This window comes from Streptomyces sp. NPDC014907, assembly GCF_055562975.1.
This window is the reverse complement of sequence record NZ_JBVHEG010000009.1, coordinates 57,672-168,964: the sequence shown is the minus strand read 5'-3', so window position 1 is coordinate 168,964 and position 111,293 is coordinate 57,672. Positions and strand designations below refer to the sequence as shown.

Annotated in this window: 100 protein-coding genes and 4 pseudogenes (2 of these 104 cut by a window edge); 53 read left to right on the top strand and 51 right to left on the bottom strand. The window is 74.3% G+C overall.

The genetic code is table 11. The features are described from left to right. From ACZ3IL_RS22790 to ACZ3IL_RS22770, 5 genes are all read left to right on the top strand, one after another. Positions 1–798, top strand: partial view of an urease subunit alpha gene (locus ACZ3IL_RS22790; protein WP_467392759.1) — the end only. The gene continues 924 nt to the left of window position 1, outside the view; only the last 798 of its 1,722 coding nucleotides appear in the window; the start codon falls outside the window, past its left edge; it ends in the stop codon at positions 796–798. Next, positions 798–1,475, top strand: a complete 678-nt coding sequence (locus ACZ3IL_RS22785; RefSeq protein ID WP_467392757.1) for an urease accessory protein UreF — start codon at positions 798–800, stop codon at positions 1,473–1,475. Before ACZ3IL_RS22790 ends, ACZ3IL_RS22785 begins: the two co-directional genes overlap by 1 nt. 81 nt (positions 1,476–1,556) lie before the next feature. Continuing rightward, complete coding sequence (ureG, locus tag ACZ3IL_RS22780) at positions 1,557–2,240, top strand: urease accessory protein UreG (RefSeq protein WP_467392755.1); 684 nt, start codon at positions 1,557–1,559, stop codon at positions 2,238–2,240. Beyond that, positions 2,237–2,980 carry an urease accessory protein UreD gene (locus tag ACZ3IL_RS22775; protein ID WP_467392914.1) on the top strand — a complete coding sequence of 248 codons (744 nt, stop codon included), beginning with the start codon at positions 2,237–2,239 and terminating at the stop codon, positions 2,978–2,980. The genes ureG and ACZ3IL_RS22775 overlap by 4 nt, the downstream gene beginning before the upstream one ends. Before the next feature lie 168 nt (positions 2,981–3,148). Then, positions 3,149–4,735, top strand: a complete 1,587-nt coding sequence (locus ACZ3IL_RS22770) for an alpha/beta hydrolase (RefSeq protein ID WP_467392753.1) — start codon at positions 3,149–3,151, stop codon at positions 4,733–4,735. Between the two features lie 258 nt (positions 4,736–4,993). Here the strand turns inward: ACZ3IL_RS22770 and ACZ3IL_RS22765 are convergent, their stop codons facing one another. Beyond that, positions 4,994–5,710, bottom strand: coding sequence for a lysophospholipid acyltransferase family protein (locus tag ACZ3IL_RS22765; RefSeq protein WP_467392752.1), 717 nt, complete (start codon positions 5,708–5,710; stop codon positions 4,994–4,996). 112 nt (positions 5,711–5,822) lie between these two features. On the opposite strand from ACZ3IL_RS22765, the gene ACZ3IL_RS22760 reads away from it, so the two are divergent. Further along, positions 5,823–6,800 (top strand): DUF3048 domain-containing protein, encoded by a 978-nt coding sequence (locus ACZ3IL_RS22760; protein WP_467392751.1) that lies wholly within the window; start codon positions 5,823–5,825, stop codon positions 6,798–6,800. Between the two features lie 85 nt (positions 6,801–6,885). On the opposite strand, the gene ACZ3IL_RS22755 is transcribed toward ACZ3IL_RS22760, so the two are convergent. The 5 genes from ACZ3IL_RS22755 to ACZ3IL_RS22735 all read right to left on the bottom strand — a co-directional run bounded on the left by ACZ3IL_RS22755 (position 6,886) and on the right by ACZ3IL_RS22735 (position 11,485). After that, positions 6,886–7,098, bottom strand: coding sequence for a hypothetical protein (locus tag ACZ3IL_RS22755; protein WP_467392749.1), 213 nt, complete (start codon positions 7,096–7,098; stop codon positions 6,886–6,888). A gap of 176 nt (positions 7,099–7,274) precedes the next feature. After that, positions 7,275–8,222: a cytochrome c oxidase assembly protein gene (locus tag ACZ3IL_RS22750; protein WP_467392747.1), complete on the bottom strand. Its 948-nt coding sequence runs from the start codon at positions 8,220–8,222 to the stop codon at positions 7,275–7,277. Between the two features lie 102 nt (positions 8,223–8,324). Beyond that, the gene (locus ACZ3IL_RS22745) at positions 8,325–9,350 is read right to left on the bottom strand and encodes a 6-phosphofructokinase (protein WP_467392745.1); all 1,026 of its coding nucleotides are present in this window, start codon (positions 9,348–9,350) and stop codon (positions 8,325–8,327) included. A gap of 139 nt (positions 9,351–9,489) precedes the next feature. Next, on the bottom strand, positions 9,490–10,218 hold the full coding sequence (locus ACZ3IL_RS22740) for a type 1 glutamine amidotransferase (RefSeq protein ID WP_467392743.1): 729 nt from the start codon (positions 10,216–10,218) through the stop codon (positions 9,490–9,492). A gap of 19 nt (positions 10,219–10,237) precedes the next feature. Then, positions 10,238–11,485 carry a MurT ligase domain-containing protein gene (locus tag ACZ3IL_RS22735; protein ID WP_467392741.1) on the bottom strand — a complete coding sequence of 416 codons (1,248 nt, stop codon included), beginning with the start codon at positions 11,483–11,485 and terminating at the stop codon, positions 10,238–10,240. A gap of 126 nt (positions 11,486–11,611) precedes the next feature. Between ACZ3IL_RS22735 and def the strand changes: the two genes are divergently transcribed. Next, on the top strand, positions 11,612–12,172 hold the full coding sequence (gene def, locus ACZ3IL_RS22730) for a peptide deformylase (protein ID WP_467392739.1): 561 nt from the start codon (positions 11,612–11,614) through the stop codon (positions 12,170–12,172). A gap of 144 nt (positions 12,173–12,316) precedes the next feature. Here def and ACZ3IL_RS22725 read toward each other — a convergent pair whose 3' ends face one another. Continuing rightward, positions 12,317–12,964 (bottom strand): TetR/AcrR family transcriptional regulator, encoded by a 648-nt coding sequence (locus ACZ3IL_RS22725; RefSeq protein ID WP_467392737.1) that lies wholly within the window; start codon positions 12,962–12,964, stop codon positions 12,317–12,319. Positions 12,965–13,166: 202 nt separating this feature from the next. Here ACZ3IL_RS22725 and ACZ3IL_RS22720 point away from each other — a divergent pair, with 202 nt between their 5' ends. Further along, positions 13,167–14,381 carry an acyl-CoA dehydrogenase family protein gene (locus tag ACZ3IL_RS22720; RefSeq protein ID WP_467392735.1) on the top strand — a complete coding sequence of 405 codons (1,215 nt, stop codon included), beginning with the start codon at positions 13,167–13,169 and terminating at the stop codon, positions 14,379–14,381. 133 nt (positions 14,382–14,514) lie between these two features. Here the strand turns inward: ACZ3IL_RS22720 and ACZ3IL_RS22715 are convergent, their stop codons facing one another. The 4 genes from ACZ3IL_RS22715 to ACZ3IL_RS22700 form a co-directional block, all read right to left on the bottom strand. Further along, complete coding sequence (locus ACZ3IL_RS22715; protein WP_467392733.1) at positions 14,515–15,726, bottom strand: PucR-like N-terminal domain-containing protein; 1,212 nt, start codon at positions 15,724–15,726, stop codon at positions 14,515–14,517. A gap of 214 nt (positions 15,727–15,940) precedes the next feature. Continuing rightward, a complete protein-coding gene (locus tag ACZ3IL_RS22710; protein WP_467392731.1) occupies positions 15,941–16,885 on the bottom strand; it encodes a hypothetical protein in 945 nt (314 codons plus the stop codon). A gap of 59 nt (positions 16,886–16,944) precedes the next feature. Then, positions 16,945–18,567, bottom strand: coding sequence for a DUF6801 domain-containing protein (locus ACZ3IL_RS22705; protein WP_467392729.1), 1,623 nt, complete (start codon positions 18,565–18,567; stop codon positions 16,945–16,947). 253 nt (positions 18,568–18,820) lie between these two features. Then, complete coding sequence (locus tag ACZ3IL_RS22700) at positions 18,821–19,456, bottom strand: hypothetical protein (protein ID WP_467392727.1); 636 nt, start codon at positions 19,454–19,456, stop codon at positions 18,821–18,823. Between the two features lie 730 nt (positions 19,457–20,186). Between ACZ3IL_RS22700 and ACZ3IL_RS22695 the strand changes: the two genes are divergently transcribed. From ACZ3IL_RS22695 to ACZ3IL_RS22635, 13 genes are read left to right on the top strand one after another with little or no spacing between them, the layout of a single operon-like run. Then, entirely contained in the window at positions 20,187–21,200 is a 1,014-nt protein-coding gene (locus tag ACZ3IL_RS22695; protein WP_467392725.1) for an ABC transporter ATP-binding protein, read from the top strand. Next, complete coding sequence (locus ACZ3IL_RS22690) at positions 21,197–21,961, top strand: MlaE family ABC transporter permease (protein ID WP_467392723.1); 765 nt, start codon at positions 21,197–21,199, stop codon at positions 21,959–21,961. Before ACZ3IL_RS22695 ends, ACZ3IL_RS22690 begins: the two co-directional genes overlap by 4 nt. A gap of 5 nt (positions 21,962–21,966) precedes the next feature. Next, complete coding sequence (locus ACZ3IL_RS22685; protein ID WP_467392721.1) at positions 21,967–22,773, top strand: MlaE family ABC transporter permease; 807 nt, start codon at positions 21,967–21,969, stop codon at positions 22,771–22,773. A 1-nt stretch (position 22,774) separates the two neighbouring features. After that, positions 22,775–24,031, top strand: coding sequence for an MCE family protein (locus ACZ3IL_RS22680; RefSeq protein ID WP_467392719.1), 1,257 nt, complete (start codon positions 22,775–22,777; stop codon positions 24,029–24,031). Further along, positions 24,028–25,083: an MCE family protein gene (locus ACZ3IL_RS22675; RefSeq protein WP_467392717.1), complete on the top strand. Its 1,056-nt coding sequence runs from the start codon at positions 24,028–24,030 to the stop codon at positions 25,081–25,083. The genes ACZ3IL_RS22680 and ACZ3IL_RS22675 overlap by 4 nt, the downstream gene beginning before the upstream one ends. Next, a complete protein-coding gene (locus ACZ3IL_RS22670) occupies positions 25,080–26,126 on the top strand; it encodes an MCE family protein (protein WP_467392715.1) in 1,047 nt (348 codons plus the stop codon). The genes ACZ3IL_RS22675 and ACZ3IL_RS22670 overlap by 4 nt, the downstream gene beginning before the upstream one ends. Beyond that, positions 26,126–27,154: an MCE family protein gene (locus ACZ3IL_RS22665; protein WP_467392713.1), complete on the top strand. Its 1,029-nt coding sequence runs from the start codon at positions 26,126–26,128 to the stop codon at positions 27,152–27,154. The genes ACZ3IL_RS22670 and ACZ3IL_RS22665 overlap by 1 nt, the downstream gene beginning before the upstream one ends. Further along, a complete protein-coding gene (locus ACZ3IL_RS22660) occupies positions 27,151–28,422 on the top strand; it encodes an MCE family protein (protein WP_467392711.1) in 1,272 nt (423 codons plus the stop codon). Before ACZ3IL_RS22665 ends, ACZ3IL_RS22660 begins: the two co-directional genes overlap by 4 nt. Then, positions 28,419–29,699 (top strand): MCE family protein, encoded by a 1,281-nt coding sequence (locus tag ACZ3IL_RS22655; RefSeq protein WP_467392710.1) that lies wholly within the window; start codon positions 28,419–28,421, stop codon positions 29,697–29,699. Before ACZ3IL_RS22660 ends, ACZ3IL_RS22655 begins: the two co-directional genes overlap by 4 nt. Beyond that, complete coding sequence (locus ACZ3IL_RS22650; RefSeq protein ID WP_467392708.1) at positions 29,696–30,211, top strand: hypothetical protein; 516 nt, start codon at positions 29,696–29,698, stop codon at positions 30,209–30,211. Before ACZ3IL_RS22655 ends, ACZ3IL_RS22650 begins: the two co-directional genes overlap by 4 nt. Next, complete coding sequence (locus tag ACZ3IL_RS22645; RefSeq protein ID WP_467392706.1) at positions 30,208–31,035, top strand: hypothetical protein; 828 nt, start codon at positions 30,208–30,210, stop codon at positions 31,033–31,035. Before ACZ3IL_RS22650 ends, ACZ3IL_RS22645 begins: the two co-directional genes overlap by 4 nt. 26 nt (positions 31,036–31,061) lie before the next feature. Beyond that, positions 31,062–31,604 (top strand): hypothetical protein, encoded by a 543-nt coding sequence (locus ACZ3IL_RS22640; RefSeq protein ID WP_467392704.1) that lies wholly within the window; start codon positions 31,062–31,064, stop codon positions 31,602–31,604. 46 nt (positions 31,605–31,650) lie between these two features. Beyond that, positions 31,651–32,502 carry a hypothetical protein gene (locus tag ACZ3IL_RS22635; RefSeq protein WP_467392702.1) on the top strand — a complete coding sequence of 284 codons (852 nt, stop codon included), beginning with the start codon at positions 31,651–31,653 and terminating at the stop codon, positions 32,500–32,502. Between the two features lie 176 nt (positions 32,503–32,678). Here the strand turns inward: ACZ3IL_RS22635 and ACZ3IL_RS22630 are convergent, their stop codons facing one another. Together ACZ3IL_RS22630 and ACZ3IL_RS22625 are read right to left on the bottom strand one after the other, a co-directional pair. Further along, positions 32,679–33,449 carry a putative protein N(5)-glutamine methyltransferase gene (locus ACZ3IL_RS22630; RefSeq protein WP_467392700.1) on the bottom strand — a complete coding sequence of 257 codons (771 nt, stop codon included), beginning with the start codon at positions 33,447–33,449 and terminating at the stop codon, positions 32,679–32,681. Further along, positions 33,442–33,924, bottom strand: a complete 483-nt coding sequence (locus tag ACZ3IL_RS22625; protein WP_467392698.1) for a glutathione peroxidase — start codon at positions 33,922–33,924, stop codon at positions 33,442–33,444. Before ACZ3IL_RS22625 ends, ACZ3IL_RS22630 begins: the two co-directional genes overlap by 8 nt. Positions 33,925–33,959: 35 nt before the next feature. On the opposite strand from ACZ3IL_RS22625, the pseudogene ACZ3IL_RS22620 reads away from it, so the two are divergent. Then, a pseudogene (locus tag ACZ3IL_RS22620) lies at positions 33,960–34,236 on the top strand (DUF6011 domain-containing protein). A gap of 104 nt (positions 34,237–34,340) precedes the next feature. On the opposite strand, the gene ACZ3IL_RS22615 reads toward ACZ3IL_RS22620, so the two are convergent. Beyond that, positions 34,341–35,204: an acyl-CoA thioesterase gene (locus tag ACZ3IL_RS22615; protein WP_467392696.1), complete on the bottom strand. Its 864-nt coding sequence runs from the start codon at positions 35,202–35,204 to the stop codon at positions 34,341–34,343. Positions 35,205–35,216: 12 nt separating this feature from the next. Continuing rightward, the gene (locus ACZ3IL_RS22610; protein ID WP_467392694.1) at positions 35,217–37,730 is read right to left on the bottom strand and encodes a DEAD/DEAH box helicase; all 2,514 of its coding nucleotides are present in this window, start codon (positions 37,728–37,730) and stop codon (positions 35,217–35,219) included. Between the two features lie 133 nt (positions 37,731–37,863). Between ACZ3IL_RS22610 and ACZ3IL_RS22605 the strand changes: the two genes are divergently transcribed. The 3 genes from ACZ3IL_RS22605 to ACZ3IL_RS22595 all read left to right on the top strand — a co-directional run bounded on the left by ACZ3IL_RS22605 (position 37,864) and on the right by ACZ3IL_RS22595 (position 42,047). Further along, positions 37,864–38,655: a metal-dependent hydrolase gene (locus tag ACZ3IL_RS22605; protein ID WP_467392692.1), complete on the top strand. Its 792-nt coding sequence runs from the start codon at positions 37,864–37,866 to the stop codon at positions 38,653–38,655. A gap of 1,014 nt (positions 38,656–39,669) precedes the next feature. Next, a complete protein-coding gene (locus ACZ3IL_RS22600) occupies positions 39,670–40,167 on the top strand; it encodes a hypothetical protein (RefSeq protein WP_467392689.1) in 498 nt (165 codons plus the stop codon). 263 nt (positions 40,168–40,430) lie between these two features. Beyond that, positions 40,431–42,047, top strand: coding sequence for a peptide-N4-asparagine amidase (locus tag ACZ3IL_RS22595; protein WP_467392687.1), 1,617 nt, complete (start codon positions 40,431–40,433; stop codon positions 42,045–42,047). A gap of 49 nt (positions 42,048–42,096) precedes the next feature. On the opposite strand, the gene ACZ3IL_RS22590 is transcribed toward ACZ3IL_RS22595, so the two are convergent. The 3 genes from ACZ3IL_RS22590 to ACZ3IL_RS22580 all read right to left on the bottom strand — a co-directional run bounded on the left by ACZ3IL_RS22590 (position 42,097) and on the right by ACZ3IL_RS22580 (position 47,290). Next, positions 42,097–43,497, bottom strand: a complete 1,401-nt coding sequence (locus ACZ3IL_RS22590; protein ID WP_467392685.1) for a Gfo/Idh/MocA family protein — start codon at positions 43,495–43,497, stop codon at positions 42,097–42,099. A 237-nt stretch (positions 43,498–43,734) separates the two neighbouring features. Next, positions 43,735–46,659, bottom strand: coding sequence for an FAD-binding and (Fe-S)-binding domain-containing protein (locus ACZ3IL_RS22585; protein WP_467392683.1), 2,925 nt, complete (start codon positions 46,657–46,659; stop codon positions 43,735–43,737). A 37-nt stretch (positions 46,660–46,696) separates the two neighbouring features. Then, positions 46,697–47,290 (bottom strand): MarR family winged helix-turn-helix transcriptional regulator, encoded by a 594-nt coding sequence (locus ACZ3IL_RS22580; protein ID WP_467392681.1) that lies wholly within the window; start codon positions 47,288–47,290, stop codon positions 46,697–46,699. Between the two features lie 88 nt (positions 47,291–47,378). On the opposite strand from ACZ3IL_RS22580, the gene ACZ3IL_RS22575 reads away from it, so the two are divergent. Further along, complete coding sequence (locus ACZ3IL_RS22575; RefSeq protein ID WP_467392679.1) at positions 47,379–49,229, top strand: ABC transporter ATP-binding protein; 1,851 nt, start codon at positions 47,379–47,381, stop codon at positions 49,227–49,229. Positions 49,230–49,308: 79 nt separating this feature from the next. Next, the gene (gene mltG / locus ACZ3IL_RS22570; RefSeq protein ID WP_467392677.1) at positions 49,309–50,190 is read left to right on the top strand and encodes an endolytic transglycosylase MltG; all 882 of its coding nucleotides are present in this window, start codon (positions 49,309–49,311) and stop codon (positions 50,188–50,190) included. Between the two features lie 142 nt (positions 50,191–50,332). Here the strand turns inward: mltG and ACZ3IL_RS22565 are convergent, their stop codons facing one another. Then, a complete protein-coding gene (locus tag ACZ3IL_RS22565; protein WP_467392675.1) occupies positions 50,333–51,460 on the bottom strand; it encodes an NAD(P)-binding domain-containing protein in 1,128 nt (375 codons plus the stop codon). A gap of 128 nt (positions 51,461–51,588) precedes the next feature. On the opposite strand from ACZ3IL_RS22565, the gene ACZ3IL_RS22560 reads away from it, so the two are divergent. Then, positions 51,589–53,616, top strand: coding sequence for a prolyl oligopeptidase family serine peptidase (locus tag ACZ3IL_RS22560; protein WP_467392673.1), 2,028 nt, complete (start codon positions 51,589–51,591; stop codon positions 53,614–53,616). Position 53,617: 1 nt separating this feature from the next. Here ACZ3IL_RS22560 and ACZ3IL_RS22555 read toward each other — a convergent pair whose 3' ends face one another. Continuing rightward, entirely contained in the window at positions 53,618–54,601 is a 984-nt protein-coding gene (locus ACZ3IL_RS22555; protein ID WP_467392671.1) for a LuxR family transcriptional regulator, read from the bottom strand. 171 nt (positions 54,602–54,772) lie between these two features. On the opposite strand from ACZ3IL_RS22555, the gene ACZ3IL_RS22550 reads away from it, so the two are divergent. Further along, the gene (locus ACZ3IL_RS22550; protein ID WP_467392669.1) at positions 54,773–56,185 is read left to right on the top strand and encodes an aminopeptidase P family protein; all 1,413 of its coding nucleotides are present in this window, start codon (positions 54,773–54,775) and stop codon (positions 56,183–56,185) included. Between the two features lie 213 nt (positions 56,186–56,398). Beyond that, a complete protein-coding gene (locus tag ACZ3IL_RS22545) occupies positions 56,399–56,800 on the top strand; it encodes a nuclear transport factor 2 family protein (RefSeq protein ID WP_467392667.1) in 402 nt (133 codons plus the stop codon). A gap of 229 nt (positions 56,801–57,029) precedes the next feature. On the opposite strand, the gene ACZ3IL_RS22540 is transcribed toward ACZ3IL_RS22545, so the two are convergent. Continuing rightward, the gene (locus ACZ3IL_RS22540) at positions 57,030–58,775 is read right to left on the bottom strand and encodes a serine/threonine-protein kinase (protein WP_467392912.1); all 1,746 of its coding nucleotides are present in this window, start codon (positions 58,773–58,775) and stop codon (positions 57,030–57,032) included. A 369-nt stretch (positions 58,776–59,144) separates the two neighbouring features. On the opposite strand from ACZ3IL_RS22540, the gene ACZ3IL_RS22535 reads away from it, so the two are divergent. Continuing rightward, positions 59,145–61,205 carry a SpoIIE family protein phosphatase gene (locus tag ACZ3IL_RS22535; protein WP_467392665.1) on the top strand — a complete coding sequence of 687 codons (2,061 nt, stop codon included), beginning with the start codon at positions 59,145–59,147 and terminating at the stop codon, positions 61,203–61,205. Between the two features lie 224 nt (positions 61,206–61,429). Here the strand turns inward: ACZ3IL_RS22535 and ACZ3IL_RS22530 are convergent, their stop codons facing one another. From ACZ3IL_RS22530 to ACZ3IL_RS22520, 3 genes are all read right to left on the bottom strand, one after another. Further along, the gene (locus ACZ3IL_RS22530) at positions 61,430–61,825 is read right to left on the bottom strand and encodes a TOBE domain-containing protein (protein ID WP_467392663.1); all 396 of its coding nucleotides are present in this window, start codon (positions 61,823–61,825) and stop codon (positions 61,430–61,432) included. 80 nt (positions 61,826–61,905) lie between these two features. Next, a complete protein-coding gene (locus ACZ3IL_RS22525; protein ID WP_467392661.1) occupies positions 61,906–62,385 on the bottom strand; it encodes an Lrp/AsnC family transcriptional regulator in 480 nt (159 codons plus the stop codon). Between the two features lie 109 nt (positions 62,386–62,494). Then, positions 62,495–62,872 carry a DoxX family protein gene (locus tag ACZ3IL_RS22520; RefSeq protein WP_467392659.1) on the bottom strand — a complete coding sequence of 126 codons (378 nt, stop codon included), beginning with the start codon at positions 62,870–62,872 and terminating at the stop codon, positions 62,495–62,497. 447 nt (positions 62,873–63,319) lie between these two features. On the opposite strand from ACZ3IL_RS22520, the gene ACZ3IL_RS22515 reads away from it, so the two are divergent. Together ACZ3IL_RS22515 and ACZ3IL_RS22510 are read left to right on the top strand one after the other, a co-directional pair. Further along, positions 63,320–64,819: an FUSC family protein gene (locus ACZ3IL_RS22515; protein WP_467392910.1), complete on the top strand. Its 1,500-nt coding sequence runs from the start codon at positions 63,320–63,322 to the stop codon at positions 64,817–64,819. Between the two features lie 110 nt (positions 64,820–64,929). Next, positions 64,930–66,012, top strand: coding sequence for a lactonase family protein (locus ACZ3IL_RS22510; RefSeq protein WP_467392657.1), 1,083 nt, complete (start codon positions 64,930–64,932; stop codon positions 66,010–66,012). Positions 66,013–66,112: 100 nt separating this feature from the next. Here ACZ3IL_RS22510 and ACZ3IL_RS22505 read toward each other — a convergent pair whose 3' ends face one another. Both ACZ3IL_RS22505 and ACZ3IL_RS22500 read right to left on the bottom strand, forming a co-directional pair. Beyond that, positions 66,113–67,036, bottom strand: coding sequence for a sirohydrochlorin chelatase (locus ACZ3IL_RS22505; protein ID WP_467392655.1), 924 nt, complete (start codon positions 67,034–67,036; stop codon positions 66,113–66,115). Between the two features lie 142 nt (positions 67,037–67,178). Continuing rightward, complete coding sequence (locus tag ACZ3IL_RS22500) at positions 67,179–68,195, bottom strand: N-acetylglucosamine kinase (RefSeq protein WP_467392908.1); 1,017 nt, start codon at positions 68,193–68,195, stop codon at positions 67,179–67,181. 174 nt (positions 68,196–68,369) lie between these two features. Between ACZ3IL_RS22500 and ACZ3IL_RS22495 the strand changes: the two genes are divergently transcribed. After that, positions 68,370–69,047 carry a uracil-DNA glycosylase gene (locus ACZ3IL_RS22495; RefSeq protein ID WP_467392653.1) on the top strand — a complete coding sequence of 226 codons (678 nt, stop codon included), beginning with the start codon at positions 68,370–68,372 and terminating at the stop codon, positions 69,045–69,047. A 21-nt stretch (positions 69,048–69,068) separates the two neighbouring features. On the opposite strand, the gene ACZ3IL_RS22490 is transcribed toward ACZ3IL_RS22495, so the two are convergent. Together ACZ3IL_RS22490 and ACZ3IL_RS22485 are read right to left on the bottom strand one after the other, a co-directional pair. Next, on the bottom strand, positions 69,069–70,154 hold the full coding sequence (locus ACZ3IL_RS22490; protein WP_467392651.1) for a WD40/YVTN/BNR-like repeat-containing protein: 1,086 nt from the start codon (positions 70,152–70,154) through the stop codon (positions 69,069–69,071). 112 nt (positions 70,155–70,266) lie between these two features. Next, positions 70,267–71,349 carry an NADH:flavin oxidoreductase/NADH oxidase gene (locus ACZ3IL_RS22485; protein WP_467392649.1) on the bottom strand — a complete coding sequence of 361 codons (1,083 nt, stop codon included), beginning with the start codon at positions 71,347–71,349 and terminating at the stop codon, positions 70,267–70,269. A gap of 120 nt (positions 71,350–71,469) precedes the next feature. Here ACZ3IL_RS22485 and ACZ3IL_RS22480 point away from each other — a divergent pair, with 120 nt between their 5' ends. After that, positions 71,470–71,826, top strand: coding sequence for an ArsR/SmtB family transcription factor (locus tag ACZ3IL_RS22480; protein ID WP_467392647.1), 357 nt, complete (start codon positions 71,470–71,472; stop codon positions 71,824–71,826). Between the two features lie 97 nt (positions 71,827–71,923). Here the strand turns inward: ACZ3IL_RS22480 and ACZ3IL_RS22475 are convergent, their stop codons facing one another. Then, positions 71,924–72,574 (bottom strand): DUF305 domain-containing protein, encoded by a 651-nt coding sequence (locus ACZ3IL_RS22475; RefSeq protein WP_467392645.1) that lies wholly within the window; start codon positions 72,572–72,574, stop codon positions 71,924–71,926. Positions 72,575–72,759: 185 nt separating this feature from the next. Between ACZ3IL_RS22475 and ACZ3IL_RS22470 the strand changes: the two genes are divergently transcribed. Then, complete coding sequence (locus tag ACZ3IL_RS22470; RefSeq protein ID WP_467392906.1) at positions 72,760–74,277, top strand: LVIVD repeat-containing protein; 1,518 nt, start codon at positions 72,760–72,762, stop codon at positions 74,275–74,277. A 126-nt stretch (positions 74,278–74,403) separates the two neighbouring features. Here the strand turns inward: ACZ3IL_RS22470 and ACZ3IL_RS22465 are convergent. From ACZ3IL_RS22465 to ACZ3IL_RS22450, 4 genes and pseudogenes are all read right to left on the bottom strand, one after another. Further along, a pseudogene (locus tag ACZ3IL_RS22465) lies at positions 74,404–75,045 on the bottom strand (TetR/AcrR family transcriptional regulator); the annotation flags it as partial. A gap of 129 nt (positions 75,046–75,174) precedes the next feature. Beyond that, positions 75,175–75,867, bottom strand: a complete 693-nt coding sequence (locus ACZ3IL_RS22460) for a phosphatase PAP2 family protein (RefSeq protein WP_467392643.1) — start codon at positions 75,865–75,867, stop codon at positions 75,175–75,177. 279 nt (positions 75,868–76,146) lie between these two features. Continuing rightward, the gene (locus tag ACZ3IL_RS22455) at positions 76,147–77,082 is read right to left on the bottom strand and encodes a M56 family metallopeptidase (protein WP_467392641.1); all 936 of its coding nucleotides are present in this window, start codon (positions 77,080–77,082) and stop codon (positions 76,147–76,149) included. A gap of 118 nt (positions 77,083–77,200) precedes the next feature. Further along, a complete protein-coding gene (locus ACZ3IL_RS22450) occupies positions 77,201–77,764 on the bottom strand; it encodes a DUF5134 domain-containing protein (RefSeq protein WP_467392639.1) in 564 nt (187 codons plus the stop codon). Between the two features lie 179 nt (positions 77,765–77,943). On the opposite strand from ACZ3IL_RS22450, the gene ACZ3IL_RS22445 reads away from it, so the two are divergent. From ACZ3IL_RS22445 to ACZ3IL_RS22425, 5 genes are all read left to right on the top strand, one after another. Beyond that, the gene (locus tag ACZ3IL_RS22445) at positions 77,944–78,495 is read left to right on the top strand and encodes a GNAT family N-acetyltransferase (RefSeq protein ID WP_467392637.1); all 552 of its coding nucleotides are present in this window, start codon (positions 77,944–77,946) and stop codon (positions 78,493–78,495) included. 165 nt (positions 78,496–78,660) lie between these two features. After that, a complete protein-coding gene (locus tag ACZ3IL_RS22440) occupies positions 78,661–80,067 on the top strand; it encodes a DUF6421 family protein (RefSeq protein WP_467392635.1) in 1,407 nt (468 codons plus the stop codon). A 53-nt stretch (positions 80,068–80,120) separates the two neighbouring features. Next, the gene (locus ACZ3IL_RS22435) at positions 80,121–80,882 is read left to right on the top strand and encodes an SDR family NAD(P)-dependent oxidoreductase (RefSeq protein WP_467392633.1); all 762 of its coding nucleotides are present in this window, start codon (positions 80,121–80,123) and stop codon (positions 80,880–80,882) included. Next, positions 80,879–81,958 (top strand): threonine aldolase family protein, encoded by a 1,080-nt coding sequence (locus ACZ3IL_RS22430; RefSeq protein ID WP_467392904.1) that lies wholly within the window; start codon positions 80,879–80,881, stop codon positions 81,956–81,958. Before ACZ3IL_RS22435 ends, ACZ3IL_RS22430 begins: the two co-directional genes overlap by 4 nt. A gap of 74 nt (positions 81,959–82,032) precedes the next feature. Next, a complete protein-coding gene (locus tag ACZ3IL_RS22425) occupies positions 82,033–82,650 on the top strand; it encodes a transglutaminase-like domain-containing protein (protein ID WP_467392631.1) in 618 nt (205 codons plus the stop codon). Here ACZ3IL_RS22425 and ACZ3IL_RS22420 read toward each other — a convergent pair. Beyond that, positions 82,637–83,356, bottom strand: a complete 720-nt coding sequence (locus ACZ3IL_RS22420) for a lysophospholipid acyltransferase family protein (RefSeq protein ID WP_467392629.1) — start codon at positions 83,354–83,356, stop codon at positions 82,637–82,639. The two genes, ACZ3IL_RS22425 and ACZ3IL_RS22420, sit on opposite strands and share 14 nt — an antisense overlap. Before the next feature lie 247 nt (positions 83,357–83,603). Between ACZ3IL_RS22420 and ACZ3IL_RS22415 the strand changes: the two genes are divergently transcribed. The 5 genes from ACZ3IL_RS22415 (at position 83,604) to ACZ3IL_RS22395 (ending at position 88,126) form a co-directional block, all read left to right on the top strand. Further along, the gene (locus ACZ3IL_RS22415; protein ID WP_467392627.1) at positions 83,604–83,915 is read left to right on the top strand and encodes a TlpA family protein disulfide reductase; all 312 of its coding nucleotides are present in this window, start codon (positions 83,604–83,606) and stop codon (positions 83,913–83,915) included. Positions 83,916–84,112: 197 nt separating this feature from the next. Next, positions 84,113–84,637 (top strand): flavin reductase family protein, encoded by a 525-nt coding sequence (locus ACZ3IL_RS22410; protein ID WP_467392626.1) that lies wholly within the window; start codon positions 84,113–84,115, stop codon positions 84,635–84,637. Positions 84,638–84,837: 200 nt separating this feature from the next. After that, complete coding sequence (locus ACZ3IL_RS22405; protein ID WP_388692002.1) at positions 84,838–85,623, top strand: electron transfer flavoprotein subunit beta/FixA family protein; 786 nt, start codon at positions 84,838–84,840, stop codon at positions 85,621–85,623. A 99-nt stretch (positions 85,624–85,722) separates the two neighbouring features. Continuing rightward, entirely contained in the window at positions 85,723–86,685 is a 963-nt protein-coding gene (locus ACZ3IL_RS22400; RefSeq protein ID WP_467392622.1) for an electron transfer flavoprotein subunit alpha/FixB family protein, read from the top strand. Between the two features lie 151 nt (positions 86,686–86,836). Beyond that, the gene (locus tag ACZ3IL_RS22395) at positions 86,837–88,126 is read left to right on the top strand and encodes a DUF6986 family protein (protein WP_467392620.1); all 1,290 of its coding nucleotides are present in this window, start codon (positions 86,837–86,839) and stop codon (positions 88,124–88,126) included. A 142-nt stretch (positions 88,127–88,268) separates the two neighbouring features. On the opposite strand, the gene ACZ3IL_RS22390 is transcribed toward ACZ3IL_RS22395, so the two are convergent. Beyond that, a complete protein-coding gene (locus ACZ3IL_RS22390) occupies positions 88,269–89,303 on the bottom strand; it encodes a LacI family DNA-binding transcriptional regulator (RefSeq protein ID WP_467392618.1) in 1,035 nt (344 codons plus the stop codon). Between the two features lie 299 nt (positions 89,304–89,602). Continuing rightward, positions 89,603–89,890 carry a hypothetical protein gene (locus ACZ3IL_RS22385; protein ID WP_467392922.1) on the bottom strand — a complete coding sequence of 96 codons (288 nt, stop codon included), beginning with the start codon at positions 89,888–89,890 and terminating at the stop codon, positions 89,603–89,605. Positions 89,891–90,037: 147 nt separating this feature from the next. On the opposite strand from ACZ3IL_RS22385, the gene ACZ3IL_RS22380 reads away from it, so the two are divergent. Then, positions 90,038–91,072, top strand: a complete 1,035-nt coding sequence (locus ACZ3IL_RS22380; protein ID WP_467392616.1) for an NUDIX hydrolase — start codon at positions 90,038–90,040, stop codon at positions 91,070–91,072. 84 nt (positions 91,073–91,156) lie between these two features. On the opposite strand, the pseudogene ACZ3IL_RS22375 reads toward ACZ3IL_RS22380, so the two are convergent. The 3 genes and pseudogenes from ACZ3IL_RS22375 to ACZ3IL_RS22365 all read right to left on the bottom strand — a co-directional run bounded on the left by ACZ3IL_RS22375 (position 91,157) and on the right by ACZ3IL_RS22365 (position 93,888). Beyond that, a pseudogene (locus tag ACZ3IL_RS22375) lies at positions 91,157–91,647 on the bottom strand (MarR family winged helix-turn-helix transcriptional regulator). Between the two features lie 114 nt (positions 91,648–91,761). Beyond that, positions 91,762–92,376: pseudogene (locus tag ACZ3IL_RS22370) on the bottom strand (MBL fold metallo-hydrolase); the annotation flags it as partial. A 147-nt stretch (positions 92,377–92,523) separates the two neighbouring features. Then, positions 92,524–93,888, bottom strand: coding sequence for a M20/M25/M40 family metallo-hydrolase (locus ACZ3IL_RS22365; RefSeq protein ID WP_467392614.1), 1,365 nt, complete (start codon positions 93,886–93,888; stop codon positions 92,524–92,526). A gap of 434 nt (positions 93,889–94,322) precedes the next feature. On the opposite strand from ACZ3IL_RS22365, the gene ACZ3IL_RS22360 reads away from it, so the two are divergent. Further along, entirely contained in the window at positions 94,323–95,624 is a 1,302-nt protein-coding gene (locus tag ACZ3IL_RS22360) for a geranylgeranyl reductase family protein (RefSeq protein WP_467392902.1), read from the top strand. A gap of 220 nt (positions 95,625–95,844) precedes the next feature. Here ACZ3IL_RS22360 and ACZ3IL_RS22355 read toward each other — a convergent pair whose 3' ends face one another. Then, entirely contained in the window at positions 95,845–96,414 is a 570-nt protein-coding gene (locus tag ACZ3IL_RS22355) for a nitroreductase family deazaflavin-dependent oxidoreductase (RefSeq protein WP_467392612.1), read from the bottom strand. A gap of 162 nt (positions 96,415–96,576) precedes the next feature. Here ACZ3IL_RS22355 and ACZ3IL_RS22350 point away from each other — a divergent pair, with 162 nt between their 5' ends. Next, on the top strand, positions 96,577–97,272 hold the full coding sequence (locus ACZ3IL_RS22350; protein ID WP_467392610.1) for a TetR/AcrR family transcriptional regulator: 696 nt from the start codon (positions 96,577–96,579) through the stop codon (positions 97,270–97,272). Positions 97,273–97,415: 143 nt separating this feature from the next. Here ACZ3IL_RS22350 and ACZ3IL_RS22345 read toward each other — a convergent pair whose 3' ends face one another. From ACZ3IL_RS22345 to ACZ3IL_RS22320, 6 genes are all read right to left on the bottom strand, one after another. Beyond that, entirely contained in the window at positions 97,416–98,555 is a 1,140-nt protein-coding gene (locus ACZ3IL_RS22345) for a sensor histidine kinase (RefSeq protein WP_467392900.1), read from the bottom strand. Positions 98,556–98,583: 28 nt separating this feature from the next. Continuing rightward, entirely contained in the window at positions 98,584–99,351 is a 768-nt protein-coding gene (locus tag ACZ3IL_RS22340; protein WP_467392608.1) for a response regulator transcription factor, read from the bottom strand. A 104-nt stretch (positions 99,352–99,455) separates the two neighbouring features. After that, complete coding sequence (locus ACZ3IL_RS22335; protein ID WP_467392606.1) at positions 99,456–100,157, bottom strand: VanZ family protein; 702 nt, start codon at positions 100,155–100,157, stop codon at positions 99,456–99,458. 145 nt (positions 100,158–100,302) lie between these two features. Further along, complete coding sequence (locus ACZ3IL_RS22330; protein ID WP_467392604.1) at positions 100,303–101,058, bottom strand: maleylpyruvate isomerase family mycothiol-dependent enzyme; 756 nt, start codon at positions 101,056–101,058, stop codon at positions 100,303–100,305. Between the two features lie 88 nt (positions 101,059–101,146). After that, positions 101,147–102,364: an MFS transporter gene (locus ACZ3IL_RS22325; protein WP_467392602.1), complete on the bottom strand. Its 1,218-nt coding sequence runs from the start codon at positions 102,362–102,364 to the stop codon at positions 101,147–101,149. A 235-nt stretch (positions 102,365–102,599) separates the two neighbouring features. Then, positions 102,600–103,673 carry an alpha/beta hydrolase family protein gene (locus tag ACZ3IL_RS22320; RefSeq protein WP_467392600.1) on the bottom strand — a complete coding sequence of 358 codons (1,074 nt, stop codon included), beginning with the start codon at positions 103,671–103,673 and terminating at the stop codon, positions 102,600–102,602. Positions 103,674–103,757: 84 nt separating this feature from the next. Between ACZ3IL_RS22320 and ACZ3IL_RS22315 the strand changes: the two genes are divergently transcribed. The 3 genes from ACZ3IL_RS22315 to ACZ3IL_RS22305 all read left to right on the top strand — a co-directional run bounded on the left by ACZ3IL_RS22315 (position 103,758) and on the right by ACZ3IL_RS22305 (position 107,252). Continuing rightward, positions 103,758–104,714 carry an ArsR/SmtB family transcription factor gene (locus tag ACZ3IL_RS22315; protein WP_467392598.1) on the top strand — a complete coding sequence of 319 codons (957 nt, stop codon included), beginning with the start codon at positions 103,758–103,760 and terminating at the stop codon, positions 104,712–104,714. Positions 104,715–104,987: 273 nt separating this feature from the next. After that, complete coding sequence (locus tag ACZ3IL_RS22310) at positions 104,988–106,211, top strand: ROK family protein (protein ID WP_467392596.1); 1,224 nt, start codon at positions 104,988–104,990, stop codon at positions 106,209–106,211. A 267-nt stretch (positions 106,212–106,478) separates the two neighbouring features. Continuing rightward, positions 106,479–107,252 carry an SAM-dependent methyltransferase gene (locus tag ACZ3IL_RS22305; protein ID WP_467392594.1) on the top strand — a complete coding sequence of 258 codons (774 nt, stop codon included), beginning with the start codon at positions 106,479–106,481 and terminating at the stop codon, positions 107,250–107,252. Between the two features lie 30 nt (positions 107,253–107,282). Here the strand turns inward: ACZ3IL_RS22305 and ACZ3IL_RS22300 are convergent, their stop codons facing one another. Both ACZ3IL_RS22300 and ACZ3IL_RS22295 read right to left on the bottom strand, forming a co-directional pair. Further along, positions 107,283–107,915: an ATP-binding protein gene (locus tag ACZ3IL_RS22300; protein ID WP_467392592.1), complete on the bottom strand. Its 633-nt coding sequence runs from the start codon at positions 107,913–107,915 to the stop codon at positions 107,283–107,285. A gap of 195 nt (positions 107,916–108,110) precedes the next feature. Then, on the bottom strand, positions 108,111–108,422 hold the full coding sequence (locus tag ACZ3IL_RS22295) for a hypothetical protein (protein WP_467392590.1): 312 nt from the start codon (positions 108,420–108,422) through the stop codon (positions 108,111–108,113). Between the two features lie 186 nt (positions 108,423–108,608). Between ACZ3IL_RS22295 and cds1 the strand changes: the two genes are divergently transcribed. Further along, complete coding sequence (gene cds1 / locus ACZ3IL_RS22290) at positions 108,609–109,772, top strand: L-cysteine desulfhydrase Cds1 (protein WP_467392588.1); 1,164 nt, start codon at positions 108,609–108,611, stop codon at positions 109,770–109,772. Here cds1 and ACZ3IL_RS22285 read toward each other — a convergent pair. The 3 genes from ACZ3IL_RS22285 to ACZ3IL_RS22275 form a co-directional block, all read right to left on the bottom strand. Then, positions 109,732–110,232: an SRPBCC family protein gene (locus ACZ3IL_RS22285; protein ID WP_467392586.1), complete on the bottom strand. Its 501-nt coding sequence runs from the start codon at positions 110,230–110,232 to the stop codon at positions 109,732–109,734. The two genes, cds1 and ACZ3IL_RS22285, sit on opposite strands and share 41 nt — an antisense overlap. Positions 110,233–110,325: 93 nt before the next feature. Then, positions 110,326–110,763 carry an SRPBCC family protein gene (locus tag ACZ3IL_RS22280; protein WP_467392584.1) on the bottom strand — a complete coding sequence of 146 codons (438 nt, stop codon included), beginning with the start codon at positions 110,761–110,763 and terminating at the stop codon, positions 110,326–110,328. Continuing rightward, a protein-coding gene (locus ACZ3IL_RS22275; protein WP_467392582.1) for a DeoR/GlpR family DNA-binding transcription regulator crosses the window boundary here: on the bottom strand, positions 110,760–111,293 show its 3' portion. It continues 291 nt past the right edge of the window; only the last 534 of its 825 coding nucleotides appear in the window; the start codon falls outside the window, past its right edge; it ends in the stop codon at positions 110,760–110,762. Before ACZ3IL_RS22275 ends, ACZ3IL_RS22280 begins: the two co-directional genes overlap by 4 nt.

Sequence of the window (111,293 nt, the reverse complement as noted above, 5' to 3'; positions counted from 1 at the left end):
CGGCCGCACACCGTCAACACCATCGAGGAACACCTCGACATGCTGATGGTCTGCCACCACCTCAACCCGGCCGTCCCCGAGGACCTCGCCTTCGCGGAGTCCCGCATCCGGCCCTCCACCATCGCCGCCGAGGACGTCCTGCACGACCTCGGCGCCATCTCGATCATCTCCTCCGACTCCCAGGCCATGGGCCGGATCGGGGAGGTGATCATGCGGACCTGGCAGACCGCCCACGTCATGAAGAAACGGCGCGGCGCCCTCCCCGGCGACGGACGCGCCGACAACCACCGGGCCCGCCGCTACGTCGCCAAGTACACGATCAACCCGGCCGTCGCCCAGGGCATGGACCACCTCGTCGGCTCCGTCGAACCGGGGAAGCTCGCCGACCTGGTGCTCTGGGAGCCCGCCTTCTTCGGCGTCAAGCCGCTCACCGTCATCAAGGGCGGCCAGATCGCGTACGCGCAGATGGGCGACGCCAACGCCTCCATCCCCACCCCCCAGCCGGTCCTGCCCCGCCCGATGTTCGGCGCGCTCGGCAGGGCCGCCGCGGCCGGTTCGGTCAACTTCGTCGCCCGGGCGGCGATCGAGGACGACCTGCCCCGGCGGCTCGGCCTGCACAAGGAGTTCACCGCCATCGGGAACACCCGGCGGATCACCAAGGCCGACATGCGGGAGAACGACGCGCTGCCCCGGGTCGAGGTCGATGCCGACACCTTCTCGGTGACCATCGACGGCGAACCGGTCGAACCGGCCCCCGCCGCCGAACTGCCCATGGCCCAGCGTTACTTCCTCTTCTGATGACGACGCGACCGGCGGCCCGCGCCGCGCTCCTCGTGCTCGCCGACGGGCGGTTCCCCGCCGGCGGACACGCCCACTCCGGCGGCGCGGAGGCGGCCGTCCGGGCCGGCCGGATCAAGGACGCCGACGACCTGGAGGCCTTCTGCCGGGGACGCCTGCACACCACGGGCCTCACCTCCGCGGGCCTCGCCGCCGGAGCCGCGTACGGGCTCGACCCGTACGCGCTCGACGAGGCCGCCGACGCCCGCACGCCCTCGCCCGCCCTGCGCGCCGCCGCCCGCAGGCTCGGCCGCCAGATGATGCGGGCCGCCCGCGCCGCCTGGCCGGACCCCGGACTCGACGCGCTGGCCGCCGCCTTCCCGCGCGGCGCCCACCAGCCCGTCGTCCTCGGCGCCGCCGCCCGGGCCGCCGGACTCGGCCCCGTGGACGCGGCGCACTGCGTCGCGTACGAGACGGTCGGCGGTCCCGCGACCGCCGTCGTGCGCCTCCTCGGCCTCGACCCCTACCGGGCCACCGCCGTCCTCGCCCGCCTCGCGCCCGAGACCGACCGGGTGGCCGAACGGGCGGCGGCGGCCGCCCGGGAGGGAGTGGACGCCCTGCCGGCCGCCTCCGCGCCCCTGCTCGACCTCACCGCCGAACAGCACGCCGCCTGGCCGGTCCGCCTCTTCGCGTCCTGAGTGCTCCGGCGCCCCGACCGCCCCGCCCCGTGAAACCCGACGTCCCCACCACCCGCCCGACGACCACCCCGGAGCCGCCCCGTGCACCTCGACCACGACCACGCCCCCACCCCTCACGGTGCCGTCTCCGCCGACGCGCGCCGCCCCGACGGCACGCGCCGCGCCCTGCGCGTGGGGCTCGGCGGCCCGGTCGGCTCCGGCAAGACCGCGACCGTCGCCGCCCTCTGCCGGGAACTGCGCGACACGTTCTCCCTCGCGGTCGTCACCAACGACATCTACACCCGTGAGGACGCCGAGTTCCTGCTCCGCGAGGCCGTCCTGCCGCCCGAGCGCATCCGTGCGGTGGAGACCGGCGCCTGCCCGCACACCGCCATCCGGGACGACATCTCCGCCAACCTCGAAGCGGTCGAGGAGCTGGAGGAGGCCGTGGGGCCGCTCGACCTGATCCTCGTGGAGTCCGGCGGCGACAACCTCACCGCCACCTTCTCCAGGGGGCTGGTGGACGTCCAGGTCTTCGTCATCGACGTCGCCGGCGGCGACGACATCCCGCGCAAGGGCGGACCGGGCGTCACCACCGCCGACCTCCTCGTCGTCAACAAGACCGACCTCGCCCCGTACGTCGGCTCCGACCTGGAACGGATGGCCCGCGACGCCGAGGAGCAACGCGGCGACCTGCCCGTCCTCCTCACCTCGCTGCGCTCCGAGGAGGGCGTCGGACCCGTCGCCGACTGGGTCCGGGCACAGCTCGGGGCATGGGCCGCGTGAGCCTGCGCGCCACCGCCCGGATCGCGGCCGACGCCGCCGGCGGACTGCCGCTCCTGGTGAGCGACGGCCCCCTCGCCCTGCGCCGCACCAGGGCGGTGGGTCCGTACACCCGGGTCACCGTCGTCGGGGCGATGAGCGCCCCGCTCGGCGGCGACCGCCTCGCCGTCGAGACCGAGGTGCGGGCCGGGGCGCGGCTCCTCGTCGACTCGGCCGCCGCCACCCTCGCCCTGCCGGGCCGGGGCGCCGACCCCGCCACGTACGACGTCCGGATCGACGTCGCCGACGACGGGGTGCTCCGCTGGCTGCCCGAACAGGTGGTCTCCGCCGCCGGCTCGCACCTGCGGACGCGCACCACCGCCGAACTCGCCCCCACGGCGCGGCTGGTCCTGCGCGAGGAACAGGTCCTCGGACGGCACGGCGAGCCGCCCGGCACCCTCGTCACCCGTCTCACCGTCCGCCGCGCCGGCCGACCCCTGCTCGACCAGGAGCTGGCCTTCGGGCCCGGCGCCCCCGGCGGCTGGGACGGCGGAGCGGTCCTCGGGGGCCACCGGGCCACCGGGCAACTCCTGGTCGTGGATCCGGCGTTCGAGGAGAAGCCGGTGGAGACGCGGCTGCTGGGGGAGCACGCCGTGATCGCCCCGCTCGCCGGCCCGGCCGCTCTGGTCACCGCGGTGGCCCCGGACGCCCTCGCGCTGCGCCGCCTCCTCGACACCGCCCTGGCCGCACTCGCCCCGTTCTGACCGGCTTGGTGGAGGTCACCGCTCAGCGGTACGGCGTTCACCGGTTATGGGTTAGGCAAAGAAACACGCGTTCGCCCTTTCACCCCGGTCGCGGAGGACGGAAGGATCACCCGGACAGCAACAACCGGCGCCACCACGGGGGACGGCGCCCATTCTGGGGGAGGACACGTGAGACGTACGGCAGTGCTCGGCTCGGCCGGCACCCTGATAACCGGCGCGCTCGTCGCGGGCGCGCTCGCGGCTCCGGTGGCGAACGCCGACAGCGACCGGCGGCACCACCGGCCGGACGCCGAGTCGATCGGCGTCGCCGTCGCCGCCGCCAGGGCCGCGCGAGCGGGCGTCGACTGGCAGGACTGCCCGGCCGACTGGGGCCTGGAGAAGCCGATCCAGTGCGGCTGGGTCACCGTTCCCGTCGACTACGCGAAGCCCGACGGCAAGAAGATCAAGCTCGCCGTCGACCGGATCGGGGCCACCGGAACCCCCGGCGAGCGCCAGGGCGCCCTGCTCTACAACCCGGGCGGCCCCGGCGGCTCCGGCCTGCGCTTCCCGCGCCGGGTCACCACCGCCAACGCGATCTGGGCGAACGCCGCCAAGGCCTACGACTTCGTGGGCTTCGACCCGCGCGGCGTGGGCCACTCGGCCCCCATCTCCTGCGTCGACCCGACCGAGTTCGTCAAGGGCCCCAAGGCCGACCCGGTCCCCGACAGCGAGGCCGACAAGCTCGCCCAGCGCAAGCTGGCCGCCGAGTACGCCAAGGGCTGCGCCGAGAAGAGCGGCGACATGCTGCCCTTCATGACCACCCCCAACACCGCCCGCGACCTCGACGTCATCCGCGCCGCCCTCGGCGAGAAGAAGCTCAACTTCGTCGGCGTCTCCTACGGCACCTACCTCGGCGCGGTGTACGGGACCCTCTTCCCCACCCACGTCCGCCGCATGGTCCTCGACAGCGTCGTCAATCCGTCCAGGGACAAGATCTGGTACGAGGTCAACCTCGACCAGGACGTGGCCTTCGAGGGCCGCCTGAAGGACTGGATGACCTGGGTCGCCCGCAACGACTCCGCCTACCACCTCGGCGACACCTACGCCGAGGTCCGCGAACAGTGGGACATCCTGCGCGCCGCCGCCAAGAAGAACCCCCTCGGCGGCAAGGTCGGACCGGCCGAGCTGATCGGCTTCTTCCAGAACGCCCCCTACTACGACTCCATGTGGGCGCCGGTCGCGGAGGCCTGGAGCGCGTACGCCGCCGGCGACCCGCAGCCGCTGATCGACGCGGCCGCCGCCGACCTCACCGACACGGCCGGCAACATCGCCTCGGAGAACGGCAACGCCGTCTACACCGCGGTCGAGTGCGCCGACGCCCCCTGGCCGACCAGCTGGCGCACGTGGGACCGGGACAACACCCGGCTCCACCAGAAGTACCCGTTCATGACCTGGGCCAACGCCTGGATGAACCTGCCCTGCGCCACCTGGTCCGCGCCGCGTCAGCGCCCGGTCGAGGTGAGGACCGGCAAGGGCCTGCCGCCGGTGCTCATCGCCCAGTCCGAGCGCGACGCCGCCACCCCGTACGCCGGCGCCGTCGAGCTGCACAAGCGCTTCAAGGGCTCGCGCCTGATCACGGAGAAGGACGCCGGCTCGCACGGCATCACCAACCTGGTCAACCCCTGCCTCAACACCAAGGTCGAGGCGTACCTGCTGACCGGGAAGCTGGACGCCCGGGACCAGACCTGCGCCCCGCACGCCACCCCGCGGCCGTAACCGCACGCGCGCGCCGGTGAGGGGGCGGGCCGTCCGGCGGCCCGTCCCCTCACTCCGGCGTCACCCCCGGGACGCGAGCCACGCGTCCTCCGCCGCGTGGCCGGACCGGTCCGTCCCGTACGCGGCGAGGGCCGGGAACGCCTCCCGCCGTACGCGAGGACGCGCACCGGCCGTCCGTCGAGCGCCCGCTTCACGAACCACAGCTCGCGCGGACCGGTAGAGCGCGGCCCGTGGATCGCGCCGTGCGCGGACCAGCCCTCAGCGTTCCCCGTCCGGGAGCTTTCCCGGGCCCGCGTCCTCCGCCTCCGCCGCCTTCACCACCGCCGCGTACTCGTCCACGTACTCCTGCCCCGACAGCCGCAGGATCTCGTACATGATCTCGTCCGTGACCGCCCGGACCACCGCCCTCTCGTCCTCCTGCCCGGCGAACCGCGAGAAGTCCAGCGGCGCCCCGAACCGGATGGTGACCCGGCGGATCCGTGGCACGACCCGCCCCGGCGGCTGGATCTCGAAGGTTCCCACCATGGCGCAGGGCACCACCGGCACCCCGGCCCGCAGCGCCATCACCGCCACGCCCACCTTGCCCTTGTAGAGCCGCCCGTCGTGCGAACGGGTCCCCTCGGGGTAGATGCCGAGCAGTTCGCCCCGGTCGAGCACGCACAAGCCCTCGCGGATCGCCGCCCGCCCGGCCTCCTTGCCCGACCGGTCCACCGGGATCTGGCCGGCGGCCCGGAAGAAGGCGGCCGTGAGCCGGCCCTTGAGGCCCGGCCCCGTGAAGTACTCCTGTTTCGCGAGGAAGGTGATCCGCCGCTCCAGGACGGCGGGCATCAGGAAGTGGTCCGAGAAGGACAGGTGGTTGCCCGCGACGATCGCCGCCCCCTCCGCCGGGACGTGCTCGAGGCCTTCGATCCGAGGCCGGAACAGCAGCCTGAGCAGCGGCCCCAGCAGTACGTACTTCATCAGGTGGTAGAACACGCGCGACCCCGTTCGTCCGTCCGACTGCCCGGTTGTCCAACCGTTCGTCTTCCCGTTCCGCCCGTTGTATCCGCACACGGGCCCGTGGTCCACTGGTGGGGGAGGGCCGACCATGACGAAGAAGTACGCGACCGGGCGCCCCGGCCGGATCGTCGCCGCCCTCCTCTGCGCGCTGACGACGGCCGGGCTCTACGGCTGCTCCGGCGCGGTCGCGCCGGACCGGCCCCCCGGCGCCACCGACCGCTCGCCCCTCACCGGGCTCCCGGCCCGGCCCGCCCCGGTCCTCGCCGTCAAGATCGACAACGTGGCGGCGGCCCGCCCCCACACCGGTCTCGGCGCGGCCGACCTCGTCTACGTCGAACAGGTCGAGGGCGGGGCCACCCGGCTCCTGGCCGTCTACTCCTCCCGGCTCCCCGCGCGCGTCGGCCCCGTCCGCAGCGCCCGCGAGTCCGACATCGCCCTGCTCGGCGCCTTCGGCCGGCCGGCCCTCGCCTACTCCGGGGCGCAGTCCGCCCTGAACCCCCTGCTCGCGGCCGCGCCGCTGGACCGCGTCACGGAGGGCACCGCGCCCGGAGCCTTCTCGCGCTCCCCGGACCGGGCCGCCCCGCACAACCTCTACCTGCGCCCCGCCCGCGCCCTCGCGGCCGCCCCGGACGCCGGGAACGCCAAGGACATCGGCTTCCGCTTCGGCCCCGCCCCGTCCGGCGGCACCCCGACCACCACCTCGGCCGTCCGTTATCCCGCGGCCCGCTACGCCTTCACCTGGTCCGCCGCCGACCGCGCCTGGCGGGTCGCCATGGACGGCCGGGAGGCCCGCGCCACCGACACCGGCCCGCTCGCCCCGGCGACGGTCGTCGTCCAGCACGTCACCGTCCGCCCCTCCGCCTTCCACGACCGGAACGGCGCGGCCTCCCCCTACACCGAGACCGTCGGGAGCGGCACCGCGCTCGTCCTGCGCGACGGGCGCGCCCACGACGCCCGCTGGTCCCGTCCCTCCACCGCGTCGGGCACGTCCTTCACCACCCCGGACGGGGCGCCCCTGGCCTTCGCCCCGGGACAGGTCTGGATCGTCCTGGCCCCGCGCGCGTAGCCCGGGAGGCGTCGCGCACGGTGCGGACCGGCCCGGAGCCGTCCCGGTGGCCCCGCGCGCGGCCCCGGAGGGGAGCGGCGGCGGATCAGGACATGGGGTCCGGCCGTCCCGGCGGCCGGCGCTCCCGGCCGGCCGGGGCCGCCGCGCCCTCCGACGCGGCCACCCCGGCCGTCACCACGCACAGCACCACCACGCCGAACCAGAGCCAGCCGCTGCTGCCGAGCGCCACCGTGTACGCCGTCGTCAGCACCAGCGCGGCGCAGGTGAGCGCCGTCATCGTCCTCACGGGACCGGACATCGGTCCGCCCTCCTCCCGACCGGGGCCGCGGAAGCCGTCCCGACCATCGTCACCCGGCGGGGGGCACGCGCGCTACTCCCCGGACGCTCCGGCGCGCGCCGGGAGACCGGGCACCACACGCGGAACGGGCCCGGCGCCGCACCCGGCACCGGACCCGTTCCGCGGACCGCGAGAGGTCAGCGCCGCGCCCGGAGCGACGCCAGGTACGCGTTGTACGCCTCCAGCTCCTTGTCCCCGTTCCGGTCGGCGGCCCGGTCCTTGCGGACCGCCTGCCGCTGCTCGGAGTGGTACCACTGGTAGACCAGCGCGATCAGGACGAGCACGGAGGGGATCTCGCTGAACGCCCAGGCGATGCCGCCCGCCGCGTTCTGGTCGGTGAGCACGTCGATCCCCAGCGAGGCGGGCGGGTTCTCGTACGCCTCGACCATCGGCTCGGTGGCCATCATCAGCGCGATGCCGAAGAAGGCGTGGAACGGCATGCCCGCGAACAGCTCCAGCATCCGCATCACGTACCCCGGCCGGTGCGGACCCGGGTCCACGCCCATGATCGGCCAGAAGAACACCACGCCGACCATCAGGAAGTGCACCATCATCCCGATGTGACCGGGCTTCGACCCCATCAGGAAGTCGAAGAGCGGGGTGAAGTACAGGGCGTACAGGCTCGCGATGAACATCGGGATCGTGAAGCCGGGGTGCGTGATCACCCTCATGTACCGGCTGTGCAGCAGCTTCAGGAGCAGTTCGCGCGGCCCGGTCGAACCGCGCCCCGCCACCGGAAGCGCCCGCAGCGCCAGCGTCACCGGCGCGCCGAGCAGCAGCAGGATCGGCGACAGCATGGAGATCACCATGTGCTGCACCATGTGCACGCTGAACATGACCATGCCGTAGTCGTTGAGCCGGGTGCACGTCACCAGCGCGACGGTCAGCACGCCGACCGCGAAGAACACCGTCCGGCTCACCGGCCACGCGTCCCCGCGCCGCCGCAGCCGCGCCACGCCCCACCCGTACAGGCCGAGCGCCGCCAGGGAGCCGATCAGGAAGAAGAGGTCGGGAGAGAACTCCAGCCCCCGCCCCAGCGTGAACGGCGGCAGGTCCGTGGTCGTGCCGTGCCCGCTGTGATCCATCCGTACGCTCCCGGGGCCCGATTCGTGCTTGTTGTCCGCACCAGACTAGAACCGCCCCCGGCCGCGATCACGACCGGGGGCGGGTGTCACGCGCGGAAGCCGTCAGAGCACGCACTCCGCCTCGGCGTAGCGGTCGGCCGGAACCGTCTTGAGGCTCTCCACGGCCTTGGCCAGCGGGACCATCGTGATGTCCGTGCCGCGCAGCGCGGTCAGCATGCCGAACTCGCCCCGGTGCGCCGCCTCCACCGCGTGCCAGCCGAAGCGGGTGGCCAGGACGCGGTCGTACGCGGTCGGGGTGCCGCCGCGCTGGACGTGGCCGAGGATCACCGGACGGGCCTCCTTGCCGAGCCGGCGCTCCAGCTCCACGGAGAGCTGGTTGGCGACGCCGGTGAAGCGCTCGTGGCCGTAGATGTCGGTTCCGGCGGTCCTGAACTCCATCGAGCCCTCGCGCGGCTTCGCGCCCTCCGCGACCACCACGATCGCGAAGCGCTTGCCCTCCGCGAAGCGGGCGCCGACCCGGGCGGTCAGCTCGTCCATGTCGAAGGGCCGCTCCGGGACGACGACCGCGTGCGCGCCGGCCGCCATGCCGGAGTGCAGCGCTATCCAGCCGGTGTGACGGCCCATGACCTCGACCACCAGGACCCGCTGGTGGGACTCGGCGGTGGTCTTCAGCCGGTCCAGGGCCTCGGTCGCCACGGTGACGGCCGTGTCGAAGCCGAAGGTGACGTCGGTCGAGGCGATGTCGTTGTCGATGGTCTTCGGGACGCCGACGATGGGGAGGCCCGCCTTCGAGAGGAGGTTCGCCGCCTTCAGCGTGCCCTCGCCGCCGATCGGGATGACGGCGTCCAGGCCCAGGTCCGCGAGGTGGCCCCGGGCCCGCTCGACCCCGTCGACCAGGTGCGCGGGCTGGACCCGGGAGGAGCCGAGGACGGTGCCGCCGCGGGCGAGTATGCCGCCCACCGCGTCGAGGTCCAGCTTGCGGTAGTCGCACTCCAGAAGGCCCCTCCACCCGTCGTGGAAGCCGATGACCTCGTCGCCGTGGTCCACCACGGCGCGGTGCACGACGGAGCGGATGACAGCGTTCAGACCGGGGCAGTCTCCGCCGGAGGTGAGCACGCCAATGCGCATAGCCCAAAAACCTTTGCAACGTGGGCCGACTCCCGGACCACGTCGTCCGGCTGGATTCCCGCCACCCTATCGTCGCCGGGTGGCGGGACCGAACCGGACGTCCGCACAGTGGACAGCGGACGCGGGGAGCGCGACGGGATCAGGCGGGCTGCGTGGCCGTCGCGATGCGCTCGGCGCGCAGCGCCTCGTACCAGCGGTCGTCGGTCGGCGGCAGCGCGTTCACGTCGAGCGCCAGCTTCAGGAGCAGGTCCGCGATCTGCGGGTTGCGCGCCATGACGGGGCCGTGCATGTACGTGCCGAAGACCGTCTCGTTGTACGCGCCCTCGGTGCCGTCGCCGGTCCCGTTGCCCTTGCCCATGACGGTCCGGGCGAACGGCCGGGCCGTCGGGCCGAGGTGGGTGATGCCCTGGTGGTTCTCGAACCCGGTGAGCTGGGGCAGGCCCAGACGCGGGTCGATGTCCGCGAGGACGTCACCGACGCACCGTTCCCCCTCGCCGCGGGTCGAGATCACGTCGATCAGGCCGAGACCGGCCTCACGCTCGCCGAGGTCGTTGACGAACTCGTGACCCAGGATCTGGTACCCGGCGCAGACCGAGAAGATGATCGCGCCGTTGGAGGCGGCCCGGCTCAGGCCGCCGTCCCGCCGGAGGCGTTCGGCCGCGAGCCGCTGCGGACGGTCCTCGCCGCCGCCGATCAGGTAGATGTCGCCCGAGGTCGGCACCGGCTGGTCGCTGCGGACGTCGACGCGCTCGACGCTGAGACCGCGCTGGAGGGCGCGGCGCTCGACGACGAGGACGTTGCCCTGGTCGCCGTAGGTGCTGAGCAGGTCCGGGTAGACCCAGACCAGGCGCAGGCTGCTGTCAGTCATGCTGCATGTCCTCTACGGGTCAGTTGCCGACGCGGCGGCGGACGTCCTGGAAGGCGGTGTAGTTGGCGATCAGCTCGATCTGGCCGGGCGGGGCCATCGTGACGGCCTCGTCCAGCGTCTCGCAGACGCGGAAGTCCACGTTCGCGACCTCCAGGCGGACCGCCAGGTCGAGCCGGCGGTCGCCGATCACCATGATCGGGTGGCCGGCGAGCCGGCCGTAGTCCACGTCCCACAGCCAGGAGGTGTCCGTGCCGTCGGCGCCGCGCGCGTTGACGGAGAGGATCACCGGCGCGGGCGGGCCGTCGATGAGGGAGAACGTCTCCAGCCAGCCGGCCGGGTTCTTCGCGAGCAGCAGGCGCAGCTCGCGGCCCTGGAAGGAGACCACGTCGTAGCGGCCGGCCACGGCCTGCACCTGGTACATGCGCTCCAGGGCCACCTGCGGCGGCACTCCGAAGACGGCGGCGACGGCGGCCGAGGTGGTGGCGTTCGCCTTGTTGGCGCGGCCGGGGAGCTGGAGGCGGATCGGCCAGGCCGAGCCGTGCGGGTCGAGCACGTGGTCGCCGCTGAGCGCCCAGCTCGGCGCGGGACGGCGGAAGCCGCACTCGCCGCAGAACCAGTCGTCGCCGGGGCGCTGCATCACGCCGCCGCAGGCGGGGCACGACCAGGCGTCGTCCTTCCACTCCTGGCCGGCGGCGACCCACACCACGTTGGGGGAGGAGGAGGCGGCCCACACGATCAGCGGGTCGTCGGCGTTGGCGATGACCACGGCCTTGGTGCCGTTGAGGCCCTCGCGCCACTTCTCGGCGAGCATCCGGGTCTCGGCGGCGCGGTCGAGCTGGTCGCGGGAGAGGTTGAGCAGCGCGATCGCCTTGGGCGTGGTGTCCCGGGCGACGCCGGCGAGGTACTTCTCGTCGACCTCGATCACGCCGTACTTGGAGTCCGAACCGCCGGCGAGCGCCGAGGTGATGCCGGCGGGCATGTTGGCGCCCAGGGCGTTCGAGACGACGGGGCCCGCGGCCCGGAGCGCCTCCGCGATCAGCCGGGTCGTGGTCGTCTTGCCGTTGGTCGCGGACACCAGGACGACGTCCAGATGCTGGGCGAGCCGCCCGAGGAGGTCGGGGTCGAGCTTCAGCGCCACCCGGCCTCCGATCACCGAGCCGCTGCCGCGCCCCGCCGCCCGCGACACCGCGGCCGCGGCCTTGCCCGCCGTCACGGCCAGCTTGGCGCGCGGCGACAGCGGCTCTGGATTACCGGGGTGTCCTGACATCGTTCTTGTTCCTCCTCGCGTCGGTCCGTGCTCAGCCTATCGAGATCCGGCCAGGAGCCCGAACAGCGGCACCTCCGACCGGCCGTACGAAACGCCGAGGTCACGGCGGACCGTACCCTTACCGCCATGCGAAACCGCCCCATCCCCGGCAGTTCCGGCCTGGTCCGGACGATGACCCTGTTCGGCGATCCCGTCCTGCACGCCCCCTGCGAGCCCGTCACCGATTTCGGTCCCCGGCTGGCCCGGCTGGTCGAGGACATGTTCGCCACGATGTACGCGGCGAACGGGGTGGGCCTGGCGGCGAACCAGGTGGGCGTGGGCCTGCGGGTCTTCGTGTACGACTGCCCCGACGACGAGGAGGAGCGCCATCTGGGCCACGTGGTGAACCCCCGTCTGGTGGCGGCGGACGGCGACGTGGTCCGGGGGCCGGAGGGCTGTCTCTCCCTGCCGGGCCTGGAGGCCCCGACGCCCCGCTTCGACCGCGCGGTGGTGGAGGGCGTGCGTCTCGACAGGTCCCCGGTGCGGATCGAGGGGACGGGTTTCTTCGCCCGCTGCCTCCAGCACGAGAGCGACCACCTGGAGGGCGGGGTCTACGCGGACCGCGTCACGGGGTGGCGCGGATCACGCCTGTCGCGCGCGATCCGGAAGCAGCCGTGGGGCGCGGCGCCGGCGGCCCGGGGGGCGTGACCCCGGAGGACCGGGCCCCGGGGCGTGTCGCGGGCGTCGGGCCCGGCCCGCGGTGTCCGGCACCGTCCGCGCGCCGCTTCCCGGGGCGCGTGCCGGAAGCGGCGTCGTCCGCCCGGAGGGCGGGCGGGACTTCCGGCACGCGCGCTAGAAGCCCGGCCCGCCGGGGCGGTCGTCCGCCTCGGCCAGGCGGCCCCAGAGGAGGTCCGCCAGGCTGCGCACCAGTTCGGCGCGGGAGCAGGGGCGTTCGCCGAGCCACCAGTCCCCGGCCGCGTGCATCATGCCGACGATGCCGTGGCCCCAGATCCGGGCCTGGTTCTGGGCGCCGGGCCCGGGGTCGACGCGCTCGGCGATGACCTGGCCCAGTTCCTCGCCCATGCGGCGGAGCAGCGGGGCCGAGTGGCGGCCGACGTCGAAGCCCTGCTCGGCCTGGTGCGTCTCCTCCGCCGGGTGCATGAGGAAGCGGTAGACCTGGGGCATCGCCTCGATCGAGGCGAGGTACGTGTCGAGGGTGGACTCGACCCGGCGGCGCCGGTCGGAGGGTGCGTCGAGCGCGGCCCGCAGGGCGTCGAGGAGGGCGTCGGTGTGCCGGGTGGCGAGGGCGCGGTAGAGGCCGCCCTTGTCGCCGAAGTGCCGGTAGAGGATCGGTTTGGTGATGCCGGCCTCGGCCGCGATCGCGTTCATGGAGGCCTTGGGGCCCTCCCGGAGCACCACCCGGTCCGCCGCCTCCAGCAGTTCGCGCCGCCGCTGCTCGGCGGGCGTCCGCTGGTCGGTGGTCCGGTGTGCGATGTCCATGTGTGTCTCTCCCCGGCCGTGCGGTTCCGCGGTGGCGCGGCCCTGCCGTTCCGCGCTCCTGCCCTGTGTGGGGCCCTCGCAACGTAACACCCGGCCGGGTTCCGGTGCCGGTCGGGCCGGATCGCGTCCCCGCAGGTTGACAGCCTCTACCCACCGGTAACAGACTGTTGTTACCGCAAGTAACATACTGCCGGGAGGGAAAATGGGCGAGTTCACGTTCGAGCTCAACGAGGACCAGAAGCAGGTGCGCGACTGGCTCCACGGCTTCGCCGCCGATGTGATGCGTCCGGCGGCCGCCGAGTGGGACGAGCGTGAGGAGACGCCCTGGCCGATCATCCAGGAGGCGGCCAAGCTCGGAATCTACTCCCTCGACTTCTACGCCCAGCAGTTCTTCGACCCGACCGGCCTCGGCGTCCCCCTGACGATGGAGGAGCTCTTCTGGGGCGACGCGGGCATCGCCCTCGCCATCGTCGGCACCGGCCTCGCCGCCGTCGGCGTCCTCGCCAACGGCACCGAGGAGCAGATCGGCACCTGGGTCCCGCAGATGTACGGCGACGCGAACGACATCAAGGTCGCCGCCTTCTGCTCCTCCGAGCCCGACGCCGGCTCCGACGTCGCCTCCATGCGCACCCGGGCCGTGTACGACGGGGCCAAGGACGAGTGGGTCCTCAACGGCACCAAGACCTGGGCGACCAACGGCGGCATCGCCAACGTCCACGTCGTCGTCGCCGTCGTCGACCCGGAGCTCGGCTCCAAGGGCCACGCCTCCTTCATCGTGCCGCCCGGGACCCCCGGCCTCTCCCAGGGGCAGAAGTTCCAGAAGCACGGCATCCGCGCCTCCCACACCGCAGAAGTGGTCCTGGAGGACGTCCGCGTCCCCGGCCACTGCCTCCTCGGCGGCAAGGAGAAGCTGGACGAGCGCCTCGCCCGCGCCCGGGAGAAGGCGAAGGCGGGCGGCGAGCGCGTGAAGAACGCCGCCATGGCCACCTTCGAGGCCTCCCGTCCCGCCGTCGGCGCCATGGCCGTCGGCACCGCCCGCGCCGCGTACGAGGTGGCCCTCGACTACGCGAAGACCCGCGTCCAGTTCGGCCGCCCGATCATCGAGAACCAGGGCGTCGCCTTCCAGCTCGCCGACATGGCCACCCAGATCGACGCGGCCCGCCTCCTCGTCTGGCGCGCCTCCTGGATGGCGACCGCCGGCAAGCCCTTCACCTCCGCCGAGGGCTCCATGTCCAAGCTGTACGCCAGCGAGGTCGCCAAGAAGGTCACCGGCCAGGCCATCCAGATCCTCGGCGGCAACGGCTACACCCGCGAGTACCCGGTGGAGCGCATGCACAGGGACGCCGCCATCTACACGATCTTCGAGGGCACCAGCGAGATCCAGCGCCTGGTCATCAGCAGGACGATCGGCAAGTAGGGGGCGTCCGGCCCGCCGGGCCCCGCACCCCGGCCGGGGGTGCGGGGCCTTCGCGCAACCGCTTTCCACGAGGGCCGGAGGAACCCCGGGACCGCGGCCCGTCCCGCCCCCCGGCCGGGGGCGCCGGCACGGCTCAGTCCGCGCGCTTCTTGTCGTACAGGTGCAGCGAGCGCAGGGCCGCTTCGAGGGCGAAGCGGCGGTCGGGGTCCAGCAGGCGGTCCCCGAAGTAGGTGTCCAGGTTCCGCAGCCGGTAACGGACCGTCTGGGCGTGCACGCCCAGCATCTCGCCCACCTGCTCGGCGGGGGCCCGGGTGGAGACGTGGACGCGCAGGGTCTCGACCAGCCGTTCGCGCCGGGAGCCCGACAGCTCGGCCAGCGGCGCGAGTTCGCGCTGGGCGAGCTGGGCCACGAGGGCCGGGTCGGAGAGTAACCACAACGTTGTCAGGTGGTCCTCGCATCGTACGAGGGGGGCGTCCGCCACGACGCCGTCGTCGATGAGCCGCAGGACGCGCCGCGCCCAGCGGATGGAGTGGGCGGCCTCGCCCGGCGGTACGGTCAGGCCGACGACGGCGGGGGTGCCGGCCAGGGCGGAGCCGAGCATCGCGAGGCGCTCGGCGGTGAGCGGGCCGGGGACGAGCAGGTGCGGCTCGGGAAGGGTGAGGTCGGCGAGGACGTCCCGGTCGAGACCCGCCTGGGCCGGCTCGGCGACCGGCGGGCGCAGGGCGACCATGGTGCACTCGGCGGGGAGCTGCCAGGACGCCTCCTGGCACAGCTCGGCGATGGCCGCCCGGGGCAGCGGCGGACCGGCGACGACCAGGTGGAGCAGTTTCCTCCGCAGCGCCGCCACGTCGGACACCGCGCGGGACTGGACCATCGCGTAGCCCTCGCGGGAGAGGGCCGCCAGCTCCTCGACGTACGCGAAGAGGGCGTCCGCGAAGGCCAGGATCAGGGTGGGGGAGAGGTTGTACGTGCGTCCGATGCTCTTGGCCCGGCGCAGCGCGATGCGCGCGCCGAGGCGGTAGGCGCCCTGCAGGGTGTCGAGGTCGCGCCCCTCGTACGCCTCCACCCGGCCGAACTTGCGCAGTAGTTCGTCCCGGAAGGGGGCGTTCGCCCCGGGGTCGGCGACCCGTTCCACGAAGGCCGCCAGGGCCTGCTCCACGCCCTGGCGGATCGCGTCCGAGTGGGGCCCGCTGAAGAGGTGGGCGTACACGGGGTAGGTTCGCTGGACCTCCACGCCGATCTCCTTGATGAGTCCGGGGATCTCCGGCCTCATCAGGGCGGCGAACTCCCTGGGGAGGGGGTCGAGCGGTTCACCGATGTGCGGTGGCGGTGCGATGGAGGGCATGGACCGATCCCTTTGTTCTTCTGCGCGACCGGTGGGGGAACGGCGGTGCGGCGCCCTGCTGTCGCGCGGGGCGCCGCCACGGCCGTCAGTGCGTGCCGACGGGGACTGCCGAAGCTAAATCAACTGCTGTGCGCTGTACACAACTTGCGCAGGAGTTGCCGCGCGGAGAGGCCGTATGTCGCCGACTAGGCCGGGAATCGCCCCTGGTTGGCCGTTATTTGACGGCGGAGTGCCAGTTCTGGGACAGCACCTTTCCGGCGTCGGGGGCGACGAGTCCCGGCGCGTAGAGGCCGGTCAGGTACGTCTGGGTGTTGTTCAGGACGAGGCTGTTCTTCCCGGCGGCGGAGGGCAGCCCCGTCTTGAGGTTGACCGCGCCGTCGATCAGGCCGAGCAGGCCGAGGCCGCAGCCGCTGGCACCGGGGACGGCGAAGGTGTTGTCGTACTGGGTGGCGCCGAGGAGGTTGAGGCGGCTCATGTCGCCCTCCTCGTTCGCGGAGCCGTCGCCGTTGAACCGCTCGAAGCCGAACTCGGGCGCCGTGAGGTTGCGCGGGCGCAGCAGGATCGGCTTCTCCTTCGTCCCGATGTAGCAGTTGCTGCCGAGGAACGGGTTCTGCAGGTGGATGCGGACCGGGATGGTCACGATCGGCTGGTCGGTGAGGACGCCGGCGATCTGGTCGAAGTCGGAGGGGGTGCCGACCGACTCCAGGGTCGCTGTGATCTTGTTGAGGCTGCCGTCGGAGAGCTGCTTGCAGATGCTGGTGATGAACGGGATGTCGCTCGGGCACATCAGGCCGAGCAGGCCTCCGGGGACGGTGGCGGAGTCGGCGATGATCGCGCCGGAGGGCGGGGCGACGACCGTGCTGGTGCCGTCGGAGTTCTGGATGGTGCCGAGCTGGAGGTCCGTCTTCCCGGTGGTCACGGTCGTCTTGCCCAGCTTGATGGAGCCGCTGAGGGAGAAGGAGGCGACGCACTGCGGCGCCCGGTCGAGGCCGTCGGTGGCGAGCATCGCCGGGGCGTCCACGGGACAGCGGGCCGACGGCGCCCAGCCGCCGTTCAGCTGGGGGGCGGCCGCGGTCGCCGTGCCCATGGAGGCGAAGGCACCCAGGGCGGTGAGGGCGGAGACGGTGGCGAGTCTCGTGCGGGAGGAGAGGAGGGGCATGGCGGATGCCTTTCGTCGGGGAAGAGCACGGAGGAAGGAGGAAGGAAGGGGGTGCCGGCTCAGCGCTTCGGCTGGGGAACGATGAACGGCTGGCGGTCCGTGGTGCACTGGTCCGCGGGGGGCGTCGCGACGCCCACCGAGCAGGTCTGGCCCTGCATCTGCCTGATGTAGTTGCCGGGCCCGGAGATGGTGGCGGTGAAGAGCCGGTCGAGGTCCTCCCCGCCGGTGCCGCAGCTCTTGAAGGCGGGGATGGTCACTTCCCCGATGAGCGGGCCACCGCTGGTGAGGAAGTAGCCGGCCGCGCCGTATCTGCTGTCCTGGACGACGTCGCCCGCGAGCACCAGGTGGTTCCCGGGGTAACGGGCGGGGTCGGGCTCGGGGGAGGAGAGCGGCGTCACGGTGCGGCAGGAGGGGCCGACGTCCAGCTTGGTGCCGTTGACCTCGGCGTCGAGGACGCGCAGGACGAGCGGAACGCGGACGTAGCTCCTTCCCTGGCTGATGGGGTCGCCCAGCTTGAGGTCCGATTCGACGGTCACCGGACCCTTCTGCTCCAGGACCATGGTCGCCGTGACCGGCGCGAAGCCGAAGGTGAGGACGGTGGCCCTGAAGGGCGGGGTCCGCTTGCGTCCCTCGTGGAGGAGGTAGCCGTACGACTTCTGGGTGAAGTGGAGGCCGTCCTCCTGGAACGCGACCCCCGTGAAGCCCTGTTCGATCACGGCGCAGGACACCGGGACGAGGGTGGCGGCGTTCAGCTTCCGGATGTTGGAATAGCCGGTCATGTACGCGTTCAGGGTGTTGCTGGTCACCTTCTCGACGCGGCAGGGCGGCGCCGGCGGCCGGTAGACCGGGATCTTGACGGGAGGGAGCGTGCCGGGGGCGGGCGGGCCCGTGATCACCGGGGGCGTGGTCGCGGGACCCTCCTGGGCGGCGCCCGGTCCGCCCGTGGTCTCCCGTTCCGCCGGGAGCGACGGCCGTGACGAGGGGAGCGGAAGGGAGGGGGGGGCCGGGGGAGGGACGGACGGCGGCGGGGAAGGCGTGCCCGGTTCCCCGGTGGCGGCGGGGCGGACCGGGATCGTGGCGAGCGTCCCGCGGTCCTTCTCCTCCTGCGCCGGGACACAGGCCAGGGAGAGGGAGGCGGGGTCGGTGGCCGTGCCCCCGGCCGTGGTCAGGGCGAGGTCGGCGCCCAGCGCCCCGGCGACGAGGGAGAGTTCACCGGCGGTGCCCGTGGACAGGATCGGGACGTCGCCGGTCGTCGTGAGCGCGAGGGACCCTTCGGCGGGGACGGGGACGGGCTGTGCCGTACCGCTCCACGTGGCCTCCGCGCGCTGCTCGTCCTGGGCGACGCCGACCGTGAGCCGCGTCTCCGCCCGTACGGTGGCGGCCTTCAGCGCGGTGAGGTCGGCCACGGCCGCCGCGGGGAGCTCCACCGTCGTGGTGACGTCGGCGGGACGGATCTCCTCGCCCACGGAGGCCCGTTCGGGGAAGGCCGCCGTGATCCGCACCGTCGCGGGCTGCTGTCCCGAGGGCAGGGTGCAGACGTAGGGCAGCGCGGCGTCGACCTTCAGCGTCCCCACCGCGACGGCAGCCGCCGGGAGCAGGGGGGCGAGCGCCACGAACGCGGCGATCGTCGCGCCGCGCGCGCGGACACGGGACGGTCGGGGGGTGGGCCCGGGGCCTCTCATCTGTTGCTCCGCTCGGGTCGTTCGTGTGCCGGCGGGAAGACCGGCGGGAAGAAGGGCGCCGGCGGGGACGCGGCCGTCCGGCGGACGCGGGGGTCGCGTTCCGCGGGGTGGAGCCGACGGCGGCCGGGACGGCGGCGCCCGCCGGGGAGAGGGCGACCGTGACGGGCCGGCGGTCCGGGTGGCCGGGGGTGCGGACAGGCCCGCGTCCGCCCGGCCGGGATCACCGGCCGGACGGACGCGGGGTCCTGATCCCTTACGGGTTGGAGCCGACGATCGTCGGGATGGTGGTGGTGTTGGCCACCTTGACGAGGTAGTCGCCCTTGAAGGTCGGCTTGGCGCCGACCGGGACGGCGGTGCCGCAGTTGGTCGCCGAGACGACGGTCAGCTCGCCGGAGGTGCTGGCGATGGCCAGCTTGCCCGTCGAGTTGGTGTACGTGCCGGAGGCCTTGCCCGTGACGCGGAAGACACAGGCGCCGACGGTCACCTTGGCGTCGACGTTGCCGACGTAGCCCTTGGTGACGCCGGTCGAGGCGGTGTAGTCCTGCGCCACGATGGTCCAGGGCGTGGTCGCGACGGTGGTCACGTTGCCCAGGAGGCTGGTGCAGGGAGCCCCGGTGGCACCGAAGGCGATGGCGCTGATGGAGCCGACGGTCGCCGGGTTGCCGGTGGCGCTCTGGAGCGTGGCCGTGGCGTTCGACTTCGTACACGTCATGGCCAGGCCGTTGACGCTCAGCACGATGTTCCCGCTGTTCACCGCGGTGACGTTGGCCGGCGACGGGGTGACGGTCCAGACGGTCGAGGCGACGGCCGAGGCCGGCGAGACCGCGAGGGCGAAGGCGGACGAGGCCGCTCCGGCGACGACGGCGAGGTTTCTGATCGACTTCTTCATGGCTCTGGGACTCTCCTTGGGGATTGACCAGCAGAGGGTGGCCGCGATGGAGGGGGACGGGCGGCCTGCGGTCCGGTGTTCCCGGGCTACGGAACCAGACGTTACTTGCGGGAAACTTGGCTGAACAATGGCGAAGCACAAGATTCTTTTAAGAGAACTCTTCCCCTGTCAAGCGGGTGAGCGATATAGCCGGGCCTCTTGGTTCCCGAGTGCGTAATGTCGACAATTATGATCGATCGTCCAGGGAGTGCCGATGCACCGGCGTGCGGCGCTCACGGGGGCCGGCCGGGACACTTTTCTGCTCTCCCCGATGACAAGTCGCGCCGTGGAATTGTGTGCCGGATGACAAATGCCCGGAGGTTTGGGGCCGTCTTGCGAAAACTCGGAATCCGGTATTGCTCAGAGAGGTTACTCGGCCGTAACGTTCCCGGGGCGGCGCTCAGTCGCAGGTCGGCGCATTCCCGTGGGCCGGCCCCGGACCGGATCACGCCCGGCCCGGACTCCGTACCGGGGCGGGGCTTCGCAGGCGGGCCCTCACCCCTCAGGCCTTCCGGGGGTACGGCACCCGCTCTGTCTCGGCGGAGACAAAAGTCGCTCCCGGCTTTGTCTCCGCGGTGACAAGAACGGGAGCGGATCAAGGTTTCTGTGCCGCGCCTATTGTTCCGGTGATCCGCACCGACTTACCGTGCGCCCGCGGTGCACGCCCCGACACACGCTTGCTGGAGGTGGTATGGGAATCGAAGTAGTCGTTGAGGGTCTGACCATGTCCTTCGGCAAGCAGAACATCTGGCAGGACGTGACGCTGACATTGCCGGCCGGAGAGGTGAGCGTGATGCTCGGCCCTTCCGGTACCGGTAAGACGGTCTTCCTGAAATCGCTCATCGGGCTGCTGAAGCCCCAGCGCGGCCGTGTCCTCATCAACGGGGTCGACATGGTCAGCAGTCCGGAACGGGACATCTACGAGACCCGGAAGCTCTTCGGCCTCATGTTCCAGGACGGAGCCCTCTTCGGCTCCATGACCCTGTTCGACAACATCGCCTTCCCGCTGCGCGAACACACCCGCAAGCGGGAGTCCGAGATCCGGCGCATCGTGATGGAGCGGATCGAACTCGTCGGCCTGCTGGGCGCGGAGGGCAAACTGCCGGGCGAGATCAGCGGCGGCATGCGCAAGCGCGCCGGCCTCGCCCGCGCGCTCGTGCTCGACCCGCAGATCGTGCTGTGCGACGAACCGGACTCCGGTCTCGACCCCGTCCGCACCGCCTACCTGTCCCAGCTCCTGATCGACCTCAACGCCCGGATCGACGCGACGATGCTGATCGTCACCCACAACCTGGACATCGCCGCCACCGTCCCCGACAACATGGGGATGTTCTTCCGGCGCAACCTCGTCACCTTCGGCCCGCGCGAGGTCCTCCTCACCAGCGACGAACCGGTCGTCACCCAGTTCCTCGCCGGCCGCCGCGAAGGCCCCATCGGCATGTCCGAGGAGAAGGACGCCGCCACGCTCGCCGCCGAGGCGGGCAACGCCGCCAACGCCCGGGCGGACGCGCCCCGCGTCATCGTCCCGCAGCTCGAACCCTCGCCCGGCCTGCCGCCGCGCGCGGCGGTCGCACGACGGCGGGAGCGCGTCCTCGGCATGCTCGACCGGCTGCCGCCCGCCGCCCGCGCCGCCATCGAGGAGACCTACGCGCGGAACGCCGCGACGCCCACCCTCTCCGTGCCGGCCCCCGGGGGCGGCTCGTGATCGCCGGAGCGCTGCGGCAGACCGGCCGTCTCTTCGCCCTCGCCGCCGAGGTGAGCCGGGCCGTCTTCCGGCGGCCCTTCCAGTTCCGGGAGTTCATCGAGCAGTTCTGGTTCGTCGCGAGCGTCACCATCCTGCCCGCCGCGCTCGTCTCCGTCCCGTTCGGCGCCGTGATCGCCCTCCAGGTCGGCTCGCTCACCCAGCAGCTGGGAGCACAGTCGTTCACCGGCGGCGCCAGCGTCCTGGCCGTCATCCAGCAGGCCAGCCCGCTCATCGTCGCCCTCCTGATCGCCGGCGCCGGCGGCTCCGCCATCTGCGCCGACCTCGGCTCCCGCAAGATCCGGGAGGAACTCGACGCGATGGAGGTCATGGGCGTCTCGCCCGTACAGCGCCTGGTCGTCCCCCGGGTCCTCGCCACCATGGCGGTCGCCGTGCTCCTCAACGGCATGGTCTCCGTCGTCGGCACACTGGGCGGCTACTTCTTCAACATCGTCCTCCAGGACGGCACCCCGGGCGCCTACCTCGCCAGCTTCTCCGCCCTCGCCCAGCTCCCCGACCTCTACATCAGCGAGCTGAAGGCCCTGATCTTCGGGTTCATCGCGGGCATCGTCGCCGCCTACCGGGGACTCAACCCCCGGGGCGGCCCCAAGGGGGTCGGCGACGCCGTCAACCAGTCCGTCGTCATCACCTTCCTGCTGCTGTTCTTCGTGAACATGGTGCTGACGGGCATCTACCTGCAGATCGTCCCGCCGAAGGGGGGCTGAGACCGATGGCCTCCCCGTTCGCCTGGCTCGACCGTTCCGGTGACCAGCTCCTGTTCTACGTCAGGGCCCTGCTCTGGATACCCCGGACCCTGCGCCGCTACCTCAAAGAGGTCCAGCGCCTGCTCGCCGAGGTCGCCTTCGGCTCCGGCGGCCTCGGCGTCATCGGCGGCACCATCGGCGTCATGATCGCGATGACGCTGGCCACCGGCACCGTCGTCGGCCTCCAGGGCTACGCGGCCCTCGAACAGATCGGCACCGCGGCCTTCACCGGCTTCGTCTCCGCCTACTTCAACACCCGCGAGATCGCCCCGCTCGTCGCCGGACTCGCGCTCTCCGCGACCGTCGGCGCCGGCTTCACCGCCCAGCTCGGCGCCATGCGCATCAACGAGGAGGTCGACGCCCTGGAGGGCATGGGCATCCGTTCCATGCCGTACCTGGTCACCACCCGCATCATCGCGGGCGTCGTCGCCATCGTCCCCCTGTACGCGATCGGCCTGCTCTCCTCCTACCTGGCCTCCCGTTACGTCACGGTCCTCTTCAACGGCCAGTCCCAGGGGACCTACGACCACTACTTCAACCTCTTCCTGTCGCCGACGGACGTCCTCCTGTCGGTGTTCAAGGTGCTGATCTTCAGCGTGATGGTGATCATCGCCCACTGCTACTACGGCTTCCGCGCCTCCGGCGGCCCCGCCGGCGTCGGCATCGCCGTCGGCCGCTCGGTGCGCAACGCCATCGTGCTGATCAGCGTCACCGACTTCTTCCTGTCGCTGGCCCTCTGGGGCGCGACCACGACCGTGAAGGTGGCGGGGTGAGATGAACGATCCGCGAGGAGAGATCCTGCGCCGCCGGTTCGCCGGCGTCGTCTTCCTGCTGGTGCCCGCCCTGCTCGCCTGGCTGGCGGTCGCCGTCTACGACAAGAAGTTCACCGACTCCGACCCGGTCGTCGTCGAGACCGGCAGCGTCGGCAACGAGATGCACCTCGGCGCCGAGGTGAAACTGCGCGGCGTCGTCGTCGGCGAGGTCCGCGCCATCGACGCCACCGGCGGCGGAGGCGCCCGCCTCACCCTCGCCATGCGGCCCGGCACCCTGGACCACGTCCCGTCCGACGTGCGCGCCCAGATGCTGCCGACGACGCTGTTCGGCGAGCGGTTCGTCGCCCTCGTACCGCCCGGCGGCTCCTCGGCGCGTCCCCTGCGCCCCGGCGCCGTCATCCCGGAGGACCGCTCCAGCAACGCCGTCGAACTCCAGCAGGTCCTCGACAACGTCCTGCCCATGCTCACCGCCGTCCAGCCGCAGAAGCTGTCGGCGACCCTGTCCGCCGTCTCCAGGGCCCTGGAGGGACGCGGTGACCAGCTCGGCGAGACCCTCGTCCAGCTCGACGCACACCTGCGCGAGTTCAACCCCCAGCTGCCCACCCTCACCCGCGACCTGAAAGAACTCGTGAAGGTCAGCCACCTCTACGCGGACGCCGCCCCGGACATCGTCACCGCGCTCACCGACTTCACCACCACCAGCGGCACCCTCGCCGAGAAGGAGACCGCGCTGGCCGGCACCCTCGGCGCCACCACCCGGACGGCCGAGGACCTGACGACCTTCCTGCGGCAGAACAAGGACAACATCATCCGGCTCAGCGCCACCAGCAGGCCCACCCTGGAACGGATCGCGAAGCACTCCCCGTCCTTCCCCTGCACCCTGCGCACCCTCGCCCGGATGGTGCCCGCCATGGACAAGGCGCTCGGCAAGGGCACCAACCAGCCCGGCCTGCACGTCGACGTCACCACCGTGCCCTCGCGCGGCGCCTACGTCCCCGGCCGCGACGCGCCCTCCTACGGTTCCGGCGGCGGCCCGCGCTGCTACCCCGTGCCCTACCTCGGCGTCCCGGTCGCACCCGCCGCGCGGGCGTCCGCCACGACCGCGCAGGACCTCGGCCCCGCCAACTCCCCGCAGGAGAACGACCTCGTCAACGAACTCCTCGCCCCCGCGGCGAAGAAGAGCCCCGGCGACCTGCCGGACTGGAGCAGTCTCCTCGCCGGACCCGCGTTCCGCGGCGCGGAGGTGAACCTCCGATGACGACCCCGCCCGCCCACACCCGCCGCCGGGGCCTGACCGGGACGATCCTGAAGTCCCTCGTCTTCGTCCTCGTCACCGCCCTCGCCACCACCGTCCTCGGCTTCAGCATCGCCAACACCGGCGTCGGCTCCGACACCCGCTCGTACCGGGCCCTCTTCACCGACGTCACCGGACTCGCCGAGGGCGACTCCGTGCGCATCGCCGGGGTGAAGGTGGGGGAGGTGACCGACGTCCGCGTCGTCCAGCGGCGCACCGCCCAGGTCACCTTCACGGTCCGCGAGGACCGCACGCTGCCCCGGTCGGCCACCGCCGCCGTGAAGTACCTCAACATGGTCGGACAGCGGTACGTCTCCCTCGACCGGGGCAGCGGCGACCTCGAAGGCACCCTCCGGCCCGGGGACACCATCCCGCTGGAGCGCACCACGCCCGCGCTCGACCTGACGCTGCTGTTCAACGGGTTCAAGCCGCTGTTCGAGGGCCTCTCGCCCGGCGACGTCAACGACCTCGCCGGATCGCTCGTCCAGGTCCTCCAGGGCGAGAGCGGCACCGTCGACAGCCTGCTGCGCCACATCGGCTCCCTCACCCGGACCGTCGCCGCCAAGGACAAGGTCATCGGTGAGGTCGTCACCCACCTCAACACCGTCCTGGGGACCCTCAACGACCGCGAGGCCGGCTTCAACGACCTCGTCGTCACCCTCCAGAAACTCGTCACCGGCTTCAACGCCGACCGCAAGCCCCTCGGCGAGGCGGTCAAGGCCATCGGCGACCTCAGCACCACGACCGCCGGGCTCTTCCAGGAAGGGCGCGCCCCCCTCAAGAAGGACATCCGCGAACTGGGCCGGCTCTCCGGAACGCTCGGGGACCACACCCCCCACATCGAGCGGTTCCTCGCCAACACCCCCGCGAAGATGACGGCCCTGGCCCGGCTGACCTCGTACGGATCGTGGTTCAACCTCTACCTCTGCGAGGCGCGCGTGAGCGGCGTGGGAACCTCCGACGGCTCGAAGCCGCCGGCCGGCATCGCCGTGACCGAGACGAGGTGCCGCGGATGAGCCCCCGCCCCCTGCTCAAGCCGGTCAAGGAACGCAGCCCCGTCGGCGTCGCCCTCGTCGGCCTGGTCCTCCTCGCCCTGCTGGGAGCCCTGGCGTACAACGTGGAACGCCTCCCCCTGATCGGCGGCGGAACGGCCTACAGCGCCGACTTCACCGAGGCCGCCGGGCTCGACGCCGGCGACGAGGTGCGCATCGCCGGCGTCAAGGTCGGCGAGGTCACCGGCGTCGCCCTCGACGGGCCCAAGGTCAAGGTGACGTTCGAGGTCGGCGACGCCTGGGTCGGCGACCGGTCCACCGCCGCCATCGCCATCAAGACCCTCCTGGGCGAGAAGTACCTGGCGCTCGACCCGCTGGGCGCCGCCCCCCAGGACCCCGGGACCCGCATCCCGCAGACGCGCACCACCTCCCCGTACGACGTCACCCAGGCGTTCCAGGACCTCAGCGGCACCGTCGACGCCATCGACACCAAGAAGCTCGCGAAGAGCTTCGAGACCATCTCCGACACCTTCAAGAACTCGCCGCCGCACGTGCGCAGCGCCGCCGACGGTCTGTCCGAACTGTCGAGGACCGTCTCCAAGCGCGACGCCGAACTCGCCAGGCTCCTGGAGAACAGCAAGAGGTTCACCAAGACCCTGGAGAACAAGAAGTCCAGCTTCGAGACGCTCATCGAGGACGGCGGGTCCCTGCTCGGGGAACTCCAGAAGCGCCGCGACGCCATCCGCGCCCTCCTCAGGGGCAGCAGGGAGCTGGGCACCGAACTCAGCGGCCTCGTCGGGGACAACGACCGGCAGCTCGGCCCCACCCTGAAGGCCCTCAGCCGGGTCACCGGCGTCCTGGAGAAGAACAGCGGCCAGCTCGACAAGACGCTCGCGCTCGTCGGCCCGTACTACCGGCTCGTCGGCAACACCCTCGGCAACGGCCGCTGGTTCGACAGCTATCTGTGCGGCGTGGTGCCGCGCGCCTACCTGCCCGAGACCTCGCAGCCCAAGACCGGATGCCTGCCGCCGAAACAGACGGCGACGGCCAAGGGGAGCGGTGAATGATGACCAGACCCAGAACGCCCCTCGCCGCCGGGCTCGCCCTCGTGGTGCTCGCCGCCGGCGGGATCGCCGTCGCGCAGCAGGTCCTCGACCCCGCCGGGACCCGTGTCACCGCCTGGTTCGACCGGGCGGTCGGCATCTACCCCGGCTCCGACCTGCGCGTCCTCGGCGTACGGGTCGGCGAGGTGGAGTCCGTGGAACCGGAGGGCACCCGGGTGCGCGTCGAGCTCCGTCTCGACGAGGGCGTACGCGTCCCCGCCGAGGCACGGGCCCTGGTCGTCGCCCCGAGCATCGTCGCCGACCGGTACGTCCAGCTCAGCCCCGCCTACAGCTCCGGCCCCGTCCTCACCGACGGAGCCGAGCTGCCCGCCTCCCGCAACCGCGTCCCCGTCGAGATCGACCAGCTCTACGCGTCGATCACCGAACTGGGCGACGCGCTCGGCCCGAACGGGGCCAACTCCGAGGGAGCCCTCTCCGGACTGCTGAACACCGGCGCGAAGAACCTCAAGGGCAACGGCGCGGCCATCGGCACCTCCATCGAGCAGTTCGGCAAGGCCGCCAAGACCCTCAACGGCAGCAGCGACGACCTGTTCACCACCCTCGGCCAGCTCCAGACCTTCACCACCATGCTCAAGAAGAAGGACGGCGACGTCCGCACCGCGCAGGAACGCCTGGACGAAGTCGTCGGCTACTTCGCCGAGAACAAGAACGACCTCGCCGGCGCCCTCAAGGAACTCGGCAAGGCCCTCGCCCAGGTCAAGACGTTCATCAAGGAGAACCGCGGCGAGCTCAAGAAGAACGTCGACCGGCTCGTGCCCCTCACCCAGACCCTCGTCGACCAGCGCGCCTCCCTCGCCGAGGCCCTCGACGTCGCCCCGCTCGCCGCCGGCAACCTCGTCAACGCGTACAACCCGGAGACCCGCACCCTCGACGGGCGCGCCAACCTCAACGAGATCAGCATGGGCGGACCCCTGCTCCCGCTCCCCGTGGCCGGTGCCTCCTCGGCGGGCACCGGAGAGGAGAAGCGATGAAGCGCGCCACCCTCCCCTCCCGGAAGGCGGCCGGAGCCGGCGCCGCCGGCGTGATCGCGGTCGGCCTGGGCCTCGCCGTCGTCCTCGGCGCGGTCCCCGCCGCGCCGTTCCGGTTCGACGGCATCGAGGACCTGCCGCTGCCCGGCGGCGCCGACCTCGGCTCCCACCCCTACACGGTCACCGCCGAGATCGCCGACGTGCTGAGCCTCGTGCCGCAGTCCGCGGTCAAGGTCAACGACGTCGCCGTCGGCCGCGTCACCGCCATCGAACTGGTGCCCGGCACCTGGACCGCCCGCGTCACCCTCAGGATCAACGGTGACGTCGAGCTGCCCGCCGACGCCGGGGCCCGCCTCGAACAGTCCAGCCTCCTGGGCGAGAAGTACATCCAGCTCGTCGCCCCGCAGGGGAACGGCAAGGGCCGGGGCGGCGTCCGGCAGGCCGCCGCCCGTGCGGACGGCGGCGGACGGCTCGCCGACGGCAGCGTCATCCCGCTGGCGCGCACCAGCCGCAACACGGAGGTCGAGGAGGTCTTCGGCGCGCTGTCCCTGCTGCTCAACGGCGGCGGGGTCAACCAGCTCAAGACCATCACCAAGGAGCTGAACACCGCACTCGGCGGACGCGAACCCGAAGTCCGCTCCATGCTGAGGCGGGTGGACACGCTGGTGACGAACCTGGACGCCCACCGCGGCGACATCACCCGCGCCCTCGACGGGGTCAACCGGCTCTCCGCCACCCTGGCCGGCCGCAAGAACGACGTCGACACGGTCCTCACCGGCCTCTCGCCCGGCCTGAAGACACTGGAGAACCAGCGGGGCTCCCTGCTGACCATGCTGCGCGCCCTGGACACGCTGTCCGGCGTCGCCGTCACCACCGTCAACGCGAGCAAGAAGGACATGGTCGCCGACCTCAAGGCCCTCGCCCCGACCCTGACGGCCCTCGCGGACGCCGGCGCCGACCTGCCCGAATCGCTCCAGGTGCTGCTGACGTACCCCTTCACCGACGAGGTGATGCGGGGCATCAAGGGCGACTACCTCAACACCTATCTGCACCTCGCCGCCGCCCCCGGCACCGAGGTGGTCCCGCCGCTGATCCCCCGGGACGAGACCCCGACCGTCCCCACCCCCACCCCGGACCCGACGGACCCGGACCCGACGGACCCGGGCACGGAAGGCCTCCGGAAGCAGGGGAGCGGCGCCACCGCCCCGCGCTCGGGAACGGTCCTGCCGCTGCCGGTCACCACACCGACGAACGGAGGCGGGAACCGGTGATCACCCGTACCGTCCTGCTGAAGAACCTCGCGTTCCTCGTCATCGCCGTCCTCGTCCTCGGCTTCCTGGGCATCCGCTACGCGGACCTCGGGCGCTACGCGGGCGTCGCCGACCACTACGTCGTCAAGGTCCACCTGGCCCGCACGGGAGGACTGTTCACCCACTCCGACGTCACCTACCGCGGTGTCTCCGTGGGACGCGTCGGAGACATCGACCTCACCGCCGACGGGGTCGTGGCCGAGCTGCGCATCAAGAAGTCCGCCCCCCGGATACCCGCCGACGCCCGCGCCGTGGTCGCCGGACTGTCCGCCGTCGGCGAGCAGTACATCGACCTGCGCCCCGAGAGCGACGACGGCCCCTTCCTCGCCGACGGCGCCCGCATCGAAGAGACCGACACCGAGGTGCCGGCACCGGTCACCGACGTGCTCACCAGCATGAACGACCTCACCAATTCCGTTCCCCTGGAGTCCCTGCGCACGGTCGTCGACGAATTCGGCAAGGCCTTCGAGGGCCACGGGGACGACCTCCAGGTCCTCCTCGACAACAGCAGCGGGTTCGTCCGGGCCGCCGACCGGGCGATGCCGTCCACCACCCGGCTCATCCAGGACGGGGAGGTCGTCCTGCGCACCCAGGCCGACGAGAGCCGTGCCATCCGCGGCTTCGCCACCGGCGCGCGCGACCTCGCCGCCACCCTCAAGGGCTCCGACGCCGACCTGCGCCGCCTCCTGACCGTCACGCCCGACGCGGCGGGCCAGGTCAGCGGACTCCTGCGCGACCTCGACCCGAGCCTCGGCGTCGTCTTCGCCAACCTCCTGACCACCTCGGAGGTCGCCGTCACCCGGCAGCGCGGCATCGAGGAACTGCTCGTGAAGCTCCCGGCGGCCGTCTCGGCCGGAGCCACCGCCGTCCACGACGGGAAGGTCGACTTCGGGATGGCCGTCACCTTCTTCAAGCCGCTGCCCTGCACCGCCGGATACGGCGGCACGCGCTACCGCAACGGACTCGACCTGGGGACCGCGCCCGCCCTCAACACCGGTGCCTCCTGCACGGCCCCCGCCTCCTCCGGGGTCAACGTGCGCGGCTCGGCCCGGGCCCCGAAGGGCAGCGGCGTGCCCGCCCCGGCCCGCCCCGGCTCCCTGCTCCCGGGCACGACCGGTACGGCCGGCACCACGGACGCCCGGCAGCCGCTGCCCGGCGCGCTCGCCCTGCCCGGCCAGGGCGCCGGACCCCAGGACATGGCCGGACTGCTCGGCCTCGGCACCGGGAGCGCGCGATGAAGCGGGCCCGGGCGCTCGGCGCCGGCGCCCTCGTGGTCGCCCTGGGCTTCTGCGGGACCGGCGCGTGGACCTACGCGCAGGCCCGCGCCGACGAGGGCCTCGCCTTCGGCCGGGAACGGGACGCCGCGCTCGCCGAGGGCCGGAACCGCGTCACCGTGCTGAACACGCTCGACGCCTCGACCCGCGAGCGCGCCGAGGCCGGCATCCGGGCCTGGCGCGACGCGTCGACCGGGCCGCTCCGCACCGAACTGGGGCGCACCCGGCCCGCGGTGGGCGCCTCGGCGCGCGCCACGGTCACCGAGGCCGCCCTGACCGCCCTGGACACGAGGGCCGGTACGGCGAAGCTCATCGCGACCGTCCGCGTCGACGTCACCCCCCGGGGAGGCAGCGCCGCGACCACCGACCGCAAGCGTCTGGAGGCCGTCCTGACGCGCACCGGCGAGGACACCTGGAAGGTCGCCGCGCTGAGCGCGGTGCCCGTCGCCGGAGCCGAGGGGAGCGAGGACGAGTGACACGACTGCTGCGCGGGACGACGGCCCGGGAACCCGTGGCCGGGGAGACGACGGGAGCGGGGGAGACGACGGAGACGGCCCCGGACACGGCCCGGACGGCGACCGGAGCCGGAGCCGTCGCCGAACAGGACGAGCGGCCCGGGGACCGGACGGAGGACACGGAGGAGAGGGCGGAGAAGACGGAGAGGGCCGGGGAGAGAACGGCGGACGAGGAGCCGACGGGCAAGGGGACGGCGGACGAGGAGCCGAAGGACGAGAAGACGGCGGACAAGGAGCCGGCGGACGGGGAGGAGCCGCCCGGGGACGGGGGCACCACCCGCTCCGCCGCCCCGTGGCGGAGGATCGCCCTGGCCGCGGCCGTCGCCGCCCTGCTCCTCGGCGGAGGCGCGTTCTTCTACGGCGCCCACCAGCTCCGGTCCATCCCGTCCGCGCGCAACCACGCCCTCACCGACACCGCCGCCACCACCCGCGTCGGCGGCGACGTCGGCGAAGGCCTCGCCCGGGTCTTCTCCTACGCCCCCTCCCGGGCCGACGCGGCCGAGCGCTCCGCCCGGACCGTGCTGACCGGGCGCGCCGCCCGCCAGTACGCCGACCTGTTCGCCCAGGTCCGCGCGAAGCTGGCCGAACAGCGCGTCACCCTCACCACCCAGGCCGTCCGCACCGGGGTGATCGAACTCGAGGGGGACGACGCGCGCCTGCTCGTGTTCCTCGACCAGACCTCACGGCGGGACAAGGCCCCCGCCACGACCGCCGCGGCCCAGCTCACCGTCACCGCGAAGTTCCAGGGGGACCGGTGGCTGATCGTCGACATCAAGGCCCGCTGACCATGAGCGGGAGACGGGAGCACCCCATGAAACGCACGGACCGCACCCCGGCGGGCATCCGGCCGGTCCTGGTCGCGGCCCTCGTGCTCACCCTGGTCACGGGGGGCTTCGCGGCCTGGACCGGCCACGGCTGGTACGCGGCGGCCCACGACGACTCCGCCGCGTACGCCGCGCAGCGCGACCGCGCGCTCGCGGCGGGGGAGCAGGCCGTGCAGAACCTCAACACGCTCGACCACCGGCGCGTGGAACAAGGGCTCGACCTCTGGGAGTCGTCCACGACCGGGGAGCTGCACAAGCAGCTCGTGGAGGGACGCGAGGAGTTCACCGGCCAGGTGAGGACCGCGAAGACGGTGACCACGGCCCGGGTGCTGTCTGGCGCCGTCACGGAACTCGACGACCGGGCGGGGCGCGCCCGGCTGCTCGTCGGCCTGCGCGTCACCGTCACGACGCCCGACAACAAGAGCACGGACAAGGACAGCCGCATGCTGGGCGAACTCACCCGCGTCGACGGGCAGTGGAAGCTCAGCGGCCTGGGGCAGGCCCCCGTGGGCGGCACGGCGTCCGGCTGACCGGGCCGTACCGCACGAGCCGCCCGCCCCCGAAAGGACACGCACGATGCCGACGCCCCGTCACCACCTCAACCGCCAGCGCCGCCGCCAGGCCCTGGCCGCCCCGCCGGCGCCCGCCCCCGCGCCCGGGGACACCGCCTCCCGGCCGTCCGGTGACGACCGGTCCCGTACGCCCGTGGGCCTCCTGGCCGGGACCGCCCCGCAGGCCCGGCAACGGACGGCGGCGCGGTCCGGGCGGGGGACGGCGACGGCCGGGGCGCCGGAACGGGACGCCGGCGAGGACACCGCCCGCGCCGGGCACGACGGCCCCGGGGACACGGCGGCGTCCGCCGGGGAGGCCGGGGGCGGGGCGCGGCCGCGCCACCTCGTCCCCCTGGTGGTCCTGTGCGTGCTGACGCTCCTCCTCGGCGGCTTCGCCGGCTGGGCGCACAGCAGGGCGTCGGAGCTCCGCGACGACCCGGCGCGCTCCAACACGGCCCTCACCGACCTCGCCCGCACCAGCGAGATCAAGGGCCAGACCTCCGCGGCCGTCGCCGCGCTCTTCTCCTACGACCACGCCGACCCGTCCCCCTTCGAGCGGGCCGGGAAGACCCTCCTCACGGGCAAGGCCGTCGCCCAGCACCGGACGCTCCTCGGCGGGGTCCTCGCCCAGGCGGCCCGCCAGAAGACGGTGATCACCACGACGGTCACCGACAGCGCGGTCGAGCGGATCGACGGCGACCGGGCCCGGGTCCTGGTCTACGCCGACCAGAGCAGCGTGAGCACGGCCGGGGCCGCCGGCAAACAGCAGCCGAAGGCCCAGGACCGGGGCGTCTACGCGGGGGCCATGTTCGCCGTGGACGTCGTGCGGCGGGAGGGACGCTGGCTCGTGGAGAACATCGACACCTTCGGCCGCTGAGCCCGCCGGGCCGCCGAGTCCACCGGACCGCTGCCCCGCGCCGGGCCGCCGCTGGGTCCACCGGGCCGCCACGACCCCCGCCGGGCCGTCGCCCGGGACGGTCGTACGGAGCCGGAAAGGCCCCGTACGACCGGCGCCGCGGCCGCCCCGCGCACGGGACGCCCGCGACCGCCCCGCTACTTCTCCCGGGTGGCGACGAGCACCGTCGCGTACCGCTCCTCGCACGTGACGATCCGCGCCTCCAGGCCGTACGCGGAGACCGCCTCCACCGCCCGGTCCGCCTGGCCCTCGCTCGTCTCGGTCAGCAGGTGACCGCCGGGCGCCAGCCACTCCGGCGCCCCGGCGGCGACCCGCCGCAGCACGTCGAGGCCGTCCGGGCCGCCGTCCAGCGTGACGAGCGGTTCGTGGTCGCGCGCCTCGGGCGGCAGCAGACCGATCTCCCCGGTCGGCACGTACGGCACGTTGGCGACCAGGATCTCGACCCGGCCCCGCAGTTCCGGCGGCAGCGGCGCGAACAGGTCCCCCTCGTACACCCGGCCGCCGCGCGGTCCGAGGTTCCGCCGGGCGCAGGCCACCGCCGCCGGCTCGATGTCCGAGGCGTGCACCTCCGCGCCCCCGACCCGGTCGAGCAGCACCGCGCCCGCCGCTCCGGAACCGCAGCACAGGTCGACGCAGAGCGCGCCCGGCGCGGCCAGCGCCACGGCCCGCTCGACCAGGAACTCGGTCCGCCGCCGGGGCACGAACACCCCCGGTTCCACGGCGATCCGCAGCCCGGCGAACCCGGCCCAGCCCACCACGTGCTCCAACGGCAGGCCCGACGCCCGCCGTTGGACCATCAGGTCCAGCTCGGCGGGCCCGGCGGCCGTCGAGAGCAGCATCGCCGCCTCCTCCTCGGCGAAGACGCAGCCCGCCGCCCTCAGCCGCCCGACGACCTCCGCGTCAGGCAAGTCGCGCCTCGATGGCCGCCACGAGCTCCGGGGCGTCCGGCTCGGTGCGCGGACGGAAGCGGGTGACCTCGCCGTCACGGCCGATCAGGAACTTCTCGAAGTTCCACTGCACGTCACCGGCCTCGCCCCCGGAGTCCGCGGTCTTCACCAGCTCCGCGTAGAGGGGGTGGCGGTCCTCCCCGTTGACGTCCGTCTTCTCCAGGAGCGGGAAGGTCACCCCGTACGTGGTCGAGCAGAACGTCCGGATCTCCTCCGCGCTGCCCGGCTCCTGGCCGGCGAACTGGTTGCAGGGCACGCCGAGCACGGTGAGGCCGCGCTCCCCGTACTCCTTCTGCAGCCGCTCCAGGCCCGCGTACTGCGGGGTCAGGCCGCACTGGGAGGCGACGTTCACGACCAGGACCGCGCGGTCCCGGTAGTCCGCCAGGGTGACCGGCTCGCCGGTCAGGGTCTTCAGCGGGATGTCGTACAGGCTCATGGCTGCTCCTCGTCCGGATGGGGTTTGATCTCAGCATGCGTGACGAACCACTGGCAATGGCGCTCGGCCCCCTCGTGGAGGAAGCGCCGGGGCGGGTGCGGTGCCGCCTCTGCGGACGCCCCCTGACGGGCGCGGGCTCGCGCCGCACCGGCCTCGGCCCGGCCTGCGACGCCAAGCTCCACCCCCCCGGGCCCGGACATCCGCACCCGCCGCCACGAGGTGGAGCAGGACGCCCTGCCGGGCCTGGACCCGCCGGAACGCCGGGACGGCCCGGAGGAGGACGCCGGCCGGAGACCGTCCCCCGGCCGGTGACCGAACGGCCCGGCCCCGGGCGGCCGGGCCACCGCCGGGACGGGCGGTGCCGGCCCGCCTCCCCACGAAGGGGGACCGGGCCCGGACGGCCGGTGCCGAAGGCCCTACAGCTTGCGGAACAGGCCCTCCTGGACCACGGACACCAGGAGCCTGCCCTCCCGGTCGTAGATCCGGCCCCGGGCGAGCCCCCGGCCGCCCGTGGCGATCGGGGACTCCTGGTCGTACAGGAACCACTCGTCCGCCCGGAACGGCCGGTGGAACCACATCGCGTGGTCCAGCGACGCCATGTCGAAACCGCGCGGCCCCCAGAGGGGCTCGACCGGAATCCGGACGGCGTCCAGCAGGGTCATGTCCGAGGCGTAGGTCAGGGCACAGGTGTGGACCAGCGGGTCGTCGCCCAGCGGCCCCACGGCCCGCATCCACACCGCGCTGCGCGGGTCCGCGCCCTTCACCTCCTCCCCGGTCCAGCGCAGCCGGTCCACGTACCGGATGTCGAAGGGCTGCCGGCGGGCCATCCGCTCCAGCGCCTCCGGCAGCGCGCCGAGGTGGTCGCGGATCTCGTCCGCGAGGTTCGGCAGGCTCTCCGGGTCCGTCATGTGCCGCGGCGGCAGCTGGTGCTCGAACCCGGCCTCCTCCGGCAGGTGGAACGAGGCCGTCAGGTTGAAGATCGTCCGCCCCTCCTGCACCGCCGTCACCCGGCGGGTCGTGAACGAGCGCCCGTCGCGCACCCGCTCCACCTGGTACACGATCGGCACCCCGGGCCGGCCCGGCCGCAGGAAGTAGGCGTGCAGCGAGTGCACCGGCCGGCTCTCCTCCACGGTGCGGCCCGCCGCCACCAGGGCCTGGCCGGCGACCTGCCCGCCGAAGACCCGCTGCAGCGACTCCTGCGGACTGCGCCCGCGGAAGATGTCGACCTCGATCCGCTCCAGGTCGAGCAGGTCGACCAGGCTCTCGGCGGGATTGGTCACCACGGAACTCCTCTACAGCTGTCCGACGGACGTGACGCGGACGACCGCGCGGCCCTCCTCGTCGGAGGCCGCGAGATCCACCTCCGCGCCGATGCCCCAGTCATGGTCGCCGTTGGGGTCGGCGAAGGTCTGCCGGACGCGCCACAGACCGTGCGCCGCGTCCTCCTCGATGGCGAGCAGCTTCGGGCCGCGCGCGTCCGGGCCCGTGCCGAGGTCGTCGTACTCGTCCCAGTACGCGTCCATCGCCTCGCCCCACGCGTCCGCGTCCCAGCCGGACTCCGCGTCCAGCTCGCCGAGCGCGTCCACGTTGTCCAGGGCGGCCAGCTCCACCCGGCGGAACATGGCGTTGCGCACCAGGACCCGGAAGGCACGGGCGTTCGCCGTGACGGGCTTGACCTGGTCGGCCTTCTCCTGGGCCTCCTCGGCCGTCTGCACCTCCGGGTTGGCGAGCTGCTCCCACTCGTCGAGCAGCGAGGAGTCCACCTGCCGCACCATCTCGCCCAGCCAGGCGATCAGGTCCTCCAGGTCCTCGGTCTTCAGGTCGTCCGGGATGGTGTGGTCGAGCGCCTTGTACGCGCTCGCCAGGTACCGCAGGACGATGCCCTCGGTCCGCGCCAGCTCGTACCAGGAGGTGAACTCGGTGAAGGTCAGCGCCCGTTCGTACATGTCGCGGACGACCGACTTCGGCGACACCGGGTGGTCCCCGACCCACGGGTGCGACTTCCGGTAGACCTCGTACCCGTGCCAGAGCAGCTCCTCCAGCGGCTTCGGGTACGAGATCTCCTGGAGCCGCTCCATCCGCTCCTCGTACTCGACGCCGTCCGCCTTCATCCGCCCCACGGCCTCCCCGCGCGCCTTGTTCTGCATGGCGGCGAGGATCTGGCGCGGGTCGTCGAGCGTCGACTCGACGACGGACACCATGTCCAGGGCGTACGAGGGGGATTCGGGGTCGAGCAGGTCGAACGCGGCGAGCGCGAACGTCGACAGCGGCTGGTTGAGCGCGAAGTCCTGCTGGAGGTCGACCGTCAGGCGGATCGTGCGGCCCTCGGCGTCCGGCTCGTCCAGCTGCTCCACCACGCCGCCGTCGAGCAGCGACCGGTAGATCGCGATGGCCCGGCGGATGTGCCGCAGCTGCGCCTTGCGGGGCTCGTGGTTGTCCTCCAGGAGCTTGCGCATCGCCTCGAAGGCGTTGCCCGGCCGGGCGATCACCGAGAGGAGCATGATGTTGGTGACCTTGAAGCGGGACGTCAGCGGCTCCGGCTCGGCCGCGATCAGCTTCTCGAAGGTCGTGTCGCTCCAGGCGACGAAACCCTCCGGGGCCTTCTTGCGGACCACCTTGCGGCGCTTCTTCGGATCGTCGCCGGCCTTCGCGAGCGCCTTCTCGTTCTCGATGACGTGCTCGGGCGCCTGCGCGACGACCAGCCCCGCCGTGTCGAAGCCGGCCCGGCCCGCCCGGCCCGCGATCTGGTGGAACTCACGGGCGCGCAGCGTGCGCACCCGGTTGCCGTCGTACTTCGTCAGGGCCGTGAAGAGCACCGTGCGGATCGGCACGTTCACGCCCACGCCGAGCGTGTCCGTCCCGCAGATCACCTTCAGCAGACCGGCCTGGGCCAGCTTCTCCACGAGCCGCCGGTACTTCGGCAGCATGCCCGCGTGGTGCACGCCGATGCCGTGGCGCACGAACCGCGAGAGGTTCTGGCCGAACTTGGTGGTGAAGCGGAAACTGCCGATCAGCTCGGCGATCCTGTCCTTCTCCTCCCGCGTGCACATGTTGATGCTCATCAGCGACTGCGCGCGCTCGACGGCCTGCGCCTGGGTGAAGTGCACGATGTAGACGGGAGCCTGCTTCGTCTCCAGGAGCTCCGTCAGCGTGTCCGTGATGGGGGTGAGCCGGTACTCGTACGAGAGCGGCACCGGCCGGGTCGCCGAACGGACCACCGAGGTCGGCCGGCCCGTGCGCCGGGTCAGGTCCTTCTCGAACATCGACACGTCGCCGAGCGTCGCCGACATCAGGACGAACTGCGCCTGGGGGAGTTCGAGCAGCGGGATCTGCCAGGCCCAGCCGCGGTCCTGCTCGGCGTAGAAGTGGAACTCGTCCATGACGACCTGGCCGATGTCGGCGTACTTGCCGTCCCGCAGCGCGATCGAGGCGAGGACCTCCGCCGTGCAGCAGATCACCGGGGCGTCCGCGTTCACGGAGGCGTCGCCGGTCAGCATGCCCACGTTCTCGGTGCCGAAGAGCTTGCACAGGTCGAAGAACTTCTCCGACACCAGGGCCTTGATCGGCGCGGTGTAGAAGGTCACCTGGTCGTTCGCCAGCGCCGTGAAGTGCGCGCCCGCCGCGACCAGCGACTTTCCCGACCCGGTGGGGGTGGACAGGATCACGTTGGCCCCGGAGACGACCTCGATCAGCGCCTCTTCCTGGGCCGGGTAGAGCGTGATGCCGCGCTCCTCGGCCCAGGAGGAGAAGGCCTCGAAGAGGGCGTCGGGGTCGGCGGTCGGCGGAAGCTGATCGATAAGGGTCACCCTCCCATCTTGCCTGGATTCCGTCCGGATGAGGGAACCGGCCGTCGGCAGCGGTGATCACCGGCGGTAGGCTCGTCCGTCGACCGGACGTCAACCGAACGATCCGGCAGGGGAGAAACGGGGCGGGTCACTCATGATGGGACCGGCGCACTCACTGTCCGGAGCGGCGGCCTGGCTGGGCGTCGGGGCGGCCGCGGCGGCCTTCGACCGCCCGATGCCCTGGCCGGTCCTCGTCGCCGGCGCGCTCATCTGCGCGGGCGCCGCACTCGCCCCGGACCTGGACCACAAGTCCGCGACCATCTCGCGCTCCTTCGGACCCCTCTCCAAGTGGCTGTGCGAGATCGTCGACAAGCTGTCGTACGCCGTCTACAAGGCCACCCGCTCCAAGGCCGACCCCCGCAGGACCGGCGGCCACCGGACCCTCACCCACACCTGGCTCTGGGCGGTCCTGGTCGGCGCGGGGTGCTCCGCCGCCGCGGTCTCCGGCGGCCGGTGGGCGGTCCTCGCGATCCTCTTCGTCCACCTGGTCCTCGCCGTGGAGGGCCTGCTCTGGCGGGCCGCCCGGGTCTCCAGCGACGTCCTGGTCTGGCTGCTCGGCGCGGCCGGCGCCTGGATCATGGCGGACGTCCTCGACGACCCCGGCAACGGCGCGAACTGGTTCTTCACCGGCCCCGGCCAGGAGTACCTGTGGCTCGGACTGCCGATCGTCCTCGGCGCCCTCGTCCACGACATCGGCGACGCCCTGACGGTCTCCGGCTGCCCGATCCTCTGGCCCATACCCGTCGGCCGCAAGCGCTGGTACCCGGTCGGCCCGCCCAAGGGCATGCGCTTCCGGGCCGGCAGCTGGGTCGAGCTCAAGGTCCTCATGCCCGCCTTCATGCTGCTGGGCGGGATCGGCGGGGCCTCCGCGCTCGGCTACATATAGCCCCGTCCGTACGCGTGGGGGCCGCACCGGATCTTCCGGTGCGGCCCCCACGCGTGCGGACGGGGCCCGGTCCGCCGTGCCGGGACCGCCACGGCGCCGCGTACGCGGCGTCCGCCGCGCACCGCGAAGCTCCGCACGGCCCGGAGCGGCGTTCAACGACGTTGCGGGCCGTGCGGAGCTTCGCGGTCGAAGGCCGGCGGCTTGTCGGCGGGCTCCCGGTGGTGTCGACACGGGGCCGGGGTGGGCCCGCGGGTGGGGCGGGGGCGCACGATGGGCTGGCCCCCGCGCCCCGCCCCCGTCCCCGGGCCGCTCCGGCGCTCATCAGGGTCCGTCCTCTCCCGCTCCGGCGGCCGGGTCCTTTTTGGCGGCCAGGGGGTGGTCGGGGCGGGCGCGGTAGCGGTCGGAGACGGCCCGCAGCCGTTGTTCGGCCTCCCGCGCGGAGATGCCGCCGGGGCAGGCGGGGTCGGGGAGGAGGGGAGGGAGATGCGCATGATGTACACGGCCTCTCCCAGCTCCCCGAGGAGCGCCCCGGCCTGCGCGTCGCCGGCGAGGTACTCCTCCTGCGGGCGGGCACGGCAGAAGGAGTAGATCTCCGGCAGCCGGAGGAGGAACAGGACCCTCTCTTCCACGGGCCCGTCGGGGTACCCGCCCGTCGGCGGCCGGGGAAGGACCGGAAGCGGGGGACAGCCCGGTGGCGGCGCGGGAGGGGTCGCCGGTGGGCGCGGGCGGGCCGGTGGGGGCAGGTAGTGGTCCGCCGGTGGCGGAGGGGGGACCCCCGTCCCGAGGGGGGAAGCCCGGTGGCGGCGGGGGAGAGGGGCCGGTGGCGGCGCGGGGCGGACGGGATCGGGCCCCCGGGACCCCCAGGCCCCCTCAGCCCCCTCGGAGGGCCGGGAACCGTGCCGCTGCCGCCGCCGTCGTCACAGGAGGACGACGAGGCACGGCCCCGGGAGGGCCGTGACGCTCACGCGGCCGAACCCGCCGGGCGGCGGCCGTTCCCGTGGAGGGCAGGGGCGGATGGGCAACTTCTTCGGCGGCGAGGACACGTGGCTGTCGCTGGGCAACGGCAGCACGGCGGCCCTCCTCGACGTGCTCATGCTGGCCGTCTCCGACCTCGCGGCCCGGCCGTGGGACTACCGCTTCGCGGCGCTGCTCGCGCTGCAGGACCAGAACGTCATCGGTCGCGGCGCGGCCGGTTTCGACGTCACCGGCATCGACTGGGGCGCGGACCCCGTGGAAGCGCGGCGGAACAAGGAGTTCGTCCTCGCCGTCGTCGACCTCGCCGCCCGCCGCCACCGCTGGGACGAGCTGGACTACGAGCCCGCCCTCGCCCCGGAGCACCTCCGGAGCCTGCGCGCCCTGATCGCCCCGGTCTCCCCCCGTTCCGTTCCTCGGCCGGCTTCGTCGTTCCCGGCCGAGGAGGAGGCGCTGACGGCCAGTTGCGCCCGGCACCGCGTCCTGACCGCCCTGCCGCACTGGGAGGGATGCGTCCTGTGCACCGCCCGGTGGGCGTGAGCCCGGGGCGTGGCGGTGCTCGTGGCGGTGCTCGTGGACCCGGCGGCCGAAGGCCCGGCGCCCGGCCGCGTCCCACCCGGCCGTCCCACCCGGGAACCTCCCCACGGCCCCGCTCCGCACCCGGGCGGCGGCGTCCTGAGCCGTGGAAGGTTCACCGCCCCCACCGGGAAGAGGAGTCGATTTTCCCTTCCGGGGACAGATCGCGCCATGTCCGCCCATCGCCCTCTGGACCGGCCGCGTCCCCCGCGCTTCACTTCCGCCCCATGAGAACACTCAGGATCACGAGGGCGGTCGGAGCGCTGCTGCTGGCCGCCGGCGCGCTGTTCACCGCCCAGCCGGCGACCGCCGGGGTGCCGGACGGCCCGACGCCCCCGGCCGAGTTCACCACCGACTGGCACGACCCGGTCACCGCCGCCCCGCCCGTCGACACCCCCGGAACCCCCGGCTGCGAGGTCACCCTCGCCGCCGCGCGGTTCCGCGACTTCACCCCGTACCGGGGGAGTTACACCCCGCCGGAGAAGTGCGGCACCCGCTGGAACAAGGTCGTCCTGCGCCTCGAAGGCGCGGTCAAGGGCCGCCAGTACGACCGGCTCGGGTACGTCACCGTCGGCGGCGTCGAGATCCTGCGCACCTCCACGCCCCAGCCCTCGCCCGACGGCATCACCTGGTCGGTCGAGAAGGACGTCACCCGCTACCGCGACACCCTCAGCCGCCCGCAGCCCGTCGAGATGCTGATCGGCAACGTCGTGAACGAGACGTACACCGGTGTCCTCGACGTCCGCGTCACCCTCGCCTTCCACACCGCCGGGGGCCGCGTGAAGCCCGCCGCCGGCACCCCCGACCGGGTGCTCCCGCTCACCGGCTCCACCCTCACCACCCCGCGCAACACCGAACGCGTCCTCGCCGAGGTGTACGCCACCGGTTCGGGCGGCGGCTGCGAGGAGTACTGGTACCTCTCCGTCCCCGACGCCGCGCCCTACTCCTGCCGGACGGCCGGCGGACCGCACCGCGAGGTCCGGGTCTCCGTGGACGGGCGACTCGCCGGCATCGCCGCCCCCTTCCCGACGGTCTGGACCGGCGGCTGGTCCAACCCCTTCCTCTGGTACGTCACCCCAGGACCCCGTGCCTTCGACGTCCAGCCGGTCGTCTACGACCTGACGCCCTTCGCCGCCGTCCTCAACGACGGGCGTCCCCACCGCGTGGAGGTCACCGTCGCCGGCGTTCCGGCCGACCGGCCGGGCTGGTCCACGCCCGCCAACGTCCTCCTCTGGCAGGACGAGGGCAGCCGGGTCGTCACCGGCGGCCTCGACCGCCACGAGGAGACCGCCCCGCGCGACTCCTCCGTGTACACGGCCGGCTCCGGGGACGCCCCGCACCGGCTCGACACCACCGCCGGCCACCGGCTCACCGTCGCCGGCCACCTGAACACCTCGCACGGCCGTGTCTCCACGACCGTCACCCGGGCCGTCGGGCACACCTCCGTCCACCGCTGGGGCGAGGGGGAGAACCCGGACGCGCTCACCGCCCGCTGGACCGACCGGGAGACCGTGACCACCGGACGCACCGTCACCCGTACCGACCGCGTGTACACCATGGACGGGGAGACCACGATCGGGGCCGGCGACCGGCTGCGGACGGTCCTCGCGCTCGGCGACCACGCCGACACCCTCGTCCTGCGCGACGGACGGCACCCGTCCCGGTCCCGCCTGGACCACACGTACACCGGCGACGCGACGTACACCACCGGCGTGCCGCGCGAGGAGCGGCACGCCGTCGGCACCACGACCGAGCGCTACCGGCTGCACGGCTCCGGGGGCTGTTACGACCGGACCCTGACGACGGTCCAGGGCACCGTCACCCGGGACCTGCGCCGCTGCTGAACGGGACCGTGCCCGGCCCCCTCCCGTACGGGGGGCCGGGCACGGCGTCTCAGCGGGGCTTCACCGAGTCCACGCCCGGACGGGCCCCGCGCCACTCGCCCCGGGTGAAGTCGGGGATCTCCTGCGGCGCCCCGCCGGCCCTGATCGAGGCGTGGCTCAGCGGCACCGGGGCCGACCAGGTGGCGGCGTCGTACACGTCGAAGTCCGGCACCAGGCCCTTCTGGAGGCACTGCAGCAGGCGGTAGACCATGATGTAGTCCATTCCGCCGTGTCCGCCCGGCGGGTTGGCGTGCTCCTTCCACAGCCAGTGGTCGAAGTCGGCCGCGTACGCGGAGAAGTCCCCCCACTGGTCGTCCTTGTGGTCCGGCTCCAGGTAGATCCGGGCCGGGTAGTCCTCGAAGACGCCCCGGGTGCCGCCCAGGCTGTTGACCCTGCTGTACGGGTGCGGGGTGGAGACGTCGTGCTCCAGACGGATCACCCGGCCCCTGGCCGTCTGCACCAGGCTGATCGTCCGGTCGCTCCCGACGTACGTCTCCTTCCGGCTCGGATCGCCCGCCGGCACGTGCTCCGCGCGGTACTCGGCCAGTCCGAGGGCCGGGGTGCCGAAGCTGCTGATGCTCACCGCCCGGTCGCCCCGGTTGATGTCCATGTAGTTCGCGACCGGGCCGAAGCCGTGGTTGGGGTAGAGGTCGCCGCGCAGCCGCGTGTGCCACAGCCGGCGCCAGGGCCCCTCGTAGTACGTCGGCGAGAACAGCAGGGCGCGCAGGTCGTGGTTGTACGCCCCCGCCCCGTGCAGGAGGTCGCCGAACTTCCCCGCGTGCGCCATCCGCAGGACCCGCATCTCGTTCCGGCCGTAACAGCAGTTCTCCAGCTGCAGGCAGTGGCGGCGGGTCCGCTCCGACAGGTCGACCAGCTCCCACAGCTGGTCCAGCTCCATCGCGAGCGGGCACTCCACGCCGACGTGCTTGCCGTTCAGGAGCGCGGTCCGGGCGACGGCGTGGTGGCTGTCCCAGGGGGTCGCCACGTACACGAAGTCGAGGTCGGTCCGGGCGCACAGGTTCGCGTAGTCCTCCTCGCCGTTGGCGTACAGCGCGGGGGCCGGCCGGCCGGCGGCGACGACCTGCGCGGCGGCCCGCTCGGCCTTCTCGCGCACCGGGTCGCAGACGGCGACCACCCGCACCCAGGAGTGGGCGAGGAAGTGACCGATCATGGCGGCGCCCCGGTTGCCGAAACCGACGATGCCCACCCGGACCGTGGAACGGCCCTCGAAGGGGACCCCGGCCATGGTGGCGCCCCGCCGCTCCGGCGCGGCGGCGGGGGCGGACGGGGCGGCGGGAGCGGCATGGGCGGTTCCGGCACCGGCGGCGAGACCGAGCCCCGCTCCGGCGGCCCCCGCCGTGGTCCTGAGGACCGTACGGCGGCTCGGAGTGCGCGGTGTCTGCTCGTTCATGGAACCTCCCGGAGCTGTGGGCACGGCCGTTTCATGAATCCCGCACAGGACCCTGGCCCCGGCGGCCCACGGCCCGCAAGGGTGCCGGCAGGACACGGGAGACGGATGACCGGACTGTACTGTTCCGGACCCCGGGCGGAACCGCACCGGACTCCGTGCCTCACCCGAACGGACGAAGGGCCCCTCGCCGCCCGGGCGGGGGGCCCGCGACCGGCGGACGAGGGGCCCGGCGGCGGATCAGGGCCGGGTGGCGCGCTCCAGGGCGAGCAGCACCGACGCGTAGGGCCGGCCCGTCGCCCGCTCCATCCCGATCTCGCACGTCCGATTGGCCGAGAAGTGCGCGTCGAACGGCCGGGCGGTGACCTCGGCCGCCTCGCGGGCCGTCGCCGAGGCCGTCAGTTCCGGGTGCAGCATGCCCCGGTCGCCCGCGAAGGCGCAGCACCCCGCGTCGGCCGGGACCACGACCTCCTCCGCGCAGGCCCGGGCCACCTCGGTCAGCTTCTCCCCGTCGCCCAGGCGCAGCGCCGAACACGTCGGGTGCACCACGGCGGACCCGGCCCGGCGGCGCACCCGGAGCCGGGGGAGGAGTTCGTCCGCCGCCCACACCGGCGAGTCCACCACCGTCAGTTCCGCGTGCAGCGTCCGGTTCTCCTCCGTCAGGTACGGCACCACCTCGCGCGCGATGCCGAGCGCGCACGAGGAGGCGTCCACCACGAGCGGCAGCCTTCCGCCCGCCGTCCATCCCCAGGCCGCCTCGACGATGCGGTTCGCCATCACCTCGTTGCCCCGCCCGTACCCCTTGGAGTGCCAGATCGTCGCGCAGCAGGTGCCGGCCACGTCGTCCGGAATCCACACCGGCCGCCCGGCCCGCGCCGACACCGCGACGACCGCCTCCGGCAGCGAGGGCCCGGGTTCGCCGTCCGGGTTGCCGAGGACGCGGTTCACACAGGCCGGATAGTAGACGGCGGCCGCCGCCGGCCGGTGGGTGCGGGGCAGCCGCCGCGCCGCGGCGCCCGGGATCTCCGGAAGCCACTCCGGTACGAGGCCGGGGCCGACCGCCCTGCGGGCGAGCCCGGTCACCGAGGCCAGGACCCGGTCGCCGATCCGGTCCGCGGCGGCGACGGCGAGCCGTGCCGAGGCCTCCACGAGACGGAAGTCCTTCGCGGCCAGGGCGGCGATCCGCTCCTCGCGCGGGGAGTGCCGCTCGTGCCGGAACTCCCGCATCAGGGCGCCCGTGTCGATGCCCACCGGGCAGGCCGACGCGCACACGGAGTCCCCGGCGCAGGTGTCGACGGCGTCGTACCCGTACGCCTCCAGGAGGCGGGTCTCGACCGGCGAGCCGTCGTTCTGCCGCAGCATCTCCCGGCGCAGCACGATCCGCTGGCGCGGAGTGGTCGTCAGGTCGCGGCTGGGGCACACCGGTTCGCAGAACCCGCACTCGATGCACGGGTCGGCGATCCGCTCCACCGCGGGGATCGTCTTCAGGCCGCGCAGGTGGGCCTGCGGGTCGCGGTCCAGGACGATCCGGGGCGCGAGGATTCCGTCCGGGTCGACGGCCTCCTTGATCCGCCACATCAGCTCGGTCGCCTCCGGCCCCCACTCCAGCTCCAGGAAGGGCGCGATGTTGCGGCCGGTGGCGTGCTCGGCCTTCAGCGAGCCGTCGAAGCGCTCCACGACGAGCCCGCAGAACTCGTCCATGAAGGCGGCGTACCGCTCGACGTCGGAGGGGTCGCCGGCGTCGAAGGCGAGCAGGAAGTGCAGGTTCCCGTGGGCCGCGTGCCCGGCCACGGCCGCGTCGAAGCCGTGCCGGTCCTGGAGGTCGAGCAGCGCGGCGCAGGCCTCCGCGAGCCGGTCCGGCGGCACCGCGAAGTCCTCGGTGATCAGGGTCGTGCCCGAGGGGCGCGAGCCGCCGACCGCCGCCACGAACGCCTTGCGGGCCCGCCAGTACCCGGCGATCCGCTCCGGGTCGCGGGTGAACGCGTTCTCCGCGGACGCCACGGGGGCGACCGTGCCGAGCCCGGCCAGGATCTCCTCCGCCGCCCGCTCGTACGCCTCCAGGGCCGCCGCGTCCGGTGCCCGGAACTCGACCAGGAGCGCCGCCGTCCCCCGTGGCAGTTCCGCCCAGTCGGCGGGTCCGCCCGCCGCGCCGGCCGAGGCCCGCAGGGTGTTGCCGTCCATCAGCTCGACGGCGAGCGCCCCGGCCCCGCCGAACAGGGGCACGGCCGCGGCGGCGGCCGGGAGCGAGGGGAAGAGGAGCAGGGCCGTGGAGACCTCGCGGTCCAGCGGCAGGGTGTCGAGGACGACCTCGGAGATGAAGCCGAAGGTGCCCTCGGAACCGACCATGAGGCCCCGCAGGACCTCGACGGGCGTGTTCCCGTCGAGGAAGGCGTCGAGCCGGTAGCCGTTGGTGTTCTTGAGGGCGTACTTGGCCCGGATGCGCGCGGTCAGCCCGGCGTCCGCCTCGATCTCCGCCTTCAGCGCGAGCAGTTCCGCGCAGAGCTTCGGCTCGGCCCGCGCCAGCTCCTCGTCGGCGCGCGGGTCCCCGGTGTCGACCACGGTGCCGCCCGGCAGGACGACGGTGAGCGAGGCGACGGTCCGGTACGAGTCGCGGGCGGTGCCCGCCGTCATCCCCGAGGCGTTGTTGGCGACCACCCCGCCGACCGTGCAGGCGATCGCGCTGGCGGGGTCGGGTCCGAGGACGCGGCCGTACGGGGCGAGGGCCGCGTTGACCCGCGCGACGGTGGTGCCGGGGCGGACCCGGACCCGGGCGCCGCCGTCCAGGACCTCCACGCCCGCCCAGTGGCGGCGCACGTCCACGAGGACGTCCTCGCCCTGCGCCTGCCCGTTGAGGCTGGTGCCGGCGGCCCGGAAGACCACCGCGCGGCCCTTGCCGCGCGCGTACGACAGGACGGTGGAGACGTCGTCGATGTCCTCGGCGACCACGACGACCTGCGGGACGAAGCGGTAGGGGCTCGCGTCCGAGGCGTAGCGGACCAGGTCGGAGACCTTCGACAGGACCTTCCCGGGGCCGAGCAGCTCGGTCAGCTCCTCGCGCAGCCGCCGGGGCGTCCCCCCGGCCCTGAGTTCCGGCACGCGGTCCGGGGCGGGGGTCCGCTTCCCGCCGGGGCGCAGGGTCCGGGGGTTCGGTTCCAGCAGCGGCATGTCGGGCTCCCCTTCGGCGCGGCCCGTGCCCGGAGGGTCAGCAGCCGCCCTCCGGTCCGGGGGACACCAGGGCGGACAGCAGTCCTCCGAGGACCTCGCGCTGGTCGACGGTCAGTGGATCAAGGATGTCCTCCGCGGCGGCCCGGCGCGCGTTGCGCAGCTCCCGCAGCGTGGCGCGGCCCGCGTCGGTCAGCTCGATCCTGATCACGCGCCGGTTGTCCGGGTCGGGAGCCCGGCGCACCCGGCCGGCCGCCTCCAGACCGTCGACGAGGCTGGTCACCGCCCTGGGGACGACCTCCAGGCGGGCCGCCAGGTCGGCCATCCTGGGCGGCTCCCCGAAGGACGCGACCGTGCGGAGGAGCCGGGACTGCGCGGGGGTGATGCCGACCGGCTCCAGATGACGCTTCTGGATGCGGTGCAGACGGCGGGTGAGCCGCAGCAGCTGTTCGGCGAGGAGGCCGTCGGCGTCGGTCCCGCCCGCCCGGTCCGCGCCCTCCGCGCGGCCCGGTCCGCCGGGACGGCCGCAGCGGTGCGCGGGGCCGGGGCCGGAGTCGCTCGCGGAGCAGGGGTCGCTCGCGGGGCCGGGACCGCTCGTACGGTCGGCGTCACTCGTACGGTCGGGGGTATTCATACGGGAACAATATCAGGACGCAGTTCATTGTGAGGGTAGGTAACAGTGAGCTAAGCTCTGTTCGACACCGAACCCTCCGAAGGAGCCCATGCGCCCCCACGACCGGTCCGAATGGACACCACCGCCCCGTGACCCGGGAGAACCGAAGGAGCCCGCCCAGGTGCGGCGCATCCTGAGGCTCTTCCGCCCCTACCGCGCGCGCCTCGCGCTCGTCGGCCTCCTGGTCGGCGCCTCCTCGCTCGTCTCGGTCGCCTCGCCGTTCCTGCTCAGGGAGATCCTGGACGTCGCCATCCCCCAGGGCCGCACCGGGCTGCTCAGCCTGCTCGCCCTCGGCATGATCGCCACCGCCGTCCTGACCAGCGTCTTCGGCGTGCTCCAGACCCTCGTCTCGACCACCGTCGGCCAGCGCGTCATGCACGACCTGCGCACCGCCGTCTACGAGCGGCTCCAGCGGATGTCGCTCGCCTTCTTCACGCGCACGCGCACCGGCGAGGTCCAGTCCCGCATCGCCAACGACATCGGCGGCATGCAGGCGACCGTGACCTCCACGGCCACCTCCCTCGTCTCCAACCTGACCGCCGTCGTCGCGACCGTCGTCGCCATGCTCGCCCTCGACTGGCGGCTCACCCTCGTCTCCCTGCTCCTCCTGCCGGTCTTCGTCTGGATCAGCCGCCGCGTCGGCCGCGAACGGAAGAAGATCACCACCCAGCGGCAGAAGCAGATGGCCGCCATGGCCGCGACCGTCACCGAGTCCCTCTCGGTCAGCGGAATCCTCCTCGGCCGCACGATGGGCCGCTCCGACTCCCTGACCCGGTCCTTCGCCGAGGAGTCCGAGCGCCTGGTCGACCTGGAGGTGCGCTCCTCCATGGCCGGGCGCTGGCGGATGTCCACCATCGGCATCGTCATGGCCGCCATGCCCGCCCTGATCTACTGGGCCGCGGGCCTGGCGACCGGCCCGGGCGGCACCACGATCTCCCTCGGCACCCTCGTCGCCTTCGTCTCGCTCCAGCAGGGCCTCTTCCGGCCCGCCGTCAGCCTGCTCTCCACCGGTGTGCAGATGCAGACCTCCCTCGCGCTCTTCCAGCGCATCTTCGAGTACCTCGACCTGCCCGTGGACATCACCGAGCCCGCCGAACCGGTCCGGCTGCCCGAGGTCCGCGGCGAGATCTCCTTCGAGAAGGTCGAGTTCCGGTACGACCCCGCAGCGCCCGGCCGCCCGACCCTGGACGCCGTCGACCTGACCGTCCCCGCCGGCGGCAGCCTGGCCGTCGTCGGCCCCACCGGCTCCGGCAAGTCCACCCTCGGCCACCTCGTGCCCCGGTTGTACGACGTCACCGACGGACGCGTCACCCTCGACGGGGTCGACGTGCGCGACCTGGACTTCGACACCCTCGCCCGCGCGGTCGGCGTCGTCTCCCAGGAGACGTACCTCTTCCACGCCTCCGTCGCCGACAACCTCCGCTTCGCCAAACCGGACGCCACCGACGAGGAGATCGAGGCCGCCGCCCGCGCCGCCCACATCCACGACCACATCGCCGCGCTCCCCGACGGCTACGACACCCTGGTCGGCGAGCGCGGCCACCGCTTCTCGGGCGGGGAGAAACAGCGCCTCGCCATCGCCCGCACCATCCTGCGCGATCCGCCCGTACTGATCCTCGACGAGGCCACCAGCGCCCTCGACACCCGTACGGAACACGCCGTGCAGCGGGCCATCGACGCCCTCTCGGCCGGCCGCACCACCCTCACCATCGCCCACCGCCTCTCCACCGTCCGCGACGCCGACCAGATCGTCGTCCTGGAGGAGGGCCGGATCATGGAGCGCGGGACGCACGAGGAACTGCTCGCCCTGGACGGGCGGTACGCCGCCCTGGTCCGCAGGGACGCCCGCACGGCACCGGAGGACGTCCCCCCGGCGGACGCCGTCCGCCGGACCGGGTGATCCTCCGTCCCGGGGGACCGGCGACCGCCGCGTGCACGGGTTCCCCCGATTTTCGTACGGGCCGGGTTAGCGTGCGCCCATGACGTACCGGTCGCCGTCCCCGTACGCGCCCCCGCGCCGTCCCTCCCTTCCCCGGCCGCCCCGCCGCCCCCGTCTCACCCGGCGGGGCCGCGTGGCGCTCCTCCTCGGGGCCGTCCTCGCCGTGGCCGCCGCGGTCGCCGTGCCGCTGCTGCTCGCACGCGGCGGACCGGCCCCCGAACGCCCCCGCCCCCTGCTCGTCCCGGAGGGCTGGCGGTCGGCCCAGGTCTACACGGCCGTCGACCGGGCGCTCGGCCTGCCCCGGGGAACCGCCCGGAAGACCGCGACGGCGGCCGGCGCCGCGCTCCCGCTGCCCGCCGAGGCCCGGGGCAACCCCGAGGGGTACCTCTTCCCGGCGACCTACCCGGTCCTCCGGGCCACCGACCCCCGGGACCTGCTGCGGTCCATGGTGGACACGGCGCGCGCCCGGTTCGGCACCGCGAAGGTCGCCGAGGGCGCCCGCGCCCACGGGCTGAGCGTGTACGAGACGGTCGTCGCGGCCAGCATCGTCCAGGCGGAGGCCGACAACCCGGACGACATGGCCAAGGTCGCCCGGGTCGTCCACAACCGCCTCGCCCGGGGCATGCCCCTCCAGATGGACTCGACCCTCAACTACGCGCTGGGCCGCAGCACCGTGGACACCACGTACCGGGAGACCCGGTCGACCAGCCCGTACAACACCTACGCGCACAAGGGCCTGCCCCCGGCGCCCATCGGCAACCCGGGGGACCAGGCCCTGGACGCGGTGATCCGCCCGGCGGACGGGGACTGGCTCTACTTCGTCACCGTGGCGCCGGGCGACACCCGGTTCACCGCCGACTACGCGTCCCACCGGGTCAACGTGGCCGAGTTCAACGCCAACCGGAGCGCGGAGAAGGGCTGAGGCGGCGGACCGTCCCGCCGGACCGGACCGCCCCACCGCACGGGACCGGACCGTCTTGCCGGACCGGAGCCGGGCGCGCCGACCGGACCGGACCGTCCCGCCGGGGCCGGGCGCACCGGCCGGGAGGGAGCGGGAGGGCCGCTCAGCCCGCCGGGGCGGCGGCCGGTGCGCGCTCCAGGAGCCGGCGGACGCCGGAGACGGCCGCCCGCCCGGCCCGGTTGGCGCCGATCGTCGAGGCCGAGGGGCCGTACCCCACCAGGTGGACGCGCTCGTCCCGCACCGCGCGCGTCCCCTCCAGCCGGACGCCGCCGCCCGGTTCCCGCAGCCGCAGCGGCGCCAGGTGGTCGATCGCGGCCCGGAAGCCGGTCGCCCACAGGATCACGTCCACGTCGACCGTCCGGCCGTCGTCCCAGGCCACCCCGGTCGGGGTGATCCGGTCGAACATCGGGAGCCGGTCCAGGACCCCGCGCTCGCGCGCCGCCCGGACCCTGTCGTCGAGGAGGAGGCCGGTGACCGAGACGACGCTCTCCGGGGGCAGCCCGCGCCGTACCCGCTCCTCCACGAGCGCGACGGCCGCCCGCCCCTCCTCCTCCCCGAACGGGCCCTCGCGGAAGACGGGCTCGCGCCGGGTCACCCAGAACGTCCCGGCCGCGACCTCCGCGATCTCCATCAGGTGCTGGGTGCCGGAGGCGCCGCCGCCCACCACGAGCACCCGCTGCCCGGCGAACTCCCGGGGGCCCGGGTAGCCGGCGGTGTGCAGCTGACGGCCCCGGAAGGTCTCCTGGCCCGGGTAGCGCGGCCAGAAGGGCCGGTCCCAGGTGCCGGTCGCGTTGATCAGGGCGCGGGTCCCGTACACGCCTTCCGAGCTCTCGACCCGGAGCCTGCCGCCCTCGCCCTCCCGGACGGCGGTGACGTCCACGGGCCGGTGGACCCGCAGGCCGAAGTTCCGCTCGTACGCGTCGAAGTAGGCGCCGATCACCTCCGAGGAGGGGCGGTCGGGGTCCGCGCCGGTCAGCTCCATGCCCGGCAGCGCGTACATCCCGTGGACCTTCCCGTACGTGAGGGACGGCCACCGGAACTGCCAGGCGCCGCCCGGGCGCGGCGCGTGGTCGAGGACGACGAAGTCCCGGTCCGGCTCCAGTCCGGCGCGCCGCAGGTGGAAGGCGGCGGAGAGGCCCGCCTGCCCGGCGCCGACCACGACGGCGTCCACCGCGCGGACGCCCGCCGGCGCCGCCGTTCCCGCGGACTTGTCGGCCTCGAAAAAGTTCACGCTTCTACCAACCGTGGCGGGGGCGTGGATCTTCCCGCCGCTCCGCCCGGGAGAGCCCCGCCCCGCCCCGCGCGCCCGGGCTCCGGCGGCCCCTCCGGCCCCGCGCGCCGGTCCCGCACAATACGGGGATGAGCGATGACGACCCGTACCTGTGGCTGGAAGAGGTCTCCGGCGACGCCGCCCTCGCGTGGGTGGCCGAGCGGAACGCCGAGACGGCGGAGGCCCTGACCGCCGATCCGGGCTTCGCCCCGCTGAAGGAGCGCCTGCGGGAGGTCCTCGACGCCTCGGACCGCATCCCGTACACGACCCGCCGGGGCCCGCACCTCTACAACTTCTGGCGGGACGCCGGGCACGTCCGGGGAGTGTGGCGGCGCACGACCCTGGAGGAGTACCGCAAGGACGAGCCCGCGTGGGAGGTCCTCCTCGACGTCGACGCGCTCGCCGCCGAGGAGGACGAGAAGTGGGTGTGGGACGGGGCCGTCGTGCGCCGGCCCGACCGCGACCGGGCCCTGGTGCGCCTCTCCCGGGACGGCGGCGACGCCGTGGTGGTCCGCGAGTTCGACCTCGTCACCCGCCGGTTCGTCCGGGACGGCTTCCACGTGCCGGAGGCGAAGACGGGGATCGGGTGGACCGGCGCCGACACCGTCTTCGTCTGCACGGACACCGGGCCGGGCTCGCTGACCGACTCCGGCTACCCCCGCACGGTCCGCCGGTGGCGGCGCGGCACCCCGCTGGAGGAGTCCGAGCAGGTCTTCGAGGGCGAGGGCGGGGACGTGGCGGTCTGGGGGTACCGCGACACCACGCCCGGCTTCGAGCGGGAGTTCGTCGGCCGCTCGACGGACTTCTTCCGGGGCGAGACGTACCTCCTGGAGCCCGGCGGGGCGCTCGTACGGATCGACGTGCCCGACGACGCCTCCGTCGACGCGCACCGCCGGCACCTCGTCGTCACCCTCAGGTCCGCATGGCTGGGCCGGCGCGCCGGTTCCCTCCTCGCGTTCGGCTTCGACGCCTTCCTGGCGGGCGACCGCACCCACGAGGTCCTGTTCACGCCCGACGGCCGGACCGCCCTCGCCGGGTACTCCTGGACCCGCCACCACCTGATCCTGCGGACGATGCGCGACGTCAGCACCCGCATCGAGGTCCTCACCCCGACCGCGGAGGGCCCCTGGGACCGCGCACCCCTCGCCGGGGTCCCGCCGTTCTCCGAGGCCGACGCCACCGGCACGGACCCGGACGTCTCCGACGAGTACTTCCTCGACGTGTCCGGGTTCCTCCAGCCCTCCACCCTCCACCGGGGGGAGATCGGCGGCGACGCGGAGGTCCTCAAGCAGGCCCCGGGCCGCTTCGACACCACCGGCCTGACGGTCGAGCAGCACTTCGCGACCTCCCCGGACGGCACCCGCGTGCCGTACTTCGTCATCGGCCCCGACCGCACCGCCACCGGACCCGGCCCCACCCTCCTCCACGGCTACGGCGGCTTCGAGGTCTCCCTCACCCCCTCCTACGGCGCCGTGCGGGGCCGGGCCTGGCTGGAGCGCGGCGGCACGTACGCCGTCGCCAACATCCGGGGCGGCGGCGAGTACGGTCCGGACTGGCACCAGGCCGCGCTGCGCGCCGGACGGCCGCGCGCCTTCGAGGACTTCGCGGCCGTCGCCGAGGACCTCGTCGCCCGGGGCGTCACCACCCCGGCCATGCTGGGCGCGACGGGCGGCAGCAACGGCGGCCTGCTCATGGGCGCGATGCTCACCCGGTACCCCCGGCTGTTCGGCGCGATCGCCGCCCAGGTGCCGCTCCTCGACATGCTCCGCTTCCACCGGCTCCTCGCGGGCGCGTCCTGGATCGCCGAGTACGGCGACCCGGACGACGGGGCCGACCTGCCGCACCTGCGCGACCTCTCCCCGTACCACCGGATCGAGGCGGACCGGACCTACCCGCCCGTCCTCCTGACGACCTCGACCCGCGACGACCGCGTCCACCCCGGCCACGCCCGCAAGACGGCCGCGCGGCTCCGGGAGCTCGGCCACCCCGTCCTGTTCCACGAGAACACCGGCGGCGGCCACGCGGGCGCCGGGGACAACGAACAGGCCGCCCACAACAGCGCCCTCCTCCACACCTTCCTGTGGCGGCACCTCGCCGGGCCGGGCCCCTCCCGGTAGGTCACAGCCACCCGGCGCGCTGCGCCTGGAGCGCCATCTGGAACCGGCTCCCGGCACCGAGCCGGGCCATCAGGACCTGGATCCGGCGGAAGAGCGTACGGCGGCTGACCCCGATCTCCCGGGCGATGACGTCGTCGCTCGCCCCGGCCGCGAGCAGCCGCAGCAGCCGGCGGTCGGCGGGCGGCAGTCCGGCCGGCCGCACCGAACGGCCGTGCAGGGGCAGCGCGCTCCGCCAGGCCTGCTCGAAGAGCGCCACGAGCGCCGAGAGGAGGCCGCAGGGCTGCACGACGAGCATGCTGTTGTGGACGTCGGCCTCCTTGATGGAGAGCGAGACCAGCGCGTACGACTCGTCGATGATCACCAGCTTCACCGGCACCGACGGCAGCACCCGCGCCTGCTCGCCCGCCTCCACGCACGGCTCGATCGCCTCCTCCAGCTGCCCCGGGTGCTCCAGGGACGCCTGCGAGTAGACGACGCGCTGCGTCACCCCGCGCGCCAGGGTCGCCAGGGCGTCGTCGGTGGCGCCCGGCAGCGGGAAGTAGGGCGGCGAGTCCAGCTGACGGATCTGCTCGCGCGCGCTGGCCCAGGCGTGCCGCATCCGGGGGCCGACCGCCTCGCCGGTCACCACCTCGACCAGATCGTCGTGGTACGCGGTCAGCCGCTGCCGCCGGAACGACTCGAACGCCCCGCCGACCGTGATCCGGGACTCGTCCAGTTCGGCCGCCCGGTGCCGGCCCAGGATCTCCAGCCCCGCCGCCGGCGGCACGGGCGCCACCGGGTCCCCGGCGTCCGCGCCGGCGCTCGCGAGGCCCGCGTCGACCAGCTCGCCGTAGGCCGCCGCCAGCTCGGCGCCCTCCAGACCGGCCGCCGCGCCGATGGCGGACAGCGGCGCGGGACCGAGTTCCAGAAGGTGCGGATAGACCCGCCGGGCCCGTTCACCGATCCCCAGGAGTCGCAGGGCCTCACCGAGCTTCGCGTTCGCCATGGACCGCATTATCGGCTCCCGCGCCGGCCCGGGTGTCCGATCCGTGCCAGTGGCGGACCCCGGCCACCGGCGGTTCCCGGAGGCAGTACCGTCCGGGAACCGCCGGCGACCGGTGGCCGGGGAACGGCGCCCCGGAAGAAACGCGAGAAGAAACGGAAGAAGGTGCAGGACGTGGCGAAGGGTCGCAAGAACGGCCTCTACGAAGGCGTCTCCGAGGAGCTTTCCGCCCTGATGAGGAAGGGCTGGGCGGACACGGAGCAGCACGGTCTCGAACCCGACGAGCAGGCCCCGTACGCGGCCCGCCGCCGTGCCGCGCTCTCCGCCCGCTTCCCCGGCGAACGCCTGGTGATCCCCTCGGGGAACCTCAAGATCCGCTCCAACGACGACACCTACCCGTTCCGCCCGTACACGGGCTACGTGCACATGACCGGCGACCGGGCCCGCGACGGCGCCCTCGTCCTCGAACCCCGCGCGGACGGCGGCCACGACGCCTACTGCTACCAGCTGCCCCGCGACAGCCGGGAGGACGACGAGTTCTGGACCGGCTACACGGCCGAGCTGTGGACGGGGCGGCGGCGCTCCCTCGCGGAGGCCGAGGCCGTCCTCGGCCTGCCCTGCCGCGACGTCCGCACCGCCGCCGGGGACCTGGCCGCCGGCTCCGGCGCGCCGACCCGGATCGTCCGGGGGGTCGACCCGGGTCTCGAAGCCGCCGTCACCACCGACGAGGAGCGCGACGCGGAACTGGAGGAGGCGCTGAGCGAACTCCGGCTCGTCAAGGACGCCTGGGAGATCGGGGAGATGCGCAAGGCGGTCGACTCCACCGTGCGCGGCTTCACCGACTGCGTCGGGGAGCTCTCGCGGGCGGTCGCCTCGTCCGAACGCTGGATCGAGGGCACCTTCTTCCGCCGGGCCCGCCTGGAGGGCAACTCCGTCGGCTACGGCTCGATCTGCGCCGCGGGCGAGCACGCCACGATCATGCACTGGACGGAGAACGACGGACCGGTGCGGCCCGGGGACCTGCTCCTCCTCGACGCGGGCGTGGAGACCCGCTCCCTCTACACCGCCGACGTGACCCGCACCCTTCCGGTGAGCGGGACCTTCACCCCCGTCCAGCGCCGGGTGTACGAAGCCGTGTACGAGGCCCAGGAGGCCGGGATGGCGGCGGTGCGGCCGGGCGCCCCGTACCGCGTCTTCCACGAGGCGGCGCAGCGCCACCTGGCGGCCCGCCTGGTGGAGTGGGGGTTCGTCGAGGGCCCGGCGGACCGCGCGTACGCCCTCGGTCTCCAGCGCCGCTTCACCATGGCCGGGACCGGCCACATGCTCGGCCTGGACGTCCACGACTGCGCGGCCGCGCGCACCGGGGAGTACGTCGACGGCGTCCTCGTCCCGGGCATGGTCCTGACCGTCGAGCCGGGCCTGTACTTCCAGCCCGACGACCTGACCGTGCCCGAGGAGTGGCGCGGCATCGGCGTGCGGATCGAGGACGACCTGCTCGTCACCGACGACGGCCACGAGAACCTGTCGGCGGGTCTGCCGCGCTCCCCGGACGAGGTCGAGGCCTGGATGGCGAGGGTGGCGGGCTGACCCGCCGCGCCCGTGTGCCCGGCACCCCGCCACGGGGTGCCGGGCACACGGGCCGCCGCCACGGGGTGCCGGGCGCACGGGCCTCCGCCGGGCCCCCGGGGTGTCCGTGTCCGTGTCCGGTGCGACCGTTCGTGCCCGGGCACTGGACGGGCCCCGCGCCATGCGGTTGGCTGAGGGCAGACCTACTCAACTAGTTGTCTATGGAGCCGCCCCGTGCACCCCTTCCGCGCCGCCGTGGAGAACCGCGATTCCGAGGCCGTCGAGGCCCTGCTCGCCGAGGACGTCGTCTTCACCAGCCCGGTCGTCTTCCGGCCCTACTCCGGCAAGGCCGTCACCGCCGCGATCCTGCGCGCCGCCCTCCGCGTCTTCTCCGACTTCCGCTACGTCCGCGAGATCGCGGGCGCGGACGGCCGCGACCACGCCTTCCTCTTCACCGCGAAGGTCGGCGACAAGGAGATCGACGGCTGCGACTTCCTCCACTTCGACGAGGGGGGAAGGATCGACGAGTTCACCGTCATGGTCCGCCCCCTCTCCGCCGCCCAGGCGCTCTCCGCCGCCATGGGCGCCCAGTTCGACCGCGTCCGGGAAGAGGCCGAGGCCGCCGCGGCCCGCTGACCGGCCCGGGGCCGGACGCGCGGGCCGCCGGGGGAGAAGAGCGCGGGGAAGAAGCGGGGGGCGGGGCAGGCGCGGGGAGGGGGAATCGGCGGGTCCGGTTCCCGGGTTGGGCGCCCCCGGCCCGCGCCCGCCCGCGTCCCCCGCCCGCGCCTGCCCCACCCGCACCTGCCCCGCCCGCGTCCGCCCGTCCGCCCGCGTCCCCCGGCACCGCGCCCGTCCACCCGTCCGGTCAGTCCTCGCGGGGATGGGTGGTGATCACCCGGCCCTTGGCGTCGGCCGTCAGATGGGCGGAGCCGTACGCGTCGGACAGGTAGACGCTCAGTCCGGCGTCGCCGCCCGTGAGCGTCGAGGCCGGGGTGACGATCAGATAGCGGCTGGTCGGGCTGGTGATCCCCAGCTCCTTGTCGGCGCGCTTCATGAGCGCCGGCAGGGCGTCCCACGAGAAGGCGTCCAGATCGGCCGGGACCGAGCCCGGGAAGACGGTGCCGCCGGGCCCCTCGCGGACGGCCACGTCCCCGCCCCGGTACGTGTAGCGGTCGTACCGCTTCGTGCTGCCCTTGACCATCGCCTGGGCCACGGCGTACTCCGGGTACACGACGAAGCTGGTGACCTTGGCGCCGCCCGAGGCCGCCTTGACGGCGGCGACGGCGGCCCGTGCCCCGGCGGGCGTCAGGAGGTCGGTCTTCCCGGCCTCCGTGTCCTTCCCGGCCTCCGTGTCCTTCGCGGGCGTCGCCGACGCCGTGGGACGCCGGTCGGCGGGGCCCTGCGCCGAGGGGGCGGCGGCGGTCGGTCCGCCGTCCGGCCCGGTCGCGCCCCAGTCCCGGTTCAGGGCGACGGGCACGCCCACCGCGAGGACCGCCACCACGGCCGCCGCCCCGACGAACCGCCGTCCGTGCCGCTTGGGGGCGACCGCCGCCGGGGCGGGCGCGGGGGAGAAGGGCGGAAAGCCCGCCGGGCCTCCCGGCGGAGCCCCCGCCGGTCCCGTAGGGCCTCCTGCCGGGCCCCCCGCCGGTCCCGTAGGGCCTCCCGCCGAACCTCCTGCCGGTCCCGTAGGACCTCCTACAGGTCCCGCCGGTGCCGGCCGGAGCGCCCTCGTCTCCCCGCCCCCCGACCACCCGTCCCCGGCATCCGGCCACCCGGCCCCGGCGCCCGGCCACCCGGCCCCGGCGCCCGGCGCCCGGTCCCGTACGGCGTCCCCGTCCCGGTGGGTCCCCGCCGCGACGGCGGCCAGCACGCGGTCCAGCTCCTCCGCGTCCGGGCGCGCGGCCGGGTCCCGCACGAGGAGGCGCGTCAGCACGCCGCCCAGCGCACCGGCCCGGACCGGAGGGGGCACGTCGTCGGAGAGGACCGCCGCGAGGGTCGCGAGGGTGTTCTCCCTGCGCAGCGGGTGGTGGCCCTCCACCGCCACGTACAGCAGCATGGCCAGCGACCACAGGTCGGCCGCCGGGCCGCTCGCGCCGCCCCGGATGCGCTCGGGCGCCATGTAGTCGGGCGACCCGATGATCGATCCCGAGGCGGTGAGGGCCGTCGACTCCCGGATCGCCGCGATCCCGAAGTCGGTGAGGACCGGCCGCCCGTCGGGCCGCAGCAGGACGTTGGCGGGCTTCACGTCACGGTGCTCGATGCCCCGCTCGTGGGCGGCGCGCAGGGCCGAGAGCAGCTCGCGCCCGAGCCCGGCGGCCTCGGCGGGGGCCATCGTGCCCCGGTCGAGCCGGTCCTGGAGGGTGCCGCCGGTGACCAGCTCCATCACGAGCCACGGGAAGGTCCCCTCGCCCGCGTCCACGATGTGGTGGATCGTCACCACGTTGGGGTGGGTGATCCGGGCCAGGGCGCGGGCCTCCCGCAGCACCCGGGCGCGCAGGGTCCGGGCGCCCTCGGCGTCGTACTCGGCCATGGCGGGGTCCGGCGGGCGCACCTCCTTGAGCGCCACGTCGCGGTGGAGGGACAGGTCGCGGGCGCGCCACACCGTCCCCATGCCGCCCCCGCCCAGCCGCTCCAGCAGTTCGAAACGGCCGTCGATCACTCTGCTCACGCGCGCACCCCTGTAGTCGGTCTTCCCCGGTCCCCGGACCGGTGCCACCCGGCCGGACGGCCACCCCTCCGCCGTACACGCCGGTCCGCGGACGTCCCGTGAGGGCCGGGGCCCGGAGGCCGGCCCGGAGCCGTCCCGCGTCCGTCCGCGTCCAGATCTTCGCCGCTTCCGGCCGTACTGTCACCTCCCGTCCCCGGCCGGCCGGGGACATCGATCGGCCGTACCGCGCAGCGCCCGCCACCGATGTCTCGGATAGGGTGATTCGGTAGATATCGCGCCCTCTGGGGCGGGGTCGAGGCGTAGGGCGATGCGTTGGAGACACACCGGTCGTCGAGCAGGGTTCCCCCACCGCCCCGGGCGGCCATGGGCGACGCCGGGGTGCTCCGCGAGCTGCTGCCGATCGCCCTGTGGCGCGAGGACGCCGGGGGCCGCATCGTCGAGTGGTCCCTCGCCGCCCAGGACCTCCTCGGCCACCGGCCCGAGCACGTGCTGGGACGCCCCGCCACCCCGCTGCTCGTCCCCGACGCCAACCGCGAACTCGCCGACCGGCTCACCCGCCGCGTCCAGGCGGGCGAGACCATGGTCGGCACGCTGCCCGTCCGCCACCGCGACGGCCACACGGTCGTCATGGAGATGTGGATCGTGCCGGCCGCCGACCCGGAGGGGCTGCCGGGGGCGATGCTCATCGCCGTGGAGACCTCCGAGGTCCTGCGCATGCGGGAGAACCTGGCGGCGATGGAGAGCCTCTTCACCCAGTCGCCCATCGGCCTCGGACTGCTCGGCCCCGACCTGCGCTTCCTGCGCGTCAACGACGCCCTGGCCCGGATGAACGGCGTCCCCGCGGCCGGACACGTGGGCCGCCGCCTCACCGAGGTCGTGCCCGGCGTCAACGCCGTCTCGCTGGAATCCCTCATGCGCCGGGTCCTGCGCACCGGCACCGCCGTCACCGACGCCCGCCGGACGGGCCGCACCCCCGCCGACCCGGACCGGGACCACGTCTGGTCCTGCTCGTACGCCCCGCTCGTCGACCGCGCCGAACACCGCCCCCTGGGGCTCATCGCCTCCGTGGTCGACATCACCGAGAGCCAGGAGGCGCACGGCGAGGTCGAGCGGGCCCGCCGGCGCTTCGCCCTGCTCGCGGAGGCCGGCGCCCGGATCGGCACCACCCTGGACCTGGGGCGGACCGCGGAGGAGACCGTCCGCTTCCTCGTGCCCCAGCTCGCCGACTCGGCCGACGTGCAGATGCTGGAGACGGTCTTCGCGCCGGACGACCCCGCCGCCTCCACCCGGGGCGTGCTGCGTCGGCTCGCGGCCCGTTTCCCCGACCCGGCCGCCCCCGCGTCCCTGCTCGCCCCGGGACGGACCTTCCAGGTCCCGTTCGACTCCGTGTACGAGCAGGTCGTCGTCCGCGGCCGGCCCGTGGACCTGGGCGCGTCCGATCTCCCGCCCCTCCTCGGCGACCCGCACGCGGAGGCGCTCCGCGGCTACTTCGCCGACCGCGTCGGCTCGGTGCGGCTCGTGCCCCTGGTGGCCCGGGGGAAGGTCCTCGGCGCCGTCATGGTGACCCGGCTGCGGTCCCGCGAGCCCTTCGACGCCCAGGACCGGGTCCTCGTCGACGAGGTCGTCGCCCGCGCCGCCCTCAACATCGACAACGCCCGCCTCTACACCACCCAGCGGGATGCCGCCCTCACCCTCCAGCGCTCCCTCACCAACAGCGCGCTCCCCACCGTCGCCGGTCTCGAACTCACCGGCCGCTACCTGCCCGCCAGCGCCCACGACGTCGGGGGCGACTGGTTCGACGCCATCGCCCTGCCGGGCGGCCGGACCGGTCTCGTCATCGGCGACGTCATGGGCCACGGCATCCACGCGGCGGCCGTCATGGGCCAGCTGCGCACCGCCGTGAGGACCCTGGCCCGCCACGACATCCCGCCGGCCCGGATGCTCGGTTCCCTCGACGCCGTCGTGGCCGACCTGGGCGAGGACGAGATGGCGACCTGCGTCTACGCGGTCCACGACCCGGCCACCGGCCGCTGGGTGATCGCCCGCGCGGGGCACCCGCCGCCGGCCGTCGCCACTCCGGACGGGACCGTCACCTTCCTCGACGGCCCGCCGGGGACCCCGCTGGGCACGGGGGCGCGGGACTTCGGCACGGAGGAGGTCGTCCTGCCCGGGGGCGGGCTCCTCGTCCTCTACACCGACGGCCTCGTCGAGGCCCGGGACCGGGACCTCGACGAGGGGCTGGGCCGGCTCGCGCGGGCGCTCGCCCCTCTCGACCGGCCCCTGGACCGGCTGTGCGACGAGGTCCTGGCCCAGCTCCTCGCGGACTCGGCCCAGGACGACGTGGCGATGCTCGTCGCCCGCAGCACCCGCTGACGCCCCGTCCGGTTCCGGCCCCGCCCGGAGCCGGGGGCCGTGGCGGGGCCGGAGGGGAGGGCGGCGGGTCCGGCGTCCCGGGCGCGCCGCCCGGGGGTGCGGTCCGGGAGCGGCGGGCACGCCGCCCGGCGGTACGGCACGCCGCCCGGCGGTACGGCACGCCGCCCGGCGGTACGGCACGCCGCCGGGCGGTACGGTCCGGGGCCGGCGGGCGCGCTACCGGATCAGGTCACGTCGATGTGGACGCTGGTCGACTTCACGCGGGCGGTGGCCCGCATGCCGACCTCGATCCCCAGCTCCTCCACGGCCTCCCGGGTGAGGAGCGAGACGAGGCGGTGCGGTCCCGCCTGGATCTCCACCTGGGCCGCGACGTCACCGAGCTTGACCGCCGTCACGATCCCCGGGAACGCGTTGCGCGCCGAGGTGTACGGCCGGTCGTCGTCGTCCGCGGCGCCCTGCCCGGCCTCGACGGAGAAGGCGGCCAGGTCGCGGCCGTCGACGAGCCGCCGGCCGTTCTCGTCGCGGTGGGTGGCGATCCGGCCCGCATCGGCCCAGCGGCGTGCCGTGTCGGGGCTCACGCCCAGGAGGCGCGCCGCCTGCCCGATGGTGTAGGAGTGCATGCGCGCAAGATTACGGGCCCCGGGTCCGCGTCCGTGCGGCGTGGGCGCCCTCCCGGCCACCCTCGCCGGGGCGCGGGAGGTCAGACGGCGCCCTCTCCCCGTCCCACCGCCTCGACCAGGGGCAGCAGCCGGTGGGGCACCCGCTCGCGCAACGCGATCTCGGTCCGGGTGCGGACCACTCCGGGCAGCCGGATCAGGCGCTGGATGACGTCCTCCAGATGACCGGCGTCCCGCGCCACCACCCGGGTCAGCAGATCGCCGCCGCCGGTGATGGAGAAGGCCTCCACGATCTCCGGGACGGCCGCGAGGGCGTCCCCGACCTCGTCCAGACGGCCCTGGGTCACCTCGACGTGCACGAAGGCGAGGACCGGATGGCCCAGGGCGGCGGGGGAGAGGACCGGTCCGGTGGCCGTGATCACCCCGTCCCGTTCCATCCGGTCGATCCGGGCCTGCACGGTGCCCCGTGCGACCCCCAGGAGGCGCGCGTACTCGCGCACGCTCGTCCTCGGCCGCTCGATCAGCAGCCGCAGAATCCGGGTGTCGAGCCCGTCCACCGCCATGGCCCGCCGGCCTCCTCCGCTCGCTTCCGTGCCCCCGGTGCCGACTCTATCCGGGGTCCGGCGGCCGGGGCCGGGACGGGACGCCGGCCCCGGGGGCGGGGCGCCGGGCCTACGGGCGCTCCGCGCCGCGTGCCGCGTGCGCGGCCCAGAGGATCAGGGGGAGCTGGAGGGGGACGCGGCCGAAGGCGACGGCCCTGGCGACCGCGGGGCGGTGGCGCCAGTCGTACGCCATCTGCACGTTGGCGGGGAGGACGGCGGCGAGGAGGACGGCGGTCGCGCGGGCGGCCGCCGGACGCGTCCCCGGCACCGCGAGACCGGCCGCGAGCGCCAGTTCGGCGGCCCCGCTGATCCGGGTCCACGTCCTCGGGCGCCCCGGCAGGGCGCGCGGCACGATCGCGTCGAACGGCCTCGGGACGAGGAAGTGGGCGGTGCCCGCGGCGGCCATCAGGCCGGCGAGGGCGAGGGCGGAACGTGCGGACCGTGGCATGGCGCTCCTCCGGAGGGCGGCGGTACGGGACGGGCACCGGCCGGCGAGCGCTGTTACCGGCCGGTAGGTACGGAGTGAGGGTGGCACGCGCGGGGGCTGGCCGTCGAGACCCGGGGCCGTTCCCCGGGAAGGCCAGACCGGGGCCGCCGTCCCTCCCGGCGGGAAACGCCCGTCCCGGCCGCGGTGGTCCGTTGGCCCACAGCCGGAGCGCTCACGGCCGCGCGCACCGGGCCAATGGACCAGCGGATCGGCGAAGAGTTGAGCCAATGGAGCGAGGATGCTTTCCTGTGTCCCATCCACGTACTTTCGGCGCCGCGCAGCGCCGGGGCGGCGACGAGGCCGGTCCGGACCGCGGCGCCTTCGTCGTGTCCGCGCGCTCCCACCACCCCCGGGCGCCGCGCGGCCGGCGAGAGGCAAGACAAGGGGGCGGCCGAAGCCGTGAAGAAGATGTTCGTGGCCCCGGACCCGGGGCTCGTCCGACTGCGCGTCTCCCTGCGGGCGGTCCTCGGCATCGGCCTCGCCGTCGCGCTGGCCGAACTCGCCGGGCTCTCCCTCACCGCCTCCGTCACCGCGGGCCTGGCCGCGCTGCTCGCCCTCTTCACCGTGGGGGATCCGACCGTGCGCCGCCAGGCCGTCACCACCGTCCTGCTGCCGGCCGCCGGCTTCCCCGTCCTCGCCCTGGCGACCGCCCTCCACGGCGTCCCCCCGCTCCGCGACGCCGCCTGGCTCCTCGTCGTCTTCGCCGGCGTGTACGCCCGCCGCTGGGGGCCGCGCGGGCACGCCCTCGGCATCTTCGCCTTCATGCAGTTCTTCGTCACCCAGTTCCTGCACGCGCTCCCCGCGCAGCTGCCCGAGCTGTACGCGGCCGTCGCCCTCGCCCTGCTCGCCGCCGGAACGGTCCGCTTCGGCCTCTGGTGCGTCGAGCGGCGCGTCCCGCCGCCCGCCGCCCCCGCCCCGCTGCCGGGCACCGGTCTCGCCCGCCCCACCACCCGCCAGGCCTTCCAGACCACCGCCGCCTGCGCCGTCGCCCTCGCGGCGGGCCAGCTGATCTCCCACGAGCGCTGGTACTGGGCCGTCGGCACCGCCTGGTGGATCTTCGTCAACACCGCCTCGCGCGGCGAGACCCTCGTCCGGGGCTTCCGCCGGGTCCTCGGCACCGTCACCGGCATCGCCGCCGGACTCCTGATCGCCGTCCCCGTGGGCGGCGCGCCCGCCCCGACCGCGTTCCTCGTCGCCGTGTGCGTCTTCGGGATCTTCTACACCGCCCTCCTCTCGTACAGCTGGATGATGTTCTTCGTGACCGTCATGGCCGGACTGCTGTACGGCCTCCTCGGCGTCCTGCACCCCGGCCTGCTGCTCCTGCGCTTCCAGGAGACCGCCGTCGGCGCGGCCGGCGCCGCGATCGGCGTCCTCCTGCTGCCCGTGACCACGCACGCGGCCACCAACGCCTGGATCGAGCGGGCCGTGACCTGCGTGCACACCTGCACCACGGCCGCCGCCCGCCGGCTCGCCGGCGACCCGGACGCCGACCCGGCGCCGCACGCCGCCGAACTGGAGCTCCTGCTCGGCCGGGTCCGGCTCTCCCTCGCGCCGCTCGTGCACCCGCTCAGTCCGCTGCGCGCCCGCAAGGCCCGCGCCCGCCGGGTGCTCGCGCTCCTGGACGACTGCGCCCGCGAGATCAGGGGCCTCGCCGCCGTCGCCGCCGACCCGGACGCCTCGCACGACGCCCGGCTCGCCGCCGCCGCCTGGCGCGTCGAGGCCGCCGTCCACGCCCTCGTGCCCCCGGCGAAGCCCGTGGGGTCCCCGGACGCCGGCGCGGCCGGGGTGCCGCACCACCCCGGCGCCGAGGCGGCCCTCGGCCATCTGTACGGCCTGGAGCAGGCCCTCGTGGAACTCGCGGCGCCGCTGCGCACCTCCCCCCGCGCACCCCTGGTCCCGGCCGCCTGAGAACGGACCCGGACGGCCGCCCCGTCTTCGGCCCCTTTGGTCTAGACCCCTGCTACCGTCGGCGCGAAACGGCCGGCCGACCACGGCCGGCCCCGGGAAGGGGAGACAGCGTGGGTGACACAGGGACGGTCCGGGACGGAAGCGGCCGGAACGGCGGAGGGGACGGGAACGCCGTACGGGCGTACATCGGCTCCTTCACCTCGGAGGGCGGGCGGGGGGTCCTCGCCGCCGAGGTGGACGGGGAGACGGGCGCGCTGACCGTCACCGGTTCCAGCGACGCCGTCGCCGACCCCTCCTTCCTGGCCCTCGCGGGCCCCGTGCTCCACACCGTGTCGGAGACCGACGCCGGCGCCGTGGCCGCCTTCGACGTCACCGGGCCCGTGCCCCGGCCGCTCGGCACGCCCGTCCCCGTCGACGGTGCGGGCCCCACCCACCTCTCCCTGGCCGCCGGCCACGTGCTCACCGCCAACTACACCTCCGGCAGCATCAGCGTCCTGCCCCTGGCCGGGGACGGCACCGCCCGCCCCGTCGCGGCGGTCCTGCGCCACGAGGGGAGCGGCCCCGTCGCCGACCGCCAGAGCGGCCCGCACGCCCACCAGGTGCTCCCCGACCCCAGCGGCCGGTGGGTCGTCGGCGTGGACCTCGGCACCGACTCCGTGTGGATCTACGCCCTCGACCCCGCGACCGGGACGCCCGCCCTCCACGGCGAGACCGCGCTGCGTCCCGGCACCGGCCCCCGCCACCTCGCCTTCCACCCGTCCGGCACGCACGCGTACGTCCTGCACGAGCTGGAACCCGTCCTCACCGTCTGCCGGTGGGACGCGGAGACGGGCACCCTCGAACCGCTCGGCGAGACCCGCGTCGTCCCCGAGGGCGCCCCCGGCCCCAGCTACCCCTCCGAGGTGGTCGTCGCCCCCGACGGACGCTTCCTCTGGGCCGCCGTCCGGGGCGACGACACCCTCGCCGTCCTCGCCCTCGACCCGGACGGCTCCGGGGCCTCGCTGACCGCCACCGTGCCCTGCGGCGGCACCTGGCCGCGCGACCTGACCCTCGCCCCCTCCGGACGGCACCTGTACGCGGCGAACGAGCGCTCCGGCGACGTCACCTGGTTCGCCCTCGACCCCAGGACCGGCGTGCCCTCCCGCGCGGGCGCGATCCAGGCCCCGGCGGCCTCCTGCGTCGTCTTCGGCTGAGCCGCGCCGGGACCGCCCCCGGCCCTGGCGCGGCCCCGGCGGACACGCGAAGGGCCCGCACCGGACGGTGCGGGCCCTTCGGCGCGGGCGGCGGCGTCGCTCAGAGCGAGGGCACGCCCTGCGGCTGCTGCGGCGAGATGCCCAGCGCGGCCGTGTACTGCGAGAGCACCAGCCTGCCGATCGCCGGGTAGGCGCCCAGCGGCTCGGCGGCGGCGCACCCGGCCTCCTTCGCGGCCTCGTCGAGGAGGCCTTCGGCCAGCTCGGGGCCGATCAGGTACGGGGCGAGGGCCAGCTGCCCCGAGCCCGCGGCGCGCAGCTGCTCGGCGACGGAGGCGATCGAGCCCTCCTGGTCGAGCGCGGCGGCGATCACCGGCACGGCGAGGCGCGCGGCGAGCAGCATGCCGGTGATCCCGGCGGCCTGCACGGCCTCCTCGCCGCCGACCGTGGCCAGGATGATGCCGTCGGCGGCCGTGGTGACCGTGAACAGCCGGGCGCGGTCGGCGCGGGCCAGGCCCACCTCCGACAGGCGCACGTGCAGCGCCTCGGCGAGGAGCGGGTGCGGTCCGAGGACATCGGTCAGCTCGGCGGTGTTGCCGCCGTCCATCAGGGCCTGGCGGACCCGGCGCATCTGGGCGCTGTCCGGGCCGGCGAGCAGCGGGACGACGACCGCGGCCGGGCCCGTCGGGGCGGGGACCTCGCGGCCGGCGGCCAGAGCCAGCTCGTACCGGTCGGTGCGCAGCGCGGCGGCGGCCGTGACCACGCTCGCCAGGGAGGGGTACTCGGCGTCGTCGCCCTCCAGGAAGCCGATCACGGCCTCCAGGCCGGGCAGCTCGGAACGGGCGATGCTCAGGACCTCTTCGGCCAGCGAGCGTATGGCGGCGGAAGGCACGCCGGGTACGGCGAGAACCAGCGCGGGAGCGCCCTCGGGCGCCGCCGCGGGTTCGGGGCGACGGTGCCGCCCGGACTGGCGGGGTCGAGGCATTCGTACAGGCAGGCCGGAAGCAGGCCCAGTGGGGGAGCTCATGGCGCCGCATGCTACTGGTTTCGCCCTCGGCGCCGTTCGCTGAGGTGCGACCACGCGCCTTCTGTCCCTCTATGTCCGGCCCGAAACTCCGCTTCCGTTCCGTTTCCGCCCGCCTCTGCCCCTTTCCGGTGCTCTTTTCGCTTCAGGACACCGGCTTCGGCCCGGAGGGGCGTCCCGGTGGCGCGTCCCCGCCGAAGAGCCGCAGCAGCGACGCGTCGGCCGGCAGCCGCAGCGTGCCGGTGGCGAGCGCCGAGGCGAGCACGACCGCCCCCGCCAGCGGATCTCCTTCCGGAGCCGCCGCGCGGGCGTGCGGAAGCAGTTCCCCCAGCGCGGTCCGCAGCGGCGCGAGCAGGACCTCGCCCATCTTGAACAACCCCCCGGTCAGGGCCACCACGGCCCCGGACCCGGCTGGGCACACGGCCTCCGCGGCCTCCGCGACGTGCGCGCCGGCCCGGGCGAGGATGTCCGCCGCCACCGGGTCCTCCGGGGCGCAGCGCCCCACCTCCGGCGCGAAGGAGGCGAGCACCGCGGGCCGGTCCGTGCGCGGGTAGAGCAGGCCCGGCAGCCCCGCCGCCGGCCCGAACAGCTTCTCCGCCCGGTCCAGGAGCGCCGCCGAACCTCCCCGCCGCCCGTCGTGCGCGCGCATCGCCGCCTCCAGGCCGGCCCGGCCGATCCAGGCGCCGCCGCCGCAGTCGCCCAGGAGGTGCCCCCAGCCGTCGGCCCGCCGCCAGGTCACCAGGTCCGTGCCGAGCGCGACCATCCCCGTCCCGCCCGCGACGACCGCGCCCGGCCGCTGCCCGAGCGCTCCCGCGTACGCGGTGACCGCGTCGGCCGCGAGCGCGATCCGGCGCACCCCCCACGCCTCCGCGAACGCGCCCGGCAGTCCGGCCCGCAGCTCGTCCCCGAGGGTCGCCATCCCGGCGGCGCCCACGGCCGCGGCGAGCACCGGCCGCGCCCCGAACGGCTCCCTCAGGGCGCGGACCGTCGGCAGGACCTGCTCCAGGAAGTGGGCGGCGGAGATCCCGCCGGGGCCGGTCCGCACGGGTTCGCGCGACGTGCGGGTGCCGAGGACCGTGCCGGTCGCGGCCTCGGCCAGGGCGATCCGGAGCCCCGAACCGCCGGAGTCGACACCGACGACCAGACCGTCCGGGCCCTCCACCCCGACAGGTCCGGCGGGTCCGGCAGATCCGGCGGGTTCGACGGGTCCGGTGATGGGGCCGTTCACGGAAACCACGGTGCACCGTCCTCACGGGAAGGGGTGGAGTCTGCGGGGGAGGCGCCCCGCCGGGCGGTCGGGGCCGGTTGTCACTGTAGGCCGGTAGAGTGACGGACCGTGACAGCGCGACCTTTGAACGAACTGGTGGAGCCCGGCTGGGCGGAGGCCCTGAGCCCCGTCGCGGGGCGGGTGGCGGCGATGGGCGACTTCCTGCGCGCCGAGATCGCCGCCGGCCGGACCTACCTCCCCTCCGGGCCGAACGTGCTGAGGGCCTTCCAGCAGCCCTTCGACGACGTGAGGGTCCTGATCGTGGGTCAGGACCCCTACCCGACGCCGGGGATGGCGATCGGGCTGAGCTTCGCGGTCGCGCCCGAGGTCCGTTCGCTGCCCGGCAGCCTGGAGAACATCTTCCGGGAGCTGCACACCGACCTGGGCCTGCCCCGCCCGTCGAACGGCGACCTGACCCCCTGGACCCGCCAGGGCGTCCTGCTCCTCAACCGGGCGCTGACCACCGCCCCGCGCAAGCCGGCCGCCCACCGGGGCAAGGGCTGGGAAGAGGTCACCGAACAGGCGATCCGCGCCCTGGCCGCCCGGGGCAAGCCCCTGGTGTCGATCCTGTGGGGCCGCGACGCGCGCAACGCCCGTCCGCTCCTCGGCGACCTGCCCGCGATCGAGTCCGCGCACCCGTCCCCGATGTCGGCGGACCGGGGCTTCTTCGGCTCCCGGCCCTTCAGCCGCGCCAACGAACTCCTGCTCGGCCTGGGCGCGCAGCCGGTGGACTGGCGCCTGCCCTGACCCGGCGCGTGCGGGCGGTGCTCACCGGAGCACCGCGGCCCGCACGCACAGCACGTCCGGCAGGTGCTCGGCGAGGAGTTCCCAGGTGTCCCCGTCGTCGGCGCTCGCGTACACCTCGCCGTTCCGGTTGCCGAAGTAGACGCCCGCCGGGTCCGCGTCGTCCGTGCACAGCGCGTCCCGGAGCACCGTGCCGTAGTGGTCGCCCCCGGGGAGCCCGGCGGTCAGCGGTTCCCAGGTGCTCCCGGCGTCGGTCGTGCGGTAGACGCGGCACCGCCGGCCCGCCGGGACCCGGTCGGAGTCCGCGGTGATGGGGAAGACGTAGGCGGTGCCGGGGCGGTGCGGGTGCGCCGCGACGGCGAAGCCGAAGTCGGAGGGGAGTCCCGCGCCGATGTCGGACCAGTGGGCGCCCGCGTCGTCGCTGCGGAAGACGCCCCAGTGGTTCTGGAGGTAGAGCCGGTCCGGATCGCCCGCGTCCTGGGCGATCTTGTGGACGCACTGCCCGAACTCGGGGTGCGGGTCCGGCAGGAACACCGCCGACACGCCCTCGTTGGAGGGCGCCCAGGCGGCCCCGCCGTCCCGCGACCGGAACACCCCCGCGGTCGACACCGCGACCGTGAGCGCGTCCGGGTCGCGGGGGTCGGTGACCACGGTGTGCACGGCCTCGCCGCCCCCGCCGGGCACCCACCGCGAACGGGTCGGGTGCTCCCACAACGGCCGTACCAGCTCGAAGGACTCGCCGCCGTCCGCCGACCGGAAGAGCGCGGCCGGCTCCGTCCCCGCGTACACCACGCCGGGGGAGTGCTCAGGGGCCGGGTGCAGCTGCCAGACGCGCTCCAGGGAGGCCCCGGTGTCCTCGGGGAACCTCACCGCGGGCCGGGCCGGTTCCGTCCAGCTCCGGCCGAGGTCGTCGGAGTGGAAGACGGACGGCCCCCAGTGGGTGCTGTCCCCGCCGACGAGCAGCCGGGGGGTCGCCCGCCGGGTGTCGACGGCGACCGAGTACACCGCCTGGGCGGGGAACGCCGGATCGCCGAACTCCCACCGCCCCTCGTGCCTGCGGCCGATGAAGAGGCCCTTGCGGGTGCCTACGGTCAGGAGTACGTCGGGCATGGCTGCCACCTCCAGGACGTCCTTGTCACGGATACGGTCAGTCTGCACCCGCGCACCGACAGTGCCCCCCCGGGCGCGCCCCGGAGCCCCTTCCGGAGGGGCCCGGTCCGGTTCAGATCGCCCAGGCGTACGGGGCCGGCGCGTGGATCTCGCCGCCGAGTTCGCGGGCGGCGCGGCGGGGCCAGGAGGCGTCCCGCAGCAGTTCGCGGCCGAGGAGGACCGCGTCCGCCTCGCCGTTGGCGAGGATCTTCTCGGCCTGCCCGCTCTCGGTGATGAGGCCGACGGCGGCCACGGGCAGTCCCGTCTCCGCCTTCACGCGGGCGGCGAAGGGGACCTGGTAGCCGGGCCCCACCGGGATGCGGGCCGGTCCGCCGTTGCCGCCGCTGGAGACGTCGAGCAGGTCCACGCCGTGCTCGCGCAGCAGCGCGGCGAACCGCACGGTCTCGTCCACCGTCCAGCCCCGCTCCTCCAGCCAGTCGGTGGCGGAGATCCGGAAGAAGACCGGCAGGTCCTCGGGCCACACGGCCCGCACCGCGTCCACGACCTCCAGGGCGAAGCGGGTGCGGTTCTCGAAGGAGCCCCCGTACGCGTCCGTGCGGTGGTTGCTGTGCGGGGACAGGAACTGGCCGATGAGGTAGCCGTGGGCGCCGTGCACCTCGACGACCCGGAACCCGGCCTCCAGGGCGCGGCGGGTCGCGTCCGCGAACTGCCCGGTGATCTCCCGGATGCGCTCCGGGGTCAGCTCGTCCGGGACCGGGTGGTGCTCGTCGAACCCGACCGGGCTGGGGCCGACGGGCTGCCAGCCGTCCCCGCCCGGGGCGACGGGACCCCGGCCCTCCCAGGGGCGGTTGGTGGAGGCCTTGCGTCCCGCGTGGCCGAGCTGGATCCCGGGCACGGTGCCCTGCTCCGCGAGGAAGCCGGCGATCCGGCGCAGTCCCTCGGTCTGGGCGTCGTTCCAGAGGCCGAGGTCCGCCGGGCTGATGCGGCCCTCGGGGGAGACGGCGGTCGCCTCGACGAGGATCAGCCCGGCGCCGCCGGTGGCGCGGGCGGCGTAGTGGGCGAAGTGCCAGTCGCGGGCGACGCCCGCGTCCGGGCCGGTCGTCCCGGCCGAGTACTGGCACATGGGGGCCATCCAGACCCGGTTGGGGACGGTCAGGGACCGCAGCGTGAAGGGCTCGAAGAGGGCGACGCTCATGACGGACTCCGTTTCGGGATGCCTCGAAGGACGTTCATACGATAGGCATCGTAGTACGACGCATGTCAAACTACGAGAGGTCTCGTACAATGAGGTCGTCCCGGATGAAGTGGAGCCGCCATGACGACCACCGCCGACCCGCGAGCGCTCGAACACCCCGCGCGCGACCGGATCCGCCTCGAAGACGTGCTGCACGCGCTCGCGGACGCCGTGCGCCTGCGGATCGTGCGGGACCTGGCGCGCGAGGACGCCGAGCTGAGCTGCTCGGACTTCGACCTGCCGGTGACCAAGTCCACGACGACGCACCACTTCCGGGTGCTGCGCGAGAGCGGCGTCGTCCGCCAGACGTACCGGGGGACGGCCAAGCTCAACACCCTGCGCAGGGACGACCTCGACGCCCTCTTCCCCGGCCTCCTCGACGCCGTCCTCGCGGCGGCGGCCCGGGCCGGCGACGGGGACGGCGCCCCGGCCGCCTGACGGCCGTCCGCCCCCGCGCCGGGCGGGGTGCGCGCGCCCGGCGCGGAGACGGACGGGGCGTGCCCGTCCGCCGCCGGCCCCGCGCCGGACGCGCTCCCTACAGCGAGCGCATCCGGGCGATCTCCGAGGTCTGCTGGGCGATCACGTCGTTCGCCATCTCCTCCACCAGGACGTTGTTGCCCGCGCCCAGCAGCTCGGCCGCCATCGTCACGGCGCCCTGGTGGTGGGTGATCATCAGCTTCAGGAACAGCTCGTCGAAGGCCCTGCCCCTGGCCCCCCTCAGCTCCGCGAGCTGGGCCCCGGTCGCCATGCCGGGCATCGCGTGGTGGTCGTGGCCGCCCTCCTCGCGCGGACCGCCGTTGTTCTTCAGCCAGTCCTCCATCGCCCCGATCTCCGGCTTCTGCGCGGCCGCGATCCGCTCGGCGACCTTCTTGACCCCGGCGGACTCCGCCCGCCGCGGCACCAGTTCCGTCATCGTCAGGGCCTGCCGGTGGTGCGCGATCATCATCCGGACGTACCGGAAGTCGGCACCGTTCGGGCTCTCGTCGGGGAGCAGCCGGGCGGCCTCCTCGGGCGACACCCGCCGGGCCGGTTCGCCCGGCCGCCCGGGCGCCACCACCGTGGCCCCCGTCGGGCTCGCGGCCTTCGGCGCCCTCCCGTCCGGCTCCGGGCCACAGGCGCCCAGGGCGAGTACGGCGGCGGCGGACAGGACCGCGGCCACCACGGCACGCTGACGGCGGATCGACAACGCGACCTCCAGTTGCTCCTGCGGGGGACGGGAGCCGTCCCGGCGCTTTCCTCCGGGAGACCGGCCGGAATCCCTCATGACATCCGTGTTGCCATCTGTTGAGATGTGCACGGCAAGGAAGATACTGCCGGGGTCCCACAACCGTTCAAGACCGAACGGACACCAGGGAGAACGGAGTGACTTCGTTGCGTACCCCGCGTACCACGTCCACCGCGCGAGACCCGCGCGGCCGGATCGGACGGCTCGGCGTGGCATCCGCCGCGGCCGGACTGCTGGCCACACTGCTCACCGCCGGACCCGCCGCCGCCACGCCGGACCCCGGAGACGCCCCCGTACGGAGCGGGATCTCCCCGCAGCAGGCGGCCGACACGCGCTCCGCGCTCCGGAGCGGCGAGATACCCGGCGTGGACCGGATCGTCCACAGCCAGAACATCGAGCACCTCGCGAACATCCCCAAGGACGCCCTGCCCGGCCTCAACACCGACCTCGCCTTCCAGGGCAAGTACGCCTTCGCCGGCAACTACGACGGCTTCCGGATCTTCGACATCAGCAGGCCGAACGCCCCCGAGACCGTCGCCCAGGTCCTCTGCCCCGGCTCCCAGAACGACATCTCGGTCTCCGGCGACCTGCTCTTCCTCTCCACGGACTCCTCCCGCAGCGACGACTCCTGCGCGAGCACCACGCAGCCCGCCACGGTCAAGGAATCCTGGGAGGGCATGAAGATCTTCGACATCAGCGACATCCGCAACCCGAAGTACGTCGCCTCCGTCGAGACCGCCTGCGGCTCCCACACCCACACGATCGTGCCGAAGCGCAAGGACGTCTACGTCTACGTCTCGTCGTACAGCCCGAGCGCGGCCTTCCCGGACTGCCGGCCGCCGCACGACGGCATCTCGGTCATCAAGGTGCCGCGCAAGGCGCCCCAGGAGGCCCGGGTCGTCGCCTTCCCGGTCCTCTTCCCGGGCGAGGGCCCGGACGGCGGCGGCAACCCCGGCGCCCCCACCAACCCGGGCGTCTCCAAGACCACCGGCTGCCACGACATCACCGTGCTGCCCGAGAAGGACCTGGCGGCCGGCGCCTGCATGGGCGACGGCATCCTCTTCGACATCTCGGAACCCGAGCGGCCCCGGGTGATCGACCGCGTCCAGGACAACGTCAACTTCGCGTTCTGGCACTCCGCGACCTTCAACCAGAAGGCGGACAAGGTCGTCTTCACCGACGAGCTGGGCGGCGGCGGCGCGGCCACCTGCAACGCCGAGGTCGGCCCGAACCGGGGTGCCAACGGCATCTACGACATCGCCGGCAAGGGGAAGAAGCGCAAGCTCGTCTTCCGCGGCTACTTCAAGATCCCGCGCCATCAGGCCGCCACCGAGAACTGCGTCGCCCACAACGGTTCGCTGATCCCGGTCCACGGCAAGGACATCATGGTCCAGGCCTGGTACCAGGGCGGCGTCTCCGTCTGGGACTTCACCGACTCCGCCCGGCCCCGGGAGATCGCCTACTTCGACCGCGGCCCGCTCTCCGACACCACCCTCTCGGTCGGCGGCTCCTGGTCCGCGTACTACTACAACGGCCACATCTACTCGAACGACATCGCCAAGGGCTTCGACGTCCTCAGGCTCTCCGACCGCCGCACCGACCCCGCGAAGCGGGTCCGGCTCGACGAGCTCAACGTCCAGACCCAGCCGGACTACTTCGACTGACCGCCCGGCCGCCCGGCACCCCGGGCGGCGGGGGGGGGGGGGGGGGGGGGGGGGGGGGGGGGGCCGGCGCCGCCCCCCCCGCCCCCCCCGGGCCCCCCCCGCGCCCCCCCACCCCCCCCCCCCCCCCCCCCCCCCCCCCCCCCCCCGGGGGGGGCGCCCCCCCCCCCCCCCCCCCCCCCCCCCCCCCACGCCCGGCTCCAGGTCCAGGCCGTAGCGGTGGAACAGCTCCGAGCGCAGCCGCGCCCACGGCATCGGCGCCCCCGGCAGCAGCACCGCCACCACCGCGCCCATCAGCAGGGCCCGCAGCAGCGGGTAGTCCGTGTCCACGTCCTCGGAGCCGTACCGTTCGAGCGTGTCGCGCAGCAGGAACGCGAGGCGCCGCTGCTCCTCGCACCGCACGAAGCCCTCGGCCTGCAGGATGCCCGCCATGTGGGTCCGCATCAGGGTGGGGCGCTCCACGGCCAGCCCCAGGATCGCGTCGATCGCGCGGGCCAGCCGCTCCCGGCCGTCCTCCGTGCGCGGCTCGCGCTCCAGGGCCGCCTCCAGCGTGAGGTGCATCAGCCGGTGCACCGCCGCCTGGAGCAACTGCCGCTTCCCCGGGAAGTAGTACGAGATCAGCCCCCGCGCCGTACCGGCCCGCTCCGCGATGTCGCCGAGCGTCGTCGCCTCGTAACCCCGGGTGTCGACCAGCTCCACGGTGGCCCGCAGGATGCGCTCCCGCGACCGGCGCCGAAGCTCTTCATTGACCGATGCGCTACGCGGGGACATGCTGGACTCCTGCGTTGACTGGCTGACGGCCAGTATACTCGGCGCGTCCTGTCGGCACGCCCTCGTGGCGGGCCGCCGGGGACGCCGTCTGTTCTGGGCGACACGGGGGATCGTCCAGAACAGACGGCCTCATCGCGCCCCTCCCGCGCGGCTCTCCCCGCCCACGCCGCCCCCCTCGCCGTTCCCGCCCGCCGGCGCGGCCCGCGCGTCCCTCCTCCGGTACGCGAGCACGGCCACGGCCACGCAGCACCACCCCAGGAGCCATCCCCCGAGGACGTCCGAAGGCCAGTGGACGCCCAGGTGGACGCGCGTCCACCCCACTCCGAGCACCGACACGACGGCGGCGCCCGTGAGCGCGCCCCAGCCCCGCCACCCGTCCCGCCAGTGCAGGGCGAGGACCCACAGCAGCAGCCCGCAGGTGACCACGGCCGTCATCGCGTGCCCGGACGGGAAGGCCGCGTACCGCGCCGAGTCGACCGGATCGGGCCAGTGGGGCCGGTCCCGCCCGACCAGCGCCTTGAGGCCCTGCTGGAGCCCCACGGCCAGCAGGCTCGTCCCGGCCACCCACACGGCGAGCCGCCGCTCCCTCCGCCACCACAGCAGCACCACGGCACCGGCGGCCAGGCAGCGCATGGTCACGGGGTCCCAGACCCAGTCGCTCAGGATGCGGTTGGTCCGGGTGACGCCGGGATGGGCGACGGCGTTGCGGTGCAACTCCTCGGCGACCGACCGGTCGAAGGAGAGCAGCGGCGACCAGCCCGCCGCGACGCAGACGAGCAGGAGGAGGGCCAGGACACCGGAGACCACGGCGGAGGAGCGCATGCGCCGATCCTGCCCGACGGACCGGCCTCCCGCGGCCTTCCACACGCCCCGCGCGGCTCTCCGCGCCCGGCGCCCGCCGCGACGGGGTCGCGCGGCGGATTCCGGGGGCGGGACCGGAGGCGCCCCCGCGCCGGCCCACCGGCGCGGCTCGCCCCGCGCGGCGGTCGGCGTCCGCGACGGCGATCGCGGGGCCGGGCACGTTCCGGCGACGGGCGTCCGGGGCGCGTGCCGAAAGCCCGGCCCGCCCTCCGGGCGGACGACGCCCCTCCCGGCACACGCCTAGCCCAGCGCGCCGAAGGCCGGGAGGAAGGCCACGAGCACCGGGACCGCGGGGACCAGGGAAGCGGCCGCCGTCAGGCGCAGCCGGCGGCCGGCCGTGAGCCGGGGCGTCGCGGCCAGGAGGCGGTCCACCCGCTGCGGCAGGTCCGCGTCCGGCGCCGGGCCGGGCCCGAACACCCCGCGTTCCTCGTTCAGTTCGACCAGGGCGAGCGCGACCGTCAGGTGGCCGAACCGGCGCGAGGCCACGTCGTCGGCGGCCCGTTCCACCAGCCGGTGCATCTCCTCGCGGAAGGCCTCGAAGACGGGGACGCCCGGGAATCCGGAGGCCAGCGCCGCCGAGCAGTGCAGCAGCCAGTCGTGCCGGGCCCGGGCGTGGCCCTGCTCGTGCGCCAGGACCGCGTCCAGCCGGCGTCCCTTCAGGCGGCGCAGCGCCGCCGTGGTGACGACCAGCCGGGGCGTGGGGCCCGGCATCCACCAGGCGCCCGCCCGTTCGCCCTCCAGGACCACCAGGCGCTCGCCGTCCGGTTCCTCCCCGGGCATCAGGGGCGCGCGGACGAGCAGGTCGCGGCGGCGCCGCCGGCGCCGGGCGCGGGCCAGGCCGATCTCCCGGCCCAGCATCGCCCCGGACCACACCCCGCCGGCCGCGAGGGCCACGGCGAGCACCGCGGACCAGGGGCCGGCCGTGCCGAGTCCGTACGCGTCGATCACGGCGCGCGGCGCGGACGCGAAGACCTGCCCCCGCACGGCCTGCCAGGCGGCCGACGCGCTGAACGTCATGGAGAGCGCGAAGCTCAGCAGGACGGCGGCCACCACGCACTGCCACACCCACAGGGCCACCACGGGTTCTCGCTCCGTCCAGTCGGCCCGGGACAGCAGCCGGGGGGCCGTGAGGGCGGTCAGGAGGCCGAGCAGGAACAACGCGAGGGAGACCCACATGGCGGCAGCCTATGAGCGCGGTACCGGCCGGGGGTACGGGCGCGAGCGGCAAGTGACGTACGCCACGGCGCCGTTGGCCGGGGCGCGTCCCGGACGGGCCGGGGAGCGGGGGCGCGTCTCACAGCGTCACGAGCATCGCCACCATGGCCAGTGCCATCGAGACCCGGCACGCGAGCGTCAGCTCCGGCCCGGCCGCGCGGGGCGCCGGCGCGGGGCCGCCCGCGGGCGCCGCCACCGGAACCAGCCGCGCGCCCGCGCGCAGCACGTACACCGCGTAGTAGAGGAGGAGCCCGCCGGTGAGCACGGGTATGCCGCCCGCGCCGGCCGTCGCGTGCCCCGCGTGCGCCCCCGGTGTGCCGGGGGCCGCCATCGCCACCGCCATGTAGACCATGGAGAGGGAGCCCACCAGGTGGTGCGGGTGGTGGCCGCCGTGCCGGACGGTGCGCAGCCCGTGCAGCGCCGTCGCGCCGAACACCGCCGCGCAGACCGCCCAGCTCCACCCCGGCGGGGTGAGGACGGCGGCGGGCAGTGCCATGAACGCCATCCCGAACCCCATCACCGCCTCGCCGCCCGCGGCCCGCCGCTCCTCCCCGGCGCACCCCCGCATCCGCAGCAGGCAGTACGCGCCGGTCGACACGCACAGCGCGACCAGCAGCCATCCGGGCAGAGCCGGTCCGTGCACGGCGCACCCCCCTCGACGCGTTCGTGGTTCCCGGGGAGGGATGCCCGGTTCCCGGGGAGGACACGCGGGCGCACGGTTGCGCAGAGGCGTACGGGGCGTACGAGGGGGAGTGGAAGGCGCGCGTTACGCTCGCCGTGCGGCGCACGCCGATCAACCTACGCCCGAGGGGGAACCCGCAGATGGACACCACCACGACCCGGGAGACCGGACGGATCGGCTACCGCGACGCGGTCCCGGAGGACGTCCCCGTCGTCGTCCCGCTGGTCGAGTCGGCCTACCGGGGCGACGCCAGCCGGGCGGGCTGGACCACGGAGGCCGACATCCTCGGGGGACAGCGGGTCGACGCCGAGGGCGTGACCGCCGTCATCACCGATCCCGGCAGCCGGCTCCTGGTGGTCGAGCGGGACGGGGAGGTCATCGCCTGCTGCCAGCTGGAGCACCGGGGCGAGGCCGCCTACTTCGGCATGTTCGCCGTCCGCCCCGAACTCCAGGGCGCGGGTCTCGGCAAGCGGATCATCGCCGAGGCCGAGCGCCGGGTGCGCGAGCTGTGGGACGTGCGCGAGATGCACATGACGGTGATCTCCGTGCGCGAGGAGCTGATCGCCTGGTACGAGCGGCGCGGTTACCGGCGCACGGGCCGGACGACCCCCTTCCCCTACGGCGACGAGCGCTTCGGCGTGCCCCGGCGGGACGACCTGGAGTTCGAACTCCTGGTCAAGCCGCTGGTGTGACTCCCGGGACCGGAAGGGCGGAAGCGTGGCTTCCCCCCTGGGCGACAGGAAAAACTTCTGTTTCCAGGGGGGTCGCACAGGACGATTTCCCTTGATCCTCTTGTGGAGGAGAAGCGTCGATGGTTACGGTGTCTTGACGCAAGGTTCTCCTGTGGAGGAAGAGGCATGACGGAAATTCTTGTGCAGGACGCGACCGGCGGGGATATATCCACCGACGCCCGGGTGATCGACCACCCGGCCTGGCCCGAGCTCAAGGGTGCCGTGGAGGAGATCCGTGCCTGGCAGAGTCCGGACGGCTCCATCGACTTCGAGGCCGAGGGCGCGCCCTCCCGCTCGCTCGTCGAGCTGACCGTCGACCGCGTCGTCTCCGCCGTCGAGCAGCTCTCCCCCCTCCTGCCGCACGACGCCGCCTACCACCACGCCCTCGTCTCCGACCTGCGCAAGTGGGCCGAGAGCGGCTTCGCGGTCCCGGACTTCCTGGACGCGCTGCTCGCCTTCCAGCCGGCCGCCGACCGGATCGACGGGCTCCAGCACCTCGTCCTCTTCCCCATGTACACGCAGAACGGCAACCCGGACCGCAACCTGGAGGCCGTCGTCCTCCGCATGGTCTGGCCCGAGTGGCTCGCCGAGCTGGAGCGCACCCGCTACGACAACCCGCTCTTCTGCGGCATCACCTTCGAGGACTTCACCGCCGGCTACGACACCAACTCGGCCGTCCTCTTCCCCGAGACCATCGCCGTCCGCGAGGCCCCCGAGCGCTTCACCTGGGGCGGCATCTTCTGCGACCGCGAGGCCGCCCGCTTCCGCAAGGTCACCGAGGCCGCCGTCGACATCCTCGGCATCGAGCTGCCCGCCGACATCGCCGCCATGATCGGCGACCAGGAGCGCTGCGAGCAGGCCTTCGTGCTCTGGGACATGGTCCACGACCGCACCCACAGCCACGGCGACCTGCCCTTCGACCCCTTCATGATCAAGCAGCGCCAGCCCTTCTGGATGTACGGCCTGGAGGAGCTCCGCTGCGACCTCACCGCCTTCAAGGAGGCCGTGCGGCTGGAGGCCGAGGGCAACGCGCACGGCCGTGACGTGCAGTACGCCGTCCTCTTCGACCGCATGTTCCGCTTCCCGCTCACCGGCGACCGGAACCGCAACTACGACGGTCTCGGCGGCCAGCTCCTCTTCGCGTACCTCCACAAGAACGACGTGGTGCGCTGGACCGACAACACGCTGCGGATCGACTGGGAGCGCGCGCCGGAGGTCACCAACCGCCTCTGCGCCGAGATCGAGACCCTCTACCGCGAGGGCATCGACCGCCCCAAGCTCGTCCACTGGTTCAAGGCGTACGAACTGGTCTCCACCTACCTCGCCCCGCACCCGGGATCGAAGTGGGCCAAGGGCCCCGACGCCCTCGACCTCTCCCTGCCGCCGCGCAAGCTCGTCGACGACGTGCTTCCGGACGAGTTTCCGCTCAGCATGTTCTTCGAGGCCCTCGCCAAGAAGCTGAAGGGCGTGATCGCCGACACCAAGGGGATCACCGCCACCGGCGCCCCGCACACCGAGCGGGCCGCCGCGTGAGCGCTCCCGCCGACACACCGGGGAACGCCGAGCACACGGAGGAGACGGTGCCCATGAACGCCGAAGGAAACGGCGGCCCGCTCGACGGCGCCGTCGTCGCGGTCGCCGGCGCGGCCGGACCCGCGGGCCGCGCCGCGCTGCTGCGGCTCGCCGAGGCGGGCGCGACCGTGGTCGCGTCCGACGCCGATCCGGCCCGCCTCGCGGAGGCGGTCGACGCCGCCCGCTACGCGCACGGCGGCGCCACGGTCGTCGGCGACACCGTCGACCTGCTCGACCTCGCCGCCACCCGCGACTGGGCCGCGAAGACCGAGAAGGAGTTCGGCCGGGTCGACGGCCTGGTCCACCTCGTCGGCGGCTGGCGCGGCAGCGGCTCCTTCACGGAGACCGACCCCAAGGACTGGGACTTCCTGGAGAAGCTCCTGATCCGTACCGTCCAGCACACCTCGCTCGCCTTCCACGACCCGCTGCTCCGCGCGGGCGGCCGGGGCCGCTACGCCCTGATCAGCCAGTCCGGCGCCCACAAGCCGGTCGCCGGGAACGCCGCGTACAACGCGGGCAAGGCGGCGGCCGAGGCGTGGACCCTCGCCATGGCGGACTCCTTCCGCAAGCTGGGGGGCGACGACGGCCCGCAGGCGGCGGCCGCGATCCTGGTGATCAAGGCGCTGGTGCACGAGGCCATGCGCGCCGAGCGCCCGAACGCGAAGTTCGCGGGCTTCACCGACGTCGACGACCTGGCCGGAGAGGTCGTCGGCCTGTGGGACAGGCCCGCCCGGGAAGTGAATGGACAGCGCCTGTGGCTGACCCCCGAGCCGTGACCGCGGCCCCCGGCCCCCGGACCGACGCTCGCCGCCACCACGACCCGTCGGTCCGGGGCTTCGCCAGCGACAACTACGCCGGTGCCCACCCCGAGGTCCTCGCGGCCCTCGCCCTCGCCAACGGAGGCCACCAGGTCGCCTACGGCGAGGACGAGTACACCGATCACCTCCGGCGGATCGTGCACAGCCACTTCGGGCCGACCGCCGAGGCCTTCCCCGTCTTCAACGGGACCGGGGCCAACGTGACGGCCCTCCAGGCCCTCACCGACCGCTGGGGCGCCGTCGTCTGCGCCGAGTCCGCCCACATCAACGTGGACGAGGGCGGCGCGCCGGAGCGGATGGGCGGCCTCAAGCTGCTCACCGTGCCCACCCCGGACGGCAAGCTCACCCCCGAGCTGATCGACCGGCAGGCCTGGGGCTGGGAGGACGAGCACCGGGCCATGCCCCAGGTCGTCTCGATCACCCAGAACACCGAACTGGGCACCGTCTACACGGTGGACGAGATCCGCGCGATCGTCGAGCACGCCCACTCCAAGGGCATGAAGGTGCACCTCGACGGGGCCCGGATAGCCAACGCCGCCGCCTCGCTGGACGTGCCCATGCGCGCGTTCACCAACGCGGTGGGCGTGGACGTGCTCTCGTACGGCGGCACCAAGAACGGCATGCTCTTCGGCGAGGCCGTCATCGTGCTGAATCCGGACGCGGTCAGCCACATGAAGCACCTGCGCAAGCTGTCCATGCAGCTCGCGTCGAAGATGCGGTTCGTGTCGGTGCAGCTGGAGGCCCTGCTCGCGAAGGACCTCTGGCTGCGCAACGCCCGCCACGCCAACGCGATGGCCCGGCGCCTCGCGGCCGGCGTCCGCGCCCTCGACGGGGTGGAGATCCTCTACCCGGTCCAGGCCAACGCGGTCTTCGCGCGCCTCCCGCACGAGGTGAGCCGCCGCCTCCAGGAGCGCTTCCGCTTCTACTTCTGGGACGAGGCCGCCGGCGACGTGCGCTGGATGTGCGCCTTCGACACCACGGAGGACGACGTGGACGCCTTCCTCCAGGCGCTGAAGGAAGAGCTGGCCCGCTAGACAGGTATGAATAAGAATGCGGCCGAGTGGAAATCGATTGATTCCGCTCGGCCGTCTTCGTAGGGTCGGCCCGTATGGAACTCATCCAGCGGCATCCGGGCGTCGACGCCTACCTCGCGGCGGGCGAGGCCGTCGACCACGAACATCCGGGCGTGCGGAACGTGGCGGACCGCCTTTCCGCCCTGCACCCCGGTGCGTACGCGTACGCCGAAGCGGCCTTCGCGTACGTGCGCGACACCGTCCCGCACTCCATGGACTCCGGCGACCCCCGCGTCACCTGGCGCGCCTCCGACGTCCTGGAGCTGCGCACCGGCATCTGCCACGCCAAGTCCGTCGCCTACGCGGCGCTCCTGCGGGCCCGGGGCATCCCGGCCGCCCTCTGCTACCAGCGGCTCACCGACGACGACGGCTCCCGCCCCGTGGTCCACGGCCTCACCGCCGTCCTGCTGCCCGGCCGGCGGACCTGGGCGCGCCAGGACCCGCGGGGCAACAAACCGGGCGTGGACGCGCGGTTCTCCCCGGAGGGGGAACGCCTCGCCTTCCCGGTGCGGCCGGAACTCGGCGAGGCCGACCATCCGGTGCTCTACGCCGAGCCCCACCCGGACGTCCTGGCCGCGCTGCGGGCCGCCCCCGACCGGTCGTACCTGGAGCGGACGCTCCCGGCCGACCTCCGGCCGGTCAGGCTTCCTTGACCTGGGCCGGGGTCGGAGCCGTGCCGCCGAGGTGCGCGGGCACCCACCAGGTGTCGCCCGCGTCCCTGGGGCGCACCGGGTAGGCGCGCTGCGCGGCCTCCAGGAGCTCCTGGACCCGCTCGCGCAGCCGCCGGGTGATGGCGCCCGCGTACTGGTCGGCGGGGGCCTCGACCGCCTCGCCGACGCGGATCGTCACCGGGATGTGGCTCCGCCTGAAGTTGCGCGGGCGTCCCTTCGTCCACACCCGCTGGGTGCCCCACAGGGCCATCGGGATCAGCGGGACGCCGGCCTCCTGGGCGAGGCGCGCCGCGCCCGTCTTGAAGCCCTTGAGCGTGAAGGACGGGGAGATGGTCGCCTCGGGGAAGACCCCGACGATCTCCCCGGACCGCAGGGACTCCAGCGCGTGCTTGTAGGCGTGCTCCCCCTGCGACCGGTCCACCGGGATGTGCTTCATGCCGCGCATGAGCGGCCCCGAGACCTTGTGCCGGAAGACCGAGTCCTTCGCCATGAAGCGCACCAGGCGCTTCTGCGGCAGCGCGGCGAGACCGGTGAAGATGAAGTCCAGGTAGCTGATGTGGTTGCTGACGAGGACGGCCCCACCGGTCCGAGGGATGTGCTCCGAACCCTGTGTGTCGATCTTGAGGTCCAGCGCCTTGAACATGGTCAGTGCGGCGCCGATGACCGGCCGATAGACGAGTTCTGCCATCGGAGAGGAACCCCTTCTTCCTGCTGTGTCCGGGGAGGGTTCTCCCGGCGAAGTTACGCAGCCGTAGGTTTTCGGCTTCGGGCAGATCGTGCCCCATGCGGAGCGCCGTGACCAGCCCGGGCGTCTCCGTACGGGGAGATTCTCGTCACTCGCGGTGTCCGCAACGGGAATCGAACGCCCCCTCCGCACGTTCTACCCGGCGAAACCCGTCGCAGACGTGCGCGCGGAAGAAAGGGACGGAAGAGGGATGGACGAGGTCCTCGGGCCGGAGGCGCTGGGCGCCCCACTGGGGGAGCGGGCCACCCTCGTACAGTTCTCGACCGCCTTCTGCCAGCCCTGCCGGGCCACCCGCCGCGTCCTGGCCGAAGTCGCCGCGATGGTGCCCGGAGTGGGCCACGTCGAGATCGACGCCGAGCGGCGGCTCGACCTCGTCCGCGCGCTCGGCGTCGAGCGCACTCCCACCGTGCTCGTCCTCGACCGGACCGGCCGCGTCGTCCGCAGGGCGGCCGGACAGCCCCGCAGGGCGGACGTCATCGCCGCCCTGGGGCGGGCGGTCTGACGCGGTGACACTCCTCCCACATCACGGGACGCACTTGACTGCACCCGCCATCGATCGCCACGCTGGCGGAATGCCCAGAGAACTCCTTCTCCACGGCCGGCCCCACCGGGACCCGGCCCGCAACGCGAGGGCGCGCTGTCCGGGTGTCTGATCGCCCCAGGACCCCCCTCGTGCCGCTCCCGCAGAAGGACAGTTCCATGACGGTTTCGCCCGAACTCCGCGCCGTTCCCACGATCGGCGCGCCCCGGCAGGCCTCTCCCGATCTCCTCCGCTCCGTCTTCCGCCGCCACGCGGCCGGTGTCGCGGTCGTCACCGCCCACGGCGAGCGCCCCGTCGGATTCACCGCGACCTCGCTCACCTCCGTCGCCGCCGACCCGCCGCTGGTCTCCTTCGGCGTGGGCACCGCGTCCTCCTCCTGGCCGGTGCTCTCCGGGGCGGAGTTCGTCGGCGTGCACATACTCGGCGAGCACCAGGAGGAGCTGGCCGCCACGTTCGCGCGCGGCGGCGCCGACCGCTTCGGCGGGGGGACCCGCTGGGGCCTGGGCCCCGAGGGCGTGCCCGTGCTCGACGGGGTCCTCGCCTGGCTGGTGTGCCGCGTGGTGGCCCGGGTGCCCGCCGGGGACCACCGCGTCGTGATCGCGCAGGCGGTCGCCGGCGACCCGGACGGGGCGGGCCGGCCGCTCCTCTATCACCACGGCGGCTTCAACGCGCTGCGCGACTGAGAGTTCCCGTGCGCGCCGCTCTCCGCGCGTTGGGAAGGTCACACGGCTGAGCGCTTGCTCACTGGTGCCGGGCTGGGTGTACTGACGAGTAATATTTCTGGTGGAGGCGTCCGGTGCCCCGACCGGAAACCCGCCCTTCAGGCGCCTATGCTGCGAGCAACAAGGCAGCCCAGTTATGACGATGCAGTAGGAGAGCCGGCGTGAGCTTGAGGATCGTTGTCTGTGTGAAGTACGTGCCCGACGCCACCGGCGACCGGCACTTCGCCGATGACCTGACGGTGGACCGCGACGACGTCGACGGCCTGCTGTCGGAGCTCGACGAGTACGCGGTCGAGCAGGCCCTGCAGATCGCCGAAGAGGCGGACGACGCCGAGGTCACCGTGCTCACGGTCGGTCCCGAGGACGCCAAGGACGCGCTGCGCAAGGCGCTCTCCATGGGCGCCGACAAGGCCGTCCACGTCGAGGACGACGACCTGCACGGCAGCGACGTCATGGGCACCTCGCTGGTGCTCGCCAAGGCCGTCGAGAAGACCGGCTACGACGTCGTCATCACCGGTATGGCCTCCACCGACGGCGTCATGGGCGTCCTGCCCGCGATCCTCGCCGAGCGCCTGGGCGTCCCGCAGGTCACCCTGCTCTCCGAGGTCAAGATCGAGGACGGCAAGGTCACCGGCCGCCGTGACGGCGACGCCGCCTCCGAGCAGCTGGAGGCCTCCCTGCCGGCCGTCGTCTCCGTGACGGACCAGTCGGGCGAGGCGCGCTACCCGTCCTTCAAGGGCATCATGGCCGCCAAGAAGAAGCCGGTGGAGTCCCTGGACCTCTCCGACCTCGGCCTGGAGGCCGAGGAGGTGGGCCTGGAGGGCGCGTGGACCGCGGTCGACTCCGCCACCGAGCGTCCGGCCCGTACCGCCGGCACGATCGTCAAGGACGAGGGCGAGGGCGGCAAGCAGCTGGCCGAGTTCCTCGCGAGCCAGAAGTTCATCTAGTCGGCGGCGGTCCGGGGAGCATCCCGGACCGGACCGGCGACCGAGGCTCGCGCGAGCCACTTGACCAGCCCCTTTTCGTTCGCAGGAGATTGAATCCCCATGGCTGAGATTCTCGTCTACGTCGACCACGTCGACGGTGCCGTACGCAAGCCCACCCTGGAGCTGCTGACGCTCGCCCGCCGCCTCGGCGACCCGGTCGCCGTCGCGCTCGGCAACGGCGCCGCCGACACCGCCCCGGTCCTGGCCGAGCACGGCGCGGTCAAGGTCCTGACCGCCGACGCGCCCGAGTTCGCCGAGTACCTCGTCGTCCCGAAGGTCGACGCGCTCCAGGCCGCCCACGAGGCCGTCTCCCCGGCCGCCGTGCTGGTCCCCTCCTCCGCCGAGGCCAAGGAGATCGCGGCCCGCCTCGCGGTCCGCATCGGCTCCGGCGTCATCACCGACGCCGTGGACCTGGAGGCCGGTGACGAGGGCCCGGTCGCGACGCAGTCCGTGTTCGCCGCCTCCTTCACCACCAAGTCCCGCGTCTCCAAGGGCACTCCGGTCATCACGGTCAAGCCGAACTCGGCTCCCGTGGAGGCCGCCCCCGCCGCCGGCACCGTCGAGGCCCTCACGGTCTCCTTCGGCGCGCTGGCCACCGGCACCAGGATCACCTCGCGCACCCCGCGCGAGTCGACCGGGCGCCCGGAGCTGACCGAGGCCGCGATCGTGGTCTCCGGCGGCCGCGGCGTCAACGGCGCCGAGAACTTCGCGATCATCGAGGCCCTCGCGGACTCCCTCGGCGCGGCCGTGGGCGCCTCGCGCGCCGCGGTGGACGCCGGCTGGTACCCGCACGCCAACCAGGTCGGCCAGACCGGCAAGTCGGTCTCGCCGCAGCTGTACATCGCGTCCGGCATCTCCGGCGCGATCCAGCACCGCGCGGGCATGCAGACCTCGAAGACGATCGTCGCGATCAACAAGGACGCCGAGGCGCCGATCTTCGAGCTCGTCGACTACGGCGTGGTCGGCGACCTCTTCGACGTCGTCCCGCAGCTGACCGACGAGGTCAAGACGCGCAAGGGCTGACCTGCGCTTCTGTCGGCCGGGGGCCGCACGGTGAACTCTCACCGTGCGGCCCCCGGCCGTTTCGGACACCCATTGACGCGGGTCCGCACCGCCCATTAGCTTCACCATACGGATTGCCGATTCCGTGCAGCGGAAAACAGGAGGGTGTGGGATGGGTCAGCAGGAGAAGGTGACGACGAGCCTCGCGGGCGCGGTCGGCGAGGGCATCAACGCCTCCCTCGCCGCAGTGGACGCCGAGCTGGACCGCCGCTACCCGGGAGACCCCGGCACCCGCCAGCCCGTCCACACCGTCTACGTCCCCGGCAACCTCTTCGACGCCGGAACCGTCCGCTCCTGGGGCGACCGGGCCCTCGCCGCCCTCGACGAACACGCGCCCGACGCCGCCTCCTTCGCCGCCGTCCTCGGCCTCGCGGACGACCTCGCCGAGGACGTGTACGGGCGCGTACGGGCGAAGCTGGAGCGCGAGCCGGTCGAGGACCTGCGGATCGACTTCGAGGACGGGTACGGGGGCGACGACGAGGACGCCGACGCGGCCCGCGCCGCCCGGCTGCTCTCCGAGGCCCACCGGGACGGCACCGCCACCCCGTACGCGGGCATCCGGACGAAGTGCATGGAGGCCGCCGTGCGCGACCGGGGCATCCGCACCACCGACGTCTTCCTCACCGGCCTCCTGGAGAACGGCGGCCTCCCCGACGGCCTCGTCCTCACCCTCCCCAAGGTCACCTACCCCGAGCAGGTCTCCGCCTTCGTCCGGCTCCTGGAGGCCTTCGAGAAGACCCACGGCCTCGACGCCGGCCGCCTCGGCTTCGAGATCCAGATCGAGACCAGCCAGGCCATCCTGGCCGCCGACGGCACCGCCACCGTCGCCCGCATGATCGGCGCCGCCGAGGGCCGCGCCACCGGGCTGCACTACGGCACCTTCGACTACAGCGCCTGCCTCGGCGTCTCCGCCGCCCACCAGGCCAGCGACCACCCGGCCGCCGACCACGCCAAGGCGGTCATGCAGGTCGCCGCCGCGGGCACCGGGGTCCGCGTCTCGGACGGCTCCACCAACGTCCTTCCGGTCGGCACGACCCGGAACGTCCACGAGGCCTGGCGCCTGCACTTCGGCCTCACCCGCCGCGCCCTCGCCCGCGCCTACTACCAGGGCTGGGACATGCACCCCGGACACATCCCCACCCGCTACGCCGCCGTCTTCGCCTTCTACCGCGAGGGCTTCGAGGCCGCCGCGAAGCGCCTCTCGGCCTACGCCGGCCGCACGGGCGGCGACGTCATGGACGAGCCCGCCACCGCCAAGGCCCTCAGCTCCTACCTGCTGCGCGGCATCGACTGCGGCGCCCTCGACGCCGCCGAGGTCGACGCCCTCACCGGCATGACCCGCGCCGACCTCGACCGCTTCGCCGCCCCGCGCCGCGGAGACCTCACCGCCTCCGCCGGATAGCCGTACGGGACGGGACCGGGCGGCCCGGACGGGACCGGGCGGGCCCGGTCCCGGGGCCGCCGCTCAGGGCCCCACCGGCCCGGGGTCTCCCGCGAGATCCTCCTCGCCTGCGCCTGCGCCTGCGCCTGCGCCTGTGCCGGTGTCAGTCGGCAGGCGGTGCGATCTCGCCCGTCCCGCGCGTGCGGAGCGTCGTGCCGAGCACCACCCGCTCCGGCGGCCCGTCCGCTCCGTTCAGCCGCCGGAACAACCGCTCCGCGGCCGTCCGGCCGAGCGCGGCGGCGTCCTGGGCGACGACCGTGATGCCGAGCAGATCGGCCAGCTCGATGTCGTCGAAGCCGACCAGGGCCACCGGCCGGGGGTGCCCCGCCAGCGCCCGGACGGCCGTGACGGTGACCCGGTTGTTCCCCGCGAACAGCGCCGTCACCGGTTCCGGCGCGGCCAGCATCCCCCGTACCGCCGAGTCCACCCGCTCCGGGTCGGTCGACCCCAGCGAGACCCACTCGTCCCGCACCGCCAGCCCCGCGTCCTCCATCGCCGCACGGTAGCCGCGCAGCCGCTCGGCCGCCGTGTGGATGTACGGACGGTCGCCGACGAAACCGATCCGGCGGTGGCCGTGCGCGATCAGGTGCGCCACGCCGTCGCGGGCCCCGCCGAAGCTGTCCGAGAGGACCGCGTCGGCGTCGATCCGCCCGGCGGGACGGTCGACGAACACCGTGGCGACGCCCGCCCTCATCTCGGGCTCCAGGTACCGGTGGTCGTCACCCGCCGGGATGATGACGAGCCCGTCGACCCGGCGCGCGCACAGCGCGAGGGCCAGTTCCTGCTCCCGGCCCGGGTCCTCGGCGCTCGACCCGTTGATCAGGAGGGCGCCGTGCGCCCGGGCGACCTCTTCGACCGCCCGGCTCAGCGGCCCGTAGAAGGGGTCGGCGAGATCCTCCAGGACCAGGCCGACGGTCGCGGTCCGGCCCTTGCGCAGGACCCGCGCGCTGTCGTTGCGGCGGAAGCCGAGGACGTCGATGGCCTCCCGCACGCGCCGCTCGGTGTCGGCGGTGACGCCCGGCTCGCCGTTCACGACCCGGGACACCGTCTTCAGGCCGACGCCCGCCCGGGCGGCGACGTCCTTCATGGTGGGCCGATTGCCGTAGCGGTGATCGGGGCGTCGGGCGAGATCGGCCACGTGTCCGGTTCCTCCGTCGTGTCGGGACCCCGCCGGAAGCGGGGCGCGTCGCGGGCTCGGGTCGAGCATAGGACCCGGATAACGTTGTCAAGGCGCGTGATTCCGTACGGGGCGCCTTTTGTTCCCTTCACGCCCCGGCTCCTGCCCCCATGCCCGCGGCTTCCGCCCGCGCACCCCCGGCTTCCGCCCGTGCGGCGGCCGGGCCCCCGCCGGGCGTTGTCCGGTACGGGCGGGGGCCGCCACGGAGCCGGGCCCCGGTCCACGACGGCGCCGGGTCCCGGCGATCGCACGGTCCGCCCTCACTCCCGTCCGGACTCGGCCGTCCCGGCCCCGACCGGTTCCCGGTCGGCGGCCCTCTGCTCCGGCGGCCTCCGTCCGGCCGTCTTCGGGGCCGACGCCCTCTGCCCGGAAGCCGCCCTCTGCTCCGGCGGCTTCTGCTCCACGATCACCAGGAAGGCGTCGGACTCCAGGTCCATCACGACCCTGGCCGGCACCCCCTCGTCGCGCCGCGCGCCGGCGAACTCCTCCGCGGGCCAGCTGCCCCGCGGTCCGCCGGCCGGAAAACGTTCGAGAACCGTACGAATCATCTCCACACCCCTCGTGCTCGCCGTTCTCCACGACGAATTCCCGCAAGTTCCGCGCACATGCCGATACTGACGTCGATCCATACGTTCGTGGTTTCCGTGGCAGGGTGTTGCGGGCAAGCCACAGGGGGCTACCGAAGAGGGGGAATCGTGATCGTCTGGATCAACGGTGCGTACGGCGCGGGAAAGTCCAGCACCGCGCGCGAACTGGTCGATCTGATTCCGCACAGCACGCTGTACGACCCCGAGCTGACCGGCGGGGCGATGGGCGGGCTCCTCCCGGCCAAGCGGCTCGCCGAGGTCGAGGACTACCAGGACCTGCCGATCTGGCGTCGCCTCGTCGTCGACACCGCCGCCGCGCTGCTCGCCGAGGTCGGCGGAGTCCTGGTCGTCCCCATGACCCTGCTCCGCCAGGAGTACCGGGACGAGATCTTCGGCGGCCTCGCCGCCCGCCGCATCGAGGTGCGCCACGTCCTGCTCGCACCGGAGGAAACGATCCTGCGGCAGCGGATCGACGCCCGGGCCGAGTACGGCGACCCCGGGGCCGACGCCCGCGTCCGGGACTGGTGCCACGACCACGTCGCCCCGTACCGCGCCGCCCTCGACTGGCTCGCCCGCGACGCGTACGCCGTCGACAACTCGGCGCTCACCGCGGCGGAGACCGCCGTCGCCGTCGCCGACGCGGTCCGGTCCGGCCTCGCGGCCCCCTGCGGGATCGTCCAGACGCCCGAGCCGACCGGCGAGACCCTCGCCGCCGGAGTGCTCCTCTTCGACGAACAGGACCGCTTCCTGCTCGTGGACCCCACCTACAAGCCCGGCTGGGAGTTCCCCGGCGGCGTGGTCGAACCGGGCGAGCCCCCGGCCCGCGCCGGAATGCGCGAGGTCGCCGAGGAGATAGGCCTCGAACTCGCCACCGTGCCCCGGCTGCTCATCGTCGACTGGGAACGCCCCCAGCCCCCCGGCTACGGCGGACTGCGCCTCCTCTTCGACGGCGGGACCCTCCGCACCACCGACGCCGCGCGCCTCCGCCTCCCCGGTTCCGAACTGCGCGGCTGGCGCTTCGTCACCGAGGAGGAAGCGGCGGACCTCCTGCCCCCCGTCCGCTACCACCGCCTCCGCTGGGCCCTGCGCGCCCGCGAACGCGGCACGGTGCTCAACCTGGAGGCCGGGGCCCCGGTGGGATGACCGCCGTCCCGGGGCGTGTGCCGGAAGCGGCGTCGTCCGCCCGGAGGGCGGGCGGGACTTCCGGTACACGCTTCAAACCCCGGCCTAGGAGACCGGTCCGGCGCCCTCGGCGTTGGCGATCATCCTGCGCAGCACCTTGAGCGCCACCACGTACTCCTCGTCGCCGATGCCCTCGTGGATCTCCGCGCGCAGCCGGGTCGCCAGCGCGCGGACGCGGACCCGGGCGGCCTCTCCCGCGTCCGTGAGGAGCAGCCGCCCGGTGTCGACGCGCAGCCAGCCGCGACGGACGAGCTGGTCAACGGCGCGCCCGATCTCGTGCGGCCCGTCCGCCAGGGGAGTCAGCCCGTCGACGACCTCCTGGCGGTCCGGGGCCTCGGCCCCGCCGTTCACCCGGTTGAGCACCCAGTACTGCGGTTGCGTGACGTCGATCGCGGCCATGGCGTCCCGCAGGCGCCGGGTCACGGCCGCGTGGGTGCGACCGCTCCAGTGGCCGACGGGCTGTGTCGCGAGCGCTTCGTCGGGGCGGCCGGATCGGCCGGCGCCTGGTCGGCGGGCGGGCCGGCCTCCGGCTCCACGGCCGTTCCTCCGGTCCCCGCGGGTCCCGCGTCGGCTTCCCCGGGCGTCCGGGCCGCCGCCGCGGACAGCCGGGCCGCCGCGTCGGTGACCACCGGGGCCCCGTGGCCGCAGCAGAGGACCGAGGGACGCAGCTCCGCCAGCGCCCGCATCGACTCCCTCGCCAGGTCGCGGTCGACGTGGAACACGCCGAAGGTCACGTCGCCCACCGAGGCCACCGTGTCCCCGGTGAACAGCACACCGTGGCGGGGGAGGTGCACCGCCATCGAACCCGGGGTGTGGCCGGGGGTGTGGACCACCACCGCGCCGTCGCCGAAGCCGAGTTCCTCGCCGTCCTCGACCTCGCGGTCCACCCGGGTCGGCGGTGCCTCCGGCACGGTCAGACCGTGCTCGTACAGCGGGACCTCCCAGTCCAGGAGGTCCGGTTCGGGGACCGGGGCCGCGCCCCGGACCACCGGCGCGTCCAGGCGGTGGGCGACGATCTCGGCCCCGTGACGGTCCGCCAGTTCCCGCGCCGCGCCCACGTGGTCCCGGTGGCAGTGGGTCAGCACGATGCGGCGCAGCCGGTCCGGGTCCAGGCCGGCCGCCCGCACGGCCGCCGCCGTCGCGTCCGCCGTACCCGCCCAGCCGGCGTCGATCAGGGTCAGCTCCCCCTCGTCCTGCCAGAGGTAGGCCTGACCCACGGAGTAGTCGAGCAGATGCAGCCTCGGTGCGATCCCGATGAGTTCCATGCGGCGAACCTACGCACGCGCGTACGTCCGCCGCACGGTTCTACGCCCTCGGCGAGCTTCGCCGAACGCTGAACCCGGGTGCCGAACCCGCACCGGACCGGACCGGACCGCAGCTGATCGGACCGGACCGGGCGGGCGGACGGGCGGTCAGACCCGCTTCGAGCGGGCGTACCCGGCGAGGAAGTGCGCCTCGGCCACCGACAGGCGCTCCAGCTCCTCGGGGGACACGGACTCGTTGGGCGCGTGGATCTGCGCCTCCGGCTCGCTCAGGCCGATCAGCAGGATCTCCGCCTCCGGGTACAGCGAGGCCAGCGTGTTGCACAGCGGGATCGAGCCGCCCATGCCGGCCGTCTGCATCTCCTGGCCGGGGTACGCGACCGCCATGGCCTCGGCCATCGAGGCGTACGCCGGGCTCGACGTGTCCGCCTGGAAGGCCTGCCCCTGCCCGACCTGCTCCAGGGTCACCCGGGCGTTCCACGGCGTGTGGTTCTCGAGGTGCGCGAAGAGCAGCTTCGTCGCCTCGGCCGCGTCCTGGCCCGGCGGCACCCGCAGGCTGATCTGCGCGCGGGCCGTCCTCGGAATGGACGGGGTGGCGCCGGCCACCGGGTGGCAGTCGATGCCCATGACGGTGACGGAGGGCCGCGCCCAGATGCGGTCCGCGATCGTACCGGAGCCCGGGAGGTCCACCCCCGGAAGCACCTTGGCGTCCTTGCGGAAGTCCTCCTCCGGGTACTGCAGGCCCTCCCAGACCCCGCCGCCCGGCAGGCCGTCGATGACGGTCGAACCGTCCGGGCCGCGCAGCGAGTCGAGGACGCGGATCAGCGCGGCCAGCGCGTCCGGGGCGGCGCCGCCGAACTGACCGGAGTGCAGGTTGCCCTCCAGGGTGTCGATCCGCACCCGGACCATCGTCATGCCGCGCAGGGTCGCGGTCACGGTGGGCAGGCCCACCCGGAAGTTGCCCGCGTCGCCGATCACGATCGCGTCGGCGGCCAGCAGCTCGGGGTGCTCCTCGGCGTACCGCTCCAGGCCCCCGGTGCCCTGCTCCTCGGAACCCTCGACGATCACCTTGACCGTCACCGGGACGCCGCCGTTCGCCTTCAGGGCGCGCAGCGCGAGGAGGTGCATGACGACGCCGCCCTTGCAGTCGGCCGCGCCGCGCCCGTACCACCGGCCGTCGCGCTCGGTCAGCTCGAACGGCGGGGAGAGCCACGCGGACTCGTCCAGCTTCGGCTGCACGTCGTAGTGCGCGTAGAGGAGGACGGTCGGCGCCCCGGCCGGGCCCGGCAGCACCCCGTACACCGCCTGGGAGCCGTCCGGGGTGTCGAGCAGCGCCACGTCCCGGAAGTCCTCCGCGCGCAGCGCGTCCGCGACCCAGTTCGCCGCCGCCTCGCACTCGCTGCGCGGCGCCACGTTCTCGTCCGCCACCGACTCGAAGGCCACCAGCTCCGCCAGCTCGGCCTTGGCGCGGGGCATCAGGGACCGTACGGTCTCGGCGATCGGGTTCGGGGTCATGGGCACGCTCCTGATGGGTGCGACGTTACGGCGGGAGTACGGCGTCCCCACGGGTCGTGGCGCGGCGGACGCACCGTCGATCCTACGGGCGGGGCTCCGGCTACCGAGCCGTAGGATGCGTCAGGAGCAGACCCCGGTCGGATCAGGAGCAGAAGCACATCGTGAGCAGCGAGCACGCAGGGAACGCCGGTCCGGAGAACACCGAGCCCGAAGGCGCGGCTCCTGAGGGCAACGGTGCGGAGGCGACGAGGGACGACGGCCCGGACGGAACGGCGGACGGGGGAACGGAGGGCGCCGGGGACGCGGACGCGACGGCGCTCCCGGCGGACACCGGAGCGCCGGACCCGGACGGAGCACCGGACCCGGACGGGACGGCCGACGCGGGTGCGGCGGCGGACGCGGGCGCGGACGGTTCGGCCGACGTCTGGGACGTCGTGGTCGTCGGCGCCGGACCGGCCGGCGCGTCCGCCGCCTACGCGGCGGCGGTGGCCGGGCGCCGGGTGCTCCTCCTGGAGAAGGCCGAGCTGCCCCGGTACAAGACCTGCGGCGGCGGCATCATCGGCCCCTCCCGCGACGCGCTCCCGCCGGGCTTCGAACTGCCCCTCCAGGACCGGGTGCACGCCGTCACCTTCTCCCTCGACGGACGCTTCGCCCGCACCCGCCGCTCGCGCAGGATGCTCTTCGGACTCGTCAACCGCCCCGAGTTCGACGCGCAGCTCGTCGAGCACGCGCAGAAGGCCGGCGCCGAGCTGCGGACCGGGGTCACGGTCTCCCGGGTGGAGCAGCACGGCCCGGCGGTGCCGGACCGGCGGACCGCCGCCGTCGTCCTCGCGGACGGCGAGACGGTCCTGGCGCGCGCGGTCGTCGGGGCCGACGGCAGTGCCGGCCGGATAGGCGCTCACGTCGGGGTGAAGATGGGCCAGGTCGACCTGGGCCTGGAGGCGGAGATCCCCGTGCCGGCGTCCGTGGCCGAGGACTGGAAGGGGCGCGTCCTCATCGACTGGGGACCGATGCCCGGCAGTTACGGCTGGGTGTTCCCCAAGGGCGACACGCTGACCGTCGGCGTCATCTCGGCGCGCGGCGAAGGAGCCGCCACCAAGCGGTACATGGAGGACTTCGTCGCCCGGCTCGGCCTGGCAGGCTTCGAGCCCGCGCTCTCCTCGGGGCACCTCACCCGCTGCCGCACCGACGACTCGCCGCTCTCCCGGGGCCGGGTCCTCGTCTGCGGCGACGCGGCCGGCCTCCTGGAGCCGTGGACCCGCGAGGGGATCTCGTACGCCCTGCGCTCGGGCCGGCTCGCCGGCGAGTGGGCGGTACGGGTCGCCGAGGCGAACGACGCGGTCGACGCCCGCCGCCAGGCCCTGAACTACGCCTTCGCCGTCAAGGCGGGCCTCGGCGTGGAGATGGCCGTCGGCCGGCGGATGCTCGCCGTCTTCGAGCGGCGCCCGGGGCTGCTGCACGCCGCCCTCACGGGGCTGCGGCCGGCCTGGAACGCGTTCGCCGACATCACCCGGGGCTCGGCCACGCTCGGCGGCATGGTCCGTTCGAACGGGCTGGCCCGGCGGGCCCTCGAAGTCCTCGACCGGAAGATGGACACCTCGTCCGGCGTCGGCCCGGCGGGCCGGGGCGTCACGGCGAAGGAGCGGGGCGCGCCGGAAGCGGAGAACGGGGAGAGCGCGGAGAACGCGGGAGGCGCGGGGACGAACGGGGACCGGGGGGAGCAGGAACGGTTCTGATTCCGGTCCCGACGACTCGGAGGGGTTCGGGAGTCGGCGGGTTCAGGAGCCCCGAGGGCTCGGGGGGGCCGGAAGGGGCTGGGAGGGCCGGAAGGGGCTGGGAGGGTCGGAACGGCCCGGAGGATTCACAAGGGCTCGGAGGACCTGAAGGACCCGGAGGACCCGGAGGGCTCGGAGGAACCGGAAGGCTGGGCGTGCGGGCTTCGCCGCCCCGGTCCGCTCACGCGGCCGGGGCCGCGGAGCCCGTCGTCGTGAGGCGGAAGACCGGGTGCTTCGGCGCGACGGCGCGCAGTTCGGCGTCGGAGGAGTCGGGGCCGACCCCGTCGAAGAAGACGCCGACCTCGGCGTTCCAGCGCTTGAGGTAGGCGCGGAGCAGGGCGGGCTTGTCGGCGTCGGTCACCTCGACGGCGGTGAACTCCCGCACGTGCTTGCCGAGGTGCAGCCGTCCGCCGCCGGCGGCCCGCATGTTGTGGGTCCACTGGACGTGGCCGCGTGGAGCCACGAGGTACTGGGCGCCGTCCACCGTCAGGAGGTTGACGGGGGTGCGGCGCCATTCTCCGCTCTTGCGGCCGCGGACGGCGAGCACGCGGGCCCCCCGGAGGCTGACGCCGCGGCGGGCCGCCCAGGCGACCAGGCGGTTGAAGACGTTCACGGTGAACCAGCCGGGCCTGATGACGTGGGCGGCGAGGGAGGGGCCGGCGGTGGAGGCGACGGGGCCGGTGGGACCGGTGGGATGGGTGGGACCGGTGGGGGCAAGGGGGCCGGTGGCGGCGGTGGGCTGGACGGACATGGCTGCCTCCTGGGGTTTCGGGGCGGGGCCTCGGCCCGTGCGGCGCCGAGTAAAGCGTGAGCGGTGCTCTCGATTGAGGTCAGTGTGCACGGTCCAGTGCTCACAATCAAGAGCGGTGCTCTCGTTTCGATGCGGTGCTCCGAAAGTGGCACACTGCTCTCCATGACAGCCGTCCGAGGAGCCCGTGCCCGGGCCCGCATCGAGATCACCGCCGCCATCAAGGACGAGGCCCGCCGCCGGCTCGCGGCCGAGGGGGCCGCCAAGCTGTCCCTGCGGGCCGTCGCCCGCGAGCTGGGCATGGTGTCCTCCGCGCTCTACCGCTACTTCCCCAGCCGCGACGACCTCCTCACCGCCCTGATCGTCGACGCCTACGACGCGGTCGGCGCCGCCGCCGAAGAGGCCGCCGCCGGTTCCGCCGGCCGGCGTCCGCTGGACCGCTGGACCGCCGTCTGCCGGGCGGTCCGCGCCTGGGCGCTCGCCCACCCCCACGAGTACGCCCTCATCTACGGCTCCCCGGTCCCCGGCTACGCCGCGCCCCAGGACACCGTCGCCCCCGCGGCCCGCGTCGGTCTCGTCCTCGTCGACGTGGTCCGCCGGGCCCACACCGGCGAGGGCGTCGCGCTCCCCCCGCTCCCGGAGGCCCTGCGCGCCGAGGCCGCCCGGATCGCCGCCGACGTCGCCCCGGACCTCCCCCCGCCGCTCGCCGTCGCGCTCGTCGCGGCCTGGTCGCAGCTCTTCGGCCTGGTCTCCTTCGAGGTCTTCGGCCAGTTCCACCGCGTCGTCGAGGACCGGGACGCCTTCTTCACCGAGGCCGCCCGCCGGCTGGGCCAGGAGGTGGGCCTGCTGCCGCGCGGCTGAGGAGGACCGCCTCCCGGTGAGGAGGTCCGCCTCCAGGGCCGGTGATTCGCCTCCAGGGCCGGTGGATTCGCCTCCCGGGCCGGTGGTTCGCCCGTGCGGAAGGAACCGCCGGTGGCGGTCTTCGCACGCGGCGCGGTCGGCGCCTACGGCGTGCCGGGGAGCCGGACCGTGCCGGGGAGCCGGACCGTGACGAGGAGTCCGCCGCCGGGGCGGGGAGCGAGGTCGAGGGTCCCGTCGTGGGCGCGGACGACGCTGTGCACGATGGCCAGACCGAGGCCGGCGCCGGCGTGTTCGCCGGTGCGTACGCGCTCCGTCCCGCGCCGGAAGGGTTCGGTGAGGGTCGGCACCAGGTCCGGCGGGAGCGGGTGCCCCGTGTTCTCGACCCGCAGCACGCTCGTGCCGCCGTCCGTCCCGGTGCGGACCGTCACGGTGCCGCCGGCGGGAAGGTTGTGGACGACGGCGTTCTGGACGAGGTTCGTCACCATCCGCAGCAGGAGTTCGGCGGAACCGCCGGTCCGGGCCTCCCCGCCGGTGACGTCGAGCGCGACCCCGTGCCGCTCGGCGAGGGGCAGCAGGGTCTCGGCGGCCTCCTCGGCGACGAGGGAGAGGTCCACGTCCTCACGGACGAAGGACCCGCGGTCGCTCCGGCTGAGCAGCAGAAGGGCCTCGGTGAGGTCGATCGCGCGCGTGTTGACGGCCAGCAGGCGCTCGACGAGTTCGCCCCGGTCCCGGGTGGGGTCCTCGCGGGCGACGTCGAGCAGGGCCCGCGAGACGGCCAGCGGGGTGCGCAGCTCGTGGGAGGCGTTCGCGGCGAACCGCCGCTGCTCGGCCACGTGTGCCTCGAGCTGCCCGAGCATCGAGTCGAACGTGTCGGAGAGTTCGCGGAACTCGTCCCGGCGGCCCTTCATGCGGATGCGGTGGGACAGCGATCCTTCCCCGGCCGTCCGCGCCGCGTCCGTGAGCAGCGTGAGCGGCGCGAGCATCCGGCCGGCGAGGAACCATCCCCCGGCGAGGCCGAACACGAGCAGGAAGGCCATCGCCACGGCCGCGGCGGGAACGAAGGTGCGCACGAGGAGGAAGCGGTTGGGCGCGACCCCGAGGAGCCCCTGTGAGTTGTCGGGTACGTAGCGCAGCAGGAACCCCCACACCACGGCCATCAGGAGGGCGCCCGCGACGGCGAGGAAGCCGGCGTAGCTGAGGGTGAGCTTCAGCCGGACGCTGAGCCCCGGGCGCCTGGGGCACGGGCGCCCGGGGCGCGGGGCGCAAGCGGCCCCGTCCCGCAGGAGGCCGGTGCCGTTCCCGTCCGGCGTCCTAGTCACGGGCGCGACCGGGCCGGTCGGTGTCCTGGTCACGGGTACGACCGGCCCGTCCCGCGTCCTGGTCACGGGCACCATCCGGCCGGCCGGCGTCCGGGCCGGTGCCGGTCCCGATGCGGTAGCCGACCCCCGGCACGGTGGCGATGACCCACGGTTCCCCGAGCCGTTTGCGCAGTGCGGAGACGGTGATGCGGACGGCGTTGGTGAAGGGGTCGGCGTTCTCGTCCCAGGCCCGCGCGAGCAGTTCCTCGGCGCTGACGACCCCGCCCTCGGCGGCGACGAGGACTTCGAGCACGGCGAACTGTTTGCGGGTGAGCGCGACATGGCGCCCGTCGCGGAAGACCTCCCGCCGGAAGGGGTCGAGCCGCAGGCCCGCGATCTCGCGGACCGGGGGCCGGGCGTACGCGCGCCTGCGGTCGAGCGCCCGCAGCCGCAGCATCAGTTCCCGCAGTTCGAACGGCTTGGTGAGGTAGTCGTCGGCGCCGAGCCCGAAGCCGGAGGCCTTGTCGTCGATCCGGTCGGCCGCGGTGAGCATGAGGATCGGCATGCCGCTGCCGGAGGCGACGATCCGCCGGGCGACCTCGTCGCCGGAGGGGCCGGGGATGTCGCGATCGAGGACCGCGAGGTCGTAGGAGTGGACGCCGAGCAGTTCCAGGGCGGAGTCTCCGTCACCGGCGACGTCGGCGGCGATCGCCTCCAGCCGCAGGCCGTCACGGACGGCCTCGGCCAGGTAGGGCTCGTCCTCCACGATCAGTACGCGCATGGGCGAAGCCTAGGGAACCCCGCGTATCGCGGGCGTATGCGGAGGCGGGCGGAAGGGGCGTGCGCCCGGTGCGTCCGAGGGCGCGTGCGCACCGGGCGGGCGGCTCAGCCCGCCACCGCAGCCGCGGGACGGGGCCGCTCCGGCGCCTGCGCCGCGGTGCGCCACCAGCGGCGCGACGCGAGCCCGGCCAGCAGGGCGCCGGCGGCGTTGACCAGGACGTCGTCCACCGACGACACCCGGTCGAGCCGCAGGACGTACTGCGCGGTCTCGACCAGGACCGAGCAGCCCGCCCCGAGCATCAGGACGCGCGGCACGGACGCCAGCGCCGCGAACCGCACGGGGGCGAAGAACCCCAGGGCCGCGAAGACCAGCAGGTTGCCGGCGATCCCGAGCGGTCCCATCACGAGCAGGTCCCGCAGCGGCACCAGGCTCACCCGGCCGGGGACGGTGCCGGCCCCCGACCCCGGCATCATGGTCATCCACACGAACGGCACGGTCCCGTGGACCATGCCCACCTCGGCCAGCGACGTCCGCCACGCCGACGCGGCACCGGAGGCCCGCCGCAGGCGCGCCAGGGCCCACACCACGAGCCCGGACGGCGGCAGCGCGACCAGCGTCATGAGGACCACGCCGTTGAACGTGTCGAAGCAGCCGTGCCACCGTCCGGCCGCGCACATCGGGGCGGACATCATGAGCGGCCGGCGCAGGGCGAACAGCGCGCTCGCCGCACCGAGGACCACCAGGCAGAGGAGCACCGTCCCGCGCGTGCGGCGGGACGGTGCGGACGGGAACGGGTCGTGGTTCATGCCCCCATGGAAGACGGAGGCCTGTTGCGGGGACGTATGCGTTTTCGGATACGTCCGCGACACGCGGGAGATCCGGCACGGGAGATCCCGGGCGGGAGATCCGCGGCGGGACCCCGGCGCGGAGACCCGCCGCGGCGGGGCGGCCTCAGCTCCAGGTGATCGCCGAGTTCTCCCGCCACAGGCGCACGAGCGAGGCGTCCCCGGTGACGGTGACCGCGTCCTCGGGCAACCGGTTCCACAGCGTCAGGTACAGCAGCCCGGCGGGTCCGCTCAGCTCCGTGTCCACGGGGCCGGCGTCCGGCAGACCGGTCGTGCGCTCCGTGCGCGGGGCGTCCGCCGAGAGCCGTACGGTCCAGACGTCCCCGGTGTCCGTCGCCCGCACCCGCAGGGTCCGGGGCCCGGTCGTGCGCACCCGGCTGCGGTCCCTGGCGTGGAAGGCGGCCAGCAGCTCGTCGATCCCGTCGGCGCCGACCTCCGGGGCCACCGGCCCGGGGCCGGACGGGAGCGCCGACTCCGCGTCCGCGCGGTGGACGGCCGTCTCGTGCGCCTGCCGCCGGGCCCAGAAGGCGAGGGGCGACGGCGCGGGGAGGAACGTCCAGCACTCCAGCGTCTCCGGCGCGGCGCGCAGGGCGGCCACCAGGCCCGCGTGGCCCTCGCGGTAGTGGGCGAGCAGCTCGTCGCCGTCGAGCGCCGGTTCGCCGCCGTCCGGGTGGTACGCGGTGTGTCCCTCGGCCACGAAGGCCGTGGCCCAGCGGTGCACCGTCGTCACGTGCCGGAGGAGGTCGCGGACCCGCCACCCCGGGCAGGTCGGCACCTCCGCGCCCGGTCCCGCCGCGGCCGCCGCCTCGGCCAGGCCCCGGCCGGCGGCGTCCAGCGCGTCGACGTACTCCGTGATCTTCATCGTCCCCCCGGTGATCGTGTCCGTGCGACGGATTGTCGCAGAGGCGGGGCGACTTCCCGGCGCCGCCCCGGCTTTCCCTGGCGGGGCGTCAGGCCGCCCGGGCGGTCCCGGCCCGGTGGCCCATCACCGCGGCCCCGGCGGCGAGCACCGCGACCGTGGTGAGCGCGGCCGGCAGGGAGAACCAGTCGGCGAGGAACCCGATCGAGGGCGGGCCGAGCAGCATGCCGCCGTACCCGAGGGTGGACGCGGTCGCCACTCCGCCGGGGCCCGCGAGCGCGCCGGCGCGGGCCACGGCGACGGGGAAGATGTTGGCGAGGCCGAGGCCGGTCACGGCGAAGCCGAGGAGCGTGGCCCAGACGGTCGGCGCGAGCGCGCCGGACAGCATTCCCGCGGCGGCGGTCGCGCCGCCCGCGACCAGGGTGCGGGTCTGGCCGAGGCGTTCGAGCAGCGCGGTGCCGGAGAGCCGGCCGGCGGTCATGGCCAGCGCGAAGACGGAGTACCCGGCCGCGGCCACTCCGGGGTGGGCGTGCAGGTCCTGGGTGAGGTGGAGGGCGCCCCAGTCGGCGAGCGCGCCCTCGCCGTAGGCCGTGCAGAGCGCGATCGCCCCGAAGAGGAGGACCGTGCGGCGCTGGGCGCCCGGCCGCGCCCCGGGGGCGGCGGACGGCGCCGGAAGGGCCTCGGGCGGGGCGGGGGAGGGGTGGCGCAGCAGTACGGGTCCGGCGGCGGCCGTCAGGGCCAGGCCGGCGAGCGTGAGGCCGAGGAGGTGGGCGGTGGGGGAGAGGCTTCCGGCGAGCAGCCCTCCGATCCCGGCCCCCAGCATGCCGCCGAGGCTGAACGCGGCGTGGAAGCCCGGCATCACGGGGCGCCGCAGGGCGGTCACGACGTCCACGGCGGCGCTGTTCATGGCCACGTTGATCCCGCCGTACGCGGCGCCGAAGACGAGCAGGACGAGACCGAGGGCGAGCGGGGAGCGGGTGAGCGGGGGCAGGGCGACGGAGAGGGAGAGGAGCACGGCGGTGGCGACGGTGACGGCGTGGGAGCCGTACCGGCGGCAGAGCCGCCCGGTCAGCGTCATGGTGACCACGGCGCCCGCCGACACCCCGAGGAGCGCGAGGCCGAGGTCCCCGGCGGAGGCGCCGGTCTGTTCCTTGACGGCGGGGATGCGGACCACCCAGCCGGCGAACAGGAAGCCGTCGAGGGCGAAGAAGAGGGTCAGGGCGGAGCGGAGGCGGGACAGGGAGCGGGTGGCGGTGTCTCCGCCCGGACCCCCCGGTATGGCCGTCCGTACTTTGTTTAGTAGCGGCACAAACTCAGGATAGGGGGAGAGGGGAAGGAGAATCAACCGGGCGGAGCCGGTCCGGGCCCGGGGACGCCCGGATGCGCCGGGCGGGCACGGCGCCCGGCCCCGGACGACCGCCCGATGCCGAACGACCCGCCCGATGCCGGACGACCGCCCGCCGCCGAACGCCCCCGCCGCCGAACGCCCCCCGCCGCCGGGCGGCCGTCGCACCCGGCCGCCCGGCCTCCTTCTCGCGCTCCCGCTACGGCAGGCGTCGGGCGAAGAAGGACCCGACCTCGTGCCGCACCTCGGCGAGCGTCACCGCCGGGTCGCCGGTGCCGATGAGCGCGGCCCGCGTCGCCGCCGTCACGAGACCGGCGGAATGGAGCCGCGCGACGAGCGGGCCGTAGTCGGTGAAGGACCAGTGGTTCGCGCCGGCGAGCAGCGCGCGGCGGCCGGGAAGGCCCGCCCAGGAGGACTCGACGCGGGCGGCCTCGCCGAACCCTTCGGTGCGGAACAGCAGCAGCGGCCGGACGGAGCCGGCCGGCACCGGGTACAGGTCGAGATGGCCTTCGAGGTTCGCCACCGCGCCGACCCGGCGGTCGCCGAGGGCCGCGTGGACCGCCGCCGTGCCGCCCGCGGAGTGTCCGTACAGCCCGATCCGGCGCAGGTCCGCGACCGGGGCGGGCGGCAGGTCGCCGAGCCGGTCCAGGACCAGGCGCAGGTCCGCGATCCGGGTGTCCACCATCGTGCGGAAGGTCGCCGGGTCCGGCGGCCCGGCCAGGACGGTCGTCCGCATCCCGGTCGGCAGTTCCACCTGGGAGGCGTCACCGGGGTGGTCGACGAGGACGACCACCCGGCCGTGGCTCGCCAGGTCCTCGGCGAGCGCCGTGCCGAGCGTGCGGGAGTCGCCGCCGCCGGGCGAGTACACCAGCACCGGCCGGCGCCCCGGCAGCGGCGGCGCACCCGCGTACCCGTGGGTGCGGACCGCGCCCCAGTCCACCGTCCCCGGCTCCGGCAGCCCCTGGTGGACGTGCGGCGCGTACGCGGCGAACACCCGGGCCTCCTCCGGGGTGAGCTGCGGGGCCCGGGAGAAGCCGCGTACCGACCGGGCCGGGTACAGGACGGTCAGCATCAGCTCCCGCGCACCGCCCACCCACGGGTCGGTGCGGGCCGGGTCCGTCAGATGGACCGTCCGCAGGCCGACGGGGTGCGGCCCGGTGGGCGCGGGCAGCCGGAGGAACGGGCCGCCGCCGGAGGCGTTCGCGGCCGTGGGCAGCAGGGCGGCGGCACTCCCGAATAGGGTGCCCTTCAGGAGGGTGCGTCGAGACGTCATGCGGACACCCTCGCGGTGGGGCGGCCGAGGCGCGAAGGTTCAGGCCCTGCCCGAAAGGCCGGACCGGAACGGGGAGTTGTGCGGGTGCTGCGAATCCACTTCACGGGGGAGGACGTCACCCGGACCCGCTTCGCACCCCGCCCGGCGCCGCTCCAGGAACTGCACGCCGCCCTGACGACGGTCGTGGCCCGGCACGGCGGTCCGCTGTTCGCGCCGTGGCGCGGACGCGTCCTGCGCTCCCTCCCGGCCGCCGCCGACCCGCTCGCCGGCCTGGCCCCGGCGGGCCGGGCGCCCTCCTTCCTCGACGTCCTCGGCGACACCGTGGCCGACGGCTTCGAGCGGATGCGCGCCATCGGCCCCGGCCTCGTCCGCTCCGAACTGGAGCGGGTCCACGGGGCGATGCCCGTCCCCCGCTGGGTCCACGGCCTGCACGCGGGCGACGAGACGGCCTGGCGCACCCTGCGCCGCGCCCAGCGGGCCGCGTACGAGACGGTCCTGGCCCCGGTCTGGTCCGTCGTGCAGGACCTGCACCGCGAGGAGTTCACCCGTTACGCCCTGGCCGTCGCCGAGCACGGCACGGCCGCCGCCCTGACCGGCCTCGCCCCGGGCAGCCGGTTCCGCGGGGGCGTGTGGGAGTGGCCCGGCGCGGCGCCGGACCGCGACGTCCGCCTCGACGGGCGCGGCCTGGTCCTGCTGCCCACCTTCCACCACCCGGCGGGCCCGCTCCTCCAGGACGTCCCGGGCCGTTCCGCCGTCCTGACGTACCCGGCCGGTCCCGGTCTCCCGCCCACCGGGGAGAGTCCGGTCGCCCGGGCCGAGGCCCTGGCCGCCGTCCTGGGCCGCACCCGGCTCGACGTCCTGCGCCTCCTCGCCGAGCCCCACACCACGACGTCCCTGGCCCGCGCCCTCCGCGTCAGCAACGCGACGGCCTCGTCCCACGCGGCGGCGCTCAGATCGGCGGGCATGGTGACGACGGCCCGCACGGGCCGCTCGGTCACGCACCGGCGCACGGCCCTCGGGGCGCTGGTCGCGGGCGTCTGACCGCCCTGGTCCGCCGCGTAACGGAGCGACCGTCCTGGCCCGTTACGGGACGGAGCGACTGCCCTGGTCCGTCGCGGGACGGAGCCGGACGGCGGCCTCCGGTGTGCCCGGCCGGTGTCCGGCCGTTCCGTCCGGGCCCACGCGGTCGCGGCCCGGCACCCCCACCGCGCCGGCCCTCCCCGGAGTCCCGGAGCCGGGTCCTCCGGGCCGCGGGGCGGAGTTCCCGGGGCCGCGGGGGCGGGTGCGCCGCCCGATCATGGGAGACTCGCCCCCATGAACGGCAAGGCGACGACGAACCGGACACGGCTGGACAGGGGACGCAACGCACTCGGCCCCGCCCTTGAGCTGGTGCACACCGGCAGGGCGCCGACCCGGGCCGTCCTCACCGCCGAACTCGGCGTCACCCGTGCCACGGCCGGCGCCGTCGCCGCCGAACTGGAGGCCCTCGGCCTCATCCGGGTCGACTCCAACCCCACCGCCGCCGGCTCCCAGGGGCGGCCCTCGCACCGGCTCGCCGTCGACGAGAAGGGCCCCGTCGTCCTCGCGGCCCAGGTCCACCCGGACGGCTTCCGGGCCGCGCTCGTCGGCCTCGGCGGCGCGATCGTCGCCACGGACCCCGGCTGCGTCACCGTCTCCGCCGACCCCGCCCAGGTCCTCGGGGCCGTGGTCGACGCCGGAGCCGCGCTGCTCCGGGAGAGCGGCCGCCGCTGCGTCGGCGCCGGCCTCGCCGTGCCCTCCGCCGTGGCCGAGCCCGAGGGCACCGCCCTCAACCCGCTCCACCTCGCCTGGCCCGCCGGCGCCCCGGTCCGGCAGATCTTCGCCGAGCGGGTACGGGAAGCGGGCATCGAGGGACCCGCCTTCACCGGCAACGACGTGAACCTCGCCGCTCTCGCCGAGCACCGTCACGGCGCGGGGCGCGGCGCCCGGGACCTGCTCTGCGTGGCCACCGGCCACCGGGGCGTCGGAGGCGCGCTGGTGCTCGACGGGCGCCTGCACACCGGAAGCGCGGGCCTCGCCCTGGAGGTCGGCCACCTCACGGTGAACCCGGAGGGCCGCCCGTGCCACTGCGGCGGCCGGGGCTGCCTCGACGTCGAGACCGACCCGCTCGCCTTCCTCACGGTCGCGGGCCGCACGCCCGGTCCCGAGGTCTCCCTGCTCCAGCAGTCCCGCGACCTGCTGCGCACCAGCCCCGACGACCCGGGCGTGCGCGTCGCGGTCGGGGAGCTGATCGACCGTCTGGGGCTCGGTCTCGCCGGTCTGGTGAACATCCTCAACCCGGACCGGATCATCCTCGGCGGCCTCCACCGCGAACTCCTCGCGGCCGACCCCGAGCGCCTGCGCGCGGTCGTCGCCGACCGCAGCCTCTGGGGCCGCAGCGGCGGCGTGCCGATCCTTCCCTGCACCCTCGACCACAACAGCCTCGTCGGCGCCGCCGAACTCGCCTGGCAGCCGGTCCTCGACGACCCCCTGGCGGCCCTGTCCCGCGAAACGGTCTGAGCCGGGGCCCGGAGCAGGTCCCCTTGGGCCCCCGGGTGTCCGCCCCGGGCTCCCGGGGCCGGGGCCTCACGGGTCCGGCCCCGGGGCTCCCGGGTCCCGAGGCGTCCGGGTCCCAAGGCGTCCGAGACGTCCGAACCCCAAGGCGCCCGAGGGTGTTCGGGTCCCAAGGCGTCCCAAGGCGTCCCGAGGCGTCCGGGTGCGCCCCCGTCGGGAGCCGGACGGAAAACCGGTGGGCCGTCCGGGCCGCGCGGCATAGCGTTCCCGTCCATGAACCCTTCCGGCTCCGCTCTTCCCCCGCGCCTCGGCAGCCTCACCTTCCACGGCCCCCTCTCCGAGGCCCGCGCCGCCCGCCTCGTCCGGCGGCTCGCCGACGCCGGGCCCGCCGACGTGCTCGACATCGGCTGCGGCTGGGGCGAACTGCTCCTGCGCGTCCTCGACGCCGTCCCCGCCGCCGAGGGGGTCGGGATCGACATCAACGCCGAGGACCTGGCCCGTGCCCGCTCCCTCGCCGGGGAACGCGGACTCTCCGGCCGCGCGTCCTTCGTCGAGGAGTCGGCGCTCGGCACCGGCCGGGGCCCCGTCGACGCGGTTCTCTGCCTCGGGGCCGGCCAGGCGCTCTGCGACCCCGAACGGCCGTACGACCCCGCCGTCGTCCTGCGTGAACTCCGCCGGCTCGTCCGGCCCGGCGGGCGCGTCGTCCTGGGGGAGGGCTTCTGGGAGCGCACCCCCACCGAGGCGGAACTGGCCGGGATGTGGCCCGGCGCGCACGCCGGCGACCACCTCTCCCTCGGCGCCCTCGTCGACCTCGCGGTCCGGGCGGGGTTCCGCCCCGCCCGGATCGAGACGGCGAGTGCTGAGGAGTGGGAGGAGTTCGAGTCGGACTACCGGTACGACACCGAGGTCTGGCTGGCCGCCCACCCCGGCCACCCGCTCGCCGCCGAGACGCGCGAACGCGTCGACCGGCAGCGTTCCAGCTGGCTCAACGGCTACCGGGGCGTCCTCGGCATCGCCTACCTGACCCTCGTGCCCGTGGCGGCCTGACGGCCCCGGACGCCCGGGGCCCGCGGTTCCTCAGCCCGCCCGGCCCGCCAGGACCGGACGGGCCGAGGCCATGGCGGAGGCGGGGCTCAGCACCGGATCGGCCGGGGTGCCCAGGGGGACGGCGGGTACCCGTTCGTACCCGGTGAAGGGGCCCTCGGTCGTGGCGCCGTACACGACCTCCTCGCGCGTCCCGGCGGGGCCGCCCGCGGAGGGCGCCGCGAGGGTGAACCACACGACCTTCCCGTCGTCCCCGCACGGCCGGACGCCCCAGCTCTCGCTGACCGCGCCGACGAGGGCGAGGCCCCGGCCGGACGTGGCCAGCTCGCCGTCCGGGGAGCCGGCCGCCACGGGCGCGCCGGCGCCGTCCGGGGAGGAGACGGAGGGGACCGGTCCGCCGGTGTCCGGCAGACGCGGGTCGTGGTCCCTGACGGAGACCGTGAGGCGGTCGAGCAGCAGCTCGATCTCGACGGTGCACCGCTTGTCCGGCCGGGCGTGCCGGTGGACGTTGGTCAGGAGTTCGGTGACCCCCAGAAGGGCATGATCGACCAGGGCGTCGAGATGCCAGTGGCGCAGATGCGCGGAGACGATCCTGCGGACCTGTCCGATCCGCTGCGGCAGGGCGTGGAGCTCCACCGCGTAGTACCTGCTCGGTTCGCTGATCACGGCTGCGACTCCCCGAAGTAGTCCGGAAGAAGACGAAGATTCGGATCTCTCGTGCGTACAGCAGGATGACGACCACAGCTCAGCGTCACCATCCGTAAACCCTCGGTGAGGTGGTTCCAGCGTGGGCCAGGGGTGACCGTCCCGCAACTCACGGCGAGCCGGGCCGGGCCGGGACCGCTCGCGCGGCCCCGGTCGTCAGCGCCGCCCGGCCGCCCTCCTGAGCGCCGCGAGGAAGCGTCCCGAGTCCTCCGGTCCGCCCTCGCGGCCGCCCTGGTGCAGCGTCAGCCGGTACCGGGTGCCGTTCACGGTCGCCACCGCCTCGTCGGGCCCCGCGAACCACGGCCGTCCCGCCCGCACCGCCGTCACCGGGGCGCTGTCGATCTCGCTGCCGTAACTGGTGAGGAGGGCGAGCCGTCCGTCCTCGATGCGCACCTCGCCCGCGCGCGTCAGCGAACGCAGCCAGCGGGTGATGCCCACGCCCCTCGCGCTGAAGTCCGGTTCCGTCATGTCGTTCCGCCCCTTTCCCCCCGTTTCCCCCGGGGTGCCGCTCATAGTGTGCCGGGCCGTCCGCGACCGCACCAGTGGCCCCTCCGCAAGTCTTCCCTATGGATGGTCAAAGGCAACGTTTGCCCAGGTGGGGGCGGTATTGTCAAGAACGGGGCACTCAGGGGGAACGACCGAGGAGAAGCGCGGATGAACACCGTCGAACGCACTGTCGAGCACCATGTGGACAACCGGCCGGCGGGCGCGGCCGCCGCCGCGGCCACCCTCGACGTCGACCGCAGCGACCCCGCGTACCGGACCTGGCTGAAGGAGGCCGTCCGCAAGGTCCAGGCCGACGCCAACCGCTCCGCCGACACCCACCTGCTGCTCTTCCCGCTCCCCGCGGAGTGGGGGATCGACCTCTACCTCAAGGACGAGTCCACCCACCCCACCGGCAGCCTCAAGCACCGCCTCGCCCGCTCCCTCTTCCTCTACGGCCTCTGCAACGGCTGGATCCGGCCGGACCGGCCCGTCATCGAGGCCTCCAGCGGTTCGACCGCCGTCTCCGAGGCGTACTTCGCGAAGCTCGTCGGCGTCCCCTTCATCGCCGTCATGCCCCGCACGACCAGCCCCGAGAAGTGCCGGCTCATCGAGTTCCACGGCGGGCGGTGCCACTTCGTCGACGACTCGCGCACCATGTACGAGGAGGCCGCCGCCCTCGCCGCGCGCACCGGTGGCCACTACATGGACCAGTTCACCTACGCGGAGCGGGCCACCGACTGGCGCGGCAACAACAACATCGCCGAGTCGATGTACCAGCAGCTCCGGTTCGAGCGGTACCCGGAGCCGGCCTGGATCGTGGCCACGGCCGGCACCGGCGGCACCTCGGCGACCATCGCCCGCTACGTGCACTACATGCAGCACGACACCCGCATCTGCGTCGCCGACCCCGAGAACTCCTGTTTCTTCGACGGCTGGACCCACCACGACCCGCACGCCGTCGCCGACTGCGGCTCCCGCATCGAGGGCATCGGCCGCCCCCGCATGGAGCCGAGCTTCGTGCCCGGCGCCGTCGACCGCATGATGAAGGTGCCCGACGCGGCCAGCGTCGCCGCCGTCCGGGCCCTGGAGACCGTCATCGGCCGCAAGGCCGGCGGCTCCACCGGGACCGGCCTGTGGAGCGCCTTCAAGATCGTGGCGGAGATGGTCGCGCAGGGGCGCACCGGCAGCGTCGTCACCCTGATCTGCGACCCGGGCGACCGCTACCTCGACAAGTACTACTCCGACGACTGGCTGGCCGCCCAGGGGCTCGACATCGCCCCGTACACCGCCACTATCGCGCACTTCCTGGCGACGGGGGCCTGGCCGGAGTGAGCCGCCGGTCGAGCCGGCGCACCGCGCCCCGGAAGGACAGCCCCAGGCCCGGGCCCGACAGACGCAGCGCGAGCCGGAACGGGGCCGGGCCGTCGGCGGCCACGGTCCACCGCAGCAGGGTGCCCCTCCCGGCGGGGGAGAGGACCCACTCCTCCGCCATGGCCGTCACGCCGGGGGCGTTCGTCGTGTCGATCCGGTACGCGTGGAGGACCCCCGGCTCGGAGGCCAGGACCGTCTCCTCGAAGGAGATCCCGCCCCGCAGCCGGACCGTACGGCCCGCTCCGTCGTCCGTGGGGACGGCGGAGGAGACGGCGGGGAACCAGGAGGGCATGCTCCCCACCTCCACGGCCAGCGAACGGTGGACGGCCCGGGGCGGCGCCTCCAGCGTCGCCGTGAAGACCAGGCGTACGGGTGCGGACGCGGTGAAGCCGAGCTCCACCGGCCTCAGTCGGCGTGCCATGGGCCGGACCTCCCGGGGAGTGCGAGCGGAAGACGCACCCTAACCGGCGCGCCGCCGGCGGCACAGGGCGCGGACCGGGATGAGACGCGTCCCTCACTCCCCCCGCAGCAGCCCGTCCAGCGCCCGGCCGAACAGGACCCGCCCCACCCGCGCCAGCACCGGATCGAGGAAACCCGGCACGCCCCGCACCGACAGCTCCTCCGTCCACACCACGCGGCAGCCGCCGGGCGCCTCCGCCACCTCGATCAGCGCCCAGCCCCGTACGACCCGGCCGGACTTCTCCAGGCGGCACGCGCCGGGCCGGCCCGCCGCCGGGGGCTCCCAGCGGACGACCTCCATCGGATCGTCGAAGGACAGCCGCCCGATCCCCGTCCGGGCGGTGAAGCGTGTCCCCGGCCGGTTCGGCCCCGGCGTCAGCACCCTCGTCCGCGTCAGCGGCACCCGACGTCCGTGCGCCGGCCAGTCGGTGACCCGCCGCCACACCTCCTCCGGCGCCGACGGCACCGTCCGCTCGACCCGGAAGGGGCTCACGCCCGCTCCCCGTCCGCCACCACGAGCCCCGGCAGGTGCTCCGTCACCTCGGCCCGCACCTCCTCCGGCAGCCCCCGGTCCGTCACCCAGGTGTCCACCTCGTCCAGCGAGGCGAACGAACTCAGGCCCACCGTCCCCCACTTGGTGTGGTCCGCGACCACCACCACCCGGCGCGCCGCGCGCATCAGACAGGTGTTCGTCTCCGCCTCCGCCAGGTTCGGCGTCGAGAGACCGGCCTCCGCCGAGATCCCGTGCACCCCCAGGAAGAGCAGGTCGAAGTGGAGCGAGCGGACCGTCCGGTCCGCCACCGGCCCCACCAGCGCGTCGGACGGCGTGCGCACCCCGCCCGTCAGGACGACCGTCGCCTCCCCGCGCCGCGGCTCGCCGTCCCCCGCCCGCCGCCCCTCGTGGAACACGTCCGCGACCCGCACCGAGTTGGTCACCACCGTCAGGTCCGGCACGTCCAGCAGGTGCCGGGCCAGCGCGTAGGTCGTCGTCCCCCCGGACAGGGCGAGCGCCGTACCCGGCGT

Excerpts from the sequence above, each read along its gene's own strand:
- ACZ3IL_RS22735 (WP_467392741.1), bottom strand. The coding sequence starts at position 11,485 with ATGTCAGGACACCCCGGTAATCCAGAGCCGCTGTCGCCGCGCGCCAAG.
- ACZ3IL_RS22515 (WP_467392910.1), top strand. The coding sequence starts at position 63,320 with ATGTTCGTGGCCCCGGACCCGGGGCTCGTCCGACTGCGCGTCTCCCTG.
- ACZ3IL_RS22305 (WP_467392594.1), top strand. The coding sequence starts at position 106,479 with ATGAACCCTTCCGGCTCCGCTCTTCCCCCGCGCCTCGGCAGCCTCACC.
- ACZ3IL_RS22785 (WP_467392757.1), top strand. The coding sequence starts at position 798 with ATGACGACGCGACCGGCGGCCCGCGCCGCGCTCCTCGTGCTCGCCGAC.
- ACZ3IL_RS22575 (WP_467392679.1), top strand. The coding sequence starts at position 47,379 with ATGCGCCCCCACGACCGGTCCGAATGGACACCACCGCCCCGTGACCCG.
- ACZ3IL_RS22490 (WP_467392651.1), bottom strand. The coding sequence starts at position 70,154 with ATGCCCGACGTACTCCTGACCGTAGGCACCCGCAAGGGCCTCTTCATC.
- ACZ3IL_RS22435 (WP_467392633.1), top strand. The coding sequence starts at position 80,121 with ATGAACGCCGAAGGAAACGGCGGCCCGCTCGACGGCGCCGTCGTCGCG.
- ACZ3IL_RS22695 (WP_467392725.1), top strand. The coding sequence starts at position 20,187 with ATGGGAATCGAAGTAGTCGTTGAGGGTCTGACCATGTCCTTCGGCAAG.
- ACZ3IL_RS22750 (WP_467392747.1), bottom strand. The coding sequence starts at position 8,222 with ATGGATCACAGCGGGCACGGCACGACCACGGACCTGCCGCCGTTCACG.
- ACZ3IL_RS22340 (WP_467392608.1), bottom strand. The coding sequence starts at position 99,351 with ATGCGCGTACTGATCGTGGAGGACGAGCCCTACCTGGCCGAGGCCGTC.
- ACZ3IL_RS22600 (WP_467392689.1), top strand. The coding sequence starts at position 39,670 with ATGGGCAACTTCTTCGGCGGCGAGGACACGTGGCTGTCGCTGGGCAAC.
- ACZ3IL_RS22400 (WP_467392622.1), top strand. The coding sequence starts at position 85,723 with ATGGCTGAGATTCTCGTCTACGTCGACCACGTCGACGGTGCCGTACGC.
- ACZ3IL_RS22555 (WP_467392671.1), bottom strand. The coding sequence starts at position 54,601 with ATGGCGAACGCGAAGCTCGGTGAGGCCCTGCGACTCCTGGGGATCGGT.
- ACZ3IL_RS22665 (WP_467392713.1), top strand. The coding sequence starts at position 26,126 with ATGACCAGACCCAGAACGCCCCTCGCCGCCGGGCTCGCCCTCGTGGTG.
- def (WP_467392739.1), top strand. The coding sequence starts at position 11,612 with ATGCGAAACCGCCCCATCCCCGGCAGTTCCGGCCTGGTCCGGACGATG.
- ACZ3IL_RS22440 (WP_467392635.1), top strand. The coding sequence starts at position 78,661 with ATGACGGAAATTCTTGTGCAGGACGCGACCGGCGGGGATATATCCACC.
- ACZ3IL_RS22560 (WP_467392673.1), top strand. The coding sequence starts at position 51,589 with ATGAGCGATGACGACCCGTACCTGTGGCTGGAAGAGGTCTCCGGCGAC.
- mltG (WP_467392677.1), top strand. The coding sequence starts at position 49,309 with ATGACGTACCGGTCGCCGTCCCCGTACGCGCCCCCGCGCCGTCCCTCC.
- ACZ3IL_RS22365 (WP_467392614.1), bottom strand. The coding sequence starts at position 93,888 with ATGACCCCGAACCCGATCGCCGAGACCGTACGGTCCCTGATGCCCCGC.
- ACZ3IL_RS22525 (WP_467392661.1), bottom strand. The coding sequence starts at position 62,385 with ATGGCGGTGGACGGGCTCGACACCCGGATTCTGCGGCTGCTGATCGAG.
- ACZ3IL_RS22675 (WP_467392717.1), top strand. The coding sequence starts at position 24,028 with ATGACGACCCCGCCCGCCCACACCCGCCGCCGGGGCCTGACCGGGACG.
- ACZ3IL_RS22485 (WP_467392649.1), bottom strand. The coding sequence starts at position 71,349 with ATGAGCGTCGCCCTCTTCGAGCCCTTCACGCTGCGGTCCCTGACCGTC.
- ACZ3IL_RS22330 (WP_467392604.1), bottom strand. The coding sequence starts at position 101,058 with ATGAAGATCACGGAGTACGTCGACGCGCTGGACGCCGCCGGCCGGGGC.
- ACZ3IL_RS22660 (WP_467392711.1), top strand. The coding sequence starts at position 27,151 with ATGAAGCGCGCCACCCTCCCCTCCCGGAAGGCGGCCGGAGCCGGCGCC.
- ACZ3IL_RS22685 (WP_467392721.1), top strand. The coding sequence starts at position 21,967 with ATGGCCTCCCCGTTCGCCTGGCTCGACCGTTCCGGTGACCAGCTCCTG.
- ACZ3IL_RS22505 (WP_467392655.1), bottom strand. The coding sequence starts at position 67,036 with ATGAGCTCCCCCACTGGGCCTGCTTCCGGCCTGCCTGTACGAATGCCT.
- ACZ3IL_RS22745 (WP_467392745.1), bottom strand. The coding sequence starts at position 9,350 with ATGCGCATTGGCGTGCTCACCTCCGGCGGAGACTGCCCCGGTCTGAAC.
- ACZ3IL_RS22445 (WP_467392637.1), top strand. The coding sequence starts at position 77,944 with ATGGACACCACCACGACCCGGGAGACCGGACGGATCGGCTACCGCGAC.
- ACZ3IL_RS22590 (WP_467392685.1), bottom strand. The coding sequence starts at position 43,497 with ATGAACGAGCAGACACCGCGCACTCCGAGCCGCCGTACGGTCCTCAGG.
- ACZ3IL_RS22650 (WP_467392708.1), top strand. The coding sequence starts at position 29,696 with ATGAAGCGGGCCCGGGCGCTCGGCGCCGGCGCCCTCGTGGTCGCCCTG.
- ACZ3IL_RS22310 (WP_467392596.1), top strand. The coding sequence starts at position 104,988 with ATGAACGGCAAGGCGACGACGAACCGGACACGGCTGGACAGGGGACGC.
- ACZ3IL_RS22635 (WP_467392702.1), top strand. The coding sequence starts at position 31,651 with ATGCCGACGCCCCGTCACCACCTCAACCGCCAGCGCCGCCGCCAGGCC.
- ACZ3IL_RS22755 (WP_467392749.1), bottom strand. The coding sequence starts at position 7,098 with ATGTCCGGTCCCGTGAGGACGATGACGGCGCTCACCTGCGCCGCGCTG.
- ACZ3IL_RS22740 (WP_467392743.1), bottom strand. The coding sequence starts at position 10,218 with ATGACTGACAGCAGCCTGCGCCTGGTCTGGGTCTACCCGGACCTGCTC.
- ACZ3IL_RS22625 (WP_467392698.1), bottom strand. The coding sequence starts at position 33,924 with ATGAGCCTGTACGACATCCCGCTGAAGACCCTGACCGGCGAGCCGGTC.
- ACZ3IL_RS22595 (WP_467392687.1), top strand. The coding sequence starts at position 40,431 with ATGAGAACACTCAGGATCACGAGGGCGGTCGGAGCGCTGCTGCTGGCC.
- ACZ3IL_RS22415 (WP_467392627.1), top strand. The coding sequence starts at position 83,604 with ATGGACGAGGTCCTCGGGCCGGAGGCGCTGGGCGCCCCACTGGGGGAG.
- ACZ3IL_RS22480 (WP_467392647.1), top strand. The coding sequence starts at position 71,470 with ATGACGACCACCGCCGACCCGCGAGCGCTCGAACACCCCGCGCGCGAC.
- cds1 (WP_467392588.1), top strand. The coding sequence starts at position 108,609 with ATGAACACCGTCGAACGCACTGTCGAGCACCATGTGGACAACCGGCCG.
- ACZ3IL_RS22540 (WP_467392912.1), bottom strand. The coding sequence starts at position 58,775 with ATGGGGACGGTGTGGCGCGCCCGCGACCTGTCCCTCCACCGCGACGTG.
- ACZ3IL_RS22720 (WP_467392735.1), top strand. The coding sequence starts at position 13,167 with ATGGGCGAGTTCACGTTCGAGCTCAACGAGGACCAGAAGCAGGTGCGC.
- ACZ3IL_RS22640 (WP_467392704.1), top strand. The coding sequence starts at position 31,062 with ATGAAACGCACGGACCGCACCCCGGCGGGCATCCGGCCGGTCCTGGTC.
- ACZ3IL_RS22700 (WP_467392727.1), bottom strand. The coding sequence starts at position 19,456 with ATGAAGAAGTCGATCAGAAACCTCGCCGTCGTCGCCGGAGCGGCCTCG.
- ACZ3IL_RS22425 (WP_467392631.1), top strand. The coding sequence starts at position 82,033 with ATGGAACTCATCCAGCGGCATCCGGGCGTCGACGCCTACCTCGCGGCG.
- ACZ3IL_RS22350 (WP_467392610.1), top strand. The coding sequence starts at position 96,577 with ATGACAGCCGTCCGAGGAGCCCGTGCCCGGGCCCGCATCGAGATCACC.
- ACZ3IL_RS22335 (WP_467392606.1), bottom strand. The coding sequence starts at position 100,157 with ATGAACCACGACCCGTTCCCGTCCGCACCGTCCCGCCGCACGCGCGGG.
- ACZ3IL_RS22725 (WP_467392737.1), bottom strand. The coding sequence starts at position 12,964 with ATGGACATCGCACACCGGACCACCGACCAGCGGACGCCCGCCGAGCAG.
- ACZ3IL_RS22420 (WP_467392629.1), bottom strand. The coding sequence starts at position 83,356 with ATGGCAGAACTCGTCTATCGGCCGGTCATCGGCGCCGCACTGACCATG.
- ACZ3IL_RS22385 (WP_467392922.1), bottom strand. The coding sequence starts at position 89,890 with ATGATTCGTACGGTTCTCGAACGTTTTCCGGCCGGCGGACCGCGGGGC.
- ACZ3IL_RS22410 (WP_467392626.1), top strand. The coding sequence starts at position 84,113 with ATGACGGTTTCGCCCGAACTCCGCGCCGTTCCCACGATCGGCGCGCCC.
- ACZ3IL_RS22320 (WP_467392600.1), bottom strand. The coding sequence starts at position 103,673 with ATGACGTCTCGACGCACCCTCCTGAAGGGCACCCTATTCGGGAGTGCC.
- ACZ3IL_RS22395 (WP_467392620.1), top strand. The coding sequence starts at position 86,837 with ATGGGTCAGCAGGAGAAGGTGACGACGAGCCTCGCGGGCGCGGTCGGC.
- ACZ3IL_RS22710 (WP_467392731.1), bottom strand. The coding sequence starts at position 16,885 with ATGCCCCTCCTCTCCTCCCGCACGAGACTCGCCACCGTCTCCGCCCTC.
- ACZ3IL_RS22680 (WP_467392719.1), top strand. The coding sequence starts at position 22,775 with ATGAACGATCCGCGAGGAGAGATCCTGCGCCGCCGGTTCGCCGGCGTC.
- ACZ3IL_RS22585 (WP_467392683.1), bottom strand. The coding sequence starts at position 46,659 with ATGCCGCTGCTGGAACCGAACCCCCGGACCCTGCGCCCCGGCGGGAAG.
- ACZ3IL_RS22460 (WP_467392643.1), bottom strand. The coding sequence starts at position 75,867 with ATGCGCTCCTCCGCCGTGGTCTCCGGTGTCCTGGCCCTCCTCCTGCTC.
- ACZ3IL_RS22285 (WP_467392586.1), bottom strand. The coding sequence starts at position 110,232 with ATGGCACGCCGACTGAGGCCGGTGGAGCTCGGCTTCACCGCGTCCGCA.
- ACZ3IL_RS22295 (WP_467392590.1), bottom strand. The coding sequence starts at position 108,422 with ATGACGGAACCGGACTTCAGCGCGAGGGGCGTGGGCATCACCCGCTGG.
- ACZ3IL_RS22455 (WP_467392641.1), bottom strand. The coding sequence starts at position 77,082 with ATGTGGGTCTCCCTCGCGTTGTTCCTGCTCGGCCTCCTGACCGCCCTC.
- ACZ3IL_RS22605 (WP_467392692.1), top strand. The coding sequence starts at position 37,864 with ATGATGGGACCGGCGCACTCACTGTCCGGAGCGGCGGCCTGGCTGGGC.
- ACZ3IL_RS22530 (WP_467392663.1), bottom strand. The coding sequence starts at position 61,825 with ATGCACTCCTACACCATCGGGCAGGCGGCGCGCCTCCTGGGCGTGAGC.
- ACZ3IL_RS22580 (WP_467392681.1), bottom strand. The coding sequence starts at position 47,290 with ATGAATACCCCCGACCGTACGAGTGACGCCGACCGTACGAGCGGTCCC.
- ACZ3IL_RS22715 (WP_467392733.1), bottom strand. The coding sequence starts at position 15,726 with ATGCCCTCCATCGCACCGCCACCGCACATCGGTGAACCGCTCGACCCC.
- ACZ3IL_RS22705 (WP_467392729.1), bottom strand. The coding sequence starts at position 18,567 with ATGAGAGGCCCCGGGCCCACCCCCCGACCGTCCCGTGTCCGCGCGCGC.
- ACZ3IL_RS22355 (WP_467392612.1), bottom strand. The coding sequence starts at position 96,414 with ATGTCCGTCCAGCCCACCGCCGCCACCGGCCCCCTTGCCCCCACCGGT.
- ACZ3IL_RS22520 (WP_467392659.1), bottom strand. The coding sequence starts at position 62,872 with ATGCCACGGTCCGCACGTTCCGCCCTCGCCCTCGCCGGCCTGATGGCC.
- ACZ3IL_RS22760 (WP_467392751.1), top strand. The coding sequence starts at position 5,823 with ATGACGAAGAAGTACGCGACCGGGCGCCCCGGCCGGATCGTCGCCGCC.
- ACZ3IL_RS22670 (WP_467392715.1), top strand. The coding sequence starts at position 25,080 with ATGAGCCCCCGCCCCCTGCTCAAGCCGGTCAAGGAACGCAGCCCCGTC.